This is a genomic window from Streptomyces sp. NPDC107559 (assembly GCF_055657365.1).
In genome coordinates, this window is the sequence record NZ_JBVKBD010000002.1 from 1 (window position 1) to 115343 (window position 115343).

Sequence of the window (115343 nt, forward strand, 5' to 3'; positions counted from 1 at the left end):
GACGAGGAGGCCGGTCGCGAGACGGTTGTCGTCGAGGTCGGCGGCAAGCGCCTGGAGGTCTCGCTCCCCGTCTCGCTCGGCATGTCGCTGGCCCGTACCGGTCTGGCCGCGGGCGCCAAGCCCAAGCGCCGTGCCGCGAAGAAGTCCGGCCCGGTCGCCTCCGGTGACACCCTCGCCTCCCCGATGCAGGGCACCATCGTCAAGGTGGCCGTCGAGGAGGGCCAGGAGGTCAAGGAGGGCGACCTGATCGTCGTCCTCGAGGCGATGAAGATGGAGCAGCCCCTCAACGCCCACCGCTCGGGCACCGTCAAGGGCCTGAACTTCGAGGTCGGCGCCTCCGTCACCTCCGGCGCGGCCATCTGCGAGATCAAGGACTGACACCGGCCACAGGAACCCACCGCTCATGGGAGGTTGCTCGGATGCACGCGCACGTACAGGATCACGCGGGAACTCCGGAGGACCACGCTGCCGACCCCGCGCCGCCCACGTGGCGGCTCGCCGGCGAGGACGAGGAGGACGCCGACCCGCACATCTTCCGGGGCGTCGACTGAGAAGCGGACCGCACGCGGCAGTGCGGACACGGCAGGACCGCCGGGCCCTTCGGCCCGGCGGTCCTGCCGTTCTGTCCGGCCTCTGCTCGAAGCCGGGGCGTTCGGCTAGGAGAAGAAGCCGTACAACCGCCGTACCTGGCGGTTCTCCACCGCGATGAAGTCGTAGCCCACGACGAACGGCGCACCGCCGGCGGGGCCGACCTGCCACGTGAACCGGCCCAGGCCATGATGCGCGCTCACCTCGCTCGCCAGCGAGAACACGCCCCCGGAGATCTGCTTCTGGGTCTCCACGATGTACGCGTCCAGGGCGGCACGGCCCTCGATGTGCACGTTCGGGTCGGCGTACTCGACGTTCTCGGTGAACAACTCGTCGATCACGGCGCGGCGTTCGGCGGCGTCGACAATGTTCCAGGTCTCGATGTACTTCTTCACGATGGTGGTGATGTCACTGCTCACGTGCTGCTTCTCCTCTTTCTGTGGTGTTCCGGACAGTCGGCGTCGCCCGGCTCGCGTACTCAGGACGAGGCACGCGGCCGGATCGTCACCGGCAGTTCGGCGAGACTGCGGATGGCGAGCGCCCCGTTGGTCTCCGGGGTCGTGGTCCGCAGCTCGACGTCGTACTGAACGAGTGCGTTCAGTGAGACCTCGATGACCAGCTTGGCTATCGGGGCGGCCACGCAGTAGTGGATGCCGTGGCCGAACCCGAGGCTCTTGGTGCCGCGCCGCGTGAGATCGAGCCGGTCGGGCTCCTCGTAAGCCGCGGGGTCGCGGTTGGCCGCGCCGAGCAGCATGAAAACCTCCTCGTCGACCTTGACCGGGACGCCGCCGACCTCGGTGTCCTCCAGCACGGTCCGGTTTATCAACTGCACCGACGCGTCGTACCGCATCAGCTCCTCCACCGAACCCACCGCCTCCTCGGGGTGCTTTCGGTACCACTCCAGCTGGTCGGGGTGGCGCAGCAGGGAGAGCGCCGCCAGACCCATCGCGGCCTGCGGTGCGCTGAACCCGGCGAGGAAGATGTTGGCCACCGTGGTCAGAAGCTCTATCTCGCTGAGCCGTTCACCGTCCTGCTCGGCCAGGACGAGTTCGCTCATCAGGTCGCCGACCGGCTGGGCGCGGCGCTCGGCGATCAGCTCCTCGGCGATGGTCACGTACCCGTCCCGGGCCTTGAGCCGGCTGGCGAGTGCGTTCGGGGAGAGCGTGTAGGCCGGGTCGAGGCCCCGGCCGGCGTCGTTGGCGTACTCGATGCACTGCGCGAGGTACTTCCGCGGGACGCCGACCAGGATGTTCAGCACGCCCGCACCGAGCGGGCGGAACACCTTGGAGGTGAGATCGACCGTGCCGTGCGCGTCGGATTCCGCGGCCGCCTCCGCAACCAGCGTGGCCGCCAGTTCCTCGGCGGGCCGGCGCAGCCGCTCGATGGCACGCGGGGTGAACGCCTTGTTGACCAGCGCCCGTATGCGGGTGTGGTCCGGCGGGTCCATGAACATCACCGCGGGCCGAAGGCCCTCGGGGGTGGGTATCAGCGTGTCCTGGTAGCCGGCGCCCTCGCCGCGGCCCAGCTTGGGGTTGCGCAGGACGGCGTTGACGTCGCTGTAGCCCAGGACGGCGACCCCGGCCCCGGTGCGGATCACCGATCCGCCGGTGGCGCGCAGCCTGGTGTAGGTGGAATAGGGGTCAGAGTGGAACGCAGGGTCGAGCGGGTCGTAGGGCAGGACCTCCGGGAGGTCCTCGGTGGCCGCGGTCTCCACGGTGTCGGTCATCTCAGGTGTCCTGTCTGATCAGGAGGCGGATGGTCAGCCGGCGTCCGCGTGCGGGGCCAGTTCCACCGGCATGTCGAGGATCACGGTGTGCTTGTTGTTGGGGGCGAGGACGACCGGTCCGGTCAGGCGGACGTCCGCCACCTTGTCCAGGAGCGCTTCGAGAAAGAGCCGCAGTTCGAGCCGGGCGACCTGGTCACCGAGGCAGAAGTGAGTGCCTGTGCCGAAGGAGAGGTGAGGGTTGTGCGTGCGGCTGATGTCGAAGGCCGACGCGTTGTCGAAGACGTCCTCGTCGCGGTTGGCGGACGGCCACCAGAAGGTGACCTTGTCACCGGCCTTGATCCGGTGTCCGTGGAGAACCACGTCCCGGGTCGCGGTGCGCCGGTTGTACGGGTTGGGCGGGGCCCAGCGGAGGATCTCCTCGATCGCCCGGGGCAGGAGCGAGCGGTCCTTGCGCAGTGCCTGCCACTGGTCCGGGTGCTGGGCCAGGGCGAGGACTCCGCTGGCGATGGTGTTCCGGGGCTGCTCGAAGCCGGTGATCAGGATCAGTACGGCGTTGGCGTCCCGTTCCTGGTCGGTGAGCGGTTCCTCGCCGTGGTCCGCCTCGATGGCACCGCGAGCGAGGACCGAGCCGAGGTCCGCTGCGGGTGCGTCGCGTTTGCGGTCCAGCAGATCCTTGAAGTACGCCGACATGGCGTGGAAGACCTCGGTCGATCCGGCGTCGACCGTGCCGGTCAGGCGGTTGACGAACCCGAGGTTGAGCCGGCCCCAGCCCGCGAGCCTGTCCCAGTCCTCTCGGGGAGCTCCCAGCAGCAGGGATACGGCACGCAGGGCGTAGGGCTCACTGAGGTCCTTCATGAAGTCGCCCCGGCCGCCCCGGGCGAGCGCGTCGGTCAGCAGCTCGTCGGCGATCGCGCGCAGCGGGTCGGTCAGGCCCTCGGCGACCTCGCCCGTGACGGCCGGCCGCAGCAGTCGCCGGATCAGGTAGTGGCGCGGGTTGTCCATCATGGCGAACAGCACTCCGGCGTGGACGCCGACGGGCAGGTCCTCCAGGTGGGAACCGCCTCCGGCGCGGTCGCCGCCGCCCTGCGCGGAGAAGTCGGGGGACGCGGCCGCGGCCACGATGTCGGCGTGCCGGGTCAGCACCCAGAAGCCGTCGCCGTCCGCGGTGCGTCCGCCGGGATGGAACAGCACAGGAGCCTCGGCACGCAGCCGGGCGAACAGGTCGTGGGGAACTCCGTCGGCGAATCGGGACTGATCCGAAAGATCGAACCCTCCCAGCACCTCCGGGAGTTCGTCAGCGTGCGTCATGTGGTCCTCTCGGGTTCGGCGGTCGTCGCCGTTCAGTGACGGACGAGTTGGTCGGCGGCGCCCATCAGCCAGCGGCGGCTGATCTCGGCGTGGTCGGGCTCCGCCTCGGTCCGCAGCCGGGCGAGGAGTCCGGCGAGCCTGTGGCGCGCCTCGACGCCGTATACATCGGCAAGTTCTTGGTGCTGCCACGGCTCGTCGTCGGCCGTGGTGTCGTCGGAGGCGGCGCGTGCCAGTACGACGAGGGCGTTGAAAAGTTCGCCGGCAATGCGCCCGAGGAGCACGACCGTGTGCTCCTCGACGTACAGCTGCTCGGGGTCGGGGTGCCGGTGCACCAGGCCGACGGAGATCTCCCGCACGTCACGCACGAGTTCGGCGACGGCCCGCAGATGGTCCCGGTTGGCGGGTGACAGTCCGCCGGCCTCGGCATGCGATACCGGAGCCGTGGTCGTGGCCGGGGCCGCCGGTTCGGAGTAGAACCGGGCGAGCAGCATGCGGCCGAGCTGGTTGTCGAGCTGGAAGTCGACGTTGCCCGCGATGCGCAGGCCACGCGCGTCGCGGAGGGCGCGTTCCAGCGGTACGGGTGCGGCGCCTCGGCGTGTCTTGCTCGCGGCCGTCTCGAAGCCCTCGCCGCCGTGGAGCGAGACGGTCCGGTCGACGGTCCGCCAGGCCGCGCGGACCAGCAGGTTCTTGGTGACGAATCGTTCGAACCAGCGATCGGCCAGGCTTCCTGGGGCGAGGCTCCATCGGACCGCCGACTCCATCGCGTACACGTCGGCGAGGGTGGCGGTGACGATCCGCTGGATCTCGTCGTACTCGCCGAGCGGGCGGCCGTCGATGGAGCGCCTGGCGATGAACTCACGGGACCAGGCGAGGCAGTTCCTGGCGATCGCCATCGCGGGAGCGCCGGTGAAGTGGATCCGGCCGAGCAGGGCGACGAGACCGACCATCGGCGGCAGCTGGTCGCCGTCCGGGTCGAGGAGCGCCTGAGCGGCCGGGACGAACGCTTCGTCGAAACGCAGCGACGCGTTCGGCAGGCCCCGGCTGCCCATGAACTCCACATGGGGCCCGGTGGAGAAGCCCGGGGTGCCGGTGTCGAGGAAGAAGGCTCCGACCTTGGGTGCGCCGTCGCCGGGCACGGTCGCCGACACCGCGATCAGGTCGGCGACCGGGCCGTTGCCGATGAACAGTTTGGCACCGTTCAGCAGATAGCCGCCCTCCGTCGGGGTCGCGGTCAGGGTCGGGCGAGCGTTGTTCTGTCCCGAACGGTCGGTGTCGCCGAATCCCGAGACAGTGCCGGCGGCGATCCGTTCGCCGACGAACTCCCGCAGCGGACCGGGCGGCAGCGCCGGAAGCATCGCCGCCGCGCCGACGCCGTTCTGGATGGCGATGACCTGTCCGACGGGCACGGAGTGCGCGCACGCCTGGGCGATCACGCGGAAGGCGGTGTACGGCAGCAGTCCGAGGCCGCCGAGTTCAGAAGGGACCACGAGTCGGAGGTAGCCGCGTTCCTGCAGGTCGTCGAGGAGTCCGTCGGGCAGAAGGCGGGTGTCGTCCACCTTGTCGGCGTCGACACGCCGGGCGAGGAACGTCTCGGCCTCGGCGACCAGCCGGTCGCCCAGTTCACGCTCGGCGCGGCTGTGCCGGGGAAAGTCCCGCCAGGTGTTCCAGTCGAAACGCCCCGTCAATAAATCTGCCAGGAAAGTGTGGAGTGCGGTTTCACCATCGGCTGGTGAGGCGGTCATCGGCGAATCCTCTTTCGATCGACGCGCGGCACGCAAGAAAGCTAATGACGCACTCCCCCTATCGCCAACCCCAGTTCTTCACCACCGGCCACCCCTATTTCCAGGGAAAGCCGCATGGGGCGATGCCGTGGTGGATGAGCGGGGAAGGCTGGATGCCGACTCGATGACGCCGTTGCCCAAGCCTCCTCGGCACGGGGTCCGGGAAGTACACGCCGTTCAGTTATGCCACGGCCCACAGTAGCGAAACGCCAGTCACTGTCAAGTTGCGCGCGTTTCCGGCCAGTCGCCTGCCGCGAGGAGGGCACGCAAAACGGCGCCGGGCCGCACCCGTGGGTGCGGCCCGGCGCCGTGTGACGAGGCGCGACGTCAGTCGAGGACCGCGCCGACCGGCGCGGTCAGACCCAACAGGTGCGTGAGGTCGACGAGTTCGGCGTGGTACAGCCTGGCCGGATCCTGCACCTGGGGTCGCAGGTGCCCGTAGATCTCCAGCGAGACGAGCCCGTGCAGCCGCCCCCACAACCGCATCGCCAGCGCCACGGCGGACGGATGCAGGTCCGGGAAGGCCGAGCGCACGGTCTTGATGAACTCGGGATCGTAGTCGCCCCAGGTGTAGCCCTCGTCGATGTGGAGCCGCCGGGCCCAGGGCCAGGAGGCGACCACGACTCCGGTCAACGCCGTGCAGGCACGGTGCTCGGCGTCGGCGGCCGGACCGCACACCGGGACCTGGTAGTCCGGCACGGGATCGCCGTAGACGAGGCGGAACTCCTGCGGGTTGGCGACCGCCCAGTTGCGGTACGCCTGACCGTAGGCCATGACCTGGCCGACCGGCCCTTCCGGCGCGGCGGCGACAGCCTCCTCCAGCGCCTGCGCCAGGGAGTTGTAGACGTCGGCGACGAGGGCCGTGATCAGGGCGTCGCGCGTGTCGTAGTAGCTGTAGATCGCGCCGGCGGTCATCCCCATCTCGCGAGCGATGGCGCGCAGGGACACAGCCGCCGTGCCGTTCTCCGCCATGTGCTTCAGCGCGATCGTCTTGATCTCCTGGGCGGCTTCTGCGCGGAGGCGCTCACGCCTGCTCGGTTTCGGGTCTGCCATGAACCCATCGTAACAGCGTGAAGTTCACTGCCTCCTGATCAATTATTGATCGCCGTTCACTCTCTGCTTGGCGTGCGGATTCGTTGCGTGGCCTCACGCAGTCATGACCTGCCCCGCGGCATCTCGGGGCACCCCGGGGCGTGACGCACGGGCATCGGCACCCCGGCGGCCTTTCCGGCCAGGGCGAACCACCCTTGCAGAAACGGCGTTTGACAGTCGAGCACCGTTGAGTCACACTCCGGCGTATTGTTATTGAACACCGTGTACTCGACATCGCTCATATCTGCCGGACCCACCCTGAGGACCGGCCCCAGTGACAAAAGGAAGCCCTGTCGTGGTTGACACCGTCCCCAAGAGCCAGCACCGCCCCGGGCTGATGCTCGCGCTGCTGGCCTTCGCCCAGTTCATCGTTGCCGCCGACTACAACATCGTGTATGTGGCACTTCCCGACATCGGAAGCGCGCTCGGATTCACCACGCAGTCGCTGCAGTGGGTGGTCAGCGCCTACGCCGTGGCCTTCGGCGGCCTCCTGCTGTTCGGCGGCAGGCTGGTCGACCGGCTCGGCGGCCGGCGCCTCTTCGTCATCGGCGCGGTCGTCTTCGGGTTGTCGTGCCTCGTCGGCGGTCTGGCCACGGATCCCGGTGTGCTCATCGCCGCCCGTGCCGTGCAGGGTCTCGGCGCCGCACTGCTCTCCCCCGCCACGCTGATGCTGGTGAACACCCGATTCGAGGAGGGCGCCGAGCGAAACCGCGCGCTCGCCGTCTGGGGTGCCTCCGGCAGCGGCGGCCTGGCGGCCGGCGCCCTGCTCGGCGGCCTGCTCACCAACGCCTGGGGCTGGGAGTGGGTGCTGTTCATCCTGGTCCCGATGGCCCTGGTGGCCGCGGTGGCCGCTCCCTCCGTCCTGCCCCCCGACGAGCGCTCCAGCAGCGACGCCAGCTTCGACCTTCCGGGCGCGCTGCTCGCCACCGCCGGTTCGTCCCTCCTGGTCCTCGGCCTGGTGAGCGGCCCCGAGGCGGGCTGGGGTTCCCTGCGTGGTGCCGGCTCCATCGTCGCCGGCGTCGTGCTCCTCGGCGTCTTCGCCCTGGTCGAGAGCAAGACCCGGGCTCCGCTGGCACCGATGCGACTGTTCCGCAACCGCAGTCTGGTGACGGCGATCCTGATCATCCTCGTGTTCCAGAGCTCGCTGTCCGGCTCGTACTACCTGTTCACCAACTACATGCAGGACGTGCTCGGCTACGACGCGCTGCAGGCGGGCCTCGCCTTCCTGCCGCTCACCGTCATCTCGATGATCTCCTCGCTCAAGCTCACCGGCGTCCTGCTGGGGAAGTTCGGACCGCGCGCGACCCTCTTCGTCGGCATGCTCATCAACGGCATCGGCATGATCATCCTGGCCGTGACGATGACCACCGACGCCTCCTTCTGGCAGCTCCTCATCGGCTTGGCCGTATGGGGCATCGGCGGCGGTGTCACGTTCCCGGCCATGTTCATCTGCGCCGCGTCCGGCGTCGACCCGAGCGAGGCCGGTATCGCCTCCGCGCTCGCCAGCGCGGCCCAGCAGATCGGCGGCGCCGCGGGGCTCGCCGTCCTGGTGGCCATCTCCACCGCAGGCCTGGACCTGGGTTCCGACGCCAAGCCGGCTCTGTCCACCATCGCGGACGGCCTGCGCACGGCGACATGGGTGGGCGGAGCGGCCGCGGTCGTCGGCGGCCTGCTCGCCTTCACCCTGCGCAAGCCCGGCGGTCCGGCACCGGAGCCGGCCGGTGAGCCGGCCGGTCAGGCCGACGAGATCGGTGCCGTCTCCCACTGACCCGGGCCGGGTGGCACCACCCCCCGAACGCGGTTCCGTGGCCGGGCATTCCCCCGACCGGCCACGGAACCGCACCACCGGCGGCGGACCGCCCCGGACGTCACGCGCCGTTCCCAGCAGCCCCGACCCTGAGGTTGACGCCCATGCAGGTCAGCGCGGAGAGCCACAGTCCATGGACACGCCGCTTCGTGGAACCGGCCGACAGCGAGCTGCGGCTCGTCTGCTTCCCGCACGCGGGCGGATCGGCGGCGTACTTCCGGCCGCTGGCGCAGGCGCTGGCACCGCGTGTCGAGGCACTGTGCGTCCAGTACCCGGGCCGGCAGGAGCGGCGTCACGAACCCCTCCTCGACAGCGTTCCCGCACTCGCCGACGCCGCTTTCGCCGCTCTGCGCCGCACGCTCGGCGGGCCGTTCGCCTTCTTCGGTCACAGCCTTGGGGCGCTGGTCGCCTTCGAAGTGGCGCGCCGCTTCGAGCAGTTGACCGTGCAGGGGCCCGTGCGGCTGTTCGTCTCGGCCCGGCGCGCCCCGTCCGTTGCCCGGGACGACCGCGTTCACCTGCACGACGACGCGGGCCTGCTCGCCGAACTGACTCGCCTTGGCGGCACGGCTGACGTCCTGCTGGCCGACAGCGAACTGCGCGCGCTGATACTCCCCGTCGTCCGGGCGGACTACCGGGCGGCGGAGACCTACGTCCCCGTGCCCGCCGACGCCAGGGTGACCTGCCCGGTCTCGGTCTTCGTCGGAGCGGCCGATCCTGTCGCCCCGGTACCGGAGGCCCGGACCTGGGAGGCCCACACCACCAAGGAAGCCGACCTCCGGGTGTTTCCCGGTGGCCACTTCTACCTGGACAGGAACACCTCGGCGGTGGCCGGGGCCGTTCTCGGCACCCTGTGAACAGCGACGAGACCTCCCAGGGCAGGGACCGCTCCCGCCCGACAGGCCTCGTCCCGGTGCCGCTAGCTGGCCAACTCGTCGCGCTCGGCCGGCCCGACGGCCTGCAGCGCGCCGACGAGATCCATCCGGCGCCTGATGCCGAGCTTGCGGTAGACCCGCGTGAGATGCTGCTCGACCGTACTCACGGTGACGAACAGCCGACTGGCGATCTGCCGGTTGCTGCACCCTCCGACGGCGAGCTGAGCGACCCTCATCTCGGCGTCGCTGAGTGCCTCGGCGGCCCATACCTTCCCGGCCGTCGACTGGGGGCTCGGGCGAGGTTCGTTCGCCGTCGGCCGGGTGGCGCCCGGCGGCGGGATCCGCACTCCCCGTCGCTCGGCCATCAGTCCGGCCCGCCGCAGCATCTGCCGCCCCTTGCTGTACTGCCCCTGTTCCTGCCACGCGCATCCGAGATCGTGGAGCACAAACGAGAGTTCAAGCGGAGCCTCACACCTCTGCAGGTACTCGGACGCTTTGGTGAGCAGTCTGGTCCGCTCGGAGAGCGTACTGGTGGCCGCCAGGATCCTCAGCGTCTCCGCATGGACCCGTGGATGCTCGGGACCACACCTGTGCAACTGCTCGGTGAGGAGAATCTGGGCCTGCTTGCGGTCTCCGAGGCGCATGAGGGCCTGTGCGGCGCTCGACCGCCACGGAATCACGACGGGATTGTCCAGATCCAGCCGCTCGGCCAGATCACCGGCGGCCCGGAACTCGTCGAGCGCGGCCGAGACCTGTCCCGACGCCAGGTAACGATGGCCGTAGGCACGCAGCAGACACATGCCGTAGGGCGTCTCGAACACGGCCTGCGGCATCGCGGACTGCACACCGTCGGCCACCGGACTGGCATGTCCCGTCAAGGTGTTGGCATGCAGCATGGTGCCCACCGGAAGGCTCAGCATGATGCCCCAGTTCTGTGCGGGAAGCAGGGCCAGGGCCTGTTCGGCCTCGCGTTCCGCGGCTGCCGGATCGCCCTGCCGCAGGAGTATCTCCGCACGGACCGCACGGAAGACGGCATGCCAAGCGGTGAAGGAGGCCCTTCCGGCCTGGGTGATCAACTCCTCGGCCCATGCGTCGGCCTCCTGGAGCCTTTCCGCGTACATCAGGGTGTACAGGCCGACCATCAGGAGTGGAGCCGTGCCGTCGCCGAGGTCGTGGTGCCGCAGGGCCTGATGGGCTTCGTTCAGCTGTCCGGCGTCGGGTGCCGTGGTGAGGTTGCGGCCGAACAGCTCCGCAGCGCGTCGCTTGGCCCATGCGTCCGGCGACACACCGCCGGCTGTCACTTCGTCATGACGTGGAATTTTCGGTGCCGGTCCGCCGGCCCGGCGCGGATAGAGCGTCTCCAGCCATGCCCTGGAGGCCTCCAGGTGGGAGGCCGCCATCATGTCGTGCGTCTCCAGGGCCTTCTTCGACCCGCGCTCCAGCAGTTCACCGGCTTCCTGGGGACGTCCGAACCACAGCAACGCATCGACGACGGATGTCGCGTGCCATCCCGAGAGCCATCCCGCCCGCGAATCCTCGATCAGGCCGTCGACGAGGCGGTAGGCGGCGTAGGGCTCGCGACGCCAGGTGGCCCGCACGATCATCGCCGTGGTGGTGGCCCTGCGCCGGTCGTCCGTATCGTAACGAAGGGCGATGCGCAGGCAGTCCACCGCGAAATCCAGATCCCCTTCGGACAGCGCCTGCTGGGCGGCCTCGAGCAGTATCGGGATCGCGCAGTCGGTGTCGACGCGGCTGGCGGCCAACAGGTGTCCCGCCACCGTCTTCGCCGGAAAGCCGTGCTTGAAGAGGACGTTGGCCGTGTGGATCTGGAGGTCGGCCCGCGCTTCCGACGCCATACCGCTCAGCAGCACCCTCTTGGCGTGCGGATGCCGGAGCATTCCCCTGGAGACAATCCCGGTTTCGCGCAGGAGGTCCAGGGCCTGGGCGGTGGTCTCCTGGGCCATGCCCGCGAGTTGGGCGAGAACCTGGACCGAGGGGGCGTCGTCGAGCACCGCCAGTCGGCGGGCGACTTGCAGGGCTTCGGGTTCGCAGCGGAAGAGGCAGCTGATCAGCGCCTGGCCGAATCCGTCGGCCACCCGAAGCCGGGGTGCGGGGGAATCCAGTGTGCCGCGGTTGTCCTCGACAAGTCCGTGGAGCAGTGTGGCGTTGCCGCCCGTGACCCTGTAGGCATCGGCGGCGAGCTCCCGGGCCGACAGGGGTCCCAGGTGACCGTGGAGCACCTCCTCGACGTCCCGCGGCGAGAGCAAGGGAAGTTTCAGGAATCGCACCAAGGGTTCGGCCGGCAACTCGGCCTCGGACAGCGTCGCGAGCCGCCGGGAGTGGGGCGACTCGTTCAGCACGACGAGCAACGGGGACGACCGGAGCCTGCGGACGACGGATGAAAGGCAGCGAAGTGACGCTGCGTCGGCATAGTGGACGTCGTCGATGCCGAGCACGACGGGTCCGTCCGCCGACTCGACGACATCCAGCAGCGTCATGCACATCTCGTGGAACAGTTGCGGCGCCACATCACCCGCGGTTCCGCTCGCGGGATCCTGGTCGATCATTCCGGACCGGGCTTCGGCCGCGCATCGCTCGGCGCGCCCCCTCAACCGAGGGTCGATCCTGTCGCTGTGCAACAAGTGGGCCATGAGCCCGAAAGGCACCGCCTGCTCGGGCCGGGAGGCGATCGCTCCGAGGTAGACCCCCTCGCACGCCTCCACATGAACGGCGAAGTCATTCAGCAACTCCGTCTTACCGCACCCCACGGGCCCGTAGACGATCGCGACACTGCCGCCCTCTCTCCAGCCTCCTTCGAACATCCCGCGCAGTTCGCCGAGTAACCTCACCCTCTCCGGGAACTCGTACAACAGCTGTCGGTCTCCAGGAATTTCAATGCAGTTTTCAGACATGCCAGCAATAGCCATACTCGTTGGCTCCCCCTGCTAGACGAGTGTCGGCATCGGAACATAAGCGCTCCGCAAGTGACTTCGTCATTAAAATACCGAGCGAGCGATCTTGTCAACGTTAATTGATCTTGCCTTCGCCCTCCTGAAGCCTCCACCGCCCATTACGCTGACCACGATACGAGATCGCTGAGCCACTCCCAGGTCAGACCCCTTATCATCAGGCCAAGTGTGCCGCACGACCGGTCCAGTGAAATGCGTCACATGGCCCGAGAATAACGTGAGCAGTGATTCATGTCAGCCTTTTTACAAGCATATTAATAGTGCAGAGCTTTGGGCAGCGCACGAGAGACGGACGGACATCCGGGACGCATTCCGGACAAGTCCTGCCACGATTCGGAATCAGGACGTCCGGCGTTTTACCGGCCCTGGTCGACCTGACGGCCGACTCTACGAGGGAGGAGTGTCGCAGCGGGACACCGGGATAGTGTGCGACGCTTTTCGGCCACCACCCGAACCGCCCCGGTCACGCATTTCCGTCGCCTTCTCCAAATGCAGACACGAGCCATCTCGCAAATGCGCGCCAGGCACCCCGGCCGTGAGCGCTCGGTCCGGCGGCCGGATACGGCCGTGTGCTCTACTTGGGCCGTCAACCCTATAGTGCATGATTGACATCAATGTCAAGGCGGCAGGGCTGAACCGAAGACGGTGGACGGGAAGCGAGGAGCGGACACATGCGCATCGGAGAGCTCGAAAAGCTGACGGAGACACCGGCGCGGCTGCTGCGGTACTACGAGACCCAGGGGCTGATCCACCCCCGGCGGCTGCCGAACGGGTATCGCGAGTACGACGAGTACCTGATCGACCGGGTGATCCAGATCAGGGGCCTGATCGACAGCGGCATCCCCACCCGCGTCATCAAGCAGATGCTGCCGTGCCTCGACAAGCCCTGCGAGATAGTCGTCGAAGACGCCGATCCGGAGCTGCTGAACCTTCTCGCGCGAGAACGCGACCGGATGACCGCCCGTATCGACTGCCTCACCCTCAACAGGGACGCCATCGACCGCTATATGGAGGCCGTCGGCCGGAAGCAGGCCGAACAGCCCACCGTCGGCACGGAGTAGCCCCTCGCCCGGGCCCGCGCGCACGCCGCGTTCTGTCCGGCTGCGGCCGGCGCCTTCATCGAGCGAATCCAGCACCTTGACACCAATGTCACACATACGTAGTAGCGTTCGCTCCGACGGGACCCGTGCCCAGGCGTGAGCGGTCCCGGCTCCTGTCCGGATGATTCACCGAAGGGATGCGCTCCTCATGGCCACCTCAGCCCACACCTCCCGTCCCGCAGAGGCCTCCGGCACCTTCCGCCTCGGCGGCGACCTCGAGATCAACCGACTCGGCTACGGCACGATGCGCCTGACCGGCAAGGGCGTCTGGGGCGAGCCCGACGACCGCGCCGAGGCCGTGGCCGTTCTCAGGCGCGCCGTCGAACTCGGCGTGAACTTCTTCGACACCGCCGACAGCTACGGTCCCGACGTCGCCGAGCCTCTCCTGCGTGAGGCGCTCCACCCCTACCGTGACGGCATCGTCATCGCCACCAAGGCCGGTCTCACCCGGCAGGGCCCGGACCTCTGGACTCCCGTCGGCCACCCCGCCTACCTCCGCCAGCAGGCCGAGCTGAGCCTGCGCCGCCTCGGCGTCGACCGCCTCGACCTGTTCCAGCTGCACCGCATCGCCCCCGACACCCCTCTTGAGGACCAGGTCGGCGAACTGAAGGCGCTTCAGGACGAGGGCAAGATCCGGCACATCGGCCTCAGCGAGGTCACGATCGCCGAGGTCGAGGCGGCGCAGGCCATCGCGCCGATCGTCTCCGTGCAGAACCTGTACAACCTCACCGACCGCTCCTCGGAGGAACTACTGGACTGGTCGGCCGAACAGGGCATCGGCTTCATCCCGTGGTTCCCGCTCGCCACCGGGCAGCTCACCGGCGCCGACAGCCCGCTCACCGAGCTCGCGAAGCAGCACAACGCCTCGCCCTCACAGCTCGCCCTCGCCTGGCTCCTGAAGCGCTCCCCCGTAGTGCTCCCGATCCCGGGGACATCGAGCGTCGCGCACCTTGAGGACAACCTCGGCGGCGCGACCGTCCAGCTCACCGACGACGAGTTCGACGCACTGTCGAAGGCCGCTGTCTGACGCCGCGCCAGGCGGCGTTCAGCGCTTGCGGACGGGGGCCGGGCGGCGGCCTTCCGTCCCCGTCACCGGTCACGGCAATGTCCACCACCGCACCGTGATCAGGTAGAAGACCAGCGCCCAGACCGCCATCGCCACGGCGACCGTGCACAGGCCCCGGAGGTTGGTTCTTCTCGGGGGTTCGCCGGGGGGTGGGCGCAGCCAGCGGCCCAGGAGCGGGTTCACGTAGTGGGGCATGGTCAGGAAGCTCATGATGAAGCTCGACAGGAGGTTGCCGATCAGGAGGTTGATCCAGAGGGGCAGGTGTGCCGGGGACAGGGCCAGGGTGAGGAGAACCACGGTCGGGTAGAGGCCTACCCAGACGGCGAGGGAGGTCTTGGTCTCGGAGGGCGGCGGCGGTGCCTCCTTGCCGTTGCCCTCGAAGGCGAACCAGCTGCCGAACGAGTTGTCGATCGTGTGCAGCTTGTAATCGCTGAACCTCTCGCCCTCGGCCAGGATCCGCTGTCGCTGGGGCGAGGTCAGCCAGGCGTCGAGGTGCTCGGCGTTGTCGTAGCGGTACAGCGTGGTCCATTCCTCCTGGAGTCCCTCGATGGGGCGGAAGAGCTCGGTCCCGCGGAATCCGTCGAACCTGCTCTCCTCCTCGACCATGCGGCGCTGCCAGTCGAGGAAGCTGTCGATCTGGTTCGGCGGGACGCGGTGGGTGACCACCACGGTGACCAGCGGGTCCAGTGACTGGGAGCCGCTGCTGACCACCTGCTGGGTCGCCGGGCCGTCGAAGTACTTGGCGCCGGCGTCGAGATACGTCTGTCTGGTCCCGCTGTTGATCCACGCCTGGAGGTGCGCCACCGAGTCGAACCGGTACACGACGACCCAGTCGGGTTGCAGCTGTGTCGGCGCGGAGATCTCGGCGCCGAGGAAGCCGGGGTAGTAGGCGGCCGCGGCGTTGAGGTCCTCCTGCCACGACTCGAACTCCTGGTCCATGCCGGGCAGGACCTTCTGGCCGATGATCGCCGTCGCCGCCGCGGCCACGTTCTTCTCGGTGTCCATGGTGGCTCAGCCTGCCGACACCGACTGTTCCGCGGGAAGCCGGCCGTAGATGCGTTCCGGGGTCAACGGCAGCGCACGGTAGCGGACGCCCGTGGCGTCGTGCACCGCGTTGGCCAGCGCGGGGGCGACCGGGTTGATGCAGCACTCGGCCATCCCCTTCGCCCGCATGGGCCCCACCGAGTCCGCCGAGCCCACCAGGAGGACCTCGGTACGGGGGATGTCGGCGTAGGTGGGGATGCGGTAGTTGCGCAGGTTCGGGTTGACCATGACGCCGTTGCCGTCGACGTGATGGTTCTCGGTCAGGGCGAAGCCGATGCCCTGGGCGACACCGCCCTCGATCTGGCCGCGGACCTGCACCGGGTTGATGATCACCCCGGCGTCGGCCGCCTGCACGCTGTGCAGGATCCGGATCTCGCCCGTCACCCGGTGCACGGCGACCCGGAACCCGTGCGTGTTGGAGGTGACGCTCCGGGGCGAGCCGTACGCCTTGCGCGCGGCCCGGAAGCGGATGCCGCGCCTGCGGGCCAGCGCGACGAGTTCGGCCAGCGACACCCGCCGGTCCTCGCAGGTGACACCGTCGTCGTCCATCGAGCACATCACCACATGGACGCCGGTGTGGGCCGCGGCGAACTCCAGGATGCGGTCGCGCACGGCGTTCGCCGCCCGCAGCACCGCGTTGCCCGCCACGAAGAGGCCGGCGCTCGCGAAGGCACCGGTGTCGAATCCCGTGCGGTCGGTGTCGGACTGCACCAGACGGATCCGGGACGGTGTCGTGCCCAGTTGGTTCGCCGCGATCTGAACGTGGGCCGTGGAGGTTCCCTCGCCGAACTCGACGGTGCCGACGGCGACTTCGTAGATGAGGTCGTCGCCGAGGGTGACCCAGGCCTCGGAGAGGTGTTCCGTCGGGGGCGCGGTCTCGTGCAGGGAACTCGCCACGCCCGCGCCGACGAGCCAGTCGGGGCCGGGGGGCGGCCGGTCGGCCGTACGGGCCAGGGCGCCGTCCACCAGGTCGATGCACTTGGCGAGTCCGTCCTCCGTGAAGGTCACGTCGTCGGGGCCGTCGTCCAGGGCGACCAGGGGTTCGCCGGGCCGCACGATGTTGCGCCGTCGCAGTTCCAGCGGGTCCAGGTGCAGGGCTCGGGCCAGTTCGTCCATCGCCGACTCCACGGCGAAGGCCGGCTGCGTCATCCCGTAACCGCGCAGCGCCCCGCTCGGCACGGTGTTGGTGTAGACGGAGTACGCGTCGTACTTCTTGTTGGGGCAGCGGTAGATCATGACCGCCGCGCCGCCCGCGAACAGCGTCTCGCCGCCGTGGTTGCCGTAGGCGCCGGTGTTGGACACGTTGCGCACCTGGAAGGCGGTGAGGGTGCCGTCGGACTTCGCGCCCAGCCTGACCGTCAGGGACATGGGATGCCGCGGCGAGGCGGTGGTGAACTCCTCCTCCCGGGTGAGCTCCAGGCAGACGGGCCGCCCGGTGTCCAGCGCGGCGAGCGCGACCAGGTCCTCCGTGATGACCTCCTGCTTGCCGCCGAAGCCGCCGCCGACACGCTTGCAGAACACCCGCACCTGGTCCGGGCGCAGCGCGAACAGGTACTCCAGTTTGACCTTCGCGATCGACGGTGACTGCGAGCTGGTACGGACGTTCAGCCGGCCGTCCTCCATCCAGGCGATCGAGCCGTGGGTCTCCAGATGCGCGTGCTGCACCCGTGGTGAGAAGTAGGTGCCTTCGTGGATCACGTCGGCCGCGGCGAACCCCGCGTCGACGTCACCGATGTGCGAGTGCAGCTCGATCAGGATGTTGTGGACGGGGTCGCGGACGAACGGGTCGTGGGAGCCGTGCAGTTGGGGTGCCCCGTCGGCCATCGCCGCCTCCGGGTCGAAGACCGCGGGCAACACCTCGTACGCGACGTCGAGACGCCGGCAGCCCTCCTCGGCCGCCCCGACCGTGTCGGCCAGGACCGCGGCGACGCGCTGGCCGGCGAAGCGGACCGTGTCGTCGAGGATGTAGGTGTCGTCCGGGTCGACCAGGTGGTCGGTGTGGATCGCCGTGGTGAAGCGTCTGCGGGGCACGTCCTGCCAGGTGTAGACCCGGTGCACGCCGGGCACCGCGAGGGCGGCGTGCTTGTCGACGGAGCGGATCCGGGCGTGCGCGTGGGGCGAGTGCAGCACCTTGAGGTGCAGCATGCCGTCGATGTGGGTGTCCATGGTGAACTCGGCATGGCCGGTCACCACGTCGTGTCCCGCGGGCGCGCCGACGCTCGTGCCGACGGCCTTGCCCGGTGCGGCGCTCTCCACCGCGGCCACGCCTTTCACGGCGTCCTCGATCGCCCGGTAGCCGGTGCAGCGGCAGAGGTTGCCCTTCAACGCCCTTGGCAGGTCGGCCTTCTGCTCTTCGGTGAAGGTCGCCGAGGTCATGATCATCCCGGCGGTGCAGAACCCGCACTGGAACCCAGGAGCGTTCTCGAACTGCCGCTGCATGGGGTGCGGGGCGCCCGGCCGTCCGAGGCCCTCGATCGTGGTCACCGCACGTCCGTCCGCGCGGAACGCGGGGGTGATGCAGCTGTGCACCGGTGTGCCGTCCAGCCACACCGTGCAGGCACCGCAGTCGCCCGCGTCGCACCCCTTCTTGACGCCGAAGTGGCCGAGTTCGCGCAGGAAGGTGCGCAGGCACTGGCCGGGGGCCGGCTCCCGGTCGAATGCCCTGCCGTTCACGCGGTAGCTCATGTCAGGTCACCGGCCGTGAGTTCGCGGCGGATCTCCTCGGCGAAGTGCCGGGTCAGATGCCGACGGTGGTCAGGGGATCCGTTGGGGTCGTCGAACCAGACGTCGGCCGGCACGGTGTCGATGCTGCGCCGCAGGGTCCGGGCGTCGGGCAGGGAGTCGAAGGCGATGCGGACCGGCCGGGTGGTCCCGGCGGTGATGGTGAGCAACAGGTCGTGCCCGCCCGACTGTTGGGTGCCGACGAGGAACACGGTCGAGCGGCCGAGCCGGGTCAGCGTGAAACGGCGGTGCGCGACGCGTGCGCGCAGCGCGTGCTCCGGTACGGTGACGCGCCGCAGGATCTCGCCGGGCGCGAGGATGTTGCGGTGGTCGCCCGTGACGAAGTCGACGGCGTCGACGTAGCGCACGGAGCCGTCGGGTGCCCACAGTTCGTACCGCGCCTCCAGCGCGACCGTCAGCGTGATCATCGGGCCTGCGGGCAGGGACATGCAGATGTTGCCGCCGACGGTCGCCGCGTTCCAGACCTTGAACGAGGACAGGAACGCCTCGCAGCTCCGGCGGAAGAGGACTCCGGCGGTCCAGCGCACCGGCCACGGGAAGGCGTACAGATCGCGAATGGTGCAGGTGGCGCTGATCTCCAGGCCTCGGTCCGTCGGGACGAGGGGTTCCCAGCCCAGCGCCGTCAGGTCGATCAGCCGTCGCAGGTCCGGTTGCTCCACGGAGTAGAGCCAGGTCCCGCCCGCGAGCCAGGCGTCGCCCTCGCGCCAGTCCGCGCCCGGCCGCTCGGACGGTCGCCGGACTACTTCGGTGATGGTGTTGAGGTCCATGAGCACCGGCCTAAGGGGACCCGGACACGCGGGAAGTCGACGGTCCCCAGGGGAGGTTGGAGTGGATTCCCGGCTGGTCGAGCAGTTGTCGGCCGCCGTCCCGCACCGTTCGGGGCGGCTGCGCGGCGAAGGACCGGCGGACCCGGACACTCTTGTCACAGTTTATCGCAGTATGTGAGCGTGAGCTCGGCCGAGGAGGGCCGGAACAGGCGCTCAGGCCCGGTGCTCGACGCGTGGCCGTGGCCCGGCCCAGCGCTCGAGCCGCCGCGCACTGCCTGGGGTGCTCCGACTTCACGGGCACGGGGGTGCCGCAGCGGCTCGGCGGAGACGGAGCGGTTCCCCGCCTTCACGACCCGGCCGGAACAGACATTCCCAGGGGCGCGCGATCGGCTGCCTCACCCCCGTGCCGACGTCGTCGTACCCAGCGGTTCGCCCTGTGCGATGCAGCGCCGGGCGCCCTCGTGCGGGTTCACGGAAATCGCGCACCCGTACGAGTGATTCGGGTAAACAGATGTGCCGGGCGCCCGCCCGGCGGACACCCGAAAGGCGAAGTCGTTGGTGAGCACAGTGATGAAAGCCGTCGTCAGGAGAGGGGCCGGGGCCTTGGTGGCGGTCGTGGCGCTGTTGGCCTCGATGCTGGTCACGGCAGGGCCGGCCCGGGCGGACACACCATTACCCGGCGGAAAGGCGAACTGGGTCGTCTCCGTCGGCTACCTGAACCTCGCGACGCTGAACAACTACCGCAACTGGGTCCGGCTCGGGTACTACGTCTTCCAGCCCGACGGCACCGTGATCACCAACTACTGGACCTGGAACCAGCGGGAGCAGGCGCAGCGGGTGCCCGCGATGACGGCGGACTGCGGCGGCGACGTCCCCGCCTGCTCGATCCGCACGGTCGACGGATTCAACGGCAGCCCGATGGGCGGCTTCCGGGGCACCTTCGACTACACCTCGGACGGACGGCTCGTCGTGACCTGGACCACGGACGCCGCGGGTACGGCGCTGTCGCAGCCGGCCACCGAACAGTGGAACATCACCACGGGGCTGGCCGACGGGTGGGCGGCCCGCATCACGAGTCCCACCTTCTACGGGGCCTCCGGCAACAACGTGGAGATCCCGGCGCAGGGCGTCTTCTCCGACTACAACGCCGACTTCGGTGTCGGCTACGGCAGCAACGCCTCGTTCGACGCGACCGGCCGGGCCACGATGAGTCAGCTCGTCAACGATCCGCGCTACAACGCGGAGCCGTACCGGGGTGCGTTCGTCGTGGCCAAGGCGTCGTCGTCCGACCCTGCCACGCGTACGGAGATCGTGGGGCGGGAGGGTTCGGGCGGTGCCTGGACCTTCGGAGCGGCCACGAACCCGTGGAAGACGTGTGCCACGAGCCCGTGCATGGGCTGGCTCCAGCCCAACACCGGGTGCGCGGGCACCGACAAGGACCGGGTCCGCTACATCGGCGAGATCGGCGGGGGCCGCCGCAACACCGAGGAGTACTGGTGCCAGTCCCTGGCCCAGGGCAAGCCTTGCTACGTCCACAACTCCCACCCCCGCCCGATGCTTCAGGTCGTCGACGACGCCGGTGAGTTCCAGGGCTGGGTCGGGATCGAGGCCTTCACCCATGTCGCCACCAGCACCGGTCTGCCGGACGGCAGTTGGATCGAGGGGTACTGGGGGATCTTCGACATGGTGTCGGCCGACCTGCACCCCGTGGTGCCGAGCTGATCCGGCGCGCGGGGCCCGGATCCCGTCGGGTCTCCCGGTGGCGGCCTGTCCGTCGCTCACGCGGGCGGCCGGGTCTCCGTAGCCGCTGCGGCCTGTCCGTCGCTCACGCGGGCGGCCGGGTCGCCGTGGCCGCGGCGAGGACCTCGCCGGCCAGTGGCTTGTCGAGCGCCGCGTGGACCAGGCCGTCGGCCAGCCGGGTGAGGTCGCGGTCGGGGGCGAGGCCGCCGAGTCTCCCGGGCGAGGCCGGCAGTCCGAGCCGCCGGGCCCCCTCCAGGGCCTTGCGGTCGATGTACGGGGCGAGCTCCGGCCACACCCCCTGAACATCGCGCAGGAAGATGTCGGCGCCGGTGGGCCCGATCCCGGGCAGGTCCAGCAGGGCCTGCTTCGGGTCGGGTTCCTCGCGCAGCCGGCGCAGGTCACCGTGCCAGCGGTCGAGCACCAGCGCGGCGCCGTGGCCGAGCATGGTGGCGGTGCGCTCGTCGTAGCGGCGGTAGCCTCCCCGGCCGAGTGCGTCCACGCGGTCCTGCCACGAGGACTCCAGCATCGCCCTCGGGGTGCGCAGCCCCGCCTCGAACAGCGCACGGGCGGCGGCGACGGCGGTGTCGGCCCGGATGGGGGCGCTGAGAAGGGTCGCCAGCACCAGCGTCTGGTAGAGGGGGGCCGGGGTGTTGCGCAGCCGGATGCCGGCCTGCTCCGCGTACGTCCGCTGCTGACGGTCGAGCAGGGCGCGGACCACTGCCTCGTCGGTGGCCCGGGCGGTCCGTCCGCCGGACTTCGGATCGTTCTCGGTGGTCATAGCCCTGTCACCCGCCCTGTCACCCGCCGTGATCGGCTGTCACCGGGCCGGCGGGCGCTCCAGGGCCTGTCCGACCGTTCCCGCTTGCCGCGCGGCGCCATGCAGGCCCCGGAGCCGTCCACCTTCCCCGTACAGGGCCCGCGAGTACCCGTGGGGGTGCGCTTCATGCGGCGGGGCGCGCCGCAGCACACACACCGCGGCCCGGTCCGCACCGCGGGAGCGGGGAGGACCGGGCCGGGCCGGTTCCGGGGGACAGCGGGTCAGGCGCCTGCGGGCACCGGGGTCCGCTCGGCGGTCGTCGTCGTCGCGGCGGCGGCCCGCCGCCGGTGGTAGGTGCGCAGCCGCAGCGTGCACCAGATGCCGATCACGGAGACGGCCATCAGCGCGACCGCGGGCGGCCAGTAGACGCCGCCGGCCAGCGACGCCAGCCAGACCGCGGCGACCGGCGCGAAGCCGCCGAAGACCAGGTTGCAGATCTGGTAGGAGAGCGAGATGCCGGTGTAGCGGACGTGCGGGGCGAACCCGTCGGCCAGGATGGCGGCGATCGGCCCGTACAGCGCGGACATCACGAACCGCATGGCGAGCATCATCAGGTAGATCAGCGCAACGCTGCCGGTACCCATCACCATGAACTGCGGGATCGCCAGGACCACGACGCCCGCGAGACCGCCGACGACCACCCGGTGCGCCCCCACCTTGTCGCCCAGCAGGGACAGGAACGGGGTGACGACCAGTTCCAGGAACGCGGCCAGCGACAGGCCGTTGAGCAGCATCGACTCGGACAGGTGCAGGTCGTCGGTGCCGTACGACAGCAGGTAGCTGGTCACGACGTAGTAGCCGCCGGTCGCGGTGGCCAGCGAGAACACCCCGACCAGGACGGTCTTCCAGTCCTTGTGCAGCACCTCGGCGACCGGCAGGCGGCCGGACTTCTCCTGGTCGGCGTGGATCTCCTCCATCACCGGGGAGTCCTCCAGCTTGGTGCGCACCACCAGGCCGATGCCGACGAGGACCGCGGAGGCGAGGAACGGCACGCGCCAGCCCCAGCTGTCGAAGGCGTCGTCGCCGAACATGTTCATGAGGCTGAACATGCCGGTGGACAGCAGGGCGCCCACCGACGAGCCGAGCTGGGCGAAGGAGCCGAAGAAGGTCGCCCTGCCCTTGGGCGCGTTCTCGACGGCGATCAGCACCGCGCCGCCCCACTCGCCGCCGATCGCGAGGCCCTGGACCAGCCGCAGCACGATCAGCAGGATCGGGGAGAGGACGCCCACCTGGTCGTACGTCGGCAGCAGGCCGATGGCGAACGACGCGATGCCCATCATCAGCAGCGTGATGACGAGGGTCTTCTTACGGCCCACCCGGTCGCCGATGTGCCCGAAGACGATGCCGCCCAGCGGACGCAGCAGGAAGCCGACCGCGAACGTGGCGAAGGACGCGAGGGTCTTCAGCGCCGTCGGCATGTCGGCGGGGAAGAACACGTCGTTGAACACGATCGCCGCGGCCGTGGCGAAGGCGTAGAAGTCGTACCACTCGATGGAGGTGCCGGCCAGGGCGGCGAACGCCGATCTGAACGGGCTCCGGGGCGTGCGTGAGGTGGTGCGGTCCGTCATGGGGACCTCCGGCAACTAGGGATGACGACGGGGACGGGAGCGCGACGGCCGCGACGGGCGAGGCCGTCGGCGGGGCGGCGGGGTGCGGGCGAATCGGCCCGCGGGAGTGTGCGGGCGGATCGGCCCGCGGGGTGTGGGGCATCGGGACCCGGCGGCCGGGCCGTGGGCGGGATCCTCCGGCCGCCGGGCGTGCAGGGGGACGGTGCCCGGCCGCCCGGCGCGCGGTGGCGCCGCCGGGCGCCCGGGTGTCCGGGCGATGCAGGGGTCAGCGGCCGGCCGCGGCCCAGGCGCGGCTGCCGCCGACCCAGGTCTCGCGCACCCGGATGCCGGTCAGCTCGTCGGCCGGCACGGTCAGCGGGTCGGCGTCGAGCACCGTGAAGTCGGCGAGCATGCCCGGCGCGAGGGCGCCGACCGCGTGCTCGCGGTGCAGGGCGCTCGCCGCGGCGGCGGTGTGCGCGTGCAGGCCGTCGGCGACCGGCAGACGCAGCGCCTCGTCGCCGAGGACGGTGCCGAGGACGGTACGGCGGGTCGCGGCGGCGGCGACCCCCTCCAGCGGGGCGGGCGGGGCGACCGGCGCGTCGGAGGAGAAGACGACCGGGACGCCGGCCGTGGCGCAGCGGCCGGCCGGGTTGTAGCGGTGGCCCATGTCGCCGATGGCGGTCAGGGTGCCGTCGCCGGTGCGCAGGTGGTGCTGCGGCTGCATGACGGGGACGACGCCGAGCGCGGCCATGCGGTCGATCTGCTCGTCGGTGGGCAGACCGGAGTGCTCGATGCGGTGGCGCATGTCGCCGCGCGGGCGGTCGGCCTGGGCCTTCTCGATCGCGTCGAGGACCATGCCGATGGCGTACGGGGACTGGGCGTGCGTGGCCGTCTGCAGGCCGGCCGCGTGGGCGCGGCGCACGATCTGGGCGTACTCCTCGACCGAGTGGTAGAGCTGGCCGTGGTGGCAGCAGTCCGCGGCGTAGCCCTCGGGGAAGTAGGCGGTCCAGCCGCCGAGGGTGCCGTCGGCGTAGAACTTCACGCCCTGGATGCGGAAGAGGTCGTCGCCGAAGCCGCGTACCGCGCCCAGTTCGAGGGCCGTGTCGAGGAGCGCGGAGGTCAGATAGGCGGAGACGCGCATGCGCAGGCTGCCGTCGGCGTGGGCGCGCAGGTACGTCTCCATCTCGCGGCGCGAGACCTGCGCGTCGCCGATCGTGGTGACGCCGGCAGCGAGGAACACCTCCTGGGCGCGCAGCAGATGGTCGGCCATGATGTCCTCGGGCTCGGACAGGTGGAAGTTCGGGCCGTGGTTGCCGATCTTCACTCCGGCCGGGCCGGTGAGCAGGTCACAGGCGGCGTCCCAGAGCTGGCCGTCGGGCTCCCCGTTCTCGAAGTGCCCGATGCTGCCTCCCTCGGGCGAGGGGGTGCCCGCGGTGACGCGGCAGGTGCGCAGGGTGTGGGAGTTGACGACTCCGCCGTGGCCGGAGGCGTTCATGACGTAGACCTCGCGGTCGTCGGCGACCCGGTCGAGGTCGTGGCAGTTCGGGTGGCGGCCCTCGGCCAGGCGCCGGTGCTCGTAGCCGAAGCCGCGGACCGGGACGCCGGCGGGCAGGTCGCGGGCGGCCTCGCGCAGCACCTCGACCATGGTGTCGATGTCGCCGACGCGCTCGGGCCGCAGGTCGACCCAGGCGAGGGCCTGGCCGTACATCACCGGGTGGCAGTGCGCGTCGACGAATCCGGGGTGGACCAGGCCGCCGTCCAGCGCCAGTTCCTCGTCCGCCCGGCCGCCGAGCGCCGCGCGGGCGTCCTCGGCGGTTCCGACGTGCACGACGCGGTCGCCACGCACCGCCAGTGCCTCGGCTCGGACCGGGGTGCCCGCGGCGGCGACGTCGGCGCCGGTGACGAGCAGCGTGCGGTCGGGGTTCTGGGTGTGTCGGGGCATGGGGGCCTGCTTTCGACCGGGGAGGTACGGGAGATCGCCGACAGACGATTCGGCATGCAGAACCATAGATAGCGAACGACTGATTGACCAGAGGGGACGTGGAGGAATGTTTGTTACGTCGATTCGCTCGTCTAGTTCCGTATCGTCGGTCGAGCATTCGGTCGGCGGCCGATCGGGGCGCCCGCACTCCCGGCACCGCCCCCGCACTCCCGAGCCGCCGGACGCCGCCCTGTGCCGTCAGGCGCGCCGCCCGGTGCCGTCAGGCCGTGCGCGGCCCCAGGTCGTACCGCTCCTTGATCAGTTCCAGGTGGAGCCAGCTCTCCACCTCGCGCACCGCGGGCAGCGCGCGCATCTCCTCCAGCGTGGCGCGCACCGCGCCGAAGGACTCCGCGGTGATCGTGCCGACGAGTTCGGCGCGACCCAGGCAGGTCGACAGGAACGTCACCCGCGCGAGCCCGGCGACCCGCTCCGCCACGGCCGCCGCCTCCCCGGTCACCCGCAGGCTGAAGCCGCACAGGTAGCCCATGCCGAGCACGTCGGGCCGCACCAGCGCGACGACCTTGGCCACGCCGCCGTCGAGCAGCCGCAGGGTGCGTGAGCGGGTCGCCCCCGGCGACAGGCCGACACGACCCGCCAGCTCGGCGAACGGAAGCCGCCCGTCCTCCTCCAGCTCGGCGAGGATCCGTTCGTCCATCGCGTCCTGCAGCGCGACGGTCGGCTCCTCGGCCAGCAGGTACGGGTCCTTCACGTGCCGGGTCGCGATCAGCGGGTCGACGGTGCGCACGCCCGGCAGCGCCCGGATGTGCTCGACGGTCCGCTCCAGCTCGCCGAAGCCCGCCGTGCGCAGCTCCGTCATGATGGCCCGCCGCCCGCTGGTCAGGGTGACGAACGGCGCCTGCGGGAGGGCGGCGATCTCGCGCGCCACCGGGGCTGCGGCGCCGTGTGTGTCGATGGCCAGATGGGCGGAGGCGGACAGGCTGCGCACGGCCGGATGCACGATGGCCACGACCCGCACGGCACCGGACTCCTGCAGCCGCTGGGCGCGCATCCGGGTGGCCGGACGGGACAGGCCCACCCGCTGCGCCAGCGTCTCGTAGGTCAGCCGCCCATCGGTCTGCAGCTCCCGCACGATCGCCAGATCGGTGTCGTCGAGCGCCACCTGTTCCACCGGCCCTGCCTGGCCGACCTGCTCCACCCGCTCCACCTGCTGATCTCCTCCATGGTCGGACCCACCACCGGACCCACGGCCCGGACGCCGCCCATTCTCGGCCAGCCCACCTGCCGCCTCGACGGCGGGGACTCGGCCGCCCCGACGGCGGGGACTCCACCGCTCGACACCCGCCCCCGGATCGACATCCACAATCATCTCGTCCGGGCTGGACAACCAACACAGTCGAAACGTAACTTCACTACCCGCAAAGCAATCGAATCGTTCTTGGAGGGCGACGTGCCGCGACCTGTCGTCGTGATCACCGACACCGAGGAACTGGATCCCGAGCCCGGCGTGGCCCTGCTGGCCGAGGCCGGCTTCGACGTCAGGGTCGTCGGCAGCCGCGACCCGGAAACGATCGCCGGGGCCGCCCGGGACGCCGACGCGCTGATCGTCGGCTACGCGCGGATCGACGCGGCCCTGCTGGACCGGATGCCGCGGCTGCGGATCCTCGCGACCATGTCCGCGGGCTACGACATGATCGACACCGTCGAGGCCGCCCGCCGGGGCCTGTGGGTGGCGAACCTGCCCGGCTCGGCCACCGAAGAGGTCGCGGTGCACGCCCTCGCCTCGGCGCTCGCCCTGACCCGGCGGCTGCCACAGGCCGACGCCGTGGTCCGCGCCGGCGGCTGGAACACCGACTTCACCGAAGTGCCGCGCCGCGCGAGCGGGATGACGCTCGGCCTGCTCGGCTTCGGCAGGATCGCCCGCGCCCTCGCCCGACTCGCCGCACCCGTCTTCGGCCGCGTCGTCGCCCACGACCCGCACACCGCCGACTGGCCCACGGACGTCGAGCGGGTCGACCTGGACACCCTCGTGGCGAGCGCCGACGTCCTGTCGCTGCACACCGCGTCGACCCCGCGGACCCGGGGCATCGTCGACGCCGCACTGCTCGCCCGCACCCGCCCCGGCGCCGTTCTCGTCAATGTCTCCCGCGGCGACCTCGTCGACCCTGCCGCCCTGCTCGCCGCGCTCGACAGCGGGCGACTCGCCGGTGCCGCGCTCGACGTGTTCCCGGTCGAGCCGCCCGCCGCCGACGACCCGCTGCGCAGCCACCCGCGGCTGCTGCTCTCACCGCACAGCGCCTTCCTCTCCGACGCCTCGCTGCGCGCCTACGCCACCGAGCCCGCACGCAACGTCATCGCCTGGTGGACCACCGGCCGCCCGCACACGCCCGTCGTCGTCCCGGATCCGGTTCCGGCATCCGCCGCCTCACCCCGCCACACCCAAGGAGCATCCGCGTGACCGACACCCTCACCGCCCCCGTCACGGGCGGCACCGACGCCTCCGCGGCCGCGGAGGAGCTGCGCCTGCGGCGCGAACTCGCCGCCGTGTACCGCCTGGTCGCGCACTTCCGCATGACCGACCTGATCTTCACCCACATCTCGCAGCGGCTGCCCGGCCCGGACCACCACTTCCTCATCAACCCCTACGGCCTGCTCTTCGAGGAGATCACCGCCTCCGACCTGGTCAAGATCGACCTGGACGGCAACGCCGTCGAGCCGAGCCCGCACCCGGTGAACCCGGCCGGCTTCGTGATCCACAGCGCGATCCACAAGGCGCGCCCCGACGCCCACTGCGTGCTGCACACCCACACCAAGGCGGGCTGCGCCGTCGCCGCCCAGCAGGGCGGTCTGCTGCCGGTGAACCAGATGTCGATGGAGTTCCACAACCGCGTCGGCTACCACGACTACGAGGGCGTCGCCCTCAACCTCGAGGAGCAGGAACGCCTGGTCGACGACCTCGGCGCCCACCCGGCGCTGATCCTGCGCAACCACGGTCTGCTGACCGTCGGCGACAGCGCCAAGCAGGCGTTCCTGCGCATGTACTACCTGGAGAAGGCCTGCGAGATCCAGGTCACCGCCCAGGCCGGCGGTGCCCCGCTGATCCTGCCCTCGGAGCAGGTGTGCGAGTACACCGCCCGGCAGCTCGCCGGCGAGGCCGCCTCCGACTTCGAGGACCACGACGCCTACGACCTCGCCTGGGCCGCGCTGCTGCGCCTGGTCGAGCGCATCGCACCCGACTACAAGGACTGACCGCGTCCAGGGCCGGAGAACCCGCCGCGCTCCGGCCCACGCTCCGGCCGCGCTCCGGTCGCTCTCAGCCGACGGGAGCGGCGGACAGCGGCCCGTGTCCCCCGGCTGTCCCGGCGGAACCCGGAGCGGCGGAGTCGACGGAGCCGGTGCCCGTGGCGGCGGAAGCCGCGGGGAGCGCGTCCCCGGCAGCCGAGTCCGCCGGAGCGGCGTGCGCGGCCGCGTCCGCCGTCCCGTTCGCGAACTGGGTGCGATACAGCTCCGTGTAGCGGCCCTCGGCGGCCAGGAGCTGGTCGTGAGTGCCGCGCTCGACGACCCGGCCCGCCTCGATCACCAGGATCTGGTCCGCGGCGCGCACGGTGGACAGCCGGTGGGCGATCACGATCGCGGTGCGGCCGGCCAGGGCCTCGGTGAGCGCCTCCTGGACGGCCGCCTCCGAGGTGTTGTCGAGATGGGCGGTGGCCTCGTCGAGGATCACGACGCGCTGGCGGGCCAGGAGCAGCCGGGCGATGGTCATGCGCTGGCGTTCGCCGCCGGAGAGCCGGTAGCCGCGTTCCCCGACGACCGTGTCGAGGCCGTCGGGCAGGGATCGTACGAGGGTGTCCAGCCGGGCCCGGCGCAGCGCGTCCCACAGTTCGTCCTCGGCGGCGCCGGGGCGTGCCAGCAGCAGGTTGGCCCGGACCGAGTCGTGGAACAGGTGGCCGTCCTGGGTGACCATGCCCAGGGTCTCTCGCAGGGAGGCGGCGGTGAGGTCGCGCACGTCGACGCCGCCGACGCGCACGGCGCCCTCGTCGACGTCGTAGAGGCGCGGCAGGAGCTGGGCGATGGTGGACTTGCCGGCGCCGGAGGAGCCGACCAGGGCGACCGTCTGGCCCGGCTCGGCGCGGAAGGAGATGCCGCGCAGCACCTCGGCGCCGCCGCGGGTGTCGAGGGAGGCGACCTCCTCCAGGGAGGCGAGGGAGACCTTGTCGGCGGACGGGTAGCCGAAGCGGACGTCGTCGAACTCGACGGCCACCGGCCCGTCGGGGACCGGACGGGCGTCCGCCTTCTCCTCGATGAGCGGCTTCAGGTCGAGCACCTCGAAGACCCGCTCGAAGCTGACGAGCGCGCTCATCACCTCGACCCGGGCTCCGGCCAGCGCGGTGAGCGGGGCGTAGAGACGGGTCAGCAGCAGGGCGAGGGAGACGACCGCGCCGGGCTCCAGGGTGCCGCGCAGGGCGAACCAGCCGCCGAGGCCGTAGACGAGGGCCAGGGCCAGGGCGGAGACCAGGGTCAGGGCCGTCATGAACACCGACTGGGCGGTGGCGGTGCGCACGCCGATGTCCCGCACGAGACCGGCGCGGACGGTGAACTCCTGCGACTCCTCCTCGGGCCGGCCGAAGAGCTTGACGAGGGTGGCGCCCGGGGCGGAGAAGCGTTCCGTCATCCGGGTGCCCATCGCCGCGTTGAGGGTGGCCGCCTCCCGCTGCATCCGGGCCATCCGGCTGCCCATGCGTCTGGCCGGCACCACGAACACCGGGAGCAGCACCAGGGCGAGCAGGGTGATCTGCCAGGACAGGGTCAGCATGACGACGAGCGTGAGCAGCAGCGTGACCAGGTTGCTGACGACTCCGGAGAGTGTGTTGCTGAACGCGCGCTGGGCGCCGATCACGTCGTTGTTGAGACGGGAGACGAGCGCTCCCGTACGAGTGCGTGTGAAGAACGCGACCGGCATCCGCTGCACATGATCGAACACCGCCGTCCGGAGATCGAGGATGAGCCCTTCGCCGAGCATGGCCGACAGCCGCCTGCCCAGGATGCCGAGCGCCGCCTCCAGCACCGCGATCAGCGCGATGAGCAGGGCGAGCCGTACGACCGTGCGCTGGTCCCCGTGCGACACGATCGCGTCCACGACGTGGCCGGCCAGGACCGGCGTCGCCACGGCGGTCAGCGCGGTCACCACCCCGAGGACGACGAACAGCGCGATACGGCGCCGGTGCGGGCGGGCGAACGCGCCGATGCGGCGCAAAGTCGCGCGGTTGTAGGGGCGGCGTTCCTGCCGGGCGTTCATGACGCTGTACAGCTGCGTCCAGGCGGTGGTTTCCATGCTCATGAGACAGAACTTAGGACCTCAAGCTTCGTTGAGGTCAATGTCCGTCCGGAATTCCCGCAGACGAAGGATCCGATGACCCTTTCTCCCCATCCGCTGCCCGTCCGTAAGCCCCTGTCCCCGCAGCCGCAACCCGTCGTTGACGTGGTGCGGAAAACCTCTCCCACTGTGACCCGCGTCCCCGTCCGCCAGATTCTCTGCCTGCTTCCGCTGCTGCTGCTCGGCGTGGTCGCGGTGCAGCACCGCTCCGTGCTGGCCGAGGGCATCGGCCACCTGCGCGGCGCCGAGTGGCCCTGGCTGCTGGCCGCGGCCGGGGCGACCTGCCTGACCTGGGTGGCGGCGGCCTTCACCCGCCAGGGCGCGCTCGTCGAACGGCTGCCCAGACGACGGCTGCTCCTCACCCAGTTCGCCGCGGGCGCGGCCAACCACCTGCTGCCCACCGGGCTGGGCGCGAGCGCCGTGAACCTGCGCTTCATGACGGTCTGCGGGGTGCCGCTGGCCCGGTCGTCGGCCGCCCTCGCGCTGTATCTGCTCGCCGAGAGCGTCGGGCGGGTGGGTCTGCTGGCCGCGCTGCTCCTGGCCTTCCCGCACGCGCTGCGGGTCGGCACCCTGCTGCCGCACGGGGCGCTCGGGCCCCTGCTGTGGGCCGCGGGCGGCGTCGTGGCCGTGGCCGCGGTCGTGCTCGCGGCGGTACGCAGGCTGCGCAACGCCGTGCTCTCCTTCCTGCGCACCGCGCTCGGCGAGGCACGCTCGGTGCACACCCGTCCGGCGCGGGCGTTCGCCCTGTGGGGCGGTTCGCTGGCGTTCCCGGCGCTCCAGGCCACCGGTCTTGCGGCGGTCGGGCAGGCGCTGGGGCTGCCGGTGCCGCCCGCGCACATCGCGGTGGCCTACCTCGCGGCGACCGTCGCCGTGGCCCTGGTGCCCACCCCGGGCGGGCTCGGCTCGGTCGACGCGGCCCTGATCGTGGCACTGGTGGCGGCGGGCGGCCCGGTGGCGGTGACCACGGCGGTGGTCCTGGCGTACCGGATCATCACCGTGTGGCTGCCGCTGCTGCCGGGGGCGCTGACGCTGGGCGCGCTGGTGCGGCTGAAGGTGATCTGACCCGGCAGGACCTGGGTCCCCGGTCGAGCCCGGAGCGCTCCTGCGAGACTCGCCCCAGCGAACTCGACGGACGCGACGGACGCGACGAGCCCGTCGTACGGAAGGGGATCCCACCATGCCGATCCGGACGGAACGCCGGGGATACGTCACGACTGTCGTGCTCTCCCGGCCCGAGGCCCGCAATGCGGTGGACGGCACCACGGCCGCCGAACTGGCCGCCGCCTTCCGCGAGTTCGAGGCGGACGACGAGGCACGGGTGGCGGTGCTCTGGGGCGAGGGCGGTACGTTCTGCGCGGGCGCCGACCTCAAGGCGGCGGGCGGCGAGCACGGCAACCGGGTCGCGGAGGACGGCGACGGCCCGATGGGGCCGACCCGGATGCGGCTGTCCAAGCCGGTGATCGCCGCCGTCGCCGGACACGCCGTGGCCGGGGGGCTGGAGCTGGCGCTCTGGTGCGATCTGCGGGTCGCCGAGGAGGACGCCGTCTTCGGGGTGTTCTGCCGCCGCTGGGGCGTGCCCCTCATCGACGGCGGCACGGTACGGCTGCCCCGGCTGATCGGTACGAGCCGCGCCCTGGACATGATCCTGACCGGCCGCCCGGTGCCGGCCCGGGAGGCCTACGAGATGGGGCTGGCGAACCGGGTGGTCGCCACCGGCACCGCCCGCGCGGCGGCCGAGGAACTGGCCGCCGCGATCGCCCTCTTCCCGCAGGCGTGCCTGCGGTCCGACCGGGCCTCGGTCCTGGACCAGGAGGGCCTGGACGAGGCGGCGGCGATCCGGGGCGAGCTGCGCCACGGCATGGGTGTACTGGCGGAGGGCCTGGAGGGCGCGGCCCGCTTCGCGGGGGGTGCGGGGCGGCACGGGGCGTTCGGGGACCTCTGAGGGACCCGCCTCGTGAGCGCCGTCGCGGACGGTCGGGTGAGTGCCGCGGTCAGGCGAGTGACACCCGTACCGGGCCGCCCTTCGGATCGACCCGTCCGGTCCAGTGGGCGGTGAGGGTCAGGGTGCGATGGGGCACGGCGGTGCGGGTGCGCGGGCGCTCGGTGTGCAGGAGGCGGTCGTCCTGGCTGACGTGCAGGACCGGGCGGGCGACCACGATCGAGGTGCGCAGGACGTACGGACCCCACCCGCCCGGCATGCCGTCGGCCGGGACGACTCGGCTCGGCGCGACATGCTTCGGCCAGACTCGGTTCGGCGCGACTCGGTTCGGCGCGACATGGTTCGGGACGACACGGTTCGGGACGACACGGTTCGGGGCGATCCAGCGCAGCGGCGGGTCCACCAGCAGCGGGACGCCGTCGGGCCAGCCGCCCGTGGCGAGCCAGTCCCGGACCGTGCTGCCCGCGTACGCGCCCTCGCGGGCGGCCGTCGCCGCGCTCTCCACGGCGTGCAGCACGCTGCCGGCGGCGAAGACACCGGGCCGCGAGGTGCGCAGGCCGCCGTCGACGGCGGGACCGCGGGTGCCGGGGTCCAGCGACAGTCCACCGCGCCGGGCCAGTTCGTGGTCGGGGACGAAGTCGCCGGTGAAGACCACGGTGTCGCAGGCGAGCGTGGCCGTGCGGCCGTCGCGGTGGCGGACCCGTACGCCGGACAGCCGCCCACGGCCGACGAGTTCGGTCACCGAGGTGCCGGTCAGCAGCGGCAGCCGGTGCCGCAGCCGGGCGTCCGCGGCCCGCGCAGGCGCCGTCTGGGCGCGGGACAGGTCGGTCACCATGGCCGCCACGACGACTCCGGCGGCCCGCAGGGTGGCGGCCGCCGCGTACGAGACGTCCTCCGCGCCGACGACCACCGCGCGGGTGCCGATGTGCTGTCGGTACAGGTGCACCGCCTGCTGGAGTTCGCCGGTGGTGTACACGCCGGCCGGGCGGGTGCCGGGCACCAGCCGTGCGGCGCGCGGCCGTTCCCGGGCCCCGGTGGCCAGGACGACCGCGCGGGCGTCGATCGTCTCCGGCCCGTGCGGGCCGACGGTGTGCAGGGACAGCGGTCCGGCCCAGTCGAGGGCGGTCACGCCGGTACGGACGCTCACCCCGGCCCGGTCCGCCGCTTCGAGCAGCAGCCGGGCGTACCCGGGTCCGGTCAGCGGGTGCAGCCAGGTGCCGTAGCCGCCGTGGGCGCAGTGCCGGGGCACTCCCCCGGCCTCTTGCTCGCGGTCCAGTACCTCGACCCGGCCCACGCCCGCCGTGGCCAGCCGGGCGGCCGTCGCCAGTCCGGCCGGGCCGGCCCCGACGACGAGGACGTCGACCCGGCGTACGGCCGTCACGTCCCGGCCTCCTCGGCCCGTGCCCGTCCGGCCGTCACCGCTGTGCCGCCTGGCTGTGCCTCCTCGAACAGCGCCCGTACCGCCGCCCCGCAGTAGAAGCCCTGGCAGCGGCCGGCTCTGGCCCGGGTCCTGCGGCGCAGCCCCTCCAGGGTGCGCGCGGGGACCGTGGCAGTGAGCGCGTCGCGGATCTCGCCGCGGGAGACGCGTTCGCAGTGGCAGACGAGGCGGCCGTACTCCGGGTCGGCGGCGATGAGTTCGGCCCGCTGGTAGGGGCGGGGGAACGCCTCGCCGAGGTTGGGCATGCGGACCGGTTCCAGGTCCCGGGCCGGGGCCGCGTCGAGTCCGTCGGCGGTGAGCAGGCCGACGACGTGCTCGGCGATGGCGAGGGACGCGGTCAGCCCGGTGGAGCGGATGCCGCCGACGGTGACGTACGCCTGCCCGGGGTGGGCGCGGATGCGGTAGTCCTCGTGCTCGGTGGCGGCGCGCAGGCCCGCGTAGCCGGCCGTGACCTCCTCCGCGAGCAGCTCGGGCAGGATGCGGCGGCCCTGCTCGCGCAGCCGGGACAGACCTTCGGCGGTGGACTCGGTGGCCCGTCGGTCGTGCAGGTCCTCCGCGGTGGGGCCGAGCAGGACGTTGCCGTAGACGGTGGGGGCGACCAGGACGCCCTTGCCGAGCGCGGTGGGGACGGGCAGCAGGATGTGCCGGACCAGGTCGCGGGCGGCCTTGTCGAAGACGAGGAGCTGGCCCCGGCGCGGGGTGACGGTGAAGTCGTGCCGGCCGAACCGCCGGTCGAGGGTGTCGGCGTGCAGACCGGCCGCGTTGACCAGCCGGCGGGCGCGCAGTTCGCCCCTCGCGGTGCCGAGGACATGCATGCCGTCCTGCCGGCTCGCCTGCTCCACGGGCGAGTTGAGGTGCAGGTCGACCGCGTTGCGGACCGCCTGGGTGGCGTACGCGAGGGTCGTCGTCCAGGGGCAGATGATGCTCTCGCCGGGTATGTGCAGGGCGCCCAGGGCGCCGGGGCCCAGGTGCGGTTCGCGGGCGTACAGCGCGGCGGGATCCAGGTGTCGGGCGTCGTGGTAGCCGTTGCGCACGGCCTTGTCCGCGAGGCGGGGCAGCGCGGCGAGCTGTTCCTCGTCCCAGGCGACGAGCAGCGCGCCGACGGGTTCGACGGGGATGCCGCACTCGGTGGCGTACGCGGCCAGCAGCCGGGCGCCCTCGCGGACCAGGCGGGCCTCCAGGGAGCCGGGGACGGCGTCGAAGCCGGTGTGCAGGATGGCCGTGTTGGCCTTGGAACTGCCCTGTCCGACGTCGTCCTGCGCCTCGACGAGCGCGATGCGCAGCCCGGGGCGGCGGGCGAGTTCCCGGGCGATCGCGCAGCCGACGACTCCGGCGCCGACGACCGCCACGTCGTAGGTCGTCGCGGGCAGGGGCCCGTGCGCGCTGACCGTCATCCGCGCGTCCGACCCACGGACGTACAGCTCACGCCCATACGCCTCACGCACGCACCGCTCACCCACGCACCGCTCACCCACGTACAGCTCACGCGCGTCCCGGCGAGGAAGGCGGCCGCCGGGCGTGTCATACGGGCGCCCCGTCCAGCAGCGCGGCCACCGCCGCGCGGAAGGTGGCGCGGCGTTCGGCCGCCTGGCCGGGCGAGATGCGCGGCTCGTAGACGGCCGCGGGCTTCCACTCCGGCAGGGCGTCGGCGACCGTCGTCCCCGGCACGGCGCCGAGCAGGGCCAGGGCGCCGGTCCCCAGGGCGGTCGCGTCGGGCAGCGCGGACACCTCGACAGGGCGTTGCAGCAGGTCGGCCTGGGTCTGCATGAGCAGCGCGGAGCGGGTCAGGCCGCCGTCGACGCGCAGTTCGGACAGCGGGACGCCCTGGTCGGCCGCGGCAGCGTCGGCGAGTTCGGCCACCTGGGCGGCGAGGCCCTCGCACAGCGCGTGCACCACGTGCCCGGGGCCGGTGTCGAGGCCGAGCCCGGTGAGCGAGCCGCGGATGTCACCGCGCCACCAGGGGGCGGCGAGGCCGGCCAGCGCCGGTACGAAGGTGACGCCGCCGCTGTCGAAGGCGGTGCCGCCGACCCGGTCGAGGTCGGTGGCGCCGGTGATGACGCCGAGGTCGGTGAGCCAGCGGACGGCGGAGGCGGCCGTGTAGACCTGGCCGTCGAGGCAGTAGGCGGTGCGTCCGCCGAGCCGCCAGGCGACGCAGCTGACCAGTCCCGAGGTGCCGCGCATCGGGGTGTCGCCGGTGTGGGCGAGCAGGAAGGCGCCGGTGCCGTAGGTGCACTTGGCGCCGCCGGGCGCGGTGACGCGCTGGGCGAGCAGGGCGGCCTGCTGGTCGACGACGAGTCCGGTGAGCGGGATCTCGGGGCCGAAGGCGGTGGTGGTGCCGACGGGGGCGGCGTTGTCGACGACGTCGGGGAGCCGTTCGCCGGACAGCCCGTACAGGTCGAGGGCGCGGGGCGACCAGCCGGCCCGGTCGAGGTCGAGGAGCTGGGTGCGCCCGGCGGTCGCGGCGTCGGTGACGAAGCTGCCGGTGAGCCGGTGCACGAGCCACGCGTCGCTGGTGGTCACCACCCCCTCGCGGGTGAGATGACGTCGTATCCAGGCCATTTTCGGCGCGGCGAAATAGGGGTCGAGCGGGAGGCCGGTGAGGTGACGTAACTCATCCGCGTGTTCGGCCAGTTCGGTGCACACGCTCTGGGCGCGGCGGTCCTGCCAGACGAGCGCGTCGGTCAGCGGGCGGCCGTCGGCGGGGTCCCAGGCGAGCACCGTCTCGCCCTGGTTGGCGAGGCCCACCGCGATGACGGGTTCACCGGCCTCGGCCAGGGCGCGGGTACCGGCCTCGACCACCGAGGCGTACAGCTCGCCCGGGTCGACCTCGACCAGGCCACCGGGCAGATGGCGGGGACGCACGGCCGTGAACCCAGTGCCGATGACGCCACGTTCGGGGCAGATCACCAGCGCCTTGGTGCCGGACGTGCCCTGGTCTACGGCGAGTACCGGACCTGTCATCTACACCTCTTCCGCAGGTGATCCGGAGGTGATCACAGCCCGACAGCCTGCCGTCGTCGCCGGTACCGCGTCAAGCGCCGCCCACCTGACGCCCCACCTCACTCATCGTTGGCTGAGGGACAGTCAACTAAGCGCGTAGATAACGAAGTTCGAGACCAACCGGAATCCGGCGGTGATGCCTAACAAGCACCTCTATAGTGACCGCCGTCCCGGCGCGATCTCCTCGACTGCCGCCCAGAGGAGGGCTGTTGTTACTCCACCCTGCCGTCATGCCCCGCCCTCGTCCCGGGGCGGTCGGCTGATGGCCAGAGAGGGAGCCCGACCCTCCTACGACCCCGCAGGCCACGATTCCGCGCTGCGTGCCGCCCTCCAGGAGCTGCGTGCCGGACGCTGGATGTCGATGCGCGGGCTGCTCGACGAGACCGCCCAGTGGTGGCAGTGGACACAACGCACCCAGGTGCTGGCGGCGGCCGCCGCCGGCAGCGACGTGGTGCGCGCCTGGCTGGCCGAGGAGCCGTCCAGCGTCCCGGCGGCGGTGATGCACGCCCGGGTGGCCGTGGAGCGGGCCCTGCGGGCGCACCGGGAGAGCCACCGCCGCGCCCATGAACTGTGGATCGAGGCCTGGGACGCCAGCCGTACCGCCGCCGACCGCGCGCCCGCGGATCCGGTCCCGTGGGTGTGCCTGCTGTCGCTGGCGCAGCTGGACCGGCAGCTGCTGTGGGACGAGCACCGGGTGGCGGCACCGGAGCCGACGCTGCCGCCGGGTCCCTGGGGCCTGCTGGGCGAGGCCGACCGGCGTGACCCGTTCAACCGCGAGGCCCACCACCGCATGGTGCAGTTCCTGTACACGCGTGCGGCCTCGGAGCGGCTGGCGGAGGCGACCGGCTATGCCCACCGGGTCGCCGGGGCCGCACCGCAGGGGTCCCCGCTGCATCTGCTGCCGCTGTACGTGCGGGCCGAGCGCTACCGGCGCGGCGGTGGCCGCGACGCCGCCCTGGACCTGCACTGGGTGGCGGAGGACGCCAGCCGTGAGGCGCGGCGGGCGCTGGTGACCTGGTTCGAGTCGAGCGTCCCCGAGCAGCGTTCCCCGCAGGACCTCAACCATCTGGCGCACGCCCTGTGGGGCGCGCTCAGGTTCCCGGACGCGGCCCGGGTGTTCGATGCCATCGGGCCGTACTACACGCCTGTGCCCTGGGCGTACCGCGCCCCGGACGGCGGCCGGGCCATGGAGGTCTTCCTCCAGGCCCGCACGCGGTCCCGGGCGGCCTCGCACGACCCCGACTGACGCACCCCCTCGACGTACTCCCGTCGATGTCCCCCATCCCTCCGGAGGTTACGCATGTCCCGCACCTCTGATCCGTCCGATCCGCCCCGTACGAAGGAGAGTTCCGTGGCCGGTCCGCTCGTGGACGCGCCGGACGGTCCGCACGGCCCGAGCAGTCCGCACGACGAGGAGCAGCGGCTGCGCGAGCTCGGCTACCGGCCTGTTCTGGCCCGTCGCATGGGCGGCTTCGGCAACTTCGCGATCAGCTTCTCGGTGATCTCGATCCTGTCCGGCTGCATGACGCTGTACGGCTTCGGCCTCGGCACCGGCGGGCCCGCCGTGATGCTGTGGGGCTGGGCCGGAGTGGGTCTGTTCGTGCTGTGCGTGGGGCTCGCGCTGGCCGAGGTGACCAGCGCGTATCCGACGTCCGGCGCGCTGTACTACATGGCCGACCGGCTCGGCGGCCGCCGCTGGGGCTGGTACACGGGCTGGCTGAATCTGCTCGGTCTGCTCGGTGCGATCGCGGGCATCGACTACGGCGCCGCCCTGTTCGCCGGCGCCTTCGCCAACCTCCAGTGGGGCTTCGAACCGACGCCCGGCAAGACGATGCTGATCTTCATCGCGATCCTGCTGCTGCACGCCGTGCTGAACCTGTTCGGCGTCCAGCTGGTCAGCGTGCTCAACTCCATCAGCGTCTGGTGGCACCTGGCGGGCGTCGCCCTGATCGTCGGCGCGCTGGCGATCGTCCCCGACCACCACCAGTCGCCGTCCTTCGTGTTCACCAGGTTCGTCAACGACACCGGCTGGGACAACCCCCTGTACGCGGCCGCGCTCGGCCTGCTACTGGCCCAGTACACCTTCTGCGGCTACGACGCCTCGGCCCACCTGTCGGAGGAGACCTCCAACGCCTCGGTGTCGGCGGCCCGAGGCATCGTGCGCTCCATCTGGGTGTCGTGGATCGCGGGCTTCGTCCTGCTGGCCGGTCTCACCTTCGCCATCCAGGACTACGACGCCACCCGCAACAGCGCGACCGGGGTGCCGCCCGCGCAGATCCTGCTCGACGGTCTCGGCACGGACGGTGCGAGCGCGCTGCTCGTCGTCGTGATCATCGCCCAGCTGTTCTGCGGCAACGCCGAGGTCGCCGCCGCCAGCCGGATGGTGTTCGCGTTCAGCCGCGACGGCGCGCTGCCCGGGTCCGACATCTGGCGCCGGGTCAGCAGCCGCACCCAGACCCCGGTCGCCGCCGTGTGGCTGTCGGTGGTGGTCGCCGCTCTGCTGGCGCTGCCGTCGCTGTACTCGGCGACCGCGTACGGGGCGGTCACGGCCATCAACGTCATCGGCATCACCCCCGCGTACGCGATACCCGTGCTCCTGCGGCTGCGCGCGGGCGACCGTTTCCGGCCGGGTCCCTGGAACCTGGGCCGGTGGAGCAAGCCGATCGGCTGGATCGCGGTGGTGTGGGTGGCCGGTGTGACGGTGCTGTTCTGCCTGCCGCAGGCGTCGCCGGTGACGGTGGACACGATGAACTACGCCTCCGTGGCCCTCGCCGTGGTCCTGGTCCTCGCCACCGTGTGGTGGTTCGTCGCCCGCCGCTCGTATGGCACGCCCACGACGGCCGCGTACGGCTCCGACCGGGAACAGGCCGAACTGGCCGAGGGGATCGTCTGAGGCCTGCCGGTCATACGGTCCGGCAGCCGCCGAAATCGGTCCGAGCTGCGCGTCCTTGCTCCGGGTCCGGTACGAACTGCCTTACCGGATACGGCAGGATGAGCGATCGCGCCGTCCGCGCGGAAGATGCGGGCGGCGCGTTCGCGCTTCCCGGAATCGAGCAGGTGACAACGTGACGAGACTTCACACCCGGCCGTCGGCGGCGGCTCACGCCGCAGACCGTCCCTCCGGAGGCGGCCGGTGAACCGCGCGGTGACGCTCGACGACCTGATGCTCGCCGGGATCGCCCTGGCGGCGGGGCTGCTGGGGGCCTTCCTCTCGCGCACGCTGCTGCGCTGGCTGGCCAAGCACGCCAAGCGCACCCGCTGGAGCGGCGACGACGTGATGGTGGACGCCCTGCGGACCGTGGTGCCGTGGGCCTCGCTCGCGGGCGGCGCGGCCGTCGCGGCGGCGGTGCTGCCGCTGACCCACACGGTGCAGCGGCACGTCAACCAGTGCCTGACCGTGCTGCTCATCTTCGTGGTGACGCTGTCGGCGGCGCGGGTGGTCTCCGGGCTGGTGCAGACCGTCACCCAGTCCCGCTCCGGCGTCGCCGGATCGGCCACGATCTTCGTCAACATCACCCGGGTGCTGGTGCTGGCGATCGGCTTCCTGGTGGTGCTCCAGACGCTGGGCATCTCGATCGCCCCGATGCTCACCGCCCTGGGTGTCGGCGGTCTGGCGGTGGCGCTCGCCCTTCAGGACACCCTGGCGAACCTCTTCGCCGGCGTCCACATCCTGGCCTCCAAGACCGTACAGCCCGGGGACTACATCCGGCTGACCAGCGGCGAGGAGGGGTACGTCGTCGACATCAATTGGCGTCAGACCACCGTGCGCCAGCTCTCCAACAACCTGGTCGTCATCCCCAACGGCCAGCTGGCGAAGACGAACATGACCAACTACACCCGGCCCGAACAGCACCAGACCGTGCTGGTGCAGGCCGGTGTCGGCTACGACAGCGATCTGGAGCACGTCGAGCGGGTGACCATCGAGGTGGTCGCCGAGGTGATGACCGGGGTCGACGGCGCCCTGCCGGACCACGAGCCCGCGGTGCGTTTCCACACCTTCGGCGACTCGCGCATCGGTTTCACGGTGATCCTGGGCGTCGGCGAGTTCAGCGACCAGTACCGGATCAAGCACGAGTTCATCAAGCGTCTGCACCGCCGCTTCCGCGAGGAGGGCATCCGCATCCCCGCGCCGACCCGGACGGTGGCGTTGCAGCAGGGGTCGGTGGTGATACCGCACCAGCGCGGCCACGAGGTCGTGCAGGGGGAGGTCCCCCTGCACGACTGAGAGCTCCGAGCTACGGACCTCGGAGCTTCGACAGCTCGGAGCTCCAGGCCTCAGAGGGTGGCCGAGTTGTCGTGGTGCCCGGCGGTCCGCTGCCGCGGGACGGCGAAGGACGTGGCCACCGGCGTGACCGTCCAGTCCGGGTGGTTCGGCATCCGCGGGGTGACGGTGCCGTAGAGCCAGTCCCGCAGGAAGCCGGACAGGTCCTGCCCCGAGATCTCCGAGGCGACGGCGATGTAGTCCTGCGTCGTCGCCGAGGAGTTGCGGTAGCGGTCCAGGAAGGCGCGCTCGATCGCGTGGAAGACGTCCTCACCGACGAGTTCGCGCAGCGCGTACAGCACCAGTACGCCGCCCACGTAGCGCTGGTTGTCGAAGAGGTTGGCCGCGTTCGGGGCGGCGACCGGGCCGGAGTCGCGGCGCCACTGGTCGCCGAGCGCGTAGGTCGCCTTCATCCGGGCTTCCAGCGTGGTCAGACCCAGCGAGTCCGGCCAGCCGCGCTCGTAGCGGTACAGCAGGCCGTAGAAGTCGGCGTGGCCCTCGTTCAGCCACAGGTCCGCCCAGGTGGCCGGGGAGACGAGGTTGCCGAAGTAGGAGTGGACCAGCTCGTGCATCATGTGCGAGCCGATCTTGGACTCCTCCTGGAGGAGGTAGTTCGGCTTGTACAGCGTGAGGGTCTGCGTCTCCAGGCCGGTGAAGTCGAAGGCCGCCGGGTCGTCGGAGTTGCAGGGCAGCAGACCGTACGTCTCGAAGGGGTAGGCGCCCAGCCGGGCCTCCAGCCACGCCACCAGGCCCGGGGTGAGGGCGAGGGCGGGCTCCAGGGCCTGCGCCCGCGCGGTCGGCACGACGTCCCGCAACGGCAGCCCGTGCGGACCCTGCCGCTCCTTGACCACGTAGTCGCCGACGGTGATCTGCACCAGTTCGGTGGCCATCGGCGAGCGGGAGCGGAAGGTGTACGCGGTCCGGCCGCCGGCCAGGTTCTCGGTGCACACCAGGGAGCCGTTCGCGACACCCTTCAGACCGGCGGGGACGGTGACCCGGAAGGTGAAGTCCGCCTTGTCCGACGGGTGGTCGTTGCAGGGGAAGACGGTGTGGGCCAGGTTGGGCTGGCCCGCCACCGCGAAACCGTCCGGGGTGACGACCCAGCCGGTGAGCGGCTGCGCGATACGGCGCGGATCGGCGCCGTACACCACGCGGACCGTGCCGCCGGCGCCCTTGGGCAGCGGCCGGGCGGGCGTGATCCGCAGCTTCTCGCCCACCTGCTCGAACACGGCGTCGCGGCCGTCGACCTGAACGCTGCGTATGTCCAGGCCCAGACAGTCCAGGGAGAAGCGGGTCAGCGCCTGGGTGGTGCGCAGCTGGAGGGTGGCCGTGGCGTCGACCAGCCGGGTGGTGGCGTCGTAGGCGAAGTCGAGGTGGTAGGCGTGGACGCGGTAGCCGTCGTTGCCGAGGCCCGGGTACACGGGGTCGCCGAGCGTCTCGGCACCCGGCGCGCCGGGTGCGCCGGGTGCGTCGGGCTCCCCCGGAGCCGCGTGGGCGCCGCCGCCCACGGTCAGTGCGACGGCGGTGCCGAACAGGGCGGCCGCCGGGGCCGTCACTCTGGTGCGATATCTCATGGTCAGCCTTTATTCGGGCGGCCGGGTGGTCGGCCCGGCCGTCGTGGGGATCGGAAGACGATCTACTTCCAGGACCACCCTTTCGGCCGCTTCGGTTGCCCGTCGGGACACGGAAGCCGCCGGACCCCTGTCGAGCCGGGGCCGCTCACGAGATATCTTGATGTCGAGCAATGTTGCAGACGTGGAGCGGAGCACCGGTGACTGACTCGACCATCATCTATACGCACACTGACGAGGCCCCGGCCCTGGCGACGTATTCCTTCCTGCCGGTGGTCCGGGCGTACGCCTCGCAGGCGGGCGTCACCGTGGAGACACGGGACATCTCGCTGGCCGGGCGCATCATCGCCGTGTTCCCGGAGTACCTGACCGAGGACCAGCGCATCCCGGACGCGCTGGCGGAGCTCGGTGAGCTGGCCAAGACGCCCGAGGCCAACATCATCAAGCTGCCGAACATCTCGGCGTCGATCCCGCAGCTGAAGGCCGCGGTCGCCGAGCTCCAGGCGCAGGGCTACGCGCTGCCGGACTACCCGGACGACCCCAAGACCGACGAGGAGCGGGAGATCCAGGCCCGCTACGACAAGGTCAAGGGCTCCGCCGTGAACCCGGTCCTGCGCGAGGGCAACTCCGACCGCCGCGCCCCGGCCTCGGTCAAGAACTACGCCAAGACCCACCCGCACCGCATGGGTGCCTGGTCGGCCGACTCGAAGACGAACGTCGCCACCATGGGTGTGGACGACTTCCGCTCCACCGAGAAGTCCGCCGTGATCTCCGAGGCGGGCGCGCTGCGCATCGAGCTGCTCGGCGACGACGGCTCCACCACCGTGCTGCGCGAGTCGGTGCCGGTCCTCGCGGGCGAGGTCGTCGACGCCTCCGTCATGCACGTGGCGCCGCTGCGCGAGTTCCTCACCACGCAGATCGCGAAGGCCAAGGAGGACGGCGTGCTGTTCTCCGTGCACCTCAAGGCCACGATGATGAAGGTCTCCGACCCGATCGTCTTCGGTCACGTGGTGCGCGCCTTCTTCCCGAAGACGTTCGCGAAGTACGGCGAGACGTTCGCCGCGGCCGGCCTGACCCCGAACGACGGTCTGGGCGGCATCTACAAGGGCCTGGAGTCCCTGCCCGAGGGCGCCGAGATCAAGGCGTCCTTCGACGCCGAGCTCGCCGAGGGCCCGGCGCTGGCGATGGTCGACTCCGACAAGGGCATCACCAACCTGCACGTGCCGTCCGACGTCATCGTCGACGCCTCGATGCCCGCCATGATCCGCACCTCCGGCCACATGTGGGGCCCGGACGGCCAGGAGGCCGACACCCTCGCGGTGCTGCCGGACTCCTCGTACGCCGGTGTCTACCAGGCCGTGATCGAGGACTGCCGCGCCCACGGCGCCTACGACCCGTCGACGATGGGCTCGGTCCCGAACGTCGGTCTGATGGCGCAGAAGGCCGAGGAGTACGGCAGCCACGACAAGACCTTCGAGATCCGGACCACCGGCACGGTCCGCCTCGTGGACCAGGCCGGCAACGTGGTGATCGAGCAGACGGTCTCCGCCGGTGACATCTTCCGCGCCTGCCAGACCAAGGACGCCCCCATCAAGGACTGGGTGAAGCTGGCCGTCACCCGCGCCCGCGCCACCGGCAGCCCGGCCGTGTTCTGGCTGGACGAGACCCGCGCGCACGACGCCAACCTGATCGCCAAGGTCCAGGCGTACCTGTCGGAGCACGACACCGAGGGTCTGGACATCCGCATCCTCAGCCCCGTCGAGGCGACCAAGCTGTCGGTGGAGCGCATCCGCCGCGGCGAGGACACCATCTCCGTCACCGGCAACGTGCTGCGCGACTACCTCACCGACCTGTTCCCGATCCTGGAGCTGGGCACCAGCGCCAAGATGCTGTCGGTCGTCCCGCTGATGGCGGGCGGCGGCCTGTTCGAGACGGGCGCCGGCGGTTCCGCGCCGAAGCACGTCCAGCAGCTGGTCAAGGAGGACTACCTGCGCTGGGACTCGCTGGGTGAGTTCTTCGCGCTGGTCCCGTCCCTGGAGCAGTACGCGACGGCCACCGGCAACACCCGCGCCCGGGTCCTCGCCGACACCCTCGACCGCGCCACGGCGACCTTCCTCAACGAGGACAAGTCCCCGACCCGTCGCGTCGGCGGCATCGACAACCGCGGCAGCCACTTCTTCCTGTCCCTGTACTGGGCGCAGGAGCTGGCCGCGCAGACCGACGACGCCGACCTGGCGAAGGCCTTCGCCCCGCTGGCCGAGTCCCTCGCCGCGGACGAGCAGAAGATCGTCGACGAGCTGAACGCCGTCCAGGGCAAGCCGGCCGACATCGGCGGCTACTACCAGCCCGACCCGGCCAAGGCCGCCGCGGTCATGCGCCCGTCCGCCACCTGGAACGCGGCGCTCGCGTCCCTCAGCTGACGCACCGGGCCCGCGGCCCGCTGTTCCCCGCCTCCGCCCCGGCCGGCCTCGCGCCCGGCCGGGGCGGAGCCGTGTCCGACACCGCCGTGCCCGACGGGTCACCAGTCCCGGGTGGCGATGAGTTCCTCGACGTCCGCGTCCGGGAAGCCGTAGGCGTCGGCGACGAACCAGAAGTCCTCGGCTATCACCTCGCGCGCCACCGTCTCGATATCGCTGTCGGCCTCCTCGAACGCCGTCTGCAGGTCGTTGAACTCCTCGGTGGCGGCCTGGGTCAGGACGTAGAGCGCGTCCAGGTCCGCGGGCCGCTCGGCCTCTATGCGCTCGCACAGGCGCAGCAGGATCGCCCTGCCCAGGTCCACCACGTGATCCGGGTAGTAGTCGCTGTCGTACAGTCCGCGCAGAAACGGATGTGCGGTCACCTGCTGGTTGTCGATCGGCATGCTGCTGCCCGTCCTTCACGGCGTTCGATGTGACACCTTGATCGTGCACCACGCCACTGACAACGCCCTGGAGCCGCCGTATGCCGCCCGCCGCACCGTCCTTCGAGCTGCTGCCCGGCGCCGACGAATCGCCCGTGATCCTGCATGTGCCGCACTCCGCGCGGGAGATACCGCCCGCGGTACGCGCCAGGATCCTGCTCGACGGCCCGGCGCTGGAGCGGGAGCTGGACCACATCACCGACGCGCACACCGCGCGGATCGCCGCCGAGGCGGCCCGGCGGGCCGTGGTGGCGCCCTGGCGGTTCGTCAACCGGCTCTCCCGGCTGGTGATCGACCCGGAGCGGTTCCCTGACGAGCGGGAGGAGATGCTCGCCGTGGGCATGGGCGCGGTCTACACCCGCACCACGCACCGGGAGGCGCTGCGGGCCGAGAAAGCCGACCCTGGGCCGTTGATCGAGCGCTACTTCCAGCCGTACGCGCGGGCCATGACGGAGGCGGTGGCGGACCGGCTGGCGGCGACCGGGCGGGCGGTGATCGTCGACGTGCACTCCTACCCGGCCGAGCCGCTCCCCTACGAGCTGCACGGCGAGGGCCCGCGGCCGGCGGTCTGCCTGGGCACCGACGCCTTCCACACCCCGCCCGCCCTGCTGTCCGCGGCACGGGAGGCCTTCGCCGGGTGCGGGGAGACGGGGCTGGACAGCCCGTTCGCCGGGACGTACGTACCGCTGGAGTTCCACGGCAAGGACGCCCGGGTGAGCGCCCTGATGGTGGAGATCCGCCGGGACACGTACATGAGCGAGCCGGGCGGCCCGGCGGGGCCGGGACTGACCCGGCTCGCCGAGGCGCTGGCCGCCCTGGTCGACGCCGTCCCCCGCTGACCGGCGGGACGGTCGGCCGCGGTTGGCGGCCGACGGTCCTGGACGCGGGTCTCAGGCGCGCAGCCACTCCGTGACGACCACCTCGGCGCCGGTCCGCAGCCGCAGCGCGAAGGGACCGGCGGGAGGCGCGTCGCAGGTGAAGCGGCCCAGGTCGTCCGCGGTGAGCGGAGCGGCCGTCCGCGGACCGCTGAGCACCTCGATACGGGCCGCCTGCGGCGGCAGCACCTGCCCCATCAGCCCCTCGGAGGTCACCTCCACGTCGACGCTCAGCTCACCCGTGCGGAACGTCAGCATCCGCGGCGGGTCCAACACCCCCCTGACCGGAATGGCGTCGGTCAGCGAGTCGAAGGTCAGCTCGGCGATCCGGGCGTCGAGGTCGTGCAGCGCGTACGCCTCCACCGCGATCCGGTACAGCTCCGCCGGCACCGGGTCCAGGACGGCGGCGGCGCGGCGGAGTTCGTCCTCCAGCCGGTCGCAGTCCGGCCCGTCGTCGAACTCGTCCGCCGGGCGGTCGTCCCCTTCCTCGTCCGGCTCGCCGTCGTCGAACCCGTCCTCGTCGAAGTCGGGCAGGTCCAGGCCGTTCATATCGCTCATGTCGCCCATGTTCACAGCGCTCCCCGTGCGTCGAGTCGGGCCCGCAGCCGGCGCAGACAGCGCTGGCGCAACGGTCCGATACTGCCGACGGCGATGCCCAGTGCCGCGGACACCTCCTGATAACTGGGTGGCTGCGCGGCCATCAGAACGCGCAGCAACTGCCTGCAGCGCTCGCCGAGTTCCTCGAACTCCTGCCACACATGCCGGATGCGCTCGCTCTCGGCCGCGGCCTCCTCCGAGTCGAGCACGGACTGCTCCGGCGTACGGTCCTCGCTGACCCGGTCGAGCAGCTGTGGATCGTCGGTCGGCATCAGCCGCTTCGAGTTCTTGATGACCTTCAGGCTCTCGTGCCGTGTCGTGCTCGCCAGCCAGGAACCGGCCTTGTGCGGTTCCCGGATCCGCCCCAGGTTCTGGGCGAAGCGGAACCACACGGTCTGGTAGACCTCGTGTCCGTCGGCGTCGGAGAGCCGGTGTGCGCGCACCACGGACCACACCAGGGGGCTGAGCCCCTCCACGAGCGCTTTCCAGGCCGCCGCGTCACCGTCTACGGCGGACTGGACGAGCGCGCCGACATCTGTACGATCCACGGCCCCACCCCTCGTGTACGGCATGTCATCGTACGCCGTGGAAGGGGCAGCTCCGGCCCTCATGCGGGAGGCGCGAGCTGCACGACCGGCACCGGACGCCAGGTGGGCGGCCGCAGCGCCGGTACGTGTGCTCCGCGCACCTCGGCGAACCCGGTGTTCGCCGCGAGGAGCTGCCTGCGGGCCGCGCGCGGGTCGGTCTCCTTGTGGGCGGTCATGTGGGAGGCGATCAGTCCGGCGGCGACCGGGGTGGCGAAGGAGGTGCCGCTCCAGTGCGCGAACCCCTCGAACATCACCTGGTCGGCCTTGCCGGGTGAGGTCTCCCGCTCCTCGCTCAACAGGCCGGTGTGGCGCGGCGACTGGCAGGTGCAGACATAGGTGAAGCCGTACCGGCAGGCGTCGTACGTGGAGTGCCGGTACACGTACGGGACGGGTGCGTCGAAGCCGGTGAGGGAACTGGTGAGGCGCTCGCCGGGGGCGTAGACCTGCACCCAGGAGCCGTGGTTGGTGAAGCAGGCGCCGAACTCGCCGTCCCCGCGCAGCGCCCCGACCGACAGCACGGTGTCCGCGTACTCGGGCAGCGAGGCGTAGGCGGCGGGCCAGAACGGGGCAGCGCTGGAGTTGTTGCCGGCCGCGGCGACCAACAGCGTCGGCTGGTCGCGCAGTTCGCGCATGAAGGCGTCCACGCCGAGCAGGCCGTCGGTGCGGCCGTTGCTGGTGCCGGCCGAGAGGCTGATGATGTCGGGCCAGCCGTTGCGGTCGACGGCCGCGAAGAGCGCGTCGCCGAAGTCGGACTCCAGGATGGCGCCCGCGTCGTTGAGCGTGTTCCGTACGGTGACGTCGGTGTTGGGCGCGACCGCGGCGACCAGGCCGGCGATGAACGTGCCGTGGCCCACGTACTGCTGGAGGACGCCCTCCTCATCGGTCTCCTGGAGCTGGGCGTCGCCTTCGGTGTGGGCGAGCAGCGGGTAGGACCGGTGGTCGTGCATGAGGCCGGTGTCGATGACCAGCACGCCGACCGCACTGTCCTGGTCGTACGCCGCCTCGGCCGGCGCGGGGTTGGGCGCCTGGGTGAGCGGGGCGGGCACGGGCTCGTCGCCGGGGCAGGCGTTGACGGCGATGGACACGACGTGGTTGCGGCTGACCAGCCGGCGGCCCGCGCGGCCCTCCGCCTCGCGCAGGGCGCGCAGGGCGCCCGCGACGGCGCGGTCGGCGCGCCGGTCGCCGTGTCCGGGGTCGCCGACCTGGATCCGGGTGATGCCGGAGCGGTTGGTGTCCGGGCCCGCGCGGCGCACATGGTCGGCGACGAGACCGGTGGTGCCGGTGAAGTGCGTGCGAACGGTGTCCTCGACGAGGCGCGCCTCCTCGCCGTCGCGGGCGAGCACGACACCCTTCTCGTAGATGAACTCGGCGGAGTCGTCCGGCCCCATCGCGAGGGGGACATCGGGGATCGAGCGCTGGATCTGGTCGAACTGCTCGTGGAATCGCTGCGGTGCCATGCGTGTCCTCCCACAGAGGCGGTGGTCTTCAATCAGAGTCGTACGGTCGTTGATTGATACAGCGTCAAAGTGCCGTTCCATGGTTCGGTGGGCTGCGGAGCACTACCATCCGTTGCGTGACAGCGGGAAGCGACTCGGTTCTCGAACTGCTGCCCATGGTGTTCGCCGCTCCCAACGACGCGGTGGCTCGGGCGGAGGGAGTACTCGGCACCGATCCGCCGCCGCTGCACGCCTCTGTCGCCCACCAGGTGATCGGCATCTGGCAGCGGGACTGGGGCGACATGCGGATCGCCCTGCGGCATCTGCGGCGTGCCCGGGACCTGGCGGCGCGCGCGGAGTCGGCCGAGCGGGAGGCGGACGTGCTGGGCACGCTCGGGGTGGCGCTCGTGCACGCGGGCCGTACCCGGCAGGGTCTGGCCGCCTTCGAGCGGGGGGTGGGCCGCGGCAGCGGACACACCCGGGCCCGGGTGCTGTACCGGCGGGCCTACGCCTGGTGGGTACTGGGTCATCATCGTGAGGCACTGGAGGACGTACGCAAGGCGGTCCCCGTGCTGCGGCAGGCGGACGACGTCATCTGGACGGCACGCGCACTGACCCTGCGCGCGACCGTGCATCTGGCGCTGGGCGCGGTGGAGCGGGCGGAGGCCGACTTCACCGCCGCCGAGGCGCTGTGGGACACCACCGGCCAGGAGCACGACAAGGCCGACGCGGTGGAGAGCCGGGGCCTGGCCGCGTTCCGCTCCGGGGACGTGCCCGTCGCGCTGCGGCTCCTCGACGAGGCCGAGGAGCGGTACGCGAAGCTCGGCACCCCGACGTTCATGCTCAACATCCGGCGCTGCGAGGTGCTGATGGCCGCCGGGCTGGCGCCGGAGGCGCTGGCCGAGGCGGACGCGGCGATCGGGGTGCTGGACGGGATCGGCGGGCAGTCCACCCGCAAGGCGGAGCTGCTGCTCGGGGCCGCCCGGGCCGCCCGTCTCTCGGGCGATCCGCACACCGCGATCGCCCGCGCGGACCTGGCCGTACGGCTGTTCGCGGCGCAGCGGCGCGGCTGGTGGGAGACGCACGCCCGGCTGGTGCTGATCGAGGCGCGGGTGGCCGCCGGGCGCGGTTCGGGCCGGCTGGTCGCGGACGCGGCGGCGGTGGCGGACCGGCTGGCCGCCTTCGGCGCGCCGGCCGCGCCGGAGGCGTCGTTGCTGGCGGGCCGGATCGCGCTCGGTCTGGGCTGGACGGCGGACGCCGAACGGCATCTGGCCGTCGCGGCGCGCAGCCGGCACAGTGGGCCGCCGCTGGCGCGGGTGACGGGCTGGGCGGCGCAGGCGCTGAGCGCCCGAGCGGCCGGCTCCGGCCGGGGGGTGCTGGAGGCCTGCCGGCGTGGCCTGGACGTGCTCGACGACCACCGGATGACGCTGGGCGCCTCGGAGTTGCGGGCCCGCGCCACCGAGCAGGGCGCGGAGCTGGCGGCGCTCGCGCAGCAGGCGAGCCTGGCCCGGGGCGGACCGCGGCGGCTGCTGGAGTGGAGCGAGCGCTGGCGGGCCACCGTGCTGTCCGCGCCGCCCACCCGGCCGCCGGCCGATCCGGCGCTGCTGAGCGGGATGACCGCCTACCGCGAGATCGCGGCGCGGGCCGAGGAGGCGCGCCGGGACGGGCGCCCGGTGCCTGCCCTGGAGCGGGAGCAGCGACGGCTGGAGCGTGAGGTGCGCTCGCGGACCCTGCACATCCGCGGTGCGGACCCCGGCGGCGGCGACCGGTTCGACCCGGACCGGCTGCTGCGACGGCTGGGCGACGACGTACGGCTGCTCGAACTCGCCGTGGTGGACGGGCGGGTGCATGTGCTGCTGTGCGCCCGGGGCCGGGTGCGGCGCTGGGCGGCCGGGCTGCTGGTGGACGCGGAGCGGGAGGCCGAGTACATCCAGGCGGGGCTGCGGCGGCTGGCGCATCCGGGGGCGGAGGGCCGGCTGCCGGTGGTGGAGGCGGCCGGCGCCCGGCTGGAGGAGCTGCTGTTCGGGCCGGCCGCCGGGCAGCTGGGCAGCGGGCCGGTGGTGGTCGTGCCGCCGGGCCGGCTGCACCGGGTGCCGTGGGCGTTGCTGCCGTCGCTGCGCGAGCGGGTGCTGAACGTGTCGCCGTCGGCGAGCAGCTGGCTACGGGCCCGGGAGACCGCACCGCCGTCGGGCGGCCGTCATGTGCTGGTGCGGGGTCCGGGTCTGGCCACCGGTGGCGCGGAGGTGCCCGGGCTGGCCGACCGGTACGGGACACCGGTCGTGCTGGAGCACGCCGACGCGCGGGTGCCGCGGGTGCTGGAGGAGCTGGACGGTGCCGCGCTGGCGCACATCGCGGCGCACGGCACGTTCCGGGCGGACTCCCCGCTGTTCTCGTCGCTGCGGATGGCCGACGGCCCGCTCATCGTGCACGACTTCGAGCGTCTGGACCGCAGCCCGTACCGGATCATCCTCTCCAGCTGTGACACCGCCCGGTTCGCCTCGGTCGGTGCCGACGAACTCCTCGGCCTGGTCACCGCTTTGCTGCCGCTGGGCACGGCCGGGGTGGTGGCGAGCAGCGCGCCGGTCAACGACGCCGCGGTGGTGCCGCTGATGCTCGCCCTGCACAAGGGCCTCAGCACGGGTCTGAGCCTGGCCGAGGCCCTGCGCGACGCGCGCACGGCGCTGCCCGGTGACGCGGTGCACCAGGCCACGGGGTGGGCGTTCACCGCGTTCGGCGCTGCCTGAACACCTTTGATTCCGTGGCCCGTTCGGGGTTCAGGCCGAGCGGGGCTGCGGCTGCCGGCCGTCCGTGACGAGCCACGGCAGTGCCTCGCGGTCGCCGGCGCCGAGGCGGGCGTAGGCACCGTAGAGATGGTTGCCGACGGTGCGGATCGACAGGGTGAGCTGTTCGGCGATCTCGCGGTTGCTCAGGCCCGCCGCGGCGAGGGTGACGATCTGCCGCTGCCGGGCGGTGAGTTCGCCCAGCGCCAGTCCCGACAGGGCCGGGGTGCGGGCGCCCTGGCAGCGCCGGGCGAGTGCGGCGGCGCGGGTGCGTGAGGTGCGGGCGGCGCCGGGGGCGCGGTGGGCCCGGGCGGCCTGGGCGTGCGCCTCCGCCGCGAAGAGCAGGAAGCCGCGTTGTTCCAGGGCCCGGGCCGCGCGGTCCAGCGCGGGCGCGTCGCCGCGCGCGAGGGCTCTGGCGTGGGCGGCGAGCACTCCGTCGGCGGGCAGGCGGCCGGCGGCCTCGGCCGGTGCGCCGAGCCGGACGGCCTCGTAGCGGGCGTACGGGTCACGGTCCCCGGACGTGTCACGCAGGGCCTTCAGTGCGGCGGTGAGGTCTCCGCGGGCGGCCGCCAGCCACGCCTGCGACGCCTGGTCGGCGGCGGCTTCGCTCGCGGTCGTGACGTCGCCCGACTGGGCTGCGGCCAGGGCCAGTTCGCGGCGGCAGGCGGTGTCGCCCGGCGCGCTGCGCAGGCCTTCCCTGGCCCAGGCTCCGGCCTCGCGCAGCCGTCCGCGCAGCCGGCAGAACCGGGCCCGTACGGCCGCGTGGCCGGGCGGCAGCGGTGCGCCCTCCGCCACCAGCCACTCCCCCACGGGGGCCGGCAGGTCCCGTACGTCCGCGTGGGCGATGCGGTGTTCCAGCGCGGCCGACTCGCTCTCCAGGGCGTGTTCCCGTTCCTGCGGGGTCCGGGCCAGCCGCCCCGCCCGCAGCCGGCCGGCCGCGGCCCGCAGCACCGGGCCGTGCAGCGGGTGGGCGAGGCGGACGGCGTGCGCGGGCCGGGTGGCGTGCGCGGTCCCCGCGGGCCGGGCGGCGTGCGCGCCCTCGGGGAGGTCGTCGGTCTCGATCAGGCCGTCGGACTCGAGGCGTTCGAGGATGCGCAGGTCGAAGGTGTCGGCGGGCAGCGGGAGGGGCTCGGCGAAGGCGAGGCGGTCCAACGTCTCGCGCTCGTCGGGGCAGCTGCGTTCCAGGAGCGGGGCGCTGCGTTCGCGGACGGCGGCGGTGACCGGTACCGGACCGCGCCAGACGCGCTCGCCGGTGTCCGGGTGCGGGGTGAGGGCTCCGTGTGCGTGCAGCGCGCCGAGCAGTTCGCGCAGCAGTCGCAGATCGCCCCGGGACAGGCGGTGCAGCCGGTCGACGGTGAGCGGGTCGAGCGGACCCGCGGCCCCCGCCTCCAGCAGTCGTGCGCTCTCCTCGGGGGGCAGTGGCGTCAGCGCGAGGCGGGGCAGCAGTTCGCCGGTCCACAGCCGGCTCACCGCGCCGGGCACGGGGGCGCCGTCGGTGGCGACGACCAGCAGCCGGGTGCGGCCGTGCACGGCCAGGTGATGGACCAGGGCTGCGGACACGTCGTCCAGCAGGTGGGCGTCGTCGACCATCAACAGCCGGGTGCCGGACAGGAGTCGGACGGCTCGGTGCAGGGAGACGGTGTCCGGGAGCAGCGGCGCGAAGGCGGCCAGCGGCAGGTCGCGGGTCTCGGGGGTGCCTGCCACGTGGACGCAGCCGGTCCCCCGCACGGCCTCGGTGGCGAGCCGGGTCTTGCCGCAGCCCGCCGTGCCGGTCACCACGATCCCGGGGCGCCCGGCGGCCAAGGACCGTCTGACCAGCTCCAGTTCGTCCTCGCGTCCGGTGAACGGCCAAGGTATTCCGAGGGTCTTCGCGTCCCGTTCGAAAGTCGTCACGAGGGTATGAGCGGGGATACTCACCCCTGATACAGGGCGACTTGAGTAGACCGCGACTCAGGTGTGCGGGGGACGGTCCGCGGCAGGCTGTGCCCATGACCGCTCGCTACTGCTCCCTCGCGCAGCAGTCGGCAGCCGCCTTCCCGGCGGGGCTGACCGCTGAGCGGCTCGACGCGCTCGTGGGCGGGCGGTCGATGTGGGTCAACGGCACGGTCGTGCACTACCACTTCTTCGACGGCGACGCCGACGGTTCCCCGATCGCCCTGCCGGGCAGCGGCGAGACCCGGTGGGTGTCGTGGGTCGGCGCCAAGGAACAGCGGGACCTGGTGCGCGAGTGCTTCCGGGAGTGGCAGGACCTCGGTATCGGTGTGTCCTTCGTCGAGGTCGGCGACCGCTCGGAGGCCGAGCTGCGGATCGGCTTCCAGCTCGGCGACGGATCCTGGTCGGCCGTGGGCAAGGACGCGCTGCGGGTCGGTCTCAACGAGCGCACCATGAACTTCGGCTGGGATCTCACCGTGCCCGGGGAGCGTCCGACGGCACTGCACCAGATCGGGCACGCGCTGGGCATGGTGCACGAGCACCAGAGCCCGTTCGCCGGTCTCCACTGGGACGACGAGGCCGTGTACGCCGATCTGGCGGGCCCGCCGAACTTCTGGAGCCGGGAGACCACGTACGTCAACGTCCTGCGCAAGCTGGACCCGGCCGAGGCCAACGGCTCGGTCTGGGACCCGCTGTCGATCATGGAGTTCCCGTTCGCGTCGGGGCTGGTCCTGGAGCCCGAGCAGTTCCGCGGCGGGCTGAACCCGCCCGGTGGTCTCTCCCCCCTCGACAAGGAGTTCGTGCTCCGCTGGTATCCGCCGGCCGGTCCGGGCCGGCCGCCCGCGCTGGTGCCGTTCCGCTCGGCGCCGCTGCGGCTGGGCCCGGGCGAGCAGGCCGACTTCACCGTCGAGCCGACGGAGACGCGTACGTACTCGGTGGGCACGTTCGGCGACAGCGACACCGTCGTCGTGGTGTTCGAGGAACGGGACGGGGAGCCCCGCTTCCTCGCCGGCCGGGACGACGGGGGCACCCCGCACAACGCGACGGTCAGGGCCCGTCTGGTCAGGGGCCGCCGCTATTTCGTCCGGGTCCGCCTGTACTCCGTCCGGGGGTCGGGCGAGACGGCGGTCATGTGCTGGTGAGCACAGGGCCGGCCGGGCCCGGGCACACGGACCACGGTCCGGCGCCGGGGGAAAAGGGCCGGTGACGTCTCCTTCGGGGGAGGGAGACGTCACCGGCCCGCCGCCGTGTCCGCGTCCTCACCGCCGGTCGGTGCGGGCCGGGGCCGTCGCGCCGTCGGCCGCGTGGGCGGCCCAGTCCAGGATCTGGACGGCCGACCCGGCCGCCTCCAGGCCCCGGCAGCGGTCGTGGTGACGGCGGGCGATGCCGTCGAGGTCGAGGTGGGCGCCGAAGGCCGGGTGGGCGGTCAGGCGCCGGGCGTAGGCCCACAGGGCCGGGTGGTCGACGAGCCGGTGCACGGCGGCGGCGTCCAGATGGTGGCGGTGCACGGTGTCGAGGGTCACCAGGGTCGCCCACAGCTCCACGTCGGCGGCGGTGAGCCGGTCGCCGGCCAGCCAGGTGCGGCCGGCCAGCCTGCGCTCCAGTGCGCCGAGCGCGGCCAGCAGGGTGTCGAGGGCGGCGGCCCGCTCGTCCTCGCCGGCCCCGGCGCGTCCGGCGTGCTGCGCGGCCTCGTCGATGTTGGACACGCACAGCCACTCGATGGCCTCGGTGCCGTCCGGGTAGAGCGAGGGGCCGTCGCCGCCGAAGCCGCGGGCCAGGTCGCGCATGATGTCCGGGGCGTGGGTGCTGACGATCCGCCCCGACCAGTCGTCGGCGAGCACCGGCGCCAGGGCGGGTCCGGTGTAGCGGTGGGCGCTCGCCTCGTACAGCGGGCGCAGTGCGGTGTGTCCGCCGTCGGGGTCGTCGGGGACCGCCGGCAGCCAGGTCACCGGGCAGGCCTCGAGGAGGCCGAGCAGGCTGTGGGTGACGGCGATGCGCAGACCGTCGGGACAGGCGGTGGACAGGTGGAGCCGGTAGCGGCGCGGTACGGCGTAGTGGCCGCTGCGCGCGTCGCGGCCGAGGCGGCCGCGGAAGGCGGGGGCGACGCGGGTGGAGGGCACGGCGGCGAGCGGTGTGACGGTCATGACTCTCCCCGAGAGCGATCGCGCGACGGACGCGCGGCGGAAGCGACGTCGGACGGGCGGCCCGGTGCGCTCGGACGGCAGCCCGCGGGAGGCGGCGGCCGGGACGTGCGGGGCCGGCTCAGACGGCTCGGCCGATCGCACTGCAGACGCGCTGGAGGTCGATGTGACGGCGGGAGGTCAGAAGAGGGGTCGGGCGAGGCGGCGAGGACGGCGAACGGCCCGCGCGCGCGGTGACCGGCCCGAGGCAGCCCATGTTTCCCTACCTATTCACTAGGATTCCTATCGGGAGTGTCGGCCCGTCGTGAGCCGTCGTCAAGAGGGCGTTCGGCAGCCGGACATGAGAAAACCCCGGGACGCCTGGATCGCGTCCCGGGGTGTCCCGCTCGGCTCAGCTGTCGAAGTCGACGGTCAGTCTCTCCGACACCGGGAAGGACTGGCAGGTCAGGACGTAGCCCGCGTCGACCTCGCCCGGCTCCAGGGCGAAGTTGCGGCGCATGTCGGCCTCGCCGTCGGTGACCAGCGCGCGGCAGGTGCCGCACACCCCGCCCTTGCAGGCGAAGGGCAGGTCGGGGCGGGTCAGCTGGGCGCCGTCGAGGATGGTGCGCCGGCGGGAGAGGGCCGAGGTGGTGGAGCGGCCGTCGAGGGTGAGGGTCACCTGGCTGACCGGTCCGTCGGCGGTGTCGGTGTCCTCGTCGTGCCGCACCTCGCGGACCGGTTCGTCGTCGGCGTAGAACAGCTCCTGGTGGACGCGCTCGCCCGGTACGCCGAGGTCGGCCAGCACCGCCTGGGCGTCGCGGACCATGCCGTGCGGGCCGCACAGCCACCAGTGGTCGGCGCTCTGCACGTCGACGAGCGCGCCGACCAGCGCGCGCAGCCGGTCGGCGTCGAGCCGGCCGGAGAGCACCTCGGCCTCGCGCGGCTCGCGGGAGAGCACATGGGCGAGCTGGAAGCGGCTGGGGTACAGGTCCTTCAGGTCCGCCAGTTCGTCGGCGAACATCACGGACCCGGTGCGGCGGTTGCCGTAGAAGAGGGTGACCCGCGAACGGGAGTCGGCGGCGAGGACGGACTCGGCGATGGACACCATGGGCGTGATGCCGGAACCGGCGGCGACCAGGACATGGTGGCCGGGCTCGGTGAGGTCGGGGGTGAACGCGCCGGTGGGCGCCATCACCTCGACCGTGTCGCCGGGGCGCACCTCGCGCACCAGCCAGGAGGAGAACAGGCCGCCGGGCACCACGCGCACCCCGATCCGCGGCACGGATCCGGCCGGGGAGCAGATGGAGTACGAGCGGCGCTCGTCGCGCCCGTCGATCTCGCGCCGCACGGTGAGCGACTGGCCCGGGGCGAACGCGAACTCCTCGGCGAGTTCCTCGGGGATCTCGAAGCTGACGGCGGCGGCGTCCTCGCACAGCGGCTGGACGGCGGCGACCCGCAGCGGGTGGAAGAGCGGACGGCGGCGCGGACGCGGACGTACGGCCGGGGCCGCGGCGGGGGCGTCCGGGGCCGAGGCGGGGGCGGTCGGGGCCATCAGATCTCCTTGACGTACTCGAACGGCTCGCGGCAGGCGAGGCAGCGCCACAGCGCCTTGCACGACGTGGCGGAGAACCGGGAGGTCTCCTCGGTGTCCGCCGAACCGCAGCGGGGGCAGGGCACGGCCGTGCGCCGGGTCGCGGACAGCACCAGCGGCACCGGGCCGGAGGCGGCGCGGCGGGGGGCGGCGCCGGGCGGCGCGATGCCGTGCTCGGCGAGCCTGCGGCGCCCCTCGGGGGTGATCCAGTCGGTGGTCCACGGCGGGTCCAGGACGGTACGGATCTCCACCCGCGCGAATCCCGCGGCGCGCAGCCGGGCGGCCACGTCCGCCCGCATCTCGGCCATCGCCGGGCAGCCCGAGTAGGTGGGCGTCAGGCTGGCGACGACCGTGCCGTCCCCCGTCACCTCGACGTCGCGCAGGACGCCGAGGTCGGCCAGGGTCAGCATGGGCAGCTCCGGGTCCGGCACCTGCGCGGCGATGTGCCGGGCGCGCCGGACGTCCGCGGGCGGGGTGGCCGTGGTCACCATGTCGCCTCCGGGTGGGCCCGGGCCAGGCTCTGCAGCTCGGCGAGCAGCGGGGCGAGATGCTCGGTGCGGTCGCCGTCGCGGCCGGCTCCGGGCAGCGGCCGTACGTCGGGCAGGGCGAGTCCGGCGGCGTCGAGCACCTGCCCGAGCACGGCCGTCACCTCCTCGCGCACGTCCGCCGCGTCGATCCCGAACCCCGGTCCGGTGGCGAGGAGTTCGTCGACGTACGGGAAGACGTCGGCGAGGGCGGCGCGCATCCTGCGGTGCGACTCGTCCGTGCCGTCGCCGAGGCGTACGGCCCACTCGGCCGCGTACTGCCGGTGGTAGGTCAGCTCCTTGACGCCCTTCGCCGCGATCGCCGCGAGCACGGGGTCGGCGCAGCCGGCGAGCCGCTCGAACAGGGCGAGCCGCCAGGCGGACAGCACCAGCAGCCGCACGACGGAGAACGCGAAGTCGCCGTTGGGCAGTTCGGCCAGCCGTACGTTGCGGAAGGCGTCCGCGTCACGGAAGTAGGCGTAGGCGTCCTCGCCGCGCCCGCTGCCGTCCGCCTGGCCGCAGCGCGCGTACAGCAGCCGGGCCTGGCCGAGGAGGTCGAGGCCGATGTTGGCCAGCGCCACCTCCTCCTCCAGCTCGGGGGCACGGGTGGTCCACTCGGCGAGCCGCTGGGCGGACACCAGGGCGTCGTCGCCCAGCGCCAGGCAGCAGGCGGCCAGCGCCGCGGCGTCCACGCCGGCCGGCACGGACGTGTCCACGCCGTGCAGCGGGTCCTCGAATCCGGTGCCGAACGCCCAGCGGGCGTCGTCCTCGTGTCCCTCGGCGAGGGTCAGGTAGAGGTGGTCCTCACTCATGCCCTGCTCCTCAGATGTGCGGGACGTCGTCGGGGATGTCGTAGAAGGTGGGGTGGCGGTAGACCTTGTCCGCGCTGGGCGCGAAGAACGGGTCCTTCTCGTCGCGGGTGGAGGCGGCGATGTGCTCGGAGCGCACCACCCAGATGCTCACGCCTTCGTTGCGCCGGGTGTAGAGGTCGCGGGCGTGGGTCAGCGCCATCTGGTCGTCGGCCGCGTGCAGCGAGCCGACGTGCACGTGGTTGAGACCCCGCTTGCCGCGTACGAACACCTCGTACAGGGGCCAGTCCTGCTGTGTCATGCCGCCGTACCTTCCTGAACCCGCTTGTTCCGCTTCGCCGCGTGGGCGGTGGCCGCCTCACGCACCCAGGCGCCCTCGTCGTGGGCGGCCCGGCGGCGCTCGATCCGCTCGGTGTTGAGCGGGCCGTCGCCCTTGATGACCCGCATCAGCTCGTCCCAGTCCGGGGTGCCGAAGTCGTGCCGGCCGCTCTCCTCGTTCCAGCGCAGGTCCGGGTCGGGCAGCGTGACGCCGAGCTTCTCGGCCTGCGGGACCGTCATGTCGACGAACCGCCGGCGCAGCTCGTCGTTGCTGTGCCGCTTGATCTTCCAGGCCATGGACTGCGCCGAGTTGGGGGAGGCGTCGTCCGGCGGTCCGAACATCATCAGGGACGGCCACCACCAGCGGTTCACCGCGTCCTGGACCATCTCGCGCTGGGCGTCGGTGCCGCGCATCATGGTCAGCAGCAGCTCGTAGCCCTGGCGCTGGTGGAAGGACTCCTCTTTGCAGATCCGCACCATGGCGCGCGCGTACGGCCCGTAGGAGCTGCGGCACAGCGGCACCTGGTTGCAGATCGCCGCGCCGTCCACGAACCAGCCGATCACCCCGACGTCGGCGAAGCTCAGCGTCGGGTAGTTGAAGATCGACGAGTACTTCTGGCGGCCCTCGATCAGCATCTCGGTGAGGTCCGCGCGGTCCACACCCAGGGTCTCGGCGGCGGAGTACAGATACAGGCCGTGGCCGGCCTCGTCCTGGACCTTGGCGAACAGGATGGCCTTGCGGCGCAGCGACGGCGCGCGGGTGATCCACTCGCCCTCCGGCTGCATGCCGATGATCTCCGAGTGCGCGTGCTGCGCGATCTGCCGGACCAGCGTCCTGCGGTAGCCGTCCGGCATCCAGTCCCGGGGCTCGATCCGCTGGTCGCGCGCGATCGTCGCGTCGAAGTGCTCCTGGAGGCCCTGGGGGGCGGGCGTGGAGTCTGTCGTGGTCATCTGCACCAGCTTCCCAAGCGACCAACCGACCATTCGTTCGGTTCCAGTGTGCCTGTTCATCCACGGCCGGGCAAGACCTTGACAGTCGACGGCGATGCGGGATTACGTTGGCGGTGCGCACGCTAACCGAATGTTCGGTCGGTTCACAAGGTGGTGAGATCGTGACGCAGGCCCGTGACACGGCCCTGGGCCCGGCGCAGGAGATGTTCGCAGCGGACGAGGCCTCCCGCAGTCTCGGCATGGAGCTGCTGGAGGTCGGCACGGGAAGCGCCGTGCTGCGGATGACCGTGACCCGCGCCATGGTCAACGGGCACCGCATCGCCCACGGCGGCTATCTGTTCCTGCTCGCCGACACCGCCTTCGCCTGCGCCTGCAACAGCCACGGCCCCGTGACCGTCGCGGCCGGCGCCGACGTCGACTTCGTCGCGCCCGCGTACGAGGGGGACGTCCTCGTCGCGACCGCGACGGAGCGCACCCGGTTCGGCCGCAGCGGTCTGTACGACGTGAGCGTGCTGCGCGGTGACGAGGTGATCGCGGAGTTCCGCGGCCGCAGCCGCACGGTGCGCGGTGCGCAGCAGGTTCGAAGCACACAGAGCAAGGAGTCGCGATGAGCAGCGCAAGCGGACTGACGGGCCCCGCGGCCCCCGGCGGCGGACGGCTCGGGGACCCGCTCCCCGCTGAGCTGCTCGACGACGGCGAGCACCTGACCCGCGACCAGCTGCGCGAACTCCAGCTGGAGCGGCTGCGCGCGACGCTGCGGCACGCCTACGACAATGTCGAGCTGTACCGCAGGAAGTTCGACGACGCGGGCGTCAAGCCCGACGACTGCCGCAGCCTGGCGGACCTGTCCCGGTTCCCCTTCACCACCAAGGCCGACCTGCGGGACACCTACCCCTTCGGCATGTTCGCCGTGCCCATGTCCGAGGTGCGCCGGGTGCACGCCTCCAGCGGCACCACCGGACGCCCCACGGTCGTCGGCTACACCGAGAACGACCTCTCCGTCTGGGCGGACGTCGTCGCCCGCTCGATCCGCGCCGCGGGCGGCCGCCCCGGCCACAAGGTCCACATCTCCTACGGCTACGGCCTGTTCACCGGCGGTCTGGGCGCGCACTACGGCGCCGAACGCGCCGGCTGCACGGTGATCCCCGCCTCCGGCGGTATGACCGCGCGCCAGGTGCAGATCATCCAGGACTTCCGGCCCGAGATCATCATGGTCACGCCGTCCTACATGCTCACCCTGCTCGACGAGTTCGAGCGGCAGGGCCTGGACCCGCGCGACAGCTCGCTGAAGGTCGGCATCTTCGGCGCCGAGCCGTGGACCGAGGAGATGCGCCGCGAGATCGAGGAGCGCCTCGACATCCACGCGGTGGACATCTACGGACTGTCCGAGGTGATGGGCCCGGGTGTCGCGCAGGAGTGCGTGGAGACCAAGGACGGGCTGCACGTCTGGGAGGACCACTTCCTCCCCGAGGTCGTCGACCCGATCACCGACGAGATCATGGCCGAGGGCGACAGCGGCGAACTCGTCTTCACCTCCCTCACCAAGGAGGCGCTGCCGGTCATCCGCTACCGCACCCGCGACCTGACCCGACTGCTGCCCGGCACCGCCCGGCCCGCCTTCCGCCGGATCGAGAAGATAACCGGCCGCTGCGACGACATGATCATCCTGCGCGGGGTGAACGTCTTCCCCAGCCAGATCGAGGAGATCGTCCTGCGCACCCCCGGTGTGGCCCCGCACTTCCAGGTACAGCTGAGCCGGCGCGGCCGGATGGACCACATGGTGGTACAGGTCGAGGCCCGCCCCGGCGCCGGTCCCGAGCAGCGCGAGGCGGCCGCCCGGACCATCGCCCAGGGGGTGAAGGACGGGGTCGGTGTCACCGTGGAGGTGACGATCGTCGACCCGGAGACCCTGGAGCGCTCGCTCGGCAAGCTCCGCCGGGTGAAGGACCTGCGGGAACAATGACCGCCCGCGGCCGCACCACGGCCGCACCCGGCCTTCCGGGCCTCACGGGACGCATGCGAAGAGGGCCCCCGCGGACTTCCGTCCGCGAGGACCCCTCGCACCGTCGGGACGACAGGATTTGAACCTGCGCCCCCTTGATCCCCAGGAGTGAGGGCCATGGGAACCATCTGCAGATATCAGGCAGAAACAGGGCGGGAAGGATGTCGGCGTCACTCACGATCAGCGTCCTCCTCGGCAGCAGCGTGGCCTTCACGACGGCTGCACTGCACCCCCAGGACGGGTCCCGGCTGCACGACAGTGGGACGACGAGGCCCGCATCACCTCCAGCGACTACGCCCCCGCGCACTCACATCAGCCAACCCCGAGCACTTCCGACACACGCCCCAGGACACGGGCCGGGAGTCCCAGCTCCGCCCCCAGGGGCAAAGCAGCTACGAGTGATGCTCACACGGTTCTCGTACTGGCGGCGGGCTTTGCGCTGCACCGGGATCGCCGGGGCGCTGGGCGTGCCGTCGAGGGGCTGAGCTCATCGGCGCCGCCATCGACTTCGCCCGCCTCGACGCTCGCCCACCGAAACGCTCCGGGCCCGCACCCGGACCATGTACTTCCGCACGGCTTCGCCCCGCCGAGCCGAAACTCGGCGGGGCGAATCGACCCACAGCGTTTGCGGCAGGAAACGCCCTCGGCTGTCGTCGGCAGGGTTACGGCAGGTCGTCGGCCGACCGCTCCCATTCCTGGACCTCACCCCAGCGGGGGTGACCGGTGAGAAGCGGGGCTAGCGAGCGTACCGCAGCGAGCAGCCGTCGGATCATCCGTAGCGCCAGGATCTGCTCACGATCCAGCTCCCGCCAGTGCGGGGCCCACCGGGCGGCCTCCGCGGGCGACATGGGCATGGCGGCCAGCGCGCGTTCCAGCACGGGCTCCGGATCGAGCAGGGCCACGCCCGCGCGCGGCCCCACGTGCTCCAGGAGCCAGGACCGCAGGTACAGATCCCGCAGCAGCCATTCGCCCCGTTGTGGGCCGGTCGACCGCTCGGCACCTGCCAGCAGCGCCGTCCAGGCATGCTCGACCGCGCGCCACTGCTCGTCGCTCAGCCCGGTCGGATCGCCCTGGAGACGGGCGGCGAACTGCTGGGCCGCAGCCGCCCACTCGCTCACCGCCCCGTCGGCCAGTCCCGCGTCAGGCGCTGACCAGCGCCGCACATGGCCGTCGAGATCGAGCCTGTCGAGGCCGTCGAAGCACCCATTCATCCGAACATCACCCCGGCCGCCTCGAACATCTCCCGGCCGAGTTGCTCCGCTCCGCCGCCGACCTCCCAGAACGGGTCGCCCGACTTGAAGAAGTGACCGCTGTGGGCGTTGATCTCCAGCCCGAAGTACTGGCCGCCACTGCCCGCGATCTGCGCCTCACCGGCGGCCCGTACAGCGCCACCGCCGCTCAGCACGGGGTGGGAGAGCTCCTCTTTCCCCACCATCTTCGGCATGATCACGAGTTGTCCGTCCTCCAGTACAGCCCATTTGATCTTTTCGCCGTCCATGTCGATGTACTTGTCCCAGTTCGCGGAACCCGGCTTGGCCGGGCGGATGCCCAGCCGCTCGGCGGTGGCGAGTTCCTGTTCGAGGGTGGCCGCCATGTTGTTCGGCCAGATCCGACAGGCATTGTGCACCAGCACCTTCGACGAACCGACGAAGTAGGTGTGGTCGCCCTCGACCTCGAAGTTGAACACCTGGACCGGGCCACGCCGCTTCGTGACGGACTCGACCTGTGCGTCCTTGCCGTCCAGGGTGGTCAGCCGGTCGCCGGGGCGCAGCGCCTCGGCACCCGTCCAGCCCTTGCCGCGCACCCAGAAGGGGTGCTCGGTGGTGGCCCGCAGGGTCTCCTGGCCGATGTCGACGGAGGCCAGGGCGTCGGCGGTGCGCTGCATCACCCCGACGACCGTGCGGAGTCGGCGCTCGCCGGTCTCCGGGTCCTGTGCCCAGATTCGGTCGCCGGCCCGGATCTCCTCGATCGGCCTGGTGCCGTGCTCGGTGGCGATCTTGGTACCGGCTGGGAAGCACATGGAGTTCAGGGCCTGTCGGCCGAGGTTCTCCAGCCTGGCCGCCGCGGACGCGGACAGCCCCGAGCCACGCAGACCCCAGATGGCCCGGCCGATCCCGGCACCGCTGCGCATCGCGGTGCGGACCGCGAATGCCGCCTCCGCCGCCTTCACCAGCAGGCCAGGGATGATGATGCTGCCGAACAGCCACGCGCAGCTGCTGATCTTGCCCTTGGAACAGCCGACGATGTCCGCGACGGCACCTGTGGCGATCGCCTTGAGGACGGACGCGGTCAGCTCGAGCCCGTCGACGTGGACGTCCTCTTCCTTGAATCTGACGTCCAGGGGAGAGCTGGTGAGGTAGTCGCGATGGAGGGCCGAGCCACAGTGGGCGCGGCCCACACCGGGCAGCGGGCAGGACTCGACGTAGAAGTCCATCTCGCCGTAGATGTGGAATTCCAGGTCAATCTCGCAGCCGATATCCCTGCCGCTGCGGCTGCCCACACAGTCGCTCAGCGGGTTGATGTCGACCTTGGAGTCGCCGCTGGGCTTCATCACGACGCCCTCGACGCTGGTGCCGCCGCCCTCGGCGGTGCGCTCTTGCTCCTTGCGGTCCTCGAAGTCGACCTGCTGGGTACGGATGGCAGCCTCGGCGGCCTCCACAGCGAGGTTGCGCGCGTTGGCCGCGGCGACCTCGGCGACGGTCGCGTCCTGCTCCGCCTTGTCGGCGACGGTCCGCGCGGTGGAGGCGTCGGCCTCGGCCGCGTCGGCCGCACTGCGGGCGCTCGCCGCGTCCCGCTCAGCGTCGTCGGCGGAGGCGTCCGCGTCGGTGGCATAGCCATCGGTCGCGGTGGCTGCGGTCTGCGCGGCGGCCGCGTCGTCAATAGCCTGGTTGTTGTACTCGACCGTGTTGGCCTCGGACTTCTTCGCCGCCTTGGCCGATGCGGCCGCCGCGTCGGAGGAGGACTGGGCCGCTGCCGCGGACGCGGTGGCCTGCGCGGCCCACCCGGCCGCGTTCGCAGCCGCCTCGGCCGCCGCCTTCGCGTCGGCATCCGCCTGGGCCGCCAGTGCCTTGGCCTCGGCGGCCGCCTTCTTGGCCTGCGCCGCCTTGGCGTTGGCGACGGCGACCTGCTGCTGGGCTGCGGTCTTCGCGGCCTGCCCGGTCAGCACCGCGAGGCCCGCCGAGGAGTCGGTCTCCGCGTACGGGGAGCCCAGCTCGATGGCGTCGTTGGCCGGCTTGACGACCTGTGCCGCCGAGTCCCGGGCCGCCGCGGCGGCCTGTGCGGTGGCGTAGGCGTGGCCGGCGGTGCGGATCGCGTCGGCACCCGCGAGGACCGCCTCGGAGCGGGCGACCACGGCGTCGCCGCGTGCCTTGTCGGCGGCCTTGCGCGCGGTCTCGGCCTCGGCCTTGGCGGCGATGGCGTTCCACTTGGCGGCCTGGGACGCGGCGATCGCGTCGGCGGCGGCCAAGTGTGACTTCTTCACCGCGGCGTCGGTGACCGCGACATCGCGCTTGGCGCCGTCCGCGGCGGCCTGCGCGCGCTGCGCGGCGCCCTGTGCCTTGGTGGCCGCCTCACGGGCGTCGGTGGCGGCGTCGGTCGCCTCGTTCGCCGCCTGACGGGCCTCCGTGGCCGCGGTGGTGGCGTCGTCGGCCGCCGAACGGGCCTTCGTGGCGGCCTGCCGGGCCTCGATGGCGTCGGCGGTGCCGTCCACGGCGGCGAGCAACGCCTCCGCGGCCTCGGCCTTGGCGACCAGGGTGTCGCGGCGGTCCTCAGCGGCGAGCGCGCTGCTGCGGGCGTTCCTGGCCCGGTTCTCGGCGGCGAGCGCGCTGTCCTTCTTGTCGGCCGCGGTGGCGCCTGTGGCCTGCGCATCGGACAGCTTGTCTGCGGCGACCTGCCGCTGGGACTGGGCGCGGTTCTCGGCGTCGTGCGCCTTCTGCCGCTCGGTCGCGGCGGTGTCGGCCTGTGACTTGGCGTAGTCCCGTTCGGCCTCGGCCTTCTGCCGCTTGGCCCTGGCATCGGCGGCAGCGTCCTTGGCGGTCTGCTCTGCCGCTTTCGCCTTGCTCTCCGCGGCCTTGGCTTCGGCGGCATGCTTGGCCGCCTCCTCGGCCTGGGCGGCGGCGCCCTCGGCGGCGGCCTTGGCCTGGGCCTCGGCCTCCTGGGCGGCGATGCGCCGAAACTCGGCCTTCGCGGCGTGCGCCTGGGTGTTGGCGAGGGAGTCGAGCGTTTTGCTGTCGGCGGCGGAGGCGCGAGTCGCGTTGAACGCGGTCTCCGTGGCCTTCGCCGCGGCCTGTGCCGCCGCCGCGGACGCCTTGGTGACCTGCGCGGCCTGCTGGCCGTACAGCAGACCCCGGCCGCGCGGCAGACCGGCCGCGTCGGCGATGCCATACGCCTGCGTCTGTGCCTGGGTGACCAGCTCGGCTTGGGCCTTGGCAGACAGCGCGGCCCGGGAGGCGACGTAGAGCCGTCCGCCGGCCCGGCCCTGGGTGTCCGCGATCCACCTCTTGACCTCGGTGAACTCGGCCGTGGTCGGGTAGTCGTTCGGGTGGTCGTCGGCCTTCTGGCCGGTCCAGTAGGCCTGCCAGTCTGTGAGCCGGTTCGCGATCAGCGACTCCGCAAGCGCCTCACCGAGCGCTTGCGAGGCCGTCGCCAAGTCGGCGTTAGCCTGCTTCTCGGCCCGGATGATGGTGTCCCGCTGCGTCTTCTGCCCGTCGAGCTCCGCCTCCCACTCGGTGTGCGCCGTGGCGATCTCGGCGCCGAGCACCTCGTGCGGGTCCTGCGGGTTGGTGTACGCGCAGGACGCGAAGCGGGCTTTGAGGTTCTCCACGTCGATCCGGAACTCCATCGAGTCCGGGTCCGTGACTTCGGTCGGGAAGCCGCCGTACTGGAGGAAGAGCCGGGCGTCATCGGCGTACATGTCGTGCATGCCCGCCTGCAGTGACCGCCACGCCGCCTCGTCCCGGTAGTCCACGTTCGGGTCGGAGCCGTAGCGGGCGTTGTAGACGGTCTTGGCCGCTTCGACGGACGCCTCGTTGGCCATGGGGTGCGGGTCGGTGTAGAACTCCCACTCGGCGTTCCAGAACTGTGTGGCGACCCACTTGGAGAGGCCGACCTTGTGGAAGGGATTGTCGGCGTCCTCCACCCACTGGAACCCGGTGTACGTATAGGTCGGAGGCGGAGACTTGACACTGAGAGACTTCTGCCACACGTACCGGCGGTCCCACAGCTCGTCCAGCTTGGCCTCTGAGGCGGCCTGGTCCGTCTCGAACGCCGAGCTGAGCGGGGTGGTGGCTTCTTTCCAGTACTCCGGGTCGGCGGCTGTGTGAAGCTGGTCCTCGGTGCCGATGAGGCCGGCCCGGGCGACCTCCTTCATCGCGGGGCCGCCTTTGCGCAGGACCCCGCTGAGGAGGCACTGCTCCCGGCGGACGCGTTCTGCGGCCGTGAGGTCGAAGGGGGTGGGGGCCGAGTCGGCCGCGGTCGCGGTGCGCGGCGACTGGGCCCTGAGGTCGGGGAGCTGACCGCCTGTCACCGCGATTGCGCCGGCGACGGTCATCGCGGTCAGGGGCAAGAAACGGGATCTCGGTAAGAGCCCCCGTCTGCGTGCGTTCGTACGCATGGGAAACCTGTCTGTGAGAACGGCGAGTAGGGGACTCAGAACAGGAGGTTGTACTGGGTCCAGCCGCTGGTGCCGATCTGGACACGGGCGCTGAAGGGGGCACTGGCGGTACCGGTCCCCTTGTAGAGCCAGAGGGCGCCCGCCGCGTCGACGGCCATCAGGTCCGCCTTGCCGTCACCGCTGTTGTCGCCGGTCGAGACGATGGCGGTGTAGTCCTTCCAGCCCGTGGTGGCCGCGGTGATGGTCGTACCGAGGACCGCGTCGGCGGTGGCCTTGCCGGTGCCGGGGTAGATCAGCAGATTGCCGACGCTGTTGCGGGTGACGAGGTCGGCGATGCCGTCACCGGTGTAGTCGCCGCGCCCGGCAAGGACGCTCATGCCGTTCCAGCCGGTGGAGTCCTTCATCCGGATCCTGGTGGCGAGGGTGCCGTCGGCCTTGCCCTGGTAGAGCCAGAGCTGGCCGTCGGCACCGCGGGCGACCAGGTCGGACTGGGCGCTGCCGGCCATGTTCCCGACGGACACGATGAGGTTGTACTGGTCCCAGCCGGTGCCCAGCACCTTGGTGGCATTGCCGCGTTCGGCCGCGTAGTAGAGGGTGCCGCCGATCCGGAAGTAGAGGTCGTTGCCCCGGCCGCCGTCGGAGATGTCGGCCTGCACGAGCGCGGTGGCCACGGAGTAGCCGGTGCCGAGGTCCGCGCGGGCCTTCCAGCCGCCGGCGCCCTTGGCCTCGTAGTCCCAGAGGCGGCCGTCCTTGCCGCGGGCGAGGAGCGGGAAGAGGCCGGTGCCGTCGGCCGCAGCCTGTTGGAGCAGGGGAACGCTGTCGGTGACGGCCGCATTGTCCGTGACGGCCGTTCCGTGTGAAGGCGGCTCGCTGTGCGCCGTGGTGAACGCCACCACGGAAGTCACGGCGCCCGCTAGAACAAGAGCAGCCGCCCGGCGCAGCGAGCGGCTGAGGGGTATCGATGTCAAGGCGAAAAGTCCCCGTTCGACGAAACCGGCGGGGTCCTCACGGCTCACCATGACACCGCGAACACAGCTCAGGTGATCCCCGGTGCCGCCCCCCGCACCGCAGATGGTCATGCCCATGGCAACAGCGATCCTATGGGGACTACGTGAAACATGTGAAGGAATTTTCTCGAGTGACCCAGCCTGTCGCCTCGCACCGAGGCCTCCGGCGTAGCCAACGCGACCCTGGACGGCGCCGACACGGCCATGCCGAGGAAACCCGCCGGGCGCGGACAGCACGGAGAGGACACGCACGCACGACCATGCAGCAGTCGAGGGAGCGTCCGGCAGGAGTCCGGCATTCGCGCAAGTCGCCGTCCCGCCAGCCGAAGACGAACTCCTCGCCCCAGGCGCGCTGCCCCTGCCCGACAAGGAGGCTCTCCTCGCGCTGGCTGATGCGTTGGTGGCCGCCTCCCACGACCAGTACCGCGGCTGGGGAGACGTGGTCGTCTCCGCCGCGTGCGCCGCCGCACGGATAGGCGAGGTCTCAGGCTGCCGTGTCGGGGACATCGACACCACCCTGTGGATCCGGACCGTGCGGCGTCAGACCACACCCGCACCCGGGGGCTGACCGACAGGGGGCGCACACAAGATCACGGCCGCCGGGCGGCGCTCTCCGCGCACCTCAGCGTGTTGCGCGCACCGCGCTCGCCGCCGAGCCCAATCGTCGTGACCCGCTGACCTGAATCCCCAACCGGTCCCCAAGAATGGTCAAGGGCCGGTCTCGGATGCCTCCGAAACCGGCCCTGACCTGTGACTGCCTCCAGTCGGGACGACAGGATTTGAACCTGCGACCCCTTGACCCCCAGTCAAGTGCGCTACCAAGCTGCGCCACGTCCCGGTGCGAATTCCGCGGCGAACCGCGTGATCACGCAGGTCAACACTACCGTACGCGCACGGGTGCCTGCGCCGGGGCACCCGTCGCGCGGGGCGGGCCGAGCGGGCCGGCCGTGCGCTTGACCGGGACCAGGAGGGCGGCCAGGGCCGCGCCGAGGCACAGCAGGGCGAGCAGGGCGAAGGCGTGGGTGTAGCCGGAGGCGTAGGGCAGGCCCGAGGGCTGGAGCCGGCCGGTCACCAGGACACCGGTCACCGCGGCGCCGACCGAGCCGCCGATGGTGCGAATGTTGGCGTTCATGCCGGTCGCGGCGCCGGTCTGCTCGGGCGGGACACTGCCGACGACGAGGTTGGCCATCGAGGCGAAGGCCAGTCCGATGCCCAGGCCGAACACGCCCGCGACGAGCGCGACCTGCCACCGGGTGTCGTGCCACAGGGCGAGGAAGCCGAGGGCGAGGGCGCCGAAGGCCGCGCCGGCGGTGAGCAGTGCCTTGGCTCCGACGCGGGGTTCCAGCCGCCCGCCGAGCACACCCGAGAGGAACATCGCGACCAGCATGGGCAGCATCAGCAGCCCGGACGCGGTGACGCTCGCCCCGAAGCCGTAGCCGGCCGAGCCGGGGGTCTGGACGAAGCCGGGCAGGAAGGACCAGATCGAGTACATCCCGGCGCCGAACAGCAACGCGGCGAGGTTGGTCGTCCACACGGCGGGCAGCCGCATCACCCGCAGGTCGATCAGCGGGCTGGCGGAGCGGGCCTCGGACCGCAGCCACAGCGCGCACACCACCGCGGCCAGGGCAAACAGCCCGATCACCCGGGGGGACCCCCAGCCCCACCGGCCGGCCTGGCTGAGCGGCAGCAGCAGCGCGACGAGCCAGCCGGACAGCAGCACGGCACCGGCCCAGTTGACCCGGCCCGCGGACCTGCGGGGCGACTCGGGGACGTAGCGCAGAGCGATGAGGACGGTGGCGGCGACCACGGCGACCGGGATCCAGAACAGCCAGCGGTAGTCGAGGGCGGAGACGATGGGACCGGCGGCCACCATGCCGACTCCCCCGCCCGCGGCGATCACCGCGGAGAGGTTGCTGATGCTGCCGCTGACCTCGGCCGGGGCGAACTCGTCGCGGATGATGCCGAAGGACAGCGGGAACAGCGCGCCGCCGATGCCCTGGACGATCCGGGCGACGATCAGCACGCCGATGCTCGGCGCGAGCGCGGCGAGCAGACAGCCCGCCAGCACGGCCACCAGGACGGCGACCAGGGTGCGCTTCTTGCCCATCAGGTCGCCGACGCGGCCGAGGATCGGGGTGAAGACCGAGGCGGACAGCAGATAGGCGGTCATCACCCAGGTCGCGGTGGACTGAGAGGTGTGCAGCGCGTGCTGGACGGTCGGCAGGGCCGGCGCGATCAGCGACTGCAGCATGGAGAACACGCCCGCACCGGTCGCGAGGACCGCGAAGGTGAGGCGGGTGGACGTGCGGGGCATGGAGGGTCTCTCCGAATCCGGGCAGGGGTCGGGTACGTGCGGGCACGGGGCGGCCGGAGACATCCGGCCGTGGCCGTGCCGGGCGGTGCGCCACGGCGTGCCACGGGGCGGCGCCGGGCATGCCGACGGCCGCGGCTGACGCCGCGCGGGACGATGGCGGGGGCATGACGTGGTGACGACGGCGTCGCGACCACGTGCAGTGACGTGCAGTGACGTGCAGTGACATGCGAAGGAGAGCGGCGCGGGGGATCGTGACGGGAGCGCGATGGACGCGCGGCGGAACCGGACTGGGGCGTGGCGGAGCGGTCGCGGGCGTGACGCGGTGGGGCGCGATCACGGCGGGCGCTTCCCCGCGCTGCTAAAGTGGAGGTACCCCTCCACTGTAACGGAGGTATCCCTCCGTTTCAACCTGATCCGCCCGGGAGGCAGCAGTGACGGCTCGGTCCTTTCCCGTCAGCGAGGTCGTCGCGGCCCAGCGGCCGCACCGCAAGGACGCGGCGCGCAACTTCGACGCGCTGCTGGCCGCCGCGCGTGAGGCGTTCGCCGAGCACGGCGCGGAGGCGTCGCTTGAGGACATCGCCCGCCGCGCGAACGTCGGCATCGCCACGCTGTACCGCAACTTCCCGACCCGCCGCGCGCTCTTCGAGAGCGTCTACGCGGACGAGGTGAACGAGCTGTGCCGGGTCGCGACGGAGGTGGACGAGCTGGAGCCGTGGGAGGCCCTGACGGCCTGGCTGAACCGCTTCGCGGGTTACCTGGTCACCAAGCGTGCCGTGCGCGAGGCGCTGGAGGACGAGTCGGAGATCTTTCTGGCCTGCCGGGACTCGATGTACGCGGCGGGCGGTCCGCTCTTCGAGCGGGCACAGCGGGCCGGAGCGGCCCGCCCGGACATGGATTTCGGCGATCTGCTGCGCCTGATCGCGGGCATCACGGCGACCTCCTACGTGGACGACGCGCAGCGCGACCGCGTCCTGGCCATCGCCCTGGACGGAGTACGCGCCGCACGCTGAGACCGCTCGGGCCGGGGTCCGGCTCCCGCCCGCCGGCCGGCCCGCCCCCTCACTCCGTCCCGGTGTACGCGGCCGTGGTCCGCCGGGCCGACTCGCGTGCCCGGGTCTCGTCCTCGCCGCCCGCGATGTTCGCCGCGCCCCAGGCCTCGCTGCTCCCGATGACGAACCGGCGGCCCTCCTCGGAGCCGAACCAGGCCATGGCCGCGGCCGGGTCGACCTGTTCGCCGGTGGCCAGGTGCAGGGACAGGCCCACGAGCGCCATGTCCCAGCCGACCCCGACGGCCCCCGGCCCGAACTCGGCCCACTTCGTGTCGTCGACGTGGGCGATGTGCTCCAGCTCGAAACGGGTCTCGTTCTCGCCCTGCGGCGTCAGGCGCAGCTCGATCCAGCTCACCTCGCCGCCGAACTCCCAGGTCGCGAAGAAGCTCTTGGGCGGGTCGCAGCGCTCGACCGTGCCGCCCGCGTTGCCCTGGAGCTGGTAGTGGCCGCCCGGGCGGAGCTCGCCCTCGACCGGGAGGAACCAGCGGGGGATCCGCTCGGGGTTGGTGCAGGCGTCCCAGACGTCGTCGAGCGGAGCGTCGTACGTCTGGCTCAGGACGACCACGCGGGCCTCGCCGGCCTTGAAGTCTCGCTTGCCGACCTGCCGGCGTACGGCGTTGATCTGGTGGGTGACATCGATCACGGGGTGCTCCTCGGGGGTTCGTCGGCGTCGCGCAGCCGGCGCTCTCGCCGGCCGCGGGCCAGTTCCGTGGCCAGGGCGTCCAGGTGCGGGGTCCAGAAGCGGCGGAACCGGTCGAGCCAGGCGTCGATGTCCCGCAGCGGTTCGGAGTTCACCGCGTACAGACGGCGGGTCCCCTCGGGGCGCACCGTCGCGAAGCCGTTCTCCCGCAGCACCTTCAGGTGCTGCGAGACGCCCGGCTGCGATATCCCGAACTCCGCTCGGACGATCTCGCCGACCGCGCCGGAGGTCATCTCCCCGTCGGCCAGCAGCTCAAGGATCCGTCGGCGTACCGGGTCGCCGAGGACGTCGAAGGCGTGCACCCGGCCAACGTATCACTGGACACTTATATAAGCAGCTACTGAAAGAGACCTCGCGCCGTGGATCTCGTGCCGCGGGTCTCGCGCCCCCTCCCCCGAACCCGTCCGTGCACATGGCTGTCACTCTTCGCCGCACCCCGCTACAACCTGGGGGCACACGGATCGCCTTCGCCCGAGCGCTGGAGGTACGGACATGAGCGGGCAGGACTTCTCCGGCCGGGCGGGCACCGCGTTCGTCGCGGGCGGCACCGGCGCCGTCGGGGCGGCGGTCGTCCGGGTACTGGCCGAGCGCGGCAGCGACGTGACGTTCACCTACCGCAGCGACGCGGCGGCGGCCAGGACTCTGGCGGACGAGGTGGACAAGCACGGCGGACGGGTCCGCGCGGTGCGACTGGACCTCCGCGACGAGACGGCCACGGCCGCCGCGGTGTCCGGGGCCGCCCGAACCCACGGCGGGCTGCACACGGTGGTGTACGCCGCCGGGCCGCACGTGCCGATGCTGCATCTGAGCCAGGTCGCACCGAAGCGGTACCGGGCCCAACTGGAGGGCGACGCGGTGGCGTTCTTCAACCTGGTCCACCCCTGCCTGCCGCTGCTGCGGGAGAGCCGGGGCGGCATCGTCGCGGTCACCACGGTCGCCACGCGCCGCTTCCCGATCCGCGACGGGCTGTCGTCGGGGGCCAAGGGGGCGGTCGAGGCGGTGGCGCGGGCCCTGGCCGCCGAGGAGGGACGCTACGGCGTCCGTGTGAACTGCGTGGCTCCCGGCATGCTCACCGACGGCATCGCGGCGCGGCTGATCGACTCGGGGGACCTCGACGAGCGGGCCCTCGCCGCCGCCCGGCGCGCCATCCCGCTGCGCCGCTTCGGGGAGGCGAGGGACATCGCGGAGGCGGTCGCGTTCCTCGCCTCGGACCGGGCCGGGTTCATCACCGGACAGGCGCTGGGGGTGGACGGCGGATACAGCGCGTGAACGGCGTACCGGACAATCGCCGGCACCCGCGGAAGCCGGCACACACCCTTCCCGGTCACTTCAAGATCGCTCCGTGGAATTCCCCCGCACCCGTCGTACGAGGGGAAAGGGCACCCCGATTCGGACATGCCGCACCAAAGAAAGTTCCATATTCACCTATTGCTGTTTCATCGATGTGTGAGGAGAGTGAACAGCCCGGCACCATCAAGGAATTGCTCCGATTTCCGACGCCCCTACCGGAGCCCGCGACTGACCGAATCAATACGCCCGCATACTGCCCTGCTGATTCAACATTGACCAGTCAGTAATAACGGGGCTACCTTTCAACCCGTTTCGAGCACGATCTTTGATCGGTGTTCCCGGCCCCCTCGGGTCCGGCCGGAATCCGACGCGCCGCCATCGTTGTCGTACCGCACCCCCCACCATGCAGTCTCAGCTTGATTCGGAGAATCATGACGTCTGCTGTGCGTTCCGAGGACATGATCATCGGCATCACCCCGTTCGGTGAACCCGACGCCGGGCTCGCGGCGGCGGTGTGCCGGGCCGGCGGGCTCGGCGTGCTCGACCTGGGCGACGGGGACCGAAGATCCCGTGACGCTCTGGGCCGGCTGCGCCGGCTGACCCCGGGCCCGTTCGGGGTCCGGATCGGCGCCCGCTGCCGGCTGGGCCCCGCCGACCTCGAACCGGGGACCGACGACGCGGGACGGCCGGACACGGTGGTGCTCGCGGTGGACGCGCCGTGGCGGGCCGAGGACGTGGCGGCCGGTCACCGGGTGCTGGTGGAGGTCACGGACCTCGACGAGGCGCGGGCCGCGGTCCACGCCGGGGCGTACGGGCTGATCGCCCGCGGCAGCGAGTGCGGCGGCCGGGTCGGGGAACTGAGCGCCTTCGTCCTGCTCCAGCAGCTGCTCGCCGCGCCCGGCATGCCGCTCCCCGTATGGGCCTGCGGCGGGATCGGCCCCCGGACGGCGGCCGCCGCGATGGCCGGCGGGGCGGCCGGGGTCGTCCTGGACGGCCAGCTCGCGCTGCTGGCCGAGTCGTCGCTGCCGGAGGCGGCCGCCGCGCGACTGCGGTCCCTGGACGGTTCGGAGACGGTGGTGCTGGCCGGCCACCGGGTGCTGCCACGTCGTGGCCCGGACGCGCCGCGCATCGACGGCACCGACCCCGCGGCGGTCGTCGCGGCACTGAGCGCGCAGGATCCGAGCACCCGGTTGCTGCCGGTGGGTCAGGACGGCTTCCTCGCGGCCCGGTTCGCGAGCCGCTTCGGTGATGCGCGTGGGACGGTGCGTGCGCTGACCGACGCGGTGCGCGAGGCCGTGAGCGACGACGTGGCCGCCGGGGCGCTGGGCGCGGTCTCCCCGATGAGCCGGGCGCTCGGCACCCGGCTGCCCGTCGCGCAGGGGCCGATGACCCGGGTCAGCGACCGTGCCGAGTTCGCGGCGGCGGTCGCCGCGGACGGCGCGCTGCCGTTTCTCGCCCTGGCGCTGGCGGACGGCGTGCGCACCCGGGCGATGCTGACCGAGACCCGGGCCGCGGTCGCCGGGCGGCCCTGGGGAGTCGGCGTGCTCGGCTTCGCGCCGGAGGAGGTGCGGACCGCCCAGCTGGAGGCGGTACGCGAGCTGCGGCCGACGCACGCCGTCATCGCGGGCGGACGCCCGTCCCAGGCGCAGGCGCTGGAGCGGGACGGGATCCGTACCTTCCTGCACGTGCCCTCGCCGGGACTGCTGCGGCAGTTCCTGGAGGCCGGGGTCCGCCGGTTCGTGTTCGAGGGCTCCGAGTGCGGCGGGCACGTCGGTCCGCGCGGCAGCTTCCCGCTCTGGGAGGCGCAGCTCGCGGTCCTGGAGGACTTCCTGGACGCGGCCGACGGGAACGGCACGGACGGCAGGGACGGCACGGGCGGCAGAACCGGTGGGCGCGACGGGAAGGGCAGGGACGGCGGGCGCGGCGGGCAGGACGGGCGGGACGCAGGCGGCGAGAACGGCGGGCAGGACGGGCGCGGCAAGAACGGCGGGAGTGCGGCCGAGGCGCTGGAGGTGTTCTTCGCGGGCGGGGTGCACGACGAGCGCTCGGCGGCGATGGTCGCCGCGCTCGCGGCCCCGCTCACCGCGCGCGGGGCCGCCGTCGGGGTCCTCATGGGCACCGCCTACCTGTTCACCGAGGAGGCGGTCGCACTCGGGGCGATCCAGCCGCTCTTCCAGCGCCGGGTACGGGCCGCCGAGCGCACCACGCTCCTGGAGACCGCGCCCGGTCACGCCACCCGCTGCGTGCCGAGCCCCTTCACCACCGGTTACCGCGAGCACGAGGGGCGGCTGCGGTCCGCGGGCCTGCCCGACCGGCGGATCTGGGAGGAGCTGGAACAGCTCAACATCGGGCGGCTGCGCCTCGCGAGCAAGGGCGTGGACCGCGGCGACGGCGGGGCGCTCAGACCGGTGGACGAGGAACGCCAGCTCACCGACGGCATGTTCATGGCCGGGGAGGTGGCCGTGCTGCGCTCCGCCACCACCACGGTCGCGGCGCTGCACCGGTCGGTGACCACCGGGGCCGGCGGGTTCCTCGCGGAGCGGACGGCACGGCTGCGCGACCGGCTCGACGCCCGGCCGGGGCAGCGGCTGGGCGGCTCCGGGCCCCGGGAGCCGGTGGTGCCCGCGCCGCTGGACGTCGCCGTCGTCGGGATGGCCTGCATGTTCCCCGAGGCGCCCGACCTCCCCACCTTCTGGGCGAACGTCGTCGGCGGCCTGGACGCCGTCGGCGAAGTGCCGCCCGAGCGCTGGGACCCGGCCGTGCACTACGACGCGCAGGGCACCGGCGGCGCCACCCCCTCCCGATGGGGCGGCTTCCTGCCCCGCATCCCCTTCGACCCGCTGCGCTACGGCATCCCGCCGGCCTCCCTCGGCAGCATCGAGCCGGTCCAGCTGCTCGCCCTGGAGGCCGCCCGGCGCGCCCTGGACGACGCCGGGTACGGCGACGGGGGACGGGAGTTCGACCGCTCCCGCACCTCGGTGGTGTTCGGCGCGGAAGCGGGCAGCGACCTGTCCAACGCGGCCACGCTGCGCGCCGTGCTCCCGTCGTACCACGGGCGCGTCCCCGAGGGCCTGGACGGCCAGTTGCCCCGGCTGACCGAGGACTCCTTCCCGGGCATGCTCGCCAACGTGATCTCCGGGCGGATCGCCAACCGGCTCGACCTCGGCGGCGCCAACTTCACCGTCGACGCCGCCTGCGCCTCCTCGCTGGCCGCGGTGGACGTCGCGTGCAAGGAACTCGTCGGCGGCACCAGCGACGTGGTGCTGTGCGGCGGCGCCGACCTGCACAACGGCATCAACGACTACGTCCTGTTCGCCTCGGTGCACGCGCTCTCCCCCACCGGCCGCTCCCGCTCCTTCGACGGCTCGGCGGACGGCATCGCACTCGGCGAGGGCGTCGCCTGCGTCGTACTGAAGCGGCTCGCCGACGCCGAGCGGGACGGCGACCGGATCTACGGGGTGATCAAGGGCCTGGGCAGTTCCAGCGACGGCCGCTCGCTGGGCCTGACCGCGCCCCGCCCCGAGGGTCAGCGCTCGGCGCTGGAGCGGGCCTACCGCAACGCGGGTGTCTCCCCGGCCGACGTCGGGCTCGTCGAGGCGCACGGCACCGGGACCGTGGTCGGCGACCGCACCGAACTGACCGTGCTCGGCGAGGTGTTCGGCGAGGCCGGGGCCGAGCCGGGCAGCTGTGTGCTCGGTTCGGTCAAGTCGCAGATCGGGCACACCAAGTGCGCCGCCGGACTGGCCGGGCTGATCAAGACCGTGCTGGCGCTGTACACCGGGGTCCGGCCGCCCACCCTGCACCTGGAGCGCCCCAACGCGGCCTGGGACGCGGAGCGCAGCCCGTTCGTCTTCCACACCCGGGCCCGGCCGTGGGCGGCCCCGGCAGGGCAACGGCACGCCGGTGTCAGCGCGTTCGGCTTCGGCGGGACCAACTTCCACGTGGTGCTGGGCGCGTACGCGCACGGCGCCCCGCCGGCCAAGACGCTGGACGTCTGGCCTGCCGAACTCTTCGTGTTCCGGGGCCGGGACACCGCCGCGGCACACCGGGCCGTCGAGGAGCTGCTCGCGGCCGCCGAGACCGAGGGCCGGCCATGGCGGCTGCGCGACCTGGCGCTGAGCGCGGCCCGCCGGGCCGACGTCTGCCCGGATCCGGCGCGGGTGGCCGTCGTGGCCGCCGACGTGGACGAACTGATCGTGCGGCTGCGGCAGGCGCTGGCCGGCGAGCACGATCCGGCACACGGCGTCCATCTCGCCGACGGTCCCACCGCCCGTCCCGCCCAGGACCCGGCCGAGGGCAAGGTCGCCTTTCTCTTCCCCGGCCAGGGCAGCCAGCGCCCCGGCATGCTCGCCGACCTGTTCGTCGCGTTCCCCGAGCTGCGCCACTACCTCGAACTCGGCGCCGACCAGGCGGACCGGCTGTACCCGCCCGCCGCCTTCGAGGACGGCGCACATGACCGGCAGCGGGCGGCGCTCACCGACACCCGGGCCGCGCAGCCCGCCCTCGGCATCACCGGACTCGCCGCCCACGCCCTGCTCACCACGGCCGGGGTGCGGCCGGACATGGCCGCCGGGCACAGCTACGGCGAACTGGTCGCCCTGGGCGCGGCCGGCGCCCTCGACCCCGAGACGCTGCTCGCGCTCAGCCACGAACGGGCGGCGGCGATCCTCGCGGCCGCCGGGGCGGACCACGGAGCGGACCCGGGCACCATGGCCGCGGTCACGGCCGGCGCCGCCGAGGTCACCGAGGCGCTGCGGACTGCGGGGGCCCCGGCCACGGTGGTCGTGGCCAACCGCAACGCACCCCGCCAGACGGTGATATCCGGCCCGGCCGACGACGTCACGGACGCCGTACGGCTGCTGCGCGAGGCGGGGTACGGCGCCCAGCGCATCCCTGTGGCCTGCGCCTTCCACAGCCCCCTGGTCGCCGCGGCCGGCGAGCGGTTCGCGGCGGCGCTCGCGGCCCGGCCGGTGCGCGCGCCGGAGTTCCCGGTGTGGTCCAACCGCACCGCGCGGCCGTACGCAGCCGACCCGGACGCGGTACGGGCCGGACTCGCCGCGCAGATCGGCGCCCCCGTCGGGTTCGTCGAGCAGATCGAGGCGATGTACGAGGCGGGTGCGCGGACCTTCGTCGAGGCCGGTCCCGGATCCGTGCTGACCCGGCTGGTCGGGCAGATCCTCGGCGACCGGCCGCACCGGACGGTGGCCTGCGAACCGCATCCGGACAGCGGACTGCGCGGCTGGCTGGACGCCCTGGCCCGGCTGGCCGTCGCGGGGCTGCCGGTGCGCACCGGCCCGCTGCTGCGCGGCCGCGACGCCGCCGACGCGGTGCGTACGCCGGTGCCGAGGCGACCCGGCTGGACGGTCGACGGACAGTTGGTGCGCACCGCCGCCGGAGACCTCCTTCCCGGTGCGCTCGCACCGGCCCGACGAGTCGTGGAGACGACTGTGCCGACGAACCCCCCGCACTCGGTCCCGTCCGCCCCGTACGGCCACCACGGCCCGCACGGTCAGGACCGCCAGGCCGCCCAGGACGCGTTGATCGCCGAATTCCTGCGCACCAGCCGCGAGATGATCGCCGCCCAGCGCGATGTGCTGATGACCTATCTCGGAGCGCCGGCCGGGGAGCGGACGGCCGCGCCGCCCGCCGCCGTCCCGTCGCCCCCGCAGGCCGCAGCGCCGATGGCCGAACCGCCTCGCGCGTCGGTGCCGTCGCCCCAGCCGCCGCCGGTCACCGGATCGTCGGCCGCCGAGACGGTCGGCACCGGGGCCGCACCGGTCGCGGGGCCCGACGTCGGGCAGCTGGTCCTGGAGATCATCAGCGAGCGCACCGGCTATCCCCTCGACATGATCGAGCCCGATCTCGACCTGGAGGCCGACCTCAGCGTCGACTCCATCAAGCGGGCCGAGATCGCCGGTGAACTGGCCCGGCGCCTGGGCGCCGGGAGCGGCACGGACCTCGCCGGACTCGACGACGCCGAGATGGAGGAACTGGCGAAGGCACGGACGGCCGCCGCGGTGACCGACTGGCTGACCGCACGGCTCTCCGGACCCGCCCAGGCGACCGGGACGACTGAGACAGCCGAGACAGCTGAGACGGCTGAGACGGCTGAGACGGCTGAGATATCTGAGTCGACTGACGCGACCGAGGTGACCGAAGCGAGCGACGCAGTCGAGGCGCAGCGGGCGGACGGGTCGGCCGAAGCCGTGTCGGCGGCCCACGACGCGACGGTGCACGACGACGAGATGCACGACACGGCGGTGCGCGGCGCGGCGCCCAAGCGGTTTCTGCTGCGGTCGGTGCCCCTCGGTCCGCAGGACGGTGCGACGGATCCGGCGGATCCCGCGGCCGAGCTGTCCGGGACCCGGTGGGTCGTCCTCGGCGACGCTCCCGAGATCGGCGCCCGGCTCGCCTCGTACGGCGCCGAGGTCGTCGTACGCGACCGGGACCATCTGCTCGCGCAGGACGACGGCCGGGTGGACGGCGTCGTGTATCCCGTGACGGGTGACACGCCGGTGCTGCCGGACGCCTTCCCCGTCCTGAAGGCCGCCCTGGCCCGGGGACCGCACCGGCTGCTGGCCCTGCGGCCCGTCCACGGGGACGCGCCGGACACGGTGGCGGCGGGGCTGCGCGGATTCTTCCGCACCGTGGAGCGCGAGTACCCGCGCACGGTCGCACGGACGGTGGAGGTGGCGACCGCATCGGCCGGACCGGACCCGACGGCCGTCACGAACACACCAACCGTCAGGAACACACCAACCGTCACGAACACACCGGCCGTCACGAACACGCTGACCGTCGCGGAGGCGCTGCTGCTCGCGGACGCGCTGGTCGACGAGGTGTGCGCGCCCGACCGCACCCCGGTCGTGCTGCGCCGGCCGGAGGGCCGGTTCGGTCTGGAGCTCGCCGAGGCACCGCTGGGCATCCTCGGCAGCACCGGCGCCGGACCGGCCGGTGCGGGGGCGGCCGAGGCCGCCGCGCTCGGCCTGGACCGGGACGCGGTGGTGCTGCTGGCCGGCGGGGCGCGCGGCATCACCGCGCAGTGCGCCGTGGCCCTCGCCGCGGCGGCCGGGTGCCGGCTCGAACTGCTCGGCAGGACACCCGCGCCGGACGGCCCGGAGGATCCGGACACGGCCGCCGCCCGCACCCCGGCCGCACTGCGCGCGGCGCTCGCCGCCCGCGGCGGGATGACGCCGGCCGCGATCAACCGGGCCGCCGGACTCCTGCTCGCCCAGCGGGAGATCACCGCGACGCTGACGGAGCTCGGGGCGCTCGGCAGCCGGGTCCGCTACCGCTGCGTCGACTTCCGGGAGCCCGAGGCGGTGCTCCAGGCGGTGAAGGAGATCCACGCCGAGCACGGCCGTCTCGACGGCGTCGTCTACGCGGCCGGGGTGATCGAGGACCGGGTCATCGCCGAGAAGACGGCCGAGTCCTTCCAGCGGGTCTACGGCACCAAGGCGACCGGCGCCGACGCTCTGCTGACCGCGCTGGAGGAGCTGCCCGACGGGCCCGCGTTCAGTGTGCTGTTCGGCAGTGTCGCCGGGGTTCTGGGCAACCGGGGCCAGGCGGACTACGCGGCCGCCAACGACGCGCTCCAGACGCTCGGCGCGGCCTGGGCCGCCCGCACCGGGCACCGGGCGCTGACGGTGCACTGGGGACCGTGGGCGCCCGCCGCCCGGCACGGCGGCATGGTGGGCCCGGAGCTGGCCCGCGCCTACGGCCGCCGGGGCATCCGCCTGATCGACCCCGAGGAGGGCACCGCGGCCCTGCTGCGCGAACTCGCCTGGGGCGACGCGTCGACGACCGCCGTCGTCTACACCGCCTCGGGCTGGTGAGGGCTCTGGTGACGGGCCCCGCGCAAGCTCCGGCGGTGGCCGTCGTCGGCATGGCGGTGCTGCTGCCCGGCGCCCGGGACCTGGACGCGTACTGGCGCAACCTGCGGGACGGGGTTGACGCGATCGGCGAGGTGCCGCAGGACCGGTGGGACGTCGACTACTACCGTCCCGGCACCGCGTCCGCACCGGCCGTCGCCGACCAGGTGTACTGCCGCCGGGGCGGGTTCGTGGACGCACTGGCCGAGGTGGAGGTGACCCGGTTCGGGATCATGCCGAACTCGGTGGCCGGCACCGAGCCCGACCAGCTCATCGCGCTGCATGTGGCCGCCGCCGCCCTCGAGGACGCGGGCGGCACGGACCGGCTGCCCGACCGGCGGCGGGTCGGTGTCGTCCTCGGCCGGGGCGGCTATCTCACCCCCGGACTGGTCCGGCTCGACCAGCGGGTGCGCACGGCCGGGCAGCTGGTACGCACCCTCGGCGAACTGCTCCCGGATCTGACGGATGCTCAACTGCGGCTTGTGCGGGCGGCTTTCACCGACCGGCTCGGGCCGGACAGCCCGGAGTCGGCGATCGGTCTGGTGCCCAACCTGGCCGCCTCGCGGGTGGCCAACCGGCTCGACCTGCGCGGCCCGGCCTACACCGTGGACGCCGCCTGCGCCTCCTCGCTGGTCGCGGTCGACCAAGCGGTGGGCGAGCTCGCCTCGGGCCGCTGCGACCTGATGCTCGCCGGAGGCGTCCACCACTGCCACGACATCACGCTGTGGAGCGTCTTCTCCCAGCTGCGCGCCCTCTCCCCCAGCGAGCGCATACGCCCGTTCCACCGGGACGCCGACGGCATCCTCGTCGGCGAGGGCACCGGCGTCGTCGTACTGAAGCGGCTGGCCGACGCCCGGCGCGACGGCGACCGCATCTACGCGGTGATCCGGGGCACCGGGGTGGCGAGCGACGGCCGGACCGGGGGTCTGGTCAACCCCGATCCCGGCGGTCAGGCGAGCGCCGTGCGGCAGGCGTGGCTGGCCGCCGGACTCGACCCGGCCGCGCCCGGCTCGGTCGGGTTGCTGGAGGCGCACGGCACCGCGACCCCGGCCGGCGACCGGGCCGAACTGGCCACGCTCAGCGCGGTGTTCGGCCCGCCCGAGGGATCCGGGGCGGAGCGCGCGGTGCTCGGCTCGGTGAAGTCGATGATCGGGCACACCATGCCCGCCGCCGGGGTGGCCGGGCTGGTCAAGGCCGCCCTCGCGGTGCACCACGCGACGCTGCTGCCGACCCTGCACTGCGAGGACCCGCATCCGGCGCTGACCGAGACCCGCTTCCGTACGCTGGAGAAGGCCGTCCCCTGGGAGACCTCGCCCGGCCGGCCGCCGCGGCGGGCCGCCGTGAACGCCTTCGGCTTCGGCGGGATCAACGCGCACGTGGTGCTGGAGGAGGAACCCGCGCCCGGCGCGACGGCGCACGCCCCCAAGGCCAGGCGCACGGACGTACCGAAGGCCGGGCGCGCGGTCGTGCGGGTCGCCGAACCCGAGCGGGTCCTGCTGCTCGCCGCCGACGGACCCGAGCCGCTCGCGGCCCTCCTGGACACCTACGACGACTCGGTACGCGCGGCCGGCCTCGACCCCGCGCTGCCGCATCCGGCCGCGGGCCGGGCCCGGCTCGCCGTCGTCGACCCGACCGCGAAGCGGCTGGCCGTGGCCCGCCGGGCGGTCGGCCGGGGCCGCCCCTGGCACGGCCGGGGCGACGTCTGGTTCCGGCCCGGTCCGCTGCTCGGCCCCGGCCACGGCAGGCTCGCCTTCGTCTTCCCTGGCCTGGAGGGCGAGTTCACCCCGCGCGTCGACGACGTGGCCGCGCACTTCGGGCTGCCCGGTGCGACGCCCGGCGGCGACGGCGTCGCCGACGTGGGCCGGCACGGCCTCGGCGTGGTCGCCGTCGGGCGCCTGCTCGACGCCGCGCTGCGTCGCACGGGTGTCGTGCCGGACGCGGTCGCGGGGCACAGCGTCGGCGAGTGGACCGCGATGACGGTGGCCGGGCTGTACTCCGGGGACGAGGTCGACGCCTTCATGGCGGACTTCGACCCGGACTCGGTGACGGTGCCGGGACTGGCCTTCGGTGCCGTCGGCGCGCCCGCGCAGCGGGTGCTGGCCGCCCTGGAGCAGGAGTGGGCGGGCGCCGGTCTGGTGCTCTCGCACGACAACGCGCCGGGCCAGTCGATGGTGTGCGGACCGGACGCGGCGGTCGAGGCGTTCGTACGGTCGTTCCGGGCGCGCGGTGTGCTCGGCCGGGTGCTGCCGTTCCGGTCCGGCTTCCACACGCCGATGCTGGCGCCGTACCTCGGTCCGATCAGACAGGCGGCGCAGCGCTTCCGGCTGCATCCGGCGACGGTCCCGGTGTGGTCGGGGACGACCGCGGCGCCGTTCCCCGAGCGGGAGACGGAGGTGCGTGAGCTGTTCGTCCGGCATCTGCTGGAACCGGTGCGCTTCAGGCAGTTGACCGAGGCCTTGTACGCGGCGGGGCATCGGACTTTCGTCCAGGTAGGGCCCGGGCAGCTCGGGTCGCTCGTGGGCGACACCCTGGCCGGCCGCGACCATCTGGCCGTGGCCGCCAACTCCCCGCACCGCACGGGTCTCGCGCAGTTGCGCCGGGTGGCGGCGGCGCTGTGGACGGCGGGGGCGGCCGTGGCCCCCGCCCTGCCGACCGGGACCGGGTCGGGCACCGGCGCCGGAGCCGAACCGGGATCCGCCGCCGGAACCGGGCCACGCACCACCTCCGGGACCGGGCCGGGATCCGCCACCGGAGCTGGCCCGGGCACCACCACCGGAACCGGGCCGGGGCCCGATGCCGGAACCGGACCGGGCACCGCCGCCGGAACCGGACCGGGCACCACCACCGGGACCGGGCCGGGGCCCGATGTCGGAACCGGACCGGACACCGCCGCCGGAACCGGACCGGACACCGCCGCCGGAGCCGGAACCCATACGGGCACCGCCGTCGGCCCGCTGTCGTCGCGGCCGGCCGTGCGGCTCGACCTCGGCGGGGCGCTGATCTCGCTCGACGGCCCGGAACTGGCCGGTCTGCGCGCCGAGTTACGGGCGACTTCCGCGGCTCCCGGCGCGGCCACCCGGTCCGTGCTGGGCACGCTCACCGACCGGTTCCCCGCCGCGGCCGAGCTGGACGCCTTGCTGCGCGACACCGCGGACACGGCGGCCGCGCTGATCACCGCGCGAGCCGCCCCCCGGCCCGGACCGTCCGGCCCGCCCCCTCCCCCGGCCCCCGCCTCCGCCCCGGTCTCCGGGCCCGTCCCCGCCGCCGTCCCGGCCCCGGTGCCCGTCACCGGGACGCGGAGGCGGTCCCCGGGCGGCGCTCCCCCGGCGGCGGGCACCGGCGTACGGACGTCGGTCGTCCGCGTCTCGCCGGAGACCATGCCGTACCTGCTGGACCACTGCTTCTTCCCCCAGCGGGCCGGCTGGCCGGACGTGGCCGACCGCTGGCCGGTGGTCCCGGCGACCACGATCGTGCAGCACCTGATGGACGCGGCCCGGCAGGCGGCACCGGGCAAGGTGCCGGTCGCGGTGCACGGCGCCCGGTTCGAGGAGTGGCTCACGGCCACCCCCGCCGTCGACGTCCAGGTCACCGCCGAACCGGTGGCACCGGACCGGCTCGCCCTGTCCTTCGGCCCCCGGGCCCGCGCCACCGTGGAGCTCGCCACGGGTTACCCGGCCCCGCCGCCCGACCGGTGGCGGACCGACCCCGCGGGCGAGCGCACGCCCGGCCGCACGGCGGCCCAACTGTACGGCGAGCGCTGGATGTTCCACGGCCCGGCGTTCCAGGGGGTGACCGAACTCTCCGCGCTCGGCGAGCGGCACATCCGCGGGGTCATCACCGCCCCGGCCGCGCCCGGCGCCCTGCTGGACAACGTCGGCCAGCTCCTCGGCTACTGGATCATGGCGACCCGCACCGAGCGGACGGTCGTGTTCCCGGTCGGGATGCGGGAGATGCGCTTCCACGGCCCGCATCCGGCCCCCGGGACGCGGGTGGAGTGTCTGGTGCGGATCACCTCGCTCACCGACACCGTGCTGGAGGCCGACGTACAGCTGTCGGTGGCCGGTGTGGTGTGGGCGGAGCTGCGCGGCTGGCAGGACCGCCGGTTCGACAACGATCCGCACACCAGGCCGGTGGAGCGCTTCCCGGAGCGCAACACCCTGTCCGAGGCCCGCCCGGGGGGCTGGTCGCTGGTGCACGAACGGTGGCCGGACCTGGCCTCGCGCGAGCTGATCATGCGCAACTCGCTGGGCGGGGAGGAGCGTTCGGAGTACGCCAGGCACGCGCCGCGCGGCCGCCGGCAGTGGCTGCTGGGCCGGATCGCGGTCAAGGACGCCGTACGGCAGTGGCTGTGGGACCACGGCGAGGGCCCGGTGTTCCCGGCGGAGCTGCGGGTGCACAACGACGACGTGGGCCGCCCGTACGTCACCGGGGTGCACGGCCGCGACCTGCCCCCGCTGGACGTCTCGCTGGCCCATCGCGCGGAGGCGGGCGTGGCGATCGTACGGCCGCACACGCCCGCTCCCGGGCCGGGCATCGACATCGAGGAGGTCACCGACCGCGACCCGCAGGCGATCGCGAGCGTGCTCGGCGCGGACGAACTGCGGCTGCTGCACGGGCTGTGCGCGGCCGGCGGCGACTCCGAAGCGCTGTGGTTCACCCGGTTCTGGGCCGCGAAGGAGGCGGTCGCCAAGGCGGAGGGCACCGGCTTCGGCGGCCGGCCACGGGACTTCGTCGTGCTGGAGGCGTCCCCGGCCGGGGACGGGCTGACCGTCTCGGGGCGCCTGGAACGCGCGTACGCGGTGCGGTGCGCGCCGGCCGCGAACCCGCCCGGACTGACCGAGCGGGCCTATGCCGTGGCCTGGACCACGGGACCGATCGGCCCGACCGGAATCCCCCACGAGGAGGAGCACGCCCCATGAACACCACCCCCCACCCCGCCGACGCGGACCTGGTCCTCGCCGACATCGCCGGACTGCTCGCCCGGCTCGTCGAGGACGAGTACGGCCTGGACGACGTCGAGATCGGCATGGCGACCACCTTCAACCGCGACCTGGAGCTGGAGAGCATCGACCTGGTGACCCTGTCGGGACTGCTGGAGGAACGCTACGGCGGACAGGTCAACTTCGCCGAGTTCCTGGCCGGGATGGAGTTCGACGAGATCATCGAGCTCACCGTCGGGCGGCTCGTGGAGTACGTGGTGAGCAGCCTGAAGGCGGCGGGGGCGAGCTGACGCATGGCGATGGTCGACATCGGCGAACTCCGTTTGCACGTACAGCGCATCGGCCCGCGCGACGGCCGTCCGGTCACCGGCACCGCGGTGCTGGTCCACGGTCTGCTCACCGACAGCCTGGCCAGCTACTACTTCACCGTGGCCCCCGCGTTCGCGGCGGCCGGTCTCGACGTCGTCATGTACGACCTGCGGGGTCACGGCCGCAGCGAACGGCCGCCCGACGGCTACACGTTGGACCGGAGCATCGACGACCTCGGGGCGCTGCTGGACCGGCTGGCGGTGACCGGGCCCGTGCACCTGGTCGGGAACTCCTACGGCGGCACGATCGCCTTCGGCTACGCGGCCCGGTACCCCGGGCGGGTGGCCAGCGTGTCCCTGATCGAGTCCGAACCGGCCACCGCCGCCTGGGCGTCGAAGCTCGGCGGCATCCTCGACCGGGTGATGACCGAGCTGGCGCACAACGAGCCCGACGCGCTGGCCTGGATCACCGCCCATCGGGGCCACAACACGGCGCGGCTGGCCCGGGGCGCGGCGCGGCTCGCCCGGGACACCACCCTCGGCAAGGACATCCCGGCCAGCCGGGTCCTGACGGAGGAGCGGATCGGCGCGGTGCGCTGTCCGGTGCTCGGCGTCTACGGGGGCGACTCCGACCTCGCCGAACTCGCGCCCTGGCTGCGGTCGTTGCTGCCGGACTGCCGGACGGTGGTGATACCCGGGCACGAGCACTCGGTGCTGGTGGAGGCGGCCGGGACCGTGGGCGGCCACGTCCTGGCGCTGATCCAGGGGGCCTTGGCGGCCCCGCGGCCGGGGCTCGGTGCGCGGTGAGCGGATTCCTGTTCGTGGTACCGCCGCTGGTCGGACACATCAACCCGGCCGTCGGGGTCGCCGACCGGCTGCTCGCGCGCGGCCATCGGGTGGCGTGGGCCTGCGCCGACCCCGCACTGGTGGGGCGCCTCGCGGGTGACCGGGCCCCGGTGTTCCCGTGCGCCGGGCCGGTGCCGGGGGTGGGCGAGGCGCGGCGGCCGCCCGGTCTGCGGGGCCCCGAGGCGCTGAGGTTCCTGTGGGAGTGGTACCTGCTGCCGCTGGCCGAGGCGATGGCGCCGGGGGTGCGGGCGGCGGTCGAGGCGTTCCGTCCGGACGTGGTCGTCGCCGACCAGCAGGCGTTCGCGGGTGCGCTGGTCGCCGAGCGGGCGGGGCTGCCGTGGGCCACCTCGGCGACCACCTCGGCCGAGTTCGCCGACCCGCTGGCGGCGCTGCCGAAGGTCGGCCAGTGGCTGGCGGAGCGCCTGGCGGAGCTGCGCGCGTCCGTCGGGGACCCGGCCGGCGACACTGATCCGCGGTTCTCGCCGTATCTGGTGCTGGCGTTCAGCACGGCGGAGTTCGCCGGTCCGTCGGCGGCCGCGCGGGGTGGCCCGGTCCGCTGGGTCGGCCCGTCGGTCACGGCCCGGGCGGAGCGGCTCTCCGCCTTCCCCTGGGAGTGGCTCGACCCCGGCCGGGCCGCGGTGCTGGTGACCCTGGGCACCGCGAACACCGACGCCGGCGGGCGTTTCCTCGCCGTCTGCCGGGAGGCCCTGCGCGAACGGGCCAACCGGGTACAGGCGGTCGTCGTCGACCCGGCGGACACCCTGGGCGCGGCCGACGGCGGAGCCGGGCACAGCCAGGACAAGGATCTGCTGGTGCTGCCCTCCGTGCCCCAACTCGCCCTGCTCGAAAGGGCGGACGCCGTGGTCTGCCACGCCGGTCACAACACCGTGTGCGAGGCGCTGTGGCACGGGGTCCCGCTCGTGGTGGCGCCCATCCGCGACGACCAGCCGGTGGTGGCCGGGCAGGTGGTGGACGCGGGAGCGGGCGTCCGGGTCAGGTTCGGGCGGGTGACCGCCGCCCGGCTGGGCGCCGCGCTCGACTCCGTACTGCACGACCCCGGGCACCGTGCCGCCGCCGAGCGGATCGGTACGGCTTTCCGCGCCGCCGGGGGCGCCCCCGCGGCGGCGGACCGTCTCGAACAACTCGCCAGGGAGAGCCGTTGACTTCCTCCCCCTCCTGAAAAAGGGGGATTCCTACGGCTCGCGCCGTTGGGGTTTCTGCTTCATCGCCGACTGCCTGCCCGGAGTACTCCGTTGAGGTCTTACACCAGCTCCACAGACAGACGCCGTCAGCCCGACGGCCAGGATGTTCTTCGCCGCGTTCACGTCCCGGTCGTGGGTCGTCCCGCAGCCACACGTCCACTCGCGGACGCCCAACGGCATCTCGTCCTGCAGGGTGCCGCAGGCGGAGCACAGCTTGGAGGACGGGAACCAGCGGTCGATCACGATCACTTCGCGGCCGTACCACCGGCCTTTGTACTCCAGCATGCTCCGGAATTCCCACCATGCCGCATCGCTGACAGCGCGGGCCAGGTGGCCGTTCCTCATCATGTTCCGCACTGCGAGGTCCTCGATCACGATCGTTTGATTTTCACGAACGAGCCGAGTGGTGAGCTTGTGCAGGTGATCACGCCTGCGGTCGGTGATGCGGGCGTAGACCTTGGCGACCTTCCGGCGGGCCTTGGCCCGGTTCGCTCCGTCACCCAGGGCCTTGCGGGCAAGCCGGCGTTGGGCCTTGGCGAGACGGGCGCGGTCGCGGCGTTCGTGCCGGGGGTTGGCGACCTTCTCGCCGGTCGAGAGGGTCAGCAGGTGCTCGAGTCCGACGTCGATGCCGACAGACGTGCTGGTGGCGGGCAGCGGCTGGACGGAGGGGTCCTCGCACAGCAGGGACACGTACCAGCGTCCGGCCGCGTCCTGCGACACGGTCACCGTCGACGGCGACGCGCCCTCGGGCAGCGGACGCGACCAGACGATGTCGAGCGGCTGCGCCATCTTTGCCAGGGTCAGCCTGCCGTCGCGGAACCGGAACGCGCTGGCGGTGTACTCCGCCGACTTCCGCGACTTCTTCCGCGACTTGAAGCGCGGATACCCGGCACGTCTGCCGAAGAAGTTCGTGAACGCCGTCTGCAGGTGCCGCAGGGCCTGTTGGAGCGGGACCGAGGAGACATCGCACAGGTAGGCGAGTTCCTCGGTCTTCTTCCAGGCCGTCAGCATCGCCGACGTCTGGTCGTAGTTCACCCGCTCCTGTCGCATCCACGCTTCCGTGCGAGCCGCGAGGGCGAGGTTGTAGACCTTGCGTACGCAGCCGAACGTACGCGACAGCTCCGCCGCCTGCGCATCGGTCGGCCAGAAGCGGTACTTGAACGCCCGCTTCACATGGGTCGCCCTCACAGTTCACACACTAACCCGTCAATTCGTGGCGGAGTGCGAGTGGTTGGGGGTAGACGCCGGTTCGCCCTAGAAGCGAACCGGCTTTTCCTGCCCTGCCCCGCAGGAGCTTCGTTTCCTCCCCTGCCTGAAGGCAGGGGTATCCACGAAGGAGAGCCCCGATGAGTGAGCAGACCGAGCAGCCGGCCGGAGCGGCCGCCGAGGAGCCGGGCCGGGCCGGGCGGGTGGCCGCGCTGCGCCCCGGCTACCTGGCCGAGCTGGCCGAGGGCCCGGAGCGGCTCTTCGAGCCGCCGCGCACCACCTGCCCCTGGTGCGGCGCCGGGCGGCTGACCACCCGGCTGCGCACCACCGACCTGCTCCAGCACAAGCCGGGCCGGTTCGTCCTCGACCGGTGCGAGGCCTGCGGGCACGTCTTCCAGAACCCCCGGCTGAGCGAGACGGGACTGGAGTTCTACTACCGCGACTTCTACGACGGCCTCGGCGAGAAGAAGCTCGGCGACACCTTCGGCGGCCGCACCGGGATGTACCGGGACCGCGCCGAGTCGATGCTGCCGTACGACCCCGCCCCGAAGACCTGGCTCGACGTCGGCACCGGGCACGGCCACTTCTGCGCGACCGCCCGGGAGGTGCTGCCCGGCACGGAGTTCGACGGGCTGGACTTCACCGACGGCGTCGAACTCGCCGCCGCCGAGGGCCGCGTGGCGCACGGCTACCGCGGCGCCTTCCCCGACCTGGCACCGCGACTCGACGGCCGCTACGACGTGGTGAGCATGTTCCACTACCTGGAGCACAGCACCGACCCCGAGCGCGAACTGCGGGCCGCGTGGCGGGCGGTGCGGCCCGGCGGCCATCTGCTGATCGAGGTCCCGGACCCCGAGAGCCGCTACGCCCGGCTCCTGGGCCGCTGGTGGCTGCCCTGGCTCCAGCCGCAGCACCTGCACTTCGTGCCGGTCGCCAATCTGCGCCGCCGGCTGACGGACCTGGGCTTCACGGTGGTGGCGGAGCAGCACGCCGAGCCGCACGACCCGGTGGACCTGCTCGCCGCCGTGTGGCTGGCGCTGGACCAGGCCGCTCCCCGCGAGGACGCGCCCTGGCTGCCGCGGCCGCCGGGCGCGCTGCGCCGGGCCGGGCGGGTGGCGCTGCTCGTCGCGGGGATCCCGGCGCTCGTCCTGGGCACGCTGCTGGACCGGTTCGCGGTCCGCCCGCTGTCGCACCGCCTGGGTCTGTCCAACGCCTACCGTCTGGTGGCCCGCCGGGACTGACCCGCACAGCACCGCGCCCCCCGTACCGCCCGTCCCCACCCCCGAAAAGCGGGACGGGCGGTACGGAGGCCGGACCTGGACGGTCCGGCCCCCGCCGCCGGCACGCTCAGCCGAGCTTCGGCGTCATGTCCAGTTCGGCGTAGACCTTGTCGTGGGTGTCGCGCACGACGACACGGGAGACGGCGAAACTGTTCCAGTCGCCGATCGCCGACAGATCGATGGTGGCGTACCAGACGCCCCAGCCCGGCTTGCCCGGCAGTTCCAGGAGCTTGCCGTGCGCGACCCCGGCCGTGGTGTGCACCGTGACGCGCGAGGCGGTGCCCTTGCCGCCGTAGTACAGACCGGAGAAGAGGTAGTGGGCGCCCGCTCCTTCCGTCTGCATCGACACACCCGGCCGGCTGAGGTCGATGTTCCCGTCGACCACGCTGCGGAACTGCGGGTCCGGGTCGTCGACCGTGCTCCAGTGCTTGCCCTCGGCCGTCAGCCAGAACTCGGCGGTGCCGGGCACGACGACATGCTCTCCCGGGGCGACGATCCGGGGCGTGGCGGCGGCCTTCCACGCCACCGGCGCCACCGGCTCCGTGGTGACGGACGCCGTACGGTCCGGCGAGACGGCGCGCGCCACCGTGGGCCCGCTGATCAGCGCGGCGGCGACCACGGCAGCGGCCACGTACTTGTGGATCCCGGTCATGGAATGAACAACTCCTCGCGATGTACACGACGTTCGGACGATGGGAGGGCGCCTCTCCACCCGTCCAGACCACCACTGTCCGCCGATCGGTTGCCCGTGCACCGACACGAACGTCGCATCCCGGGTCCGGCTAGGACAGGTCCTAACCGACGGTTCCCGGAAGGGCGACACCCAGCTGTCCGGCGCGCTCGGTGAGGTCGCGCCAGACCTTCGGCGCGACCGGCACACCCCGCGCTGCCCGGTCCGCCGCCACCGCGGCACTGCGCTCGCCGGGGTAGTACACGCCGTCCGCGCCGTCGGCCGCCGGCAGGCCCTTGAGGGTGCTCAGGGTGTCGTCGACCGCTGCCGTGAAGCCGTCCGTGCCGCCGAAGGCCGCCGGGTCGAGCGCGATGAGCAGCGCGTTCTGGCGGTGCCTGCGGCCGGCCGGGTCGTCCGAGTGGAAGGCGGCGAAGATCGGCGCGCCGACCAGCACACTGGTGAGCAGTTCGAAGGCGAGGGACATGCCCGAGCCCTTCGCGCCGCCCAGCGGCAGCGGCATGACGGCCTGCTCAGGGTCGGTGGTGGGGGTGCCGTCCGCGGTGGCGGCGGCGCCCTCGGGCAGCGGGGTGCCGCTCGCCTTCGCCTGGCGGATCTTTCCAAGCGCGATGGTCGCGGTGGCCATGTCGAGGAGGAGCGGCGCGTGGTCCTCGGCGGGTACGGCGACGGCGAGCGGGCTGGTGGCCACGGCGGCGCCCTTGACGCCGGTGTAGCCCATGTTCGGCATGCCGGCGACGAAGCCGATCCCGACCAGGCCCTGCTCGGCGATCTTCGAGACGTAGTAGCCGATGGCCCCGGTGTGCACGGTGCCGCGTACGCCGACGGCGGCCACGCCGTTGGTCCTGGCCCGGTCGACCGCCTCCGCCGCGGCCGCGGTGAGGGCCACCGGGCCGGGGGCACGGTCGGCGTCCAGGACGGCGGCGGCCGGGGTGGAGGCCTCGATCCGGATCCGCGCGTCGGCGTTGGCCACGCCCTTGGCCAGCAGGTCGAGATAGGCGGGGACGCGGGCGATGCCGTGGGACTCGACTCCGCGCAGCGCCGCCCAGACCGCCACGTCGGCGGTGGTACGGGCGTGTTCGGGGCCGAGGCCGCCCTTTTCGAGGAGGGCCGCGGAGAAGGCGCGCAGTTCGTCGGCGGGGACGACTGTCCTCGCCGGCCGGGGGGTCGGGGTGTCGGACATGGTGGCGGGTGCCTCCTGGTTCAGCGGGTGACGAGGACGTCGACGACGGCGGTGGTTCCGTCCGCCACCGCCTTGAGCGCGCGCTCCAGGGCGGGTGTGAGCGCGTCGGGGGTGTCGACGGTCTCGGTGTGCATCCCGAACGGCTCGGCGAACCGCGCGAGCCGGGGCAGCCGGTGCAGATCGGTGCCGAGCCATTCGCCGGTCCCGGCGGCCGCGCCCTCGGGGTAGAAGCGGCGGTGGTTGAGATTCATCGACTTGTAGACCCGATTGTTGAAGATCACGATCAGTACCGGCAGGTCGTAGGCCCGGGCGGCGTCGTACGACTGGATCACCGGGTTGTAGGTGAACGCGCCGTCGCCGACGGTGAGCACCACCGGCCGTTCCCGCACGGCGAGTTTGACGCCGAGGGCGACCGCGATGCCCTGGCCGAGCCCGCCCTGTACGTAGAAGTACGAGTCCGGGTCCTCGGTGCGCAGATGGCGTCGGACGACACGGCTGTGGGTGATGGTCTCGTCGACGACGACCGCGTCCTGTGCGTGCAGCAGTCGGCGCAGGGTGGCGGCGACGAGTACCGGGTCGATGCCCTGGTCCTGTTCGGCCCTGGCCTCGGCGGCGGCGATCGCGGCCTGTTCGTCGGCGTGCCGGTGCTCCTGTTCGGCGCGCCGCGCGGTGACGGCGGCCACGTCGAGGTCCTTGGCCCGCTTGGCCAGTTGGCGCAGGGTGTTGGCGACGTCGCCTTCGAGGTAGCGGTCGGCGAACAGCACCTGGTAGGCGATGTGCGGGCGTTGGGGTACCTCGTCGATGACGACGATCTGCGCCGTGGCCGGGCGCCGGGACGGCGGGTAGAAGGGGGCCCGGCAGTTGACCAGGAGGATCAGGTCCGCCGTGTCCATCCAGGGGCCGATGTCGCTGCCGGCGTGCAGCGGGTGGGTGCGCGGGAAGTTGGCGCAGACCGCCGAATCGGGTTCGACGACCGGGATGTTCCAGGCCTCCGCGAAGGCCACCAGGGCCTCGAATCCGCCCGCCTCGCGGCCTGCCGTCTCCGTGACGATCACCGGGTTGCCCGCCTCACGGATCAACTGGGCGACCTGGTCGACCTCTTCGGGCGAGCTGTGGGTGGAGCCCGGCGGGACGACGGGCTTGGCCTCGCGGCCGTCCCAGTCCTCCAGCAGGATCTCCAGCGGGATGTTCAGATAGGCGGGTCCGGCCGGGGCGCGCCACGCCAGTTCCGCCGCCCTGCTGATCATGGTGGGCAGGGTGTGGACGCTGGCGGCCTCGTTGGACCACTTGGTGAACGGCCGGGCGACGCCGTGCGGTCCGCCGACGATCGAGAGGTTGCGGTACCACTGGCCGCCCGGGTCGTGGCCGGGGGCGTCGCCGTAGGTGGTGGACTCGGAGGAGGCGACCACCATGGGCACGCCGGCCAGCAGCGCGCCGTGCACGGCCATCGAGCCCTGGAGCAGGCCGGGGGCCGCGTGCAGCAGCACCCCCTGCGGGCGGCGCTCGACCAGCCCGTAGCCGGTGGCCATGCCGACGGCGACGGTCTCGTGGGTCAGGTCGAGGTACTGCGGTGCGGGCTCCGCGTCGCGGTGGCGTCGGGCCAGGGCCTCCCACACCGGGGCCCACTCGGACCCCGATGAGCAGAAGAGGTAGTCGGCGCCGACGGCGTTGAAGGCGGAGACGACGGCGTCACCGCCGTCGACGCCCGGCATGTTGTTGCTGTCCGTCATCTTTGGTGTGTCCTCAGCCCTCGATCGGCCAGTTCAGGACCTCGGAGATACCGCGGCCCATGATCCATTCAAGCTCCTCGGGCGTGAAGTCCCAGTGCTTGGTGAACTGTTCGATCGTGTCGGTGTAGGTGATGCCGTGGCCGAGCAGCCGGGTGATGTCGGTGCCGTAGAAGCAGCGCTGCGGGCCCAGCTTGTCGACCATCTCGCGCACGTACTTCTGGATGTTGTGGTTCGGGAACGGCTGCGTGGAGTAGCCGGGCAGCGCCGAGACCTTGACGTAGATGTTCGGGTGGGCGGCGAGGTCGGCGGTCTCCTGGACCCAGTAGCCGATCGCGTCGTCGACACAGCGGGCCATGATGCCCATGTGGTCGATGATGATCTTCAGCTCGGGGTGCCGGGCGGCGATCTCCCCGAGTTCGCGCTTCCAGATCGGGGCGTGGACCATGGTGGGGATGCCGAGTTCGGCGGCGATGGGCCAGTACCAGTCGTTGGTGCCGTCGATCATCCAGTTGCGGTCCTGCGGCCGGTGGAAGGTCAGGCGCGTGCCCTTGACATGCGGGTTCTGCGCGAAGTCCGCCAGCATCGCCTTGCCCTCTTCGGGCTTGTTCTGCGGGATGCGGGCCATGATGCCGAACCGGTCGGGGTGCGCCTCGCAGGCCTCCAGGGCGTAGTCGATGCGGTCGCCCTCCCAGGACGGCGGCAGGATCAGCGCGCGGTTGACGCCGGCCTCGTCCATCAGCTCCAGGGCCTCCTCGTAGGAGAAGGGGTCCTCGCGGTGGCCGTTCAGACGGATCCGCTCGCGGGCGCCCGGGACCCAGGGGCGGTCCGGGGTCTCTTCCTTCCAGATGTGGATCTGGGTGTCGACAACGAACATGCCGCTACTTCTTTCTCTTCGCAGAGCGGGGGGTGGGGCGTTGCTGAGGGAACGCTAGGCGGGCCGTGAGGCCTTGCGGAGCCCCTGGGAGCGCAAGCTGTTGTTGCGCGAAATCACGCTGTACGCAGGGCGTTCGCCCCGCCGGTGCGCGGGCATGCCGGACGGCGCCGGGTGACACCCGGCACGGCGCCGGGTGTCACCCGGCGTCGCGTCAGGCCTCACCCGGCGCCGGGTCGGGCGTCAGGCATCTCCCGGCGCCGCTTCGAAGCGCCAGGCGTCTGGCATCCCCCGACGCCGCTTCGAAGCACCAGGCATCAGGCATCCCCCCGACGCCATTTGAGGCGCCGGGCGTCAGGCTTCGCCGAGGGCCGCGTCGGCGATGTGCTCGGCGATGGCCATGGAGGCCGTGGCGGCCGGCGAGGGCGCGTTGCGCACGGCGGTGATCCGGCCCACCCGATGGATGCGGAAGTCGTCCACGAGGGTGCCGTCGCGGTCCAGTGCCTGGGCACGGACGCCCGCGCCGCCGCGGACCACGTCCCGGACGCCGACTCCGGGGACGTAGTGCCCCGCGTCCTTCATGAAGGCCGCCGCGGAGAACGATCCGCGGTACTCCTTGATGCCCGTACGCCAGTGCCGGACCGCCATCCGCCAGGTGCCGGGGTAGGCGGCGAGGCCGAGCAGGTCCCGCGGGGAGATCCGGGTGCGCCGGTAGCCCTCCCGGGCCAGCGCCAGGACCGCGTTGGGCCCCACCTCCACCGTGCCGTCGACCCGGGGGGTGAAGTGCACGCCGAGGAAGGGGTAACGCGGGTCGGGCACCGGGTAGATCAAGCCCCGCACCAGGTTCGTACGGTCGGGCCTGAGCAGCATGTACTCGCCCCGGAAGGGCACGATCCGCGGCTCCTGCCGGTCCTGGGCGAGCCCGGCGACCGTGTCGGACTGGAGCCCCGCGCACAGGATCAGCCGGTCGACGCGCACCCTGTCCGCCGCGGAGGTCACGTCGATGCCGCCCGGTGCGTCGGTGATGCCGGTGACCCGGAAGCCGAGCCGCACCTCGCCGCCGCAGTCGGTGACGTCCCGCGCGAACTCCCGGGCGATCGCCGGGTAGTCGGTGATGGCGGTGCGCGGGGAGTGCAGGGCGGCGATGCCTCCCGCGTGCGGCTCCAGTTCCTTGATCTCGTCCCGGGATATCCTCCGCAGGTCCGGTACGTGGTTGTTCCTGGCCCGCTCGTAGAGGCTGTCCATCCGGCCGAGTTCGTCCTCGCGGACCGCCACCACCAGTTTGCCGATCTCCCGGTACGGCAGCGCGCGGTCCTGGCAGTACTCGCGCAGCAGGGACACCCCGCGCACGCACAGTGCGGCCTTGAGGCTGCCCGGCGTGTAGTAGAGGCCGGCGTGCACCACGCCGGAGTTGTGGCCGGTCTGGTGGAGCGAGACCTCCTGTTCCTTCTCGAACACCACGACGCGGGTGCCGGGGCGGCGCAGGGCGATCTCGCGGGCCGTGGCCAGGCCCACGATGCCGGCCCCGACGACGCCGATCGTCTCGTCGGCCATAGGCGTCCTCCTCTCTTCTCCGCTTGCTCGCTGTCTCTTTGCTGTCCTGCGGTCTGCTTCAGGCGCCGAAGTGGACGGCGACCGTCTTGACCCGGGTGGAGAAGCGCAGGACTTCCTCCCCCTGCTCCTTGTAGGCCGTTCCGGAGTCGCGGAAACCACCGAAGGGCAGGTGCACGTCCCAGCCGGTGGTCGTGGTGTTGACCGCGATCTGGCCGCACTCGGCCTCGTCGGCGAAACGGTACGCGGCGGCCAGGTCGCGGGTGAAGACGGCGGCGGCGAGCCCGAAGCCGGAGTCGTTGACCGCCTCGACGGCCTGCTCGAAGCCGTCGACGGCGCGCACCGCGAGGACCGGTCCGAAGACCTCCTCGCGCCAGATCGCCGTCTCCGCGGTGACGTCGGCGAGCACGGTCGGCCGGACGTAGCAGCCGTGCGCACGCTCGCCCTCGGTGTCGGCGCCGCCGCCGGTGAGGACGACGGCCCCCTGCCCGACGGCCCGGTCCAGGTCGGCGAGGACGCTGTCGCGCTGCCGGGGGCTCGACAGCGGGCACAGGGTGGTGGCCGGGTCCGTGCCCGGTCCGACGGTGAGCGTCTCGGCCTCGGCGACCAGGAGACGGGTGAACTCCTCGTACACCGGCCGCTCCACGATCACCCGGCTGGTGGCGGTGCAGCGCTGGCCGGCCTGGCCGAAGGAGGCGGCGACGACCGCCTTCGCGGCGGCCGGCAGGTCGGCGTCCGCCAGCACGACGGAGGCGTTCTTGCCGCCGAGTTCGCCCTGGAAGCGGACGTTGCGGTCGGCGAGGCGGCGGCGGATGCGGTTTCCGACGGCGTTGGAGCCGGTGAAGGTGATGCCGGCGATCCGCGGGTCGTCCAGCAGCGCCTCCTCGATCTGCGCGGTACGGCCCGTGACCACGTTGAGGACCCCGGCCGGCAGGCCCGCGTCGTGCAGGGCACGGGCGAAGTGCAGCCCGGACAGCGGCGTTTCCGTGGCGGGCTTGAGGACGGCCGTGTTGCCGGCCGCGAGCAGCGGGGCGAGCTTGCGGGCCGGGGTGATCAGCGGGTCGTTCCACGGGCTGATCACCAGGATCACGCCGATGGGCTCGCGCTGGGTGTGGGTGCGGGTGTCCGGGCGGGCGTCGTGCAGCAGGGTGCCGTAGCCCTGGCGGGCCAGGCCCGCGTAGTAGTCGAGGAAGTCGGCGGCCTTTCCGGCCTCGCCCCGGGCCTCGGTCAGGGTCTTGCCGTTCTCGGCGGTGACGTCGGCGGCGATCTCCGCCAGCCGCTCGCGGATCAGCCGGGCCGCCCCGGTGAGGATCCGGGCCCGCTCGAAGGGGCTGGTGCGCCGCCATTCGGCGAACCCGCGCTCGGCGTGGCCGTAGGCCCGGGTGACGTCCTCGGGGCCGAGGGCCGGGACGCGGGCGAAGGGGGTACGGACGTCGGCGGGGTCGTGGACGTCGATCCATTCACCGGTCGCCACCCACTTTCCGCCCGAGAGCGCTTCCACAGTACGCAACGAGATCACTTCCTTGGTCGGCCGCGGTGCGGGCGGTGCGGTCTGGACAAGTGGTCCGGACCGGGCGGTCCGGCCGGGCGGCCATGGGGGCCGGATGCGACAACACACCATGTCGGGGCGGGTCCACCAGCTCCGCGACGGCAGGCAATGCTTGCGCCGCGCGCGGGTGGGCGGTGGCGGGATCCGTGCTGGAATCGGCGGGCCGGACGGCCCGTGCGGGCCGCCGGAAAGCCGAGTACCACCCGAATGCCACCCGAGTACCACCCGAGGAGAGACGGACATGGCCTACGCAGTCGTCGCCCACTACCGCTGCGCGCCCGCCGACGAGGCCACGGTGCGCGCCGCGCTGCTGAAGGCGCGGGAGTCCACCCGTGCCGAGCCCGCGAACCTGCTGTACGAGGTGCACGCCGTGGCCGGGGAGCCCGGCGGCTTCCTGCTCTACGAGCGGTACACGGACGTGGCCGGCTTCGAGGCGCACAAGGCGGCCGGGCACTTCAAGGAGCTGATCGTGGAGACGGTGTGGCCGCTGCTGAGCGACCGCACGGTCACCTTCGCCGAGGTCCTCTGAGTCCGGCGGGGAAGCCGGAGGAAGCCGCAGGAAGCCGGAAGGAGGGGGCCCGGCGGGCTCCCTCCTTCCGGTCTCTTCCGGCTTCCTCCCGCCCGGGATCAGAACTCGTTGCCCCACACATAGCGGGCGAGGGTCTCCACCAGGACGAGCTTGCGGCGCTGGTCCTCCGCGCCGAGCAGCGGCCGCGCCGCCACGTCGGCGAAACCGCGGGACGGGCAGACGGCCGCGTCCTCCAGGTCCTTGAACTCCCCCACGGCGTCGATCCGTTCCATCATGGAGTCGATGTCCTCCAGGTCCGGCACGGTCGCGTCCACCACGCCGAGGCAGACGTCCCGGTCCTCGGGCAGCGCCCTGAGCAGGTCCAGTTCGGCCTTGGTGCCCCGGTCGAGCGGCAGCACCCAGCGGTCCACCGGGACCGCGGCGTACAGCCGTTCGGCGCGGCCCATGTCCACCGCGGCGGGCGCCGCCCAGCCGGGGACGAGGGCGATGCGTACTCCCTCGGGGCGCCGGTCCAGCCGTACCGCGGCGGCCTCGACGGCGAGCGTGTCCTCGAAGGACAGGACGCCGGGGACGTCCGGGTCGGTGGCCAACTCACCGAGCAGCAGCGGGTTGTCGAGCTGGATGACGCGTACGCCCTGGGCGACCAGCAGCTGGATCTCGGCGTGGACGATCTCCGCGAGGGCCTCGCCGAGCTCCCGGGCCGAGGCCACGCCGAGGCCGGGCTCGAACGTGGTGGCGGCCAGATAGGCCGGTGACGGCAGGGTCGCCTTCGCGGCGATCACCGTCAGTTCGGTGAGCCGGGTCGCCCAGTCCGCGAGCAGGGGTCCGTTGGCCTTGGGCAGGGCCTCGGCGATCCAGCGGACCAGACCGTCGGGGTCCTGCTCGCCGGTCCGGCGGAAGCCGGAGACCCCGTCGAGGACCGCGCCGCGGAAGTCTTCGCGGGGGAAGTGGCCGTCGGTGACCACGGTGGAGCGCAGTCGGCGCTGGAACACCACCGCCTCCTGGACCGCCTTGAGTTCGGCGGCCGCCAGGGCGTCGGCGTCACCGGCGGCGCGGGCGGCGGTGAGCTCCGCGGGGCGCACCAGGCTGCCGTGGTGGTCGATGCGGTAGTTGTAGGTGTCCGCCATGGGTCAGTCCTTTCCGGGCCCGGCCGGCTTGCCCGCGACGCCCCAGGCGGCGAACTCCAGCTCGTAGCCGAGGGATGCGAGGACGTCGTCGGCGAGCTGCTGGTCCTCGTCCGCGGTGCCGCCGGCGATGCCGAGGCCGCCGATGATCTCGCCGTCCTTCTTGATGGTGACGCTGCCCTCGGCGGCCATGATCGGCAGGGCCGCGCCGGGCAGTTGGGACAGCTGGGAGAAGAAGACCGGCTGGCTCTCCTGCCACTTCTTCAGCATCGGGCCGGGGCGCTGCATCACGGCCGCCGTGTACGCCTTGGCGCGGGCGATGTCCGGGGTCAGGGGGCGGGCCCCGTCGGGCCGGCGGATCGCCACGACGAAGCCGCCGGCGTCGACCACGGCCACACTGACCGCCTTGCCGAGGGCCTGGGCGCGCCGGTGGACGGCGGCGATGATCTCCTCGGCCGCTTCGAGGGTCACGTTGCTCATACGGTGTCCTCCGGGACGGTCAGGGTGCGGCGCAGCCGGGCGATCGCCGCGTTGTAGGCCTGGGGCGTCTCCCAGTACATGGAGTGCGGGGCGCCCGGGACGATCTCCAGGTGCGAGCCGGGCAGCAGTTCGTGGGCGCGGGTGACGGTCTTGACGCCGAGGACGGCGTCCCGCTCGCCGGCCAGGAAGGCGACCCGCACCCCGCTGTCGCGGATGTCGTCCGGGGACGGTCCGTCGGTGTCGAGGTTGCGCAGGTCCTGCATCCTGGCGACGTTGAAGGTGCCCATCTGCTGGAAGAGGAAGGTGAGGTCGGCGCGCTCGCGCTGGAACCGGGCGGTGAGCAGGCGGTCGATGACGGGCAGCTTGACCGCCTCGGCGCGGTCGGCGGCGGCCAGCTCCCTGAGCTCGGGGTGACTGATGCCGCCCAGGGAGTGGCCGAGAACGACGGAGGCGACGCGCTCGGGGCGCAGCAGGGCGGCCCGCAGCGCGGCGACGGAGCCGATGGACTGGCCGACCAGCATGACGTCGGTCAGGTTCTCGGTGTCGAGGACGGCGACCACGTCGCCGGGGAAGTCCTGGCCGTCGAACTCGGGCATGGAGGAGTCGGACCTGCCGAAGCCGCGCAGGTCCACGGTGACGACCGTGAACTCCTCGCGCAGCGCGGCGACCTGCTGCCACCAGGCGGCGTGGTGGCCGCCGCTGCCGTGCACGAACAGGATCGCCGGACCGCTGCCGTGACGCTCGTAGTAGATGGAGGTGCCGTCGGAGTCGGCGTAGGGCATGGGGGAGAACTCCTGCTGGAAGACGGTCAGTTGGGGCGCTTGGCGTGATAGACCAGTTCGATCATGGTGTGGTCGGGGTCGTGGATGTAGCAGAACTTCGACTGGTTCTCGGGGCGTTGGATCGGCCGGGTGTGCCGGATGCCGAGCTCCTTGAGGTGGGCGAGGAAGTCGTCCCAGTCGTCGACCTCGACGGCGAAGTGGTAGGGCGCCATGCGCTCCATCTCCTCGACCGGGGTGAAGTGCAGGTCGAAGTTGCCGCGCGTCATCAGCACCACGCGGGTGTTGGACTTGGGCATGATGCGCTTCATCCCGAAGACCTTCGAGTACCAGGCGGCGGTCCGGTCGGGGTCGGTGGTGGGGAAGTTGACGTGGTGGATGTAGCGGGGTTCTGCGCTCATGGCCGTTTCCCTTGCTCCTCTTCGAGTTGTACGGGGTTGGACAGCGTGCCGATGCCGCTGATCTCGACCTCCACGGTGTCCCCGGGCGCGAGCCCGCAGGTGGACTCGGCGCCCATCCACAGCACGTCCCCGGGCAGCATGGTGTTGTGCCTGGTGATCTCGACGATGTAGTCGAAGGGGTCGAAGACCATGTCGCCGGTGGGGAACGCGGCGCGCACCTCGCCGTTCACCCGGAGCGTCGTCGTCTGGGCGAGGGCGTCGACGTCCGTCTCGATCCAGGGCCCCATGGGTTTGAAGGTGTCGCTGTTCTTGCTGCGCCAGAAGGTGCGGTCCTGGTGCTGCCAGGTGCGGGCGCTGACGTCGTTGCCGATGGTCCAGCCGAAGACGGCCGCGCGGGCTTCGTCGTGGGTGGCGCGGCGCAGGGCGCGGCCGATGACGGCGACGAGTTCCGGCTCGGCCTCGAACCGGCCCTCCACCTCGGTGGGTCGGACGATCGGCGTGCGGTGGCCGGTGAGGGCGTTGTTGGCCCGGTAGCCGACCTCGGGCCGCTCGGGCACGACGGCGGCGGGGTTGCCCAGCCGGGCGGCGTGCTCGATGTGCCGGGGGTAGTTCATGCCGACGGCGTAGAACACGGGCGGCACGACGGGCGGCAGCCAGACGGCGTCGGCACGGGACAGCACCCTGAGGACCTCGGGGTCGGTCTCGATCGGGGAGCCGGACAGCAGCTCGACGTCCTCCTCCCCCACCCGGGCCCACATCGCGCGGCCGCCGGCCGAGACTCGGGCGTACCTCATGGCACCAGCAGGTGGGAGACGCGCTTGGTGACGAGGTACGAGTCCAGCGCCTCGGGGCCGCCCTCGCGGCCGTAGCCGCTGTCCTTGACGCCGCCGGAGGGGGCCTCGGAGACGGATCCGCCGCAGTGGTTGACGGAGAGGATGCCGGCCTCCAGTCCGGCCACCAGCCGCTCGGCGGTGGCCGCGGACTCGGTGAAGGCGTAGGCGGCCAGTCCGTACGCAGTCGCGTTCGCGATCGCGAGCGCCTCGTCGAGGTCGGTGAACGGGACGATCGGCGCGAGCGGCCCGAACGGCTCCTCGTGCATGAGTTCCGCGTCGGCCGGTACGCCGGTCAGGACGGTCGGCGCGAAGAAGTAGCCGGGGCGGTCGAGGCGTTCGCCGCCGGTGCGGATCTCGGCGCCGCGGGCGACGGCGTCCGCGGTCAGGCGTTCCATGGCCGTCAGTCGGCGTTCGTTGGCCAGCGGCCCCATGGTGGTGCCCTCGGCGAGTCCGTCCCCGACGACGACGGCCTCGGCGGCCCGTACGAACTCGGCGGTGAAGGCCTCGGCGATGCTCTCGTGGACCAGGAAGCGGCTGGGTGAGGTGCACACCTGGCCGGCGTTGGCGAACTTGGCCTGCGCGGCCCGGCGGGCGGCCCGGACGGGGTCGGCGTCCGCGCAGACGATCACCGGGGCGTGGCCGCCGAGTTCCATCAGGGAGGGCTTCATGACCCGGCCCGCGTGGGCGGCGAGCAGCTTGCCGACGGGGACCGAGCCGGTGAAGGCGACCAGGCGGACGGCCGGGGAGTCGATCAGGTGGGCGGAGACCTCGGCCGGCTCGCCGAAGACGAGGTTGAGGACCCCGGCGGGCAGGCCCGCGTCGGCGAAGCAGGCGACCAGGGCGGCGGCGGTGGCGGGGGTCTCCTCGGAGGCCTTGATGACGATCGAGCAGCCCGCGGAGAGCGCGGAGGAGATCTTCCGCATCGGGCCGCCGGCCGGGAAGTTCCACGGTACGAACGCGGCGACGGGGCCGACCGGTTCGCGCCGTACGGTCAGCAGGGTGCCGGGCTCGGAGGGGATGATGCGGCCGTAGGCGCGGCGGGCGTCGTCGGCGTGCCAGCGCAGGGTGTCGGCGACCCGGCGGGCCTCGCCGGTGGCCTCGGCCAGCGGCTTGCCCTGCTCCAGGGTCATCACCCGGCCGACCTCGGCGGCGCGCTCGGTCAGCAGGTCGGCGGCGGCGTGCAGGATCGCGGTGCGCCGGGCTATGGGTGTCTCGCGCCAGGTCCGGAAGCCGGCCGTCGCGGCGTCGAGCGCGCGGTCCAGGTCGGCGGGGGTGGCCAGCGGTACCTCTCCGATCACCTTCTCGGTGGCCGGGTCGACGATCGGGGCGGTACGTCCGGTGCCGCCCTGGCACCACTCGCCCGCGATGTACATGCGGACGGCGGGGTAGCCGTGGTCGGTGGTCATGGGTGGGTGCCCTCTCAGGAGCGAGCTGGGGCCCGGCCCGCGGGCCGGGGGTGGGTCAGGACGCGGGGGTGGGTCAGGACGCGGGGGTGGGGTCCTGCTGGTCGCGGTTGGTGCGCAGCGCCCAGATGTGGTGCGGCGGGGTGGTCTCGTGCACCCGGGTCTCGTAGGTGTCGTCGACGCGGTCCATGTCGGCCGCGTACTCGACCCGGCCTCCGCACGGGGCGTGCAGGAAGCGGAAGACGTTGGAGCCGACGGTGTGGCGGCCGAGCCGGCGGGCCTCCCGCCACCCGTGGTCGATCATGTGGTTGCCGCCCTCGATCACGTCGTCGAAGCCGGGGACCTCGTAGGCGATGTGGTTGACGCCCGCCTTGTCGGGGCGGTGGCACAGCAGCATGGTGTGCTGGTCGTCGTCGCCGGGGGCCTGCATGAACACGCCCATGGGCTCGACCACGTCGGTCGGGCGGAAGCCGAGGCGGCCGGTGTAGAACGCGACGGCCTCGTCCTTGCCCTGTCGGGGGATGTTGAGCGCGACATGGCACATGCGCAGCGGGCGCACCCGGGTGATCGGCTCCAGCGCCGTGTTCCAGCGCCGGACGCTGCCGAGCGCGTTGGCGGGCCGGGGCTCGACGGTCGCGGGCCGCGGCCGGGCGAGGGTGAGGCCGACGCCGAAGCCGGTCTCGTCGACGCTGTGGTGGACGCCGTCGGCGCTCTCGCGCACCGGGCGGTCCTTGGCCACCGCGGCCACGAGCCGTTCCAGTTCCCGGGCGGTGTCGACGCCCCAGACCACCTCGCGCAGGGTGGGACCGTTCTCCACCGGCGGTGGCAGCAGGGTGCCGGGATCGGTGTCGAGGTGGAGGGTCTGTCCGGTGAGCGTCTCGAACACCGCGTGTTCGCCGGTCCGTTCCAGCAGGAACAGTCCGAAGTCGTCGAAGAACCGGGCGCATTCGTCGAGGTCGTCGATGCTGTAGGTGACCGATTCGATTCTCTGGATTCCCATGGATTCCTCGTTTCCGGGTCGCCTGGCGAGCGTAGATTTCGGGTTGCGAGGGCCTCAATGGCCCGAGGTCCACGCAGTGCGCAATCGTTTCTTGCGCGGCCGGCCCACGCACTCGGCCGGACGGGTCCACGCGCTCGGCCGGACGGGTCCTGGCCGGTGCGGCGGTCCTAGGACCGGATGGCGGGGAACGGGTTGCGCGCGAACCAGTCGGCGAGGAAGTCCAGGAACACACTGATCTTGCGCGGGGTGTCCTGTCCGGGACCGTAGATCGCGTACAGCGGGCGGTCGGGTACGGCCAGTTCCGGCAGGAGTACCTGGAGGGCGCCGGAGACGAGGTCGTCGTAGGCCGGCCGCTGGGGCAGCAGTGCGATGCCCCGGCCGTGCACGGCGGCCTTCTGCAGGGCGATGTAGGAGTTCGACGAGAACGCGATGTTGCGGATCTTGTGCAGGGTGCTCGCGTGTCCGTGCCCGATGCGCCACACCGGGTCGTTGACGTGGACGAGGCAGTCGTGCGCGGCGACGTCGTTCGGGTGCGCGAGGACGCCGTGCCGCTTGATGTAGTCCTGCGAGGCGCACAGCACGAAGGGCAGCGAGGAGATCTTCTTCAGCCGGACGCTGGAGTCCCGCAGATCCCGGGTGTGGAAGGCGACGTCGAATCCGCCGTCCAGGAAGTCGTAGGTGCGGTCCGACATCCCGCCGAGTTCGAACCGGACCTGGATCTTCGGATGGGCGGCGGAGAAGGCGGCGATGGCGTCGCCGAGGTCCAGGCTGCCTATCCATTTGGGGCAGATGATGCTGAGCGTCCCCTCGGCCCGGTCGTGCAGCCGGGCGATACCCGCGTCCTCGGCCTCGATCTCCTCCAGGATGCGGGCGGCGAACTCCGCGTACCGCTGTCCGGGCTGGGTGAGGCTGACCGAGCGGGCGGTGCGGTTGACCAGGCGGACACCCACCTGGCGTTCCAGCTCGGCGACGTGCCGTGACACCAGCGAACCCGACGAGCCCAGCTTCTTGGCGGCCCCGCTGAAGCTGCCCACCTGGGCGACGGTGACGAAGCTGTGCATGAGGAGCAAGCGATCCATGTTTCCTCCGGGGACCACTCCCTGTCCGGCCCGCGCCGGGACAGGGAGCAAAGGGGTCGCCGAACCCCGCCGGAATGTCCTGACAGCGGCTCCACCAGGACATCTCGGCGACTCGACGGACGTGCGGCTCGGACATGGCGAGCCGGGCACCGATGACCGGTGGGGGCCCGGCGGCAGGTCCGGTGGGACCTACTTCGGGCAGTACTGCGGCGCCTCGCTCAGGTTGTCCTCGGTGACCAACACAAGAGGAATGTTGGCAATCTTGTCAACCTTCTTCTCGGCAAGGAGGGCGACCGTGTCCTTGACCGCTGTCTGCCCGATGGTCAGCGCGGAGTTCGCGACGGTGGCGGAGAACTGGCCGCTCCTGACGGCGGCGAGCCCCTCGTCGGTGCCGTTGACGGTGACGATCTTGACATCCTTGGCGCCCGCCGCGTCGAAGGCCTTGCGGACGGCGAAGGCCATCTCCTCGTTGGCGACGAAGGCGTAGTCGAGGTCCGGATTGGCCTGGATCATGTTCTCCGCCACGTCCTGGGCCTTTGCGGGATTGAACATGCCGGGCTGGTTGGCGACCACCTTCGCGGTCGCCGGCAGCCCGCTCTTGAACCCGCCCACCAGCAGGTCGGAGGCGGCCCCCGGGGCACCCGCGACGATGCCGACCTGCACGTCCTTGCCGCCGGCGTCCTGGGCGATCCAGCCGGCGTCCAGGCTGCCGACCTTCTTCAGGTCCACGACGGCCGCGCCGAGGATGTCGCCGGTGTCGCTGGTGGTCACGGACGTCAGGTAGATCGGGATGCCGGACGCCTTCGCCTTGGCTATGTCGCCCTTGAGCGCGTCGACGTTGACGGTCTGCACGATCAGCGCGCTGACGTTGCGGGAGATCATGTCCTCGATGTTGGACAGCTCGGTCCCGGCGTTCTGGTGCGAGTTGGACGTGTAGACCTTGGCGTTCTCCGTCTTCGCCGTCTGCTCGACGGCCTTCTGCAGACAGCTGTGGAAGCTGGTGTCGCCGCCGTTGACGAACCCGAGGGTGACGTCACCGGAGCTCGACGGGTCGTCGCTGTCGGCACAGGCGCTGAGCACCAGGGTGGTGCAGGCGACCGCGGCGAACAGGGCGTGACGGGAACGGGCGGGAAGTCTCATGGTGGACCGCCTTTCGGGACGGGCTGGGGCACGAAGGACCGCGGGCACGGCGGACTGCCGGTACGACGGGCTGCGGGCGCGACGGACCGTGAGCACGGCGAGCTGTGATCAGGACGTGCGGGAGCGAAGAGGGTGCGAGGGGGTGAAGAGGCTGCGGGGGGTGGTGCTCACTGCCGCGCGGAGCGGGCCTTGTGCATCTCGTTGGCGACGGCCGCGACGAGCAGCACCGCGCCGACGGAGACCGGCTGGTAGTTGCTGGAGAAGTCCAGGAGGTTGAGGGCGTTGGCGACCACCCCGAGGAGCACCAGGCCCAGCGCGGTGCCGGTCACGGTGCCGTAGCCGCCCGCGAGAGAGGTGCCGCCGATGACGACCGCGGCGACGACGGCGAGTTGCAGCGAGAGGCCGGCGGTGCCGCCGGGGCTGCTGGAGCCCAGCCGGGACAGCAGCATCAGGCCCGCCAGCCCGGAGAGGGCGCCGGTGGTGCCGTAGAGCACGAGCTTGCGCGCCGTGACGTCGATGCCGCTGAGGCGGGCGACGTGCTCGTTGCCGCCGATGGCGAAGGCGTCCCGGCCGAACACGGTGAACCTCATGACCAGGGCCGTGGCCACCAGTACCAGGACCGCCACGACCAGCAGATACGGGACGCCGAGGAGCTTGTTGTTCCCGAGCGCGAACATCCGGGTGCCGATGGAGATGGTGCTGCCGTCGTGCACCAGGAGGGCGACGCCGTCGAGCAGGGTGGCCGAGGCCAGGGTCGCGACGAAGGGTGCCACCCTGGTGAACGTCACGACCAGCCCGTTGACCAGACCGATGGCCGTGCCCAGCAGCAGCGCGACGGCCACCGCGTAACCGGTGGGCTGTCCGCTCGCCAGCAGCCTGGCCGCGACGGCGGCGGTGACCGCGACGTTGCTGCCCATGGAGAAGTCCATGCCGCCCGCGGTCATCAGCAGCGTGAGACCGGCGGCGAGCACGGCGTTGACGCTCACCTGGCTCAGGATGTTGACGATGTTGCGGTCGGTGGCGAACGTCTCGGTCCGCAGCGCGGTGAAGGCGACCACGATCACCAGGACCGCGATCAGGCCGGCGTGCGGGACGCCGCGCAGGGCGCCGGGCGAGAACCGGGAGCGGCGCCCGGCGGGCGGCTCGGACACGCCGGGGGCGTCGGGAAGGGTCTTGACGCTCACTGCGGTTGACCTCCGAGGGCGGTGGCGACGAGCTCGTCGCGCGTGATGGCGGTGATGTCGTGCACGGCGACCGTGCGGCCGGCGCTGACCACGACGACCCGGTCGGCCAGGCGCATGACCTCCTCGGCGGAGGAGGAGGCGAGCAGTACGGCCACCCCGCGCGAGGCGAGGTCGTCGACGAGGGTGTGGATGTCGGCCATGGCCGCGATGTCCACGCCGTTGGTGGGGTCTTCGAGGAAGCAGGCGGCCGGCCCGGTCTCCAGCCACTTGCCCAGCAGGACCTTCTGCTGGTTGCCGCCGGACAGTGCGCTCACCGGGGGGTTCCCGGTGAGGGAGACCACCCCGTAGGCGCGGCGCACCGGTTCGGCCCGGCGGGCGAGCCGGTCCCTGCGGTGCAGCCGGCGGCGGGTGAAGCGGTCGTCGGCGAGCATCAGGTTCTCGTCCAGGGACAGGTCCGGTACGAGTCCCAGGGTGCGGCGGTCGCCCGTGACGCAGCGCAGGCCGCTGCCGAGGGAGGCCGGGATGCTGCCGACGGCCACCGGGCGGCCGTCCACGTGCAGTTCGCCGCTGTCGGGCCGCTGTCGTCCCGACAGCAGGTCGAACAGCCTCGACTGCGCGTCGCCGGCCGGTCCGAGGACGGCGACGACCTCGCCCCTGCGCACCTCGACGGAAAAGTCCCTGATCGCCCGGCCCTGGCTGAACGACCGTATTCTCAGGCCGAGTTCGTCTTTCGGTGCGGGGCGTTCGGGGCGCCGCGAGACGACGTCCCGGCCGACCATGGCGCGGACCAGCCCGGCGGGGTCGAGCTCATCGGCCGGTCCGGTGCGCACCACCGACCCGTCCCGCAGGACGGTGATGCGGTCGGCGACGGCCATCACCTCGTCGATGTAGTGCGAGATGTAGACGACGGCGACGCCGTCGTCGCGCAGCCGGCGCACCAGGGCGCGGATCCGGTCGGCGTCCTTGGCGCTCAGACAGGCGGTCGGTTCGTCGAGGACGAGGACGCGGCCGCCGCGGCGGACCTCGCGGGCCACCTCGACCATGGTCTGCTCGGCGACGGTGAGCGAGCCCGCGGTCCGCTCCACGTCGATGTCGATGCCGAGCGAGTGCAGCGCCTCGCGGGCCTGCTGCCGTACGGCCTTCCAGCGCACCGCGGCGCGCCGGGTGGGCAGGTCGCCGAGCAGGACGTTCTCGGCGACCGTGAGGCCCATCGCCAGTTCGCGGCGCTGCGGCACCGAGGCGATGCCGAGCCGGCGGGCCCTGCGCACGGTCAGCCCGGGGTGCGCGTGACCGTCGACCTCGACCGTGCCGCCGTCGGGCTGGTGCACCCCGGACAGGACCTGCACGAGCGTCGACTTGCCGGCGCCGTTCATGCCCATCAGGGCGTGGATCTCCCCCGGGTACAGGTCGAGGTCGACCCCTTTCAGCGCCGCCGCCCCGCCGAAGCTCTTGCTGACGCCCCGGATCCGCAGGACGGCCCCGGCGGCCGGGGCGGCACCGCTGTCGGTGCTCCTGCTCGCGGTCACGGCACTGCCTCCCTGCGTACGCGGGCGGGTCGGGTAACTCACGGCTGCGGCCGTTCGGCCGCGGCGAGGACGCGTCCGTAGTCGCGGATGTCGGGGAACGGGGGTTCCCTGTCGGCCTGGAGGTCGACCTGGAAGGTGTTCAGGCACATGCCGAGCATGGTGAAGTTGCCGAGCGCGCCGATGGTGTCGACCAGGCCTTTGGCGCCGAAGTGCGCAAGGGCACGGGCGAACGTCTCGTCGGTGACGAAATGCTCGTCGAGGATCTCCCGGCAGAACTGATAGAAAACCTGGTCCACTTCGTTGTCGAAGACCGCCTCGCGCTTTTCGGCGATGGCCTTCACCGCGGTCTGCGGAATGCCGGCCTCGATCGCCTGGTGCACATGCGCGTTCCACGAGTACTGCGCGTCCCAGTTGCGGGCCGCCATCAGCAGCGTGAGTTCCCGCAGATGCTTGGGGAGACTGCAGTCGAACCGGGCGAACGCGCCGAGCGACTCGGCCCGTTCGCACATCTCCGGGCTGTGCAGCCAGACCCGGAAGGGACCGCGGACGGCGCCGCGGCGGCCGGCGATACGGGCCGCCAGTTCCTGCTGCCGCGGGTCCATTTCCTCTTCGTCGAGAACGGGGAGCCTCATCTGGCCGTTACCTGCCTTTTCTTTCCGGCGCGTTTCACTCACGGGTCGAGAAGCCGTGCGGTGACAGGTGACGGTACAGCCGGGTCCGGGATGCTCACCCTCCTCGGAATGCAAGGTAAACCTGCACGCCGGAGGGCACTTGTCGACGCCCTGGCGACCTAACGTCGTTCCTCGCATCACGTCGGAAGTGGAAGGGAACCCCGGATGACCACGATCATCAAGGTCGCGTCCGTGCCGCTGCTGGACAGGGGCGGTTCGGTCGTGACGACACCGTTGATCACGACCACGTCGGCGGACGGGGAGAACCGCATCACCAGCGGGATGAGCGTCTATCCGGTGGGCTCCGGCGCGCCGCTGCACTCGCACAACTGCGACGAGCACGTGACGGTCCTCGACGGCGAGGCGGAGGTCTGGGTCGACGGCGAGGTCACCAGGCTGGAGCGGTACGACACGACGTACATCCCCTCTCCGATCCCCCACCTCTTCCGCAACATCGGCGACCGCCCGCTGCGCATCCTGTGGGTCTACTCCTCCGGCCACGTCACCCGCACCTTCACGGAGACCGGCCGAACGGTGGAGCACCTGTCGGCGGCGGACCAGATGGGCTGAGCCTGCAGACCCCGTACGCACGTCGCGGCCGCAGGACAGCGCCTGAAGCGCGTGGCGGCCGTGGCCGGATTGGGTCACCGCCCCGTCCCGGCGGCGTCGAGCATTGCTCGAGATGAACGGCCCGTGAACGCTCTGCGGTCCTCAGCTGTCGCTGTCCTGGACGCCTCCTCGCAGGCCCCACTCATCCAGGCCGGAGTAGATGAACGCAGTGCGGCCCCGCGGAAAGGAGAGAGCCTCGGCCTCCCCTGCGTAGACCGCCACCAGCGAGTCGACTCCGCGCCACCATGTGTCGGACAGGCCCATCACTTCGCGCACCGGCTCGTATCCGTCGAGAACGATGCCCTCGACATCGTCACCGGTGACCTTGACGATCTGCTGTGCGCACCCGGACGCGTGGTGGGTCAGTGCGAGCGACTCCACCCAGCCTTCGACGGTGGCGTGGAGGGGCACCCAGCGGCCTGCGTGAATACCAAACTCACCGGACGGCCCGATCATGAACGAGTAAGGGACCGCGGTCCGCTGCATCCCGGCTTCGAACCACCATCCATCGGAGGATGAGCCTTCGGGTGAGTCCGCTTCAAGGTACCTGGGTCCGCCGTCGTACTGCGGTGAAGGTGGCAGGACCAGACCACCCCACCGCTTTTCGTAGGCCGCCATCCGGTCGATGACCGCCACCGGGATCTCTCGCTCAAGCCACCACTGCCTGTGCTCCTCGACGGGCAGGATGTCGACCTTGACGCCGTGAGCGCGGACGAACGATCGGGCTCGTAGAGTCAGGCCGTCAGGCACATCGTTGAAGAGATTGAGATTCACCAGGGTGACGCTACCCAGCCCCCAAGGAATCTCGGACTCTAGGTCGCTCAGCGCTCTCATGGCGCTTCATCGCTCACTCCCGGTTGTCCGGGTCATAGCCACCGATCGGTGACGCGGCATCAGGAAAAGCACCCGCCGGCCCCCGCATCCCGCGCGGTGACCGGCGTTGGTCCTTGCCCCCGGGGGTGGCAGGGGCGGTCGGTGAGGTCCGGACGGACCGGCGGTCAGTGGGCGGCGACCAGTTCCTGTTCCGTGCTGTCCGTGTCCGTGGACTTGGCGCTGCGCAGGGCCGCGATCCCGATGAAGACCATCGAGGACAGGCCCGCCAGGGCGAAGGCGGTGAAGCCCCAGTCGCCGTGGCCCGCGGCGAGCAGCTGGCCGCCGAGCCACGGGCCGAAGACGGCGCCGAAGCGGCCCATGCCGGAGGTCCAGCCGACGGCGGTGGCGCGGTCGCCCGGGTTGGAGCGGATCGAGACGGTCGCGTAGATCATCGTCTGGGCGCTGTTGAGGAAGACGCCGGTGAGGAAGACGACCGCCATGGTCACCCCCATCGGCATGTGCACGCTGAGCAGGAAGACTCCGGCGGCGGTCAGCGCGAACCAGAGCGCGGAGACCCGCGGGGCGCCGAAGCGGTCGGCGGCCCGGCCCGCCAGCAGCATGCCCACGATGCCGCCGAGGTTGAAGACGACCACGAAGGTCAGGGCGGAGCCGAGCTCGTAGCCCTCGGCGCGCATCAGGGTGGGCAGCCAGGTGGCGACGCCGTAGACCAGCAGCAGACCGCCGAAGGAGGCCAGCCAGTACAGCAGGGTCTGCGTCCATTCGCCGCCGCGGAAGAGGTTGACCAGCGCGTTCCAGCGGTCGGCCGCGCCCTGCCCGACGGACGACTTGGTCGCGGGCAGCTCGACGTCGTAGCGGTCGGCCAGCTCGCGGGCCTCCTCGGTGCGGCCCTTGGCGACCAAGAAGCTCAGCGACTCGGGCAGGAACCTGGCCAGCACCGGGGCGAAGAGCAGCGGGGTCACGCAGACCCAGAACGCGGACTGCCAGCCGATCGGCTCCACCAGCCACTTGGCCACGTAGGCGGAGAGGATGCCGCCGGCGTGGTGGGCGGTCATCAGCAGGCCGATGACGATGGCGCCGCGGCCGCGGGGGGCGTAGTCGGAGACCATGCTGATCGCGGTGGGCAGCAGGCCGCCGAGGCCGATGCCGGCCAGGGTCCGGCCCAGGCCGAAGACCGCGAGGCTGTCCGCCAGGGCGCACACGCCGGAGGCCAGCGAGAACAGGGCCACGCACGCGACCATGAGCTTCTTGCGGCCGATCCGGTCGGCGACGGTGCCCGCGGTGAGGGCGCCGACCAGCATTCCGAAGGTGGCGTAGCTGCCGAGGTCGCCGGCCTGGTCGGGGGTGAGGCCGAAGGTCTTCGTCGCGAGCAGGTGCGGCAGCACCGAGCCGTAGATGAACATGTCGAGGCCGTCGAAGAGGACGGCCAGCCAGCACAGACCGACGACCAGGAAGGCCAGTCTGCTGCCGCGGGCGGGCAGCGCGAGGGAGGAGGACATCTTTGTTTTCCTCTCGTCCAGGAGGCGTCCCTGGAGGAACTCGATGAGGGTCCCCCAGCTCGGGCGGAGCCGAGAACTCGGGGGAGGGTCGTCGCGGCTCGTGCGGCCGACCCGTGTGCGCTAGACGCTAAGGATCTACCTCAAGAGTGTCAACGCTTTTGTCAACAATCTCATCAACGATCTGATAGAGGGGCCCGTCGTCTTATGCGCGAAGGGGTGGGCGCGCACCTCGGTGCGCCGCCCACCCCCGCGGAAGTCCCCGTTACGCGACCGGCGGTGTGCCGTGCGTGTGGAAGGACTGGATCGTCTTCAGGCCCCAGGCCTGCCCCTTGGCCCGCTCCGCCTCGGTCCAGGTGATCAGCGGCCAGTCGGGGGCCAGCACCAGCCGCGTGAGCGGGTTGCACAGCTCGATCCGGTTGCCGCCCGGCTCGTAGACGTAGAGGAAGAACGTCTGCTGGATGGCGTGCTTGTGCGGTCCGGTCTCGATGAACACACCACTGTCGATGGCGAGGTCGGCGGCGCGCAGGATGTCCTCGCGGGTGTCGGTCGCGAAGGCGATGTGGTGCAGCCGGCCGGCCGAGCCGGTCCAGTCCGAGGTGTAGACGACGTCGTACGACTTGTCGGTGTACGTCAGCCAGCGGGCCGCGATCTTCCCGGTGTCGAGCCGGATCTGCTCGGTGGGCCGGGCGCCCAGCACGTTCTGCTGGAACTCGGCGTTGGCGAGCACGTCGGCGGCCAGGAAGTTGATGTGGTCCAGGCGCCGCACGCCCACGCCCCGGTTCGGCTTGGCCTGCGGCTGGTTCTTCAGGGCCGGCTTGAGCTCGTCGGGCGCCCGGTAGTACTCGCTCTCCCAGTACAGGGCGTGCTCGTGGCCGTCCGGGTCGGTGGTGACGTAGAGCTTGCCCAGGCCCGGTTCGTCCTCGGCCCAGTGGCCGGTGCCGCCCGCCGCCTCGACCGCCTCGATCCGGCGGTGCAGGGCCGCCTCGCTCGAGGTGCGCAGGGCGAGCCGGCCCAGGCCGGGCTGTTCGCGGGCGGTGAGCACCAGGCTGTGGTGCTCGTAGTCGTCGAAGGTGCGCAGATATACGGTGTCGCCCTGCTGCCCGTTGACGGTGAGACCCAGGTAGTCGGTGAAGAAGGCGACGCTGGCGTCCAG

At 72.3% G+C, this 115343-nt stretch carries 88 protein-coding genes, 1 tRNA gene and 2 pseudogenes (1 of these 91 running past the window's edge); 31 read left to right on the forward strand and 60 right to left on the reverse strand.

Annotated elements, in window-relative coordinates; all coding sequences use genetic code 11:
• Both ACZ7OY_RS06695 and ACZ7OY_RS06700 read left to right on the forward strand, forming a co-directional pair.
• The coding region (locus ACZ7OY_RS06695; RefSeq protein ID WP_471910387.1) for an acyl-CoA carboxylase biotin carboxyl carrier protein subunit at positions 1-378 on the forward strand (378 nt) is incomplete at its 5' end.
• 41 nt (positions 379-419) lie between these two features.
• Positions 420-551, forward strand: a complete 132-nt coding sequence (locus ACZ7OY_RS06700; RefSeq protein WP_471910388.1) for a hypothetical protein — start codon at positions 420-422, stop codon at positions 549-551.
• Between the two features lie 105 nt (positions 552-656).
• Here ACZ7OY_RS06700 and ACZ7OY_RS06705 read toward each other — a convergent pair whose 3' ends face one another.
• The 5 genes from ACZ7OY_RS06705 to ACZ7OY_RS06725 all read right to left on the reverse strand — a co-directional run bounded on the left by ACZ7OY_RS06705 (position 657) and on the right by ACZ7OY_RS06725 (position 6456).
• Entirely contained in the window at positions 657-1007 is a 351-nt protein-coding gene (locus ACZ7OY_RS06705) for a nuclear transport factor 2 family protein (protein ID WP_471910389.1), read from the reverse strand.
• Positions 1008-1066: 59 nt separating this feature from the next.
• Entirely contained in the window at positions 1067-2314 is a 1248-nt protein-coding gene (locus ACZ7OY_RS06710; protein WP_471910390.1) for a cytochrome P450, read from the reverse strand.
• A 33-nt stretch (positions 2315-2347) separates the two neighbouring features.
• On the reverse strand, positions 2348-3622 hold the full coding sequence (locus ACZ7OY_RS06715) for a cytochrome P450 (RefSeq protein ID WP_471910391.1): 1275 nt from the start codon (positions 3620-3622) through the stop codon (positions 2348-2350).
• Between the two features lie 32 nt (positions 3623-3654).
• The gene (locus tag ACZ7OY_RS06720) at positions 3655-5307 is read right to left on the reverse strand and encodes an acyl-CoA dehydrogenase family protein (RefSeq protein ID WP_471910392.1); all 1653 of its coding nucleotides are present in this window, start codon (positions 5305-5307) and stop codon (positions 3655-3657) included.
• A 423-nt stretch (positions 5308-5730) separates the two neighbouring features.
• Entirely contained in the window at positions 5731-6456 is a 726-nt protein-coding gene (locus ACZ7OY_RS06725) for a TetR/AcrR family transcriptional regulator (protein ID WP_471910393.1), read from the reverse strand.
• 334 nt (positions 6457-6790) lie between these two features.
• On the opposite strand from ACZ7OY_RS06725, the gene ACZ7OY_RS06730 reads away from it, so the two are divergent.
• On the forward strand, positions 6791-8263 hold the full coding sequence (locus tag ACZ7OY_RS06730; protein WP_471910394.1) for an MFS transporter: 1473 nt from the start codon (positions 6791-6793) through the stop codon (positions 8261-8263).
• Between the two features lie 143 nt (positions 8264-8406).
• Entirely contained in the window at positions 8407-9156 is a 750-nt protein-coding gene (locus ACZ7OY_RS06735) for a thioesterase II family protein (protein WP_471910395.1), read from the forward strand.
• Between the two features lie 62 nt (positions 9157-9218).
• Here ACZ7OY_RS06735 and ACZ7OY_RS06740 read toward each other — a convergent pair whose 3' ends face one another.
• A complete protein-coding gene (locus tag ACZ7OY_RS06740) occupies positions 9219-12101 on the reverse strand; it encodes a helix-turn-helix transcriptional regulator (protein WP_471910396.1) in 2883 nt (960 codons plus the stop codon).
• A gap of 713 nt (positions 12102-12814) precedes the next feature.
• On the opposite strand from ACZ7OY_RS06740, the gene ACZ7OY_RS06745 reads away from it, so the two are divergent.
• Positions 12815-13204: a MerR family transcriptional regulator gene (locus ACZ7OY_RS06745; protein WP_471910397.1), complete on the forward strand. Its 390-nt coding sequence runs from the start codon at positions 12815-12817 to the stop codon at positions 13202-13204.
• A gap of 187 nt (positions 13205-13391) precedes the next feature.
• Positions 13392-14270, forward strand: a complete 879-nt coding sequence (locus tag ACZ7OY_RS06750; RefSeq protein ID WP_471910398.1) for an aldo/keto reductase — start codon at positions 13392-13394, stop codon at positions 14268-14270.
• Positions 14271-14339: 69 nt separating this feature from the next.
• Here the strand turns inward: ACZ7OY_RS06750 and ACZ7OY_RS06755 are convergent, their stop codons facing one another.
• The 3 genes from ACZ7OY_RS06755 to ACZ7OY_RS06765 are packed head-to-tail and all read right to left on the reverse strand — an operon-like array spanning position 14340 to position 18862.
• Complete coding sequence (locus ACZ7OY_RS06755; protein WP_471910399.1) at positions 14340-15314, reverse strand: antibiotic biosynthesis monooxygenase; 975 nt, start codon at positions 15312-15314, stop codon at positions 14340-14342.
• A gap of 6 nt (positions 15315-15320) precedes the next feature.
• Positions 15321-18038, reverse strand: coding sequence for a molybdopterin-dependent oxidoreductase (locus ACZ7OY_RS06760; protein WP_471910400.1), 2718 nt, complete (start codon positions 18036-18038; stop codon positions 15321-15323).
• A complete protein-coding gene (locus tag ACZ7OY_RS06765; protein WP_471910401.1) occupies positions 18035-18862 on the reverse strand; it encodes an FAD binding domain-containing protein in 828 nt (275 codons plus the stop codon). The genes ACZ7OY_RS06760 and ACZ7OY_RS06765 overlap by 4 nt, the downstream gene beginning before the upstream one ends.
• Positions 18863-19420: 558 nt before the next feature.
• Between ACZ7OY_RS06765 and ACZ7OY_RS06770 the strand changes: the two genes are divergently transcribed.
• Positions 19421-20584 carry a hypothetical protein gene (locus ACZ7OY_RS06770; RefSeq protein ID WP_471910402.1) on the forward strand — a complete coding sequence of 388 codons (1164 nt, stop codon included), beginning with the start codon at positions 19421-19423 and terminating at the stop codon, positions 20582-20584.
• Between the two features lie 103 nt (positions 20585-20687).
• Here ACZ7OY_RS06770 and ACZ7OY_RS06775 read toward each other — a convergent pair whose 3' ends face one another.
• From ACZ7OY_RS06775 to ACZ7OY_RS06790, 4 genes are all read right to left on the reverse strand, one after another.
• Positions 20688-21380 (reverse strand): HhH-GDP family DNA glycosylase, encoded by a 693-nt coding sequence (locus tag ACZ7OY_RS06775; protein ID WP_471910403.1) that lies wholly within the window; start codon positions 21378-21380, stop codon positions 20688-20690.
• Positions 21381-21640: 260 nt separating this feature from the next.
• Positions 21641-22987 (reverse strand): MFS transporter, encoded by a 1347-nt coding sequence (locus tag ACZ7OY_RS06780; protein WP_471910404.1) that lies wholly within the window; start codon positions 22985-22987, stop codon positions 21641-21643.
• Positions 22988-23252: 265 nt separating this feature from the next.
• Positions 23253-24908 carry an amidohydrolase gene (locus tag ACZ7OY_RS06785; protein WP_471910405.1) on the reverse strand — a complete coding sequence of 552 codons (1656 nt, stop codon included), beginning with the start codon at positions 24906-24908 and terminating at the stop codon, positions 23253-23255.
• A 259-nt stretch (positions 24909-25167) separates the two neighbouring features.
• Positions 25168-26112 carry an Lrp/AsnC family transcriptional regulator gene (locus tag ACZ7OY_RS06790; protein ID WP_471910406.1) on the reverse strand — a complete coding sequence of 315 codons (945 nt, stop codon included), beginning with the start codon at positions 26110-26112 and terminating at the stop codon, positions 25168-25170.
• A 243-nt stretch (positions 26113-26355) separates the two neighbouring features.
• Here ACZ7OY_RS06790 and ACZ7OY_RS06795 point away from each other — a divergent pair, with 243 nt between their 5' ends.
• Together ACZ7OY_RS06795 and ACZ7OY_RS06800 are read left to right on the forward strand one after the other, a co-directional pair.
• A complete protein-coding gene (locus ACZ7OY_RS06795; protein WP_471910407.1) occupies positions 26356-27363 on the forward strand; it encodes a C-terminal binding protein in 1008 nt (335 codons plus the stop codon).
• Positions 27360-28154 carry a class II aldolase/adducin family protein gene (locus tag ACZ7OY_RS06800; RefSeq protein WP_471910408.1) on the forward strand — a complete coding sequence of 265 codons (795 nt, stop codon included), beginning with the start codon at positions 27360-27362 and terminating at the stop codon, positions 28152-28154. Before ACZ7OY_RS06795 ends, ACZ7OY_RS06800 begins: the two co-directional genes overlap by 4 nt.
• A gap of 64 nt (positions 28155-28218) precedes the next feature.
• Here ACZ7OY_RS06800 and ACZ7OY_RS06805 read toward each other — a convergent pair whose 3' ends face one another.
• A complete protein-coding gene (locus ACZ7OY_RS06805; protein WP_471911175.1) occupies positions 28219-30237 on the reverse strand; it encodes an ABC transporter ATP-binding protein in 2019 nt (672 codons plus the stop codon).
• Positions 30238-30408: 171 nt separating this feature from the next.
• On the opposite strand from ACZ7OY_RS06805, the gene ACZ7OY_RS06810 reads away from it, so the two are divergent.
• Both ACZ7OY_RS06810 and ACZ7OY_RS06815 read left to right on the forward strand, forming a co-directional pair.
• The gene (locus ACZ7OY_RS06810; RefSeq protein WP_471910409.1) at positions 30409-31341 is read left to right on the forward strand and encodes a lysylphosphatidylglycerol synthase transmembrane domain-containing protein; all 933 of its coding nucleotides are present in this window, start codon (positions 30409-30411) and stop codon (positions 31339-31341) included.
• Between the two features lie 115 nt (positions 31342-31456).
• Positions 31457-32221 (forward strand): crotonase/enoyl-CoA hydratase family protein, encoded by a 765-nt coding sequence (locus ACZ7OY_RS06815; protein ID WP_471910410.1) that lies wholly within the window; start codon positions 31457-31459, stop codon positions 32219-32221.
• A gap of 49 nt (positions 32222-32270) precedes the next feature.
• On the opposite strand, the gene ACZ7OY_RS06820 is transcribed toward ACZ7OY_RS06815, so the two are convergent.
• From ACZ7OY_RS06820 to ACZ7OY_RS06830, 3 genes are all read right to left on the reverse strand, one after another.
• Entirely contained in the window at positions 32271-33599 is a 1329-nt protein-coding gene (locus tag ACZ7OY_RS06820) for an NAD(P)/FAD-dependent oxidoreductase (RefSeq protein WP_471910411.1), read from the reverse strand.
• Positions 33596-35050, reverse strand: coding sequence for an FAD-dependent oxidoreductase (locus ACZ7OY_RS06825; RefSeq protein ID WP_471911176.1), 1455 nt, complete (start codon positions 35048-35050; stop codon positions 33596-33598). Before ACZ7OY_RS06825 ends, ACZ7OY_RS06820 begins: the two co-directional genes overlap by 4 nt.
• A gap of 127 nt (positions 35051-35177) precedes the next feature.
• Positions 35178-36617 (reverse strand): FGGY family carbohydrate kinase, encoded by a 1440-nt coding sequence (locus ACZ7OY_RS06830; RefSeq protein ID WP_471910412.1) that lies wholly within the window; start codon positions 36615-36617, stop codon positions 35178-35180.
• A 301-nt stretch (positions 36618-36918) separates the two neighbouring features.
• On the opposite strand from ACZ7OY_RS06830, the gene ACZ7OY_RS06835 reads away from it, so the two are divergent.
• From ACZ7OY_RS06835 to ACZ7OY_RS06845, 3 genes are all read left to right on the forward strand, one after another.
• A complete protein-coding gene (locus tag ACZ7OY_RS06835) occupies positions 36919-37902 on the forward strand; it encodes a hypothetical protein (RefSeq protein ID WP_471910413.1) in 984 nt (327 codons plus the stop codon).
• 54 nt (positions 37903-37956) lie between these two features.
• Positions 37957-39549 carry an amino acid permease gene (locus tag ACZ7OY_RS06840; RefSeq protein ID WP_471910414.1) on the forward strand — a complete coding sequence of 531 codons (1593 nt, stop codon included), beginning with the start codon at positions 37957-37959 and terminating at the stop codon, positions 39547-39549.
• A 240-nt stretch (positions 39550-39789) separates the two neighbouring features.
• Entirely contained in the window at positions 39790-40881 is a 1092-nt protein-coding gene (locus ACZ7OY_RS06845; RefSeq protein ID WP_471910415.1) for a mechanosensitive ion channel family protein, read from the forward strand.
• Positions 40882-40931: 50 nt separating this feature from the next.
• Here ACZ7OY_RS06845 and ACZ7OY_RS06850 read toward each other — a convergent pair whose 3' ends face one another.
• Positions 40932-42491, reverse strand: a complete 1560-nt coding sequence (locus ACZ7OY_RS06850) for a M1 family metallopeptidase (protein WP_471910416.1) — start codon at positions 42489-42491, stop codon at positions 40932-40934.
• Positions 42492-42688: 197 nt separating this feature from the next.
• Here ACZ7OY_RS06850 and ACZ7OY_RS06855 point away from each other — a divergent pair, with 197 nt between their 5' ends.
• Complete coding sequence (locus ACZ7OY_RS06855; RefSeq protein WP_471910417.1) at positions 42689-44908, forward strand: NADP-dependent isocitrate dehydrogenase; 2220 nt, start codon at positions 42689-42691, stop codon at positions 44906-44908.
• Positions 44909-45006: 98 nt separating this feature from the next.
• Here ACZ7OY_RS06855 and ACZ7OY_RS06860 read toward each other — a convergent pair whose 3' ends face one another.
• Entirely contained in the window at positions 45007-45348 is a 342-nt protein-coding gene (locus ACZ7OY_RS06860; protein ID WP_471910418.1) for a DUF5713 family protein, read from the reverse strand.
• Positions 45349-45428: 80 nt separating this feature from the next.
• Here ACZ7OY_RS06860 and ACZ7OY_RS06865 point away from each other — a divergent pair, with 80 nt between their 5' ends.
• Positions 45429-46226, forward strand: a complete 798-nt coding sequence (locus tag ACZ7OY_RS06865; RefSeq protein ID WP_471910419.1) for an N-formylglutamate amidohydrolase — start codon at positions 45429-45431, stop codon at positions 46224-46226.
• A gap of 51 nt (positions 46227-46277) precedes the next feature.
• Here ACZ7OY_RS06865 and ACZ7OY_RS06870 read toward each other — a convergent pair whose 3' ends face one another.
• Genes ACZ7OY_RS06870 through ACZ7OY_RS06880 form a run of 3 tightly spaced genes read right to left on the reverse strand, consistent with a single transcriptional unit; the run spans position 46278 to position 48903 of the window.
• On the reverse strand, positions 46278-46820 hold the full coding sequence (locus tag ACZ7OY_RS06870) for a hypothetical protein (RefSeq protein WP_471910420.1): 543 nt from the start codon (positions 46818-46820) through the stop codon (positions 46278-46280).
• Between the two features lie 11 nt (positions 46821-46831).
• On the reverse strand, positions 46832-47431 hold the full coding sequence (locus ACZ7OY_RS06875; RefSeq protein ID WP_384724336.1) for an RNA polymerase sigma factor: 600 nt from the start codon (positions 47429-47431) through the stop codon (positions 46832-46834).
• Between the two features lie 35 nt (positions 47432-47466).
• Entirely contained in the window at positions 47467-48903 is a 1437-nt protein-coding gene (locus ACZ7OY_RS06880; protein ID WP_471910421.1) for a S8/S53 family peptidase, read from the reverse strand.
• Between the two features lie 155 nt (positions 48904-49058).
• Between ACZ7OY_RS06880 and ACZ7OY_RS06885 the strand changes: the two genes are divergently transcribed.
• Positions 49059-51626, forward strand: coding sequence for a CHAT domain-containing protein (locus ACZ7OY_RS06885; RefSeq protein ID WP_471911177.1), 2568 nt, complete (start codon positions 49059-49061; stop codon positions 51624-51626).
• Positions 51627-51656: 30 nt separating this feature from the next.
• On the opposite strand, the gene ACZ7OY_RS06890 is transcribed toward ACZ7OY_RS06885, so the two are convergent.
• On the reverse strand, positions 51657-53555 hold the full coding sequence (locus ACZ7OY_RS06890; RefSeq protein WP_471910422.1) for a LuxR family transcriptional regulator AbsR2: 1899 nt from the start codon (positions 53553-53555) through the stop codon (positions 51657-51659).
• A 95-nt stretch (positions 53556-53650) separates the two neighbouring features.
• Here ACZ7OY_RS06890 and absR1 point away from each other — a divergent pair, with 95 nt between their 5' ends.
• Positions 53651-54736: a beta-glucuronidase AbsR1 gene (absR1, locus tag ACZ7OY_RS06895; RefSeq protein WP_471910423.1), complete on the forward strand. Its 1086-nt coding sequence runs from the start codon at positions 53651-53653 to the stop codon at positions 54734-54736.
• Between the two features lie 117 nt (positions 54737-54853).
• Here the strand turns inward: absR1 and ACZ7OY_RS06900 are convergent, their stop codons facing one another.
• From ACZ7OY_RS06900 to paaA, 7 genes are all read right to left on the reverse strand, one after another.
• The gene (locus ACZ7OY_RS06900; protein WP_471910424.1) at positions 54854-55738 is read right to left on the reverse strand and encodes a glutathione S-transferase C-terminal domain-containing protein; all 885 of its coding nucleotides are present in this window, start codon (positions 55736-55738) and stop codon (positions 54854-54856) included.
• A gap of 118 nt (positions 55739-55856) precedes the next feature.
• Positions 55857-55991, reverse strand: coding sequence for a putative leader peptide (locus ACZ7OY_RS06905; RefSeq protein ID WP_351608380.1), 135 nt, complete (start codon positions 55989-55991; stop codon positions 55857-55859).
• Positions 55992-56126: 135 nt separating this feature from the next.
• The gene (paaE, locus tag ACZ7OY_RS06910; protein ID WP_471910425.1) at positions 56127-57266 is read right to left on the reverse strand and encodes a 1,2-phenylacetyl-CoA epoxidase subunit PaaE; all 1140 of its coding nucleotides are present in this window, start codon (positions 57264-57266) and stop codon (positions 56127-56129) included.
• A complete protein-coding gene (gene paaD / locus ACZ7OY_RS06915; RefSeq protein WP_351608386.1) occupies positions 57266-57796 on the reverse strand; it encodes a 1,2-phenylacetyl-CoA epoxidase subunit PaaD in 531 nt (176 codons plus the stop codon). Before paaD ends, paaE begins: the two co-directional genes overlap by 1 nt.
• Positions 57790-58641 carry a 1,2-phenylacetyl-CoA epoxidase subunit PaaC gene (gene paaC, locus ACZ7OY_RS06920; RefSeq protein WP_384724351.1) on the reverse strand — a complete coding sequence of 284 codons (852 nt, stop codon included), beginning with the start codon at positions 58639-58641 and terminating at the stop codon, positions 57790-57792. The genes paaD and paaC overlap by 7 nt, the downstream gene beginning before the upstream one ends.
• Positions 58642-58651: 10 nt before the next feature.
• Positions 58652-58939 carry a 1,2-phenylacetyl-CoA epoxidase subunit PaaB gene (paaB, locus tag ACZ7OY_RS06925; protein WP_450664857.1) on the reverse strand — a complete coding sequence of 96 codons (288 nt, stop codon included), beginning with the start codon at positions 58937-58939 and terminating at the stop codon, positions 58652-58654.
• The gene (gene paaA / locus ACZ7OY_RS06930) at positions 58936-59907 is read right to left on the reverse strand and encodes a 1,2-phenylacetyl-CoA epoxidase subunit PaaA (protein WP_471910426.1); all 972 of its coding nucleotides are present in this window, start codon (positions 59905-59907) and stop codon (positions 58936-58938) included. The genes paaB and paaA overlap by 4 nt, the downstream gene beginning before the upstream one ends.
• Positions 59908-60068: 161 nt before the next feature.
• On the opposite strand from paaA, the gene paaI reads away from it, so the two are divergent.
• Entirely contained in the window at positions 60069-60518 is a 450-nt protein-coding gene (paaI, locus tag ACZ7OY_RS06935; RefSeq protein ID WP_471910427.1) for a hydroxyphenylacetyl-CoA thioesterase PaaI, read from the forward strand.
• Positions 60515-61870, forward strand: coding sequence for a phenylacetate--CoA ligase PaaK (gene paaK, locus ACZ7OY_RS06940; RefSeq protein ID WP_471910428.1), 1356 nt, complete (start codon positions 60515-60517; stop codon positions 61868-61870). Before paaI ends, paaK begins: the two co-directional genes overlap by 4 nt.
• A 701-nt stretch (positions 61871-62571) precedes the next feature.
• Here paaK and ACZ7OY_RS06945 read toward each other — a convergent pair.
• The 3 genes from ACZ7OY_RS06945 to ACZ7OY_RS06955 all read right to left on the reverse strand — a co-directional run bounded on the left by ACZ7OY_RS06945 (position 62572) and on the right by ACZ7OY_RS06955 (position 68425).
• Positions 62572-63120, reverse strand: coding sequence for a hypothetical protein (locus ACZ7OY_RS06945; protein ID WP_471910429.1), 549 nt, complete (start codon positions 63118-63120; stop codon positions 62572-62574).
• Positions 63117-67457, reverse strand: coding sequence for a polymorphic toxin-type HINT domain-containing protein (locus tag ACZ7OY_RS06950; protein WP_471910430.1), 4341 nt, complete (start codon positions 67455-67457; stop codon positions 63117-63119). The genes ACZ7OY_RS06945 and ACZ7OY_RS06950 overlap by 4 nt, the downstream gene beginning before the upstream one ends.
• Before the next feature lie 98 nt (positions 67458-67555).
• On the reverse strand, positions 67556-68425 hold the full coding sequence (locus ACZ7OY_RS06955; RefSeq protein WP_471910431.1) for an FG-GAP repeat domain-containing protein: 870 nt from the start codon (positions 68423-68425) through the stop codon (positions 67556-67558).
• A 424-nt stretch (positions 68426-68849) separates the two neighbouring features.
• On the opposite strand from ACZ7OY_RS06955, the pseudogene ACZ7OY_RS06960 reads away from it, so the two are divergent.
• A pseudogene (locus ACZ7OY_RS06960) lies at positions 68850-69107 on the forward strand (site-specific integrase); the annotation flags it as partial.
• A 184-nt stretch (positions 69108-69291) separates the two neighbouring features.
• On the opposite strand, the gene ACZ7OY_RS06965 reads toward ACZ7OY_RS06960, so the two are convergent.
• Together ACZ7OY_RS06965 and ACZ7OY_RS06970 are read right to left on the reverse strand one after the other, a co-directional pair.
• A tRNA-Pro gene (locus ACZ7OY_RS06965) sits at positions 69292-69365 on the reverse strand.
• Positions 69366-69407: 42 nt separating this feature from the next.
• Positions 69408-70841: an MFS transporter gene (locus ACZ7OY_RS06970; protein ID WP_471910432.1), complete on the reverse strand. Its 1434-nt coding sequence runs from the start codon at positions 70839-70841 to the stop codon at positions 69408-69410.
• Positions 70842-71272: 431 nt separating this feature from the next.
• On the opposite strand from ACZ7OY_RS06970, the gene ACZ7OY_RS06975 reads away from it, so the two are divergent.
• The gene (locus tag ACZ7OY_RS06975; protein WP_471910433.1) at positions 71273-71851 is read left to right on the forward strand and encodes a TetR/AcrR family transcriptional regulator; all 579 of its coding nucleotides are present in this window, start codon (positions 71273-71275) and stop codon (positions 71849-71851) included.
• Positions 71852-71900: 49 nt separating this feature from the next.
• On the opposite strand, the gene ACZ7OY_RS06980 is transcribed toward ACZ7OY_RS06975, so the two are convergent.
• Positions 71901-72533: an SRPBCC family protein gene (locus tag ACZ7OY_RS06980; protein WP_471910434.1), complete on the reverse strand. Its 633-nt coding sequence runs from the start codon at positions 72531-72533 to the stop codon at positions 71901-71903.
• On the reverse strand, positions 72530-72892 hold the full coding sequence (locus ACZ7OY_RS06985) for an ArsR/SmtB family transcription factor (protein WP_351608410.1): 363 nt from the start codon (positions 72890-72892) through the stop codon (positions 72530-72532). The genes ACZ7OY_RS06980 and ACZ7OY_RS06985 overlap by 4 nt, the downstream gene beginning before the upstream one ends.
• A gap of 190 nt (positions 72893-73082) precedes the next feature.
• Between ACZ7OY_RS06985 and ACZ7OY_RS06990 the strand changes: the two genes are divergently transcribed.
• From ACZ7OY_RS06990 to ACZ7OY_RS07015, 6 genes are all read left to right on the forward strand, one after another.
• Positions 73083-73859, forward strand: a complete 777-nt coding sequence (locus tag ACZ7OY_RS06990; protein ID WP_471910435.1) for an SDR family NAD(P)-dependent oxidoreductase — start codon at positions 73083-73085, stop codon at positions 73857-73859.
• 452 nt (positions 73860-74311) lie between these two features.
• The gene (locus tag ACZ7OY_RS06995; RefSeq protein WP_471910436.1) at positions 74312-81715 is read left to right on the forward strand and encodes an SDR family NAD(P)-dependent oxidoreductase; all 7404 of its coding nucleotides are present in this window, start codon (positions 74312-74314) and stop codon (positions 81713-81715) included.
• 35 nt (positions 81716-81750) lie between these two features.
• On the forward strand, positions 81751-86670 hold the full coding sequence (locus ACZ7OY_RS07000; protein WP_471910437.1) for a type I polyketide synthase: 4920 nt from the start codon (positions 81751-81753) through the stop codon (positions 86668-86670).
• Positions 86667-86981: an acyl carrier protein gene (locus tag ACZ7OY_RS07005; RefSeq protein WP_351608421.1), complete on the forward strand. Its 315-nt coding sequence runs from the start codon at positions 86667-86669 to the stop codon at positions 86979-86981. The genes ACZ7OY_RS07000 and ACZ7OY_RS07005 overlap by 4 nt, the downstream gene beginning before the upstream one ends.
• A 3-nt stretch (positions 86982-86984) precedes the next feature.
• Positions 86985-87806 carry an alpha/beta fold hydrolase gene (locus ACZ7OY_RS07010; RefSeq protein ID WP_471910438.1) on the forward strand — a complete coding sequence of 274 codons (822 nt, stop codon included), beginning with the start codon at positions 86985-86987 and terminating at the stop codon, positions 87804-87806.
• Positions 87803-89008, forward strand: a complete 1206-nt coding sequence (locus ACZ7OY_RS07015; protein WP_471910439.1) for a glycosyltransferase — start codon at positions 87803-87805, stop codon at positions 89006-89008. The genes ACZ7OY_RS07010 and ACZ7OY_RS07015 overlap by 4 nt, the downstream gene beginning before the upstream one ends.
• Positions 89009-89038: 30 nt before the next feature.
• On the opposite strand, the gene ACZ7OY_RS07020 is transcribed toward ACZ7OY_RS07015, so the two are convergent.
• Positions 89039-90235 carry an RNA-guided endonuclease InsQ/TnpB family protein gene (locus tag ACZ7OY_RS07020; protein WP_471910440.1) on the reverse strand — a complete coding sequence of 399 codons (1197 nt, stop codon included), beginning with the start codon at positions 90233-90235 and terminating at the stop codon, positions 89039-89041.
• 158 nt (positions 90236-90393) lie between these two features.
• Here ACZ7OY_RS07020 and ACZ7OY_RS07025 point away from each other — a divergent pair, with 158 nt between their 5' ends.
• Complete coding sequence (locus ACZ7OY_RS07025; RefSeq protein WP_471910441.1) at positions 90394-91494, forward strand: class I SAM-dependent methyltransferase; 1101 nt, start codon at positions 90394-90396, stop codon at positions 91492-91494.
• 106 nt (positions 91495-91600) lie between these two features.
• Here ACZ7OY_RS07025 and ACZ7OY_RS07030 read toward each other — a convergent pair whose 3' ends face one another.
• The 6 genes from ACZ7OY_RS07030 to ACZ7OY_RS07055 form a co-directional block, all read right to left on the reverse strand.
• Positions 91601-92185, reverse strand: a complete 585-nt coding sequence (locus tag ACZ7OY_RS07030; protein WP_471910442.1) for a hypothetical protein — start codon at positions 92183-92185, stop codon at positions 91601-91603.
• 142 nt (positions 92186-92327) lie between these two features.
• A complete protein-coding gene (locus ACZ7OY_RS07035) occupies positions 92328-93401 on the reverse strand; it encodes an Ldh family oxidoreductase (RefSeq protein ID WP_471910443.1) in 1074 nt (357 codons plus the stop codon).
• 20 nt (positions 93402-93421) lie between these two features.
• Entirely contained in the window at positions 93422-95131 is a 1710-nt protein-coding gene (locus ACZ7OY_RS07040) for a thiamine pyrophosphate-dependent enzyme (protein ID WP_471910444.1), read from the reverse strand.
• 13 nt (positions 95132-95144) lie between these two features.
• Positions 95145-96005, reverse strand: coding sequence for an amidohydrolase family protein (locus ACZ7OY_RS07045; protein WP_351622281.1), 861 nt, complete (start codon positions 96003-96005; stop codon positions 95145-95147).
• 351 nt (positions 96006-96356) lie between these two features.
• On the reverse strand, positions 96357-97556 hold the full coding sequence (gene lhgO, locus ACZ7OY_RS07050; protein WP_471910445.1) for an L-2-hydroxyglutarate oxidase: 1200 nt from the start codon (positions 97554-97556) through the stop codon (positions 96357-96359).
• A 58-nt stretch (positions 97557-97614) separates the two neighbouring features.
• Positions 97615-99072: an aldehyde dehydrogenase family protein gene (locus ACZ7OY_RS07055; protein ID WP_471910446.1), complete on the reverse strand. Its 1458-nt coding sequence runs from the start codon at positions 99070-99072 to the stop codon at positions 97615-97617.
• 271 nt (positions 99073-99343) lie between these two features.
• On the opposite strand from ACZ7OY_RS07055, the gene ACZ7OY_RS07060 reads away from it, so the two are divergent.
• The gene (locus ACZ7OY_RS07060) at positions 99344-99631 is read left to right on the forward strand and encodes a putative quinol monooxygenase (RefSeq protein ID WP_351608184.1); all 288 of its coding nucleotides are present in this window, start codon (positions 99344-99346) and stop codon (positions 99629-99631) included.
• A 98-nt stretch (positions 99632-99729) separates the two neighbouring features.
• Here ACZ7OY_RS07060 and ACZ7OY_RS07065 read toward each other — a convergent pair whose 3' ends face one another.
• The 13 genes and pseudogenes from ACZ7OY_RS07065 to ACZ7OY_RS07125 all read right to left on the reverse strand — a co-directional run bounded on the left by ACZ7OY_RS07065 (position 99730) and on the right by ACZ7OY_RS07125 (position 111182).
• Entirely contained in the window at positions 99730-100758 is a 1029-nt protein-coding gene (locus ACZ7OY_RS07065) for a uroporphyrinogen decarboxylase/cobalamine-independent methonine synthase family protein (RefSeq protein WP_471910447.1), read from the reverse strand.
• A gap of 3 nt (positions 100759-100761) precedes the next feature.
• Positions 100762-101235 (reverse strand): GlcG/HbpS family heme-binding protein, encoded by a 474-nt coding sequence (locus ACZ7OY_RS07070; protein ID WP_385521176.1) that lies wholly within the window; start codon positions 101233-101235, stop codon positions 100762-100764.
• Entirely contained in the window at positions 101232-102017 is a 786-nt protein-coding gene (locus ACZ7OY_RS07075; RefSeq protein ID WP_471910448.1) for an alpha/beta fold hydrolase, read from the reverse strand. The genes ACZ7OY_RS07070 and ACZ7OY_RS07075 overlap by 4 nt, the downstream gene beginning before the upstream one ends.
• A gap of 26 nt (positions 102018-102043) precedes the next feature.
• A complete protein-coding gene (locus ACZ7OY_RS07080; RefSeq protein ID WP_471910449.1) occupies positions 102044-102415 on the reverse strand; it encodes a VOC family protein in 372 nt (123 codons plus the stop codon).
• On the reverse strand, positions 102412-103209 hold the full coding sequence (locus ACZ7OY_RS07085) for a fumarylacetoacetate hydrolase family protein (protein WP_471910450.1): 798 nt from the start codon (positions 103207-103209) through the stop codon (positions 102412-102414). Before ACZ7OY_RS07085 ends, ACZ7OY_RS07080 begins: the two co-directional genes overlap by 4 nt.
• Positions 103206-104654 carry an NAD-dependent succinate-semialdehyde dehydrogenase gene (locus tag ACZ7OY_RS07090; RefSeq protein ID WP_471910451.1) on the reverse strand — a complete coding sequence of 483 codons (1449 nt, stop codon included), beginning with the start codon at positions 104652-104654 and terminating at the stop codon, positions 103206-103208. The genes ACZ7OY_RS07085 and ACZ7OY_RS07090 overlap by 4 nt, the downstream gene beginning before the upstream one ends.
• 73 nt (positions 104655-104727) lie before the next feature.
• Entirely contained in the window at positions 104728-105651 is a 924-nt protein-coding gene (locus ACZ7OY_RS07095; RefSeq protein ID WP_471910452.1) for a VOC family protein, read from the reverse strand.
• 167 nt (positions 105652-105818) lie between these two features.
• Positions 105819-106730: a LysR family transcriptional regulator gene (locus ACZ7OY_RS07100; protein WP_471910453.1), complete on the reverse strand. Its 912-nt coding sequence runs from the start codon at positions 106728-106730 to the stop codon at positions 105819-105821.
• Between the two features lie 189 nt (positions 106731-106919).
• Positions 106920-107870, reverse strand: coding sequence for a sugar ABC transporter substrate-binding protein (locus ACZ7OY_RS07105; protein WP_471910454.1), 951 nt, complete (start codon positions 107868-107870; stop codon positions 106920-106922).
• 167 nt (positions 107871-108037) lie between these two features.
• Positions 108038-109054, reverse strand: coding sequence for an ABC transporter permease (locus ACZ7OY_RS07110; RefSeq protein WP_471910455.1), 1017 nt, complete (start codon positions 109052-109054; stop codon positions 108038-108040).
• The gene (locus ACZ7OY_RS07115) at positions 109051-109929 is read right to left on the reverse strand and encodes an ATP-binding cassette domain-containing protein (protein WP_471911178.1); all 879 of its coding nucleotides are present in this window, start codon (positions 109927-109929) and stop codon (positions 109051-109053) included. The genes ACZ7OY_RS07110 and ACZ7OY_RS07115 overlap by 4 nt, the downstream gene beginning before the upstream one ends.
• A gap of 114 nt (positions 109930-110043) precedes the next feature.
• A pseudogene (locus ACZ7OY_RS07120) lies at positions 110044-110727 on the reverse strand (ATP-binding cassette domain-containing protein); the annotation flags it as partial.
• Positions 110619-111182, reverse strand: coding sequence for a carboxymuconolactone decarboxylase family protein (locus ACZ7OY_RS07125; protein WP_471911179.1), 564 nt, complete (start codon positions 111180-111182; stop codon positions 110619-110621). The gene ACZ7OY_RS07125 and the pseudogene ACZ7OY_RS07120, both read right to left, overlap by 109 nt.
• Positions 111183-111416: 234 nt before the next feature.
• Here ACZ7OY_RS07125 and ACZ7OY_RS07130 point away from each other — a divergent pair, with 234 nt between their 5' ends.
• A complete protein-coding gene (locus ACZ7OY_RS07130) occupies positions 111417-111821 on the forward strand; it encodes a cupin domain-containing protein (RefSeq protein WP_471910456.1) in 405 nt (134 codons plus the stop codon).
• 141 nt (positions 111822-111962) lie between these two features.
• On the opposite strand, the gene ACZ7OY_RS07135 is transcribed toward ACZ7OY_RS07130, so the two are convergent.
• The 3 genes from ACZ7OY_RS07135 to ACZ7OY_RS07145 form a co-directional block, all read right to left on the reverse strand.
• Positions 111963-112634, reverse strand: a complete 672-nt coding sequence (locus ACZ7OY_RS07135; protein WP_471910457.1) for a hypothetical protein — start codon at positions 112632-112634, stop codon at positions 111963-111965.
• A gap of 224 nt (positions 112635-112858) precedes the next feature.
• Positions 112859-114190, reverse strand: a complete 1332-nt coding sequence (locus tag ACZ7OY_RS07140) for an MFS transporter (protein ID WP_471910458.1) — start codon at positions 114188-114190, stop codon at positions 112859-112861.
• 262 nt (positions 114191-114452) lie between these two features.
• Positions 114453-115343, reverse strand: the 3' portion of a protein-coding gene (locus tag ACZ7OY_RS07145; protein ID WP_471910459.1) for a VOC family protein. Its footprint extends 60 nt past the window's final position; only the last 891 of its 951 coding nucleotides appear in the window; its start codon lies beyond the right edge, outside the window; its stop codon occupies positions 114453-114455.

Excerpts from the sequence above, each read along its gene's own strand:
- ACZ7OY_RS07060 (WP_351608184.1), top strand. The coding sequence starts at position 99,344 with ATGGCCTACGCAGTCGTCGCCCACTACCGCTGCGCGCCCGCCGACGAG.
- ACZ7OY_RS07025 (WP_471910441.1), top strand. The coding sequence starts at position 90,394 with ATGAGTGAGCAGACCGAGCAGCCGGCCGGAGCGGCCGCCGAGGAGCCG.
- ACZ7OY_RS07065 (WP_471910447.1), bottom strand. The coding sequence starts at position 100,758 with ATGGCGGACACCTACAACTACCGCATCGACCACCACGGCAGCCTGGTG.
- paaK (WP_471910428.1), top strand. The coding sequence starts at position 60,515 with ATGAGCAGCGCAAGCGGACTGACGGGCCCCGCGGCCCCCGGCGGCGGA.
- ACZ7OY_RS07115 (WP_471911178.1), bottom strand. The coding sequence starts at position 109,929 with ATGGCCGTCGCCGACCGCATCACCGTCCTGCGGGACGGGTCGGTGGTG.
- ACZ7OY_RS06995 (WP_471910436.1), top strand. The coding sequence starts at position 74,312 with ATGACGTCTGCTGTGCGTTCCGAGGACATGATCATCGGCATCACCCCG.
- ACZ7OY_RS06875 (WP_384724336.1), bottom strand. The coding sequence starts at position 47,431 with ATGCCGTACACGAGGGGTGGGGCCGTGGATCGTACAGATGTCGGCGCG.
- ACZ7OY_RS06990 (WP_471910435.1), top strand. The coding sequence starts at position 73,083 with ATGAGCGGGCAGGACTTCTCCGGCCGGGCGGGCACCGCGTTCGTCGCG.
- ACZ7OY_RS07040 (WP_471910444.1), bottom strand. The coding sequence starts at position 95,131 with ATGACGGACAGCAACAACATGCCGGGCGTCGACGGCGGTGACGCCGTC.
- ACZ7OY_RS06865 (WP_471910419.1), top strand. The coding sequence starts at position 45,429 with ATGCCGCCCGCCGCACCGTCCTTCGAGCTGCTGCCCGGCGCCGACGAA.
- absR1 (WP_471910423.1), top strand. The coding sequence starts at position 53,651 with ATGACCGCTCGCTACTGCTCCCTCGCGCAGCAGTCGGCAGCCGCCTTC.
- paaE (WP_471910425.1), bottom strand. The coding sequence starts at position 57,266 with ATGGCCCCGACCGCCCCCGCCTCGGCCCCGGACGCCCCCGCCGCGGCC.
- ACZ7OY_RS06735 (WP_471910395.1), top strand. The coding sequence starts at position 8,407 with ATGCAGGTCAGCGCGGAGAGCCACAGTCCATGGACACGCCGCTTCGTG.
- ACZ7OY_RS07100 (WP_471910453.1), bottom strand. The coding sequence starts at position 106,730 with ATGGATCGCTTGCTCCTCATGCACAGCTTCGTCACCGTCGCCCAGGTG.
- ACZ7OY_RS06870 (WP_471910420.1), bottom strand. The coding sequence starts at position 46,820 with ATGAGCGATATGAACGGCCTGGACCTGCCCGACTTCGACGAGGACGGG.
- ACZ7OY_RS06830 (WP_471910412.1), bottom strand. The coding sequence starts at position 36,617 with ATGACAGGTCCGGTACTCGCCGTAGACCAGGGCACGTCCGGCACCAAG.
- ACZ7OY_RS06780 (WP_471910404.1), bottom strand. The coding sequence starts at position 22,987 with ATGACGGACCGCACCACCTCACGCACGCCCCGGAGCCCGTTCAGATCG.
- ACZ7OY_RS06850 (WP_471910416.1), bottom strand. The coding sequence starts at position 42,491 with ATGAGATATCGCACCAGAGTGACGGCCCCGGCGGCCGCCCTGTTCGGC.
- ACZ7OY_RS06725 (WP_471910393.1), bottom strand. The coding sequence starts at position 6,456 with ATGGCAGACCCGAAACCGAGCAGGCGTGAGCGCCTCCGCGCAGAAGCC.
- ACZ7OY_RS06760 (WP_471910400.1), bottom strand. The coding sequence starts at position 18,038 with ATGAGCTACCGCGTGAACGGCAGGGCATTCGACCGGGAGCCGGCCCCC.
- ACZ7OY_RS07095 (WP_471910452.1), bottom strand. The coding sequence starts at position 105,651 with ATGGGAATCCAGAGAATCGAATCGGTCACCTACAGCATCGACGACCTC.
- ACZ7OY_RS06905 (WP_351608380.1), bottom strand. The coding sequence starts at position 55,991 with ATGGGCTGCCTCGGGCCGGTCACCGCGCGCGCGGGCCGTTCGCCGTCC.
- ACZ7OY_RS06880 (WP_471910421.1), bottom strand. The coding sequence starts at position 48,903 with ATGGCACCGCAGCGATTCCACGAGCAGTTCGACCAGATCCAGCGCTCG.
- ACZ7OY_RS06745 (WP_471910397.1), top strand. The coding sequence starts at position 12,815 with ATGCGCATCGGAGAGCTCGAAAAGCTGACGGAGACACCGGCGCGGCTG.
- ACZ7OY_RS07090 (WP_471910451.1), bottom strand. The coding sequence starts at position 104,654 with ATGACCACCGACCACGGCTACCCCGCCGTCCGCATGTACATCGCGGGC.
- ACZ7OY_RS07075 (WP_471910448.1), bottom strand. The coding sequence starts at position 102,017 with ATGCCCTACGCCGACTCCGACGGCACCTCCATCTACTACGAGCGTCAC.
- paaC (WP_384724351.1), bottom strand. The coding sequence starts at position 58,641 with ATGAGTGAGGACCACCTCTACCTGACCCTCGCCGAGGGACACGAGGAC.
- ACZ7OY_RS06775 (WP_471910403.1), bottom strand. The coding sequence starts at position 21,380 with ATGACCACCGAGAACGATCCGAAGTCCGGCGGACGGACCGCCCGGGCC.
- ACZ7OY_RS06785 (WP_471910405.1), bottom strand. The coding sequence starts at position 24,908 with ATGCCCCGACACACCCAGAACCCCGACCGCACGCTGCTCGTCACCGGC.
- ACZ7OY_RS07085 (WP_471910450.1), bottom strand. The coding sequence starts at position 103,209 with ATGAGGTACGCCCGAGTCTCGGCCGGCGGCCGCGCGATGTGGGCCCGG.
- ACZ7OY_RS06750 (WP_471910398.1), top strand. The coding sequence starts at position 13,392 with ATGGCCACCTCAGCCCACACCTCCCGTCCCGCAGAGGCCTCCGGCACC.
- paaD (WP_351608386.1), bottom strand. The coding sequence starts at position 57,796 with ATGGTGACCACGGCCACCCCGCCCGCGGACGTCCGGCGCGCCCGGCAC.
- ACZ7OY_RS07005 (WP_351608421.1), top strand. The coding sequence starts at position 86,667 with ATGAACACCACCCCCCACCCCGCCGACGCGGACCTGGTCCTCGCCGAC.
- ACZ7OY_RS06805 (WP_471911175.1), bottom strand. The coding sequence starts at position 30,237 with ATGGAAACCACCGCCTGGACGCAGCTGTACAGCGTCATGAACGCCCGG.
- ACZ7OY_RS07030 (WP_471910442.1), bottom strand. The coding sequence starts at position 92,185 with ATGACCGGGATCCACAAGTACGTGGCCGCTGCCGTGGTCGCCGCCGCG.
- ACZ7OY_RS07130 (WP_471910456.1), top strand. The coding sequence starts at position 111,417 with ATGACCACGATCATCAAGGTCGCGTCCGTGCCGCTGCTGGACAGGGGC.
- ACZ7OY_RS06900 (WP_471910424.1), bottom strand. The coding sequence starts at position 55,738 with ATGACCGTCACACCGCTCGCCGCCGTGCCCTCCACCCGCGTCGCCCCC.
- paaB (WP_450664857.1), bottom strand. The coding sequence starts at position 58,939 with ATGACACAGCAGGACTGGCCCCTGTACGAGGTGTTCGTACGCGGCAAG.
- ACZ7OY_RS06765 (WP_471910401.1), bottom strand. The coding sequence starts at position 18,862 with ATGGACCTCAACACCATCACCGAAGTAGTCCGGCGACCGTCCGAGCGG.
- ACZ7OY_RS06825 (WP_471911176.1), bottom strand. The coding sequence starts at position 35,050 with ATGACGGTCAGCGCGCACGGGCCCCTGCCCGCGACGACCTACGACGTG.
- ACZ7OY_RS07080 (WP_471910449.1), bottom strand. The coding sequence starts at position 102,415 with ATGAGCGCAGAACCCCGCTACATCCACCACGTCAACTTCCCCACCACC.
- ACZ7OY_RS06885 (WP_471911177.1), top strand. The coding sequence starts at position 49,059 with ATGGTGTTCGCCGCTCCCAACGACGCGGTGGCTCGGGCGGAGGGAGTA.
- ACZ7OY_RS07010 (WP_471910438.1), top strand. The coding sequence starts at position 86,985 with ATGGCGATGGTCGACATCGGCGAACTCCGTTTGCACGTACAGCGCATC.
- ACZ7OY_RS07045 (WP_351622281.1), bottom strand. The coding sequence starts at position 96,005 with ATGTTCGTTGTCGACACCCAGATCCACATCTGGAAGGAAGAGACCCCG.
- ACZ7OY_RS06945 (WP_471910429.1), bottom strand. The coding sequence starts at position 63,120 with ATGAATGGGTGCTTCGACGGCCTCGACAGGCTCGATCTCGACGGCCAT.
- ACZ7OY_RS06740 (WP_471910396.1), bottom strand. The coding sequence starts at position 12,101 with ATGGCTATTGCTGGCATGTCTGAAAACTGCATTGAAATTCCTGGAGAC.
- ACZ7OY_RS06755 (WP_471910399.1), bottom strand. The coding sequence starts at position 15,314 with ATGGACACCGAGAAGAACGTGGCCGCGGCGGCGACGGCGATCATCGGC.
- ACZ7OY_RS06715 (WP_471910391.1), bottom strand. The coding sequence starts at position 3,622 with ATGACGCACGCTGACGAACTCCCGGAGGTGCTGGGAGGGTTCGATCTT.
- ACZ7OY_RS06700 (WP_471910388.1), top strand. The coding sequence starts at position 420 with ATGCACGCGCACGTACAGGATCACGCGGGAACTCCGGAGGACCACGCT.
- ACZ7OY_RS07105 (WP_471910454.1), bottom strand. The coding sequence starts at position 107,870 with ATGAGACTTCCCGCCCGTTCCCGTCACGCCCTGTTCGCCGCGGTCGCC.
- paaA (WP_471910426.1), bottom strand. The coding sequence starts at position 59,907 with ATGACCACGACAGACTCCACGCCCGCCCCCCAGGGCCTCCAGGAGCAC.
- ACZ7OY_RS06860 (WP_471910418.1), bottom strand. The coding sequence starts at position 45,348 with ATGCCGATCGACAACCAGCAGGTGACCGCACATCCGTTTCTGCGCGGA.
- ACZ7OY_RS06815 (WP_471910410.1), top strand. The coding sequence starts at position 31,457 with ATGCCGATCCGGACGGAACGCCGGGGATACGTCACGACTGTCGTGCTC.
- ACZ7OY_RS06835 (WP_471910413.1), top strand. The coding sequence starts at position 36,919 with ATGGCCAGAGAGGGAGCCCGACCCTCCTACGACCCCGCAGGCCACGAT.
- ACZ7OY_RS07125 (WP_471911179.1), bottom strand. The coding sequence starts at position 111,182 with ATGGACCCGCGGCAGCAGGAACTGGCGGCCCGTATCGCCGGCCGCCGC.
- ACZ7OY_RS07035 (WP_471910443.1), bottom strand. The coding sequence starts at position 93,401 with ATGTCCGACACCCCGACCCCCCGGCCGGCGAGGACAGTCGTCCCCGCC.
- ACZ7OY_RS06710 (WP_471910390.1), bottom strand. The coding sequence starts at position 2,314 with ATGACCGACACCGTGGAGACCGCGGCCACCGAGGACCTCCCGGAGGTC.
- ACZ7OY_RS07140 (WP_471910458.1), bottom strand. The coding sequence starts at position 114,190 with ATGTCCTCCTCCCTCGCGCTGCCCGCCCGCGGCAGCAGACTGGCCTTC.
- ACZ7OY_RS07070 (WP_385521176.1), bottom strand. The coding sequence starts at position 101,235 with ATGAGCAACGTGACCCTCGAAGCGGCCGAGGAGATCATCGCCGCCGTC.
- lhgO (WP_471910445.1), bottom strand. The coding sequence starts at position 97,556 with ATGGCCGACGAGACGATCGGCGTCGTCGGGGCCGGCATCGTGGGCCTG.
- ACZ7OY_RS06970 (WP_471910432.1), bottom strand. The coding sequence starts at position 70,841 with ATGCCCCGCACGTCCACCCGCCTCACCTTCGCGGTCCTCGCGACCGGT.
- ACZ7OY_RS06950 (WP_471910430.1), bottom strand. The coding sequence starts at position 67,457 with ATGACCGTCGCCGGCGCAATCGCGGTGACAGGCGGTCAGCTCCCCGAC.
- ACZ7OY_RS06840 (WP_471910414.1), top strand. The coding sequence starts at position 37,957 with ATGTCCCGCACCTCTGATCCGTCCGATCCGCCCCGTACGAAGGAGAGT.